The sequence below is a fragment of the Sphingomonas panacis genome (genome assembly GCF_001717955.1).
Taxonomy (GTDB): domain Bacteria; phylum Pseudomonadota; class Alphaproteobacteria; order Sphingomonadales; family Sphingomonadaceae; genus Sphingomonas; species Sphingomonas panacis.
In genome coordinates this window covers 4700334-4810405 of record NZ_CP014168.1, presented here as the reverse complement: position 1 = coordinate 4810405, position 110072 = coordinate 4700334, and the positions used below count along the sequence as shown (strand labels likewise).

Annotated in this window: 113 protein-coding genes, 2 tRNA genes, 1 other RNA gene and 2 riboswitches (2 of these 118 cut by a window edge); of the genes, 73 read left to right on the top strand and 43 right to left on the bottom strand. The window is 66.4% G+C overall.

The features are described from left to right. The 6 genes from fghA to J0A91_RS22315 all read left to right on the top strand — a co-directional run. Nucleotides 1-448: the 3' portion of an S-formylglutathione hydrolase gene (gene fghA, locus J0A91_RS22340; RefSeq protein ID WP_069206743.1), read on the top strand. It extends 392 nt beyond the left edge of the window; 448 of the gene's 840 nt are visible here — the last part of the coding sequence; its start codon lies beyond the left edge, outside the window; it ends in the stop codon at nucleotides 446-448. Between the two features lie 45 nt (nucleotides 449-493). Further along, complete coding sequence (locus tag J0A91_RS22335) at nucleotides 494-703, top strand: hypothetical protein (protein ID WP_069206742.1); 210 nt, start codon at nucleotides 494-496, stop codon at nucleotides 701-703. An 89-nt stretch (nucleotides 704-792) separates the two neighbouring features. Further along, complete coding sequence (locus J0A91_RS22330) at nucleotides 793-1359, top strand: TetR/AcrR family transcriptional regulator (protein WP_069206741.1); 567 nt, start codon at nucleotides 793-795, stop codon at nucleotides 1357-1359. A 119-nt stretch (nucleotides 1360-1478) separates the two neighbouring features. Beyond that, on the top strand, nucleotides 1479-2654 hold the full coding sequence (locus tag J0A91_RS22325) for an HlyD family secretion protein (RefSeq protein ID WP_069206740.1): 1176 nt from the start codon (nucleotides 1479-1481) through the stop codon (nucleotides 2652-2654). Next, nucleotides 2647-4239, top strand: coding sequence for an MDR family MFS transporter (locus tag J0A91_RS22320; RefSeq protein ID WP_069206739.1), 1593 nt, complete (start codon nucleotides 2647-2649; stop codon nucleotides 4237-4239). Before J0A91_RS22325 ends, J0A91_RS22320 begins: the two co-directional genes overlap by 8 nt. Continuing rightward, nucleotides 4239-5702, top strand: coding sequence for an efflux transporter outer membrane subunit (locus J0A91_RS22315; protein ID WP_069206738.1), 1464 nt, complete (start codon nucleotides 4239-4241; stop codon nucleotides 5700-5702). Before J0A91_RS22320 ends, J0A91_RS22315 begins: the two co-directional genes overlap by 1 nt. On the opposite strand, the gene J0A91_RS22310 is transcribed toward J0A91_RS22315, so the two are convergent. Further along, complete coding sequence (locus J0A91_RS22310) at nucleotides 5686-6021, bottom strand: lysozyme inhibitor LprI family protein (protein ID WP_069206737.1); 336 nt, start codon at nucleotides 6019-6021, stop codon at nucleotides 5686-5688. The two genes, J0A91_RS22315 and J0A91_RS22310, sit on opposite strands and share 17 nt — an antisense overlap. A gap of 121 nt (nucleotides 6022-6142) precedes the next feature. On the opposite strand from J0A91_RS22310, the gene J0A91_RS22305 reads away from it, so the two are divergent. Further along, complete coding sequence (locus J0A91_RS22305; protein WP_169833208.1) at nucleotides 6143-7201, top strand: DUF1176 domain-containing protein; 1059 nt, start codon at nucleotides 6143-6145, stop codon at nucleotides 7199-7201. A 41-nt stretch (nucleotides 7202-7242) separates the two neighbouring features. On the opposite strand, the gene ald is transcribed toward J0A91_RS22305, so the two are convergent. Continuing rightward, nucleotides 7243-8337: an alanine dehydrogenase gene (gene ald, locus J0A91_RS22300; RefSeq protein ID WP_069206735.1), complete on the bottom strand. Its 1095-nt coding sequence runs from the start codon at nucleotides 8335-8337 to the stop codon at nucleotides 7243-7245. A gap of 133 nt (nucleotides 8338-8470) precedes the next feature. Here ald and J0A91_RS22295 point away from each other — a divergent pair, with 133 nt between their 5' ends. Together J0A91_RS22295 and J0A91_RS22290 are read left to right on the top strand one after the other, a co-directional pair. Next, the gene (locus J0A91_RS22295) at nucleotides 8471-8911 is read left to right on the top strand and encodes an Lrp/AsnC family transcriptional regulator (protein WP_069206734.1); all 441 of its coding nucleotides are present in this window, start codon (nucleotides 8471-8473) and stop codon (nucleotides 8909-8911) included. A gap of 120 nt (nucleotides 8912-9031) precedes the next feature. Then, nucleotides 9032-9943 carry an alpha/beta hydrolase gene (locus J0A91_RS22290; RefSeq protein ID WP_069206733.1) on the top strand — a complete coding sequence of 304 codons (912 nt, stop codon included), beginning with the start codon at nucleotides 9032-9034 and terminating at the stop codon, nucleotides 9941-9943. A gap of 206 nt (nucleotides 9944-10149) precedes the next feature. Here the strand turns inward: J0A91_RS22290 and J0A91_RS22285 are convergent. From J0A91_RS22285 to J0A91_RS22265, 5 genes are all read right to left on the bottom strand, one after another. Beyond that, nucleotides 10150-10224 (bottom strand) — tRNA-Glu (locus tag J0A91_RS22285). A gap of 62 nt (nucleotides 10225-10286) precedes the next feature. Beyond that, nucleotides 10287-11873 carry a class II 3-deoxy-7-phosphoheptulonate synthase gene (locus J0A91_RS22280; protein ID WP_069206732.1) on the bottom strand — a complete coding sequence of 529 codons (1587 nt, stop codon included), beginning with the start codon at nucleotides 11871-11873 and terminating at the stop codon, nucleotides 10287-10289. A 196-nt stretch (nucleotides 11874-12069) separates the two neighbouring features. Further along, the gene (gene cysS / locus J0A91_RS22275; protein WP_069206731.1) at nucleotides 12070-13503 is read right to left on the bottom strand and encodes a cysteine--tRNA ligase; all 1434 of its coding nucleotides are present in this window, start codon (nucleotides 13501-13503) and stop codon (nucleotides 12070-12072) included. Nucleotides 13504-13539: 36 nt separating this feature from the next. Then, nucleotides 13540-14361 (bottom strand): hypothetical protein, encoded by an 822-nt coding sequence (locus J0A91_RS22270; protein WP_069206730.1) that lies wholly within the window; start codon nucleotides 14359-14361, stop codon nucleotides 13540-13542. After that, nucleotides 14334-15572: a TIGR04063 family PEP-CTERM/XrtA system glycosyltransferase gene (locus J0A91_RS22265; protein WP_069206729.1), complete on the bottom strand. Its 1239-nt coding sequence runs from the start codon at nucleotides 15570-15572 to the stop codon at nucleotides 14334-14336. The genes J0A91_RS22270 and J0A91_RS22265 overlap by 28 nt, the downstream gene beginning before the upstream one ends. Before the next feature lie 100 nt (nucleotides 15573-15672). Here J0A91_RS22265 and J0A91_RS22260 point away from each other — a divergent pair, with 100 nt between their 5' ends. Next, a complete protein-coding gene (locus J0A91_RS22260; RefSeq protein ID WP_169833207.1) occupies nucleotides 15673-15840 on the top strand; it encodes a hypothetical protein in 168 nt (55 codons plus the stop codon). Continuing rightward, entirely contained in the window at nucleotides 15833-17197 is a 1365-nt protein-coding gene (locus tag J0A91_RS22255) for a putative O-glycosylation ligase, exosortase A system-associated (protein ID WP_069206728.1), read from the top strand. Before J0A91_RS22260 ends, J0A91_RS22255 begins: the two co-directional genes overlap by 8 nt. 93 nt (nucleotides 17198-17290) lie before the next feature. On the opposite strand, the gene J0A91_RS22250 is transcribed toward J0A91_RS22255, so the two are convergent. After that, nucleotides 17291-17842, bottom strand: a complete 552-nt coding sequence (locus J0A91_RS22250) for a type 1 glutamine amidotransferase domain-containing protein (protein WP_069206727.1) — start codon at nucleotides 17840-17842, stop codon at nucleotides 17291-17293. A 115-nt stretch (nucleotides 17843-17957) separates the two neighbouring features. On the opposite strand from J0A91_RS22250, the gene J0A91_RS22245 reads away from it, so the two are divergent. From J0A91_RS22245 to J0A91_RS22235, 3 genes are all read left to right on the top strand, one after another. Continuing rightward, nucleotides 17958-18962 (top strand): DNA topoisomerase IB, encoded by a 1005-nt coding sequence (locus tag J0A91_RS22245; RefSeq protein ID WP_069206726.1) that lies wholly within the window; start codon nucleotides 17958-17960, stop codon nucleotides 18960-18962. 5 nt (nucleotides 18963-18967) lie between these two features. Next, nucleotides 18968-20149: a mechanosensitive ion channel family protein gene (locus J0A91_RS22240; RefSeq protein ID WP_069206725.1), complete on the top strand. Its 1182-nt coding sequence runs from the start codon at nucleotides 18968-18970 to the stop codon at nucleotides 20147-20149. A gap of 133 nt (nucleotides 20150-20282) precedes the next feature. Then, nucleotides 20283-21509 (top strand): mannosyltransferase family protein, encoded by a 1227-nt coding sequence (locus tag J0A91_RS22235; protein WP_069206724.1) that lies wholly within the window; start codon nucleotides 20283-20285, stop codon nucleotides 21507-21509. A gap of 94 nt (nucleotides 21510-21603) precedes the next feature. Here J0A91_RS22235 and J0A91_RS22230 read toward each other — a convergent pair whose 3' ends face one another. Next, nucleotides 21604-21747, bottom strand: a complete 144-nt coding sequence (locus J0A91_RS22230; RefSeq protein ID WP_169833206.1) for a hypothetical protein — start codon at nucleotides 21745-21747, stop codon at nucleotides 21604-21606. A gap of 120 nt (nucleotides 21748-21867) precedes the next feature. Here J0A91_RS22230 and J0A91_RS22225 point away from each other — a divergent pair, with 120 nt between their 5' ends. Continuing rightward, nucleotides 21868-22347: a pyridoxamine 5'-phosphate oxidase family protein gene (locus J0A91_RS22225; protein ID WP_069206723.1), complete on the top strand. Its 480-nt coding sequence runs from the start codon at nucleotides 21868-21870 to the stop codon at nucleotides 22345-22347. 156 nt (nucleotides 22348-22503) lie between these two features. Here the strand turns inward: J0A91_RS22225 and J0A91_RS22220 are convergent, their stop codons facing one another. Continuing rightward, nucleotides 22504-23718, bottom strand: a complete 1215-nt coding sequence (locus J0A91_RS22220) for a polyhydroxyalkanoate depolymerase (RefSeq protein WP_069206722.1) — start codon at nucleotides 23716-23718, stop codon at nucleotides 22504-22506. Between the two features lie 242 nt (nucleotides 23719-23960). Between J0A91_RS22220 and J0A91_RS22215 the strand changes: the two genes are divergently transcribed. From J0A91_RS22215 to J0A91_RS22200, 4 genes are all read left to right on the top strand, one after another. Next, nucleotides 23961-25742, top strand: a complete 1782-nt coding sequence (locus J0A91_RS22215; protein ID WP_069206721.1) for an ABC transporter transmembrane domain-containing protein — start codon at nucleotides 23961-23963, stop codon at nucleotides 25740-25742. A gap of 205 nt (nucleotides 25743-25947) precedes the next feature. Next, a complete protein-coding gene (gene ubiA, locus J0A91_RS22210; RefSeq protein WP_069206720.1) occupies nucleotides 25948-26865 on the top strand; it encodes a 4-hydroxybenzoate octaprenyltransferase in 918 nt (305 codons plus the stop codon). 31 nt (nucleotides 26866-26896) lie between these two features. After that, nucleotides 26897-28243, top strand: coding sequence for a TldD/PmbA family protein (locus tag J0A91_RS22205; protein ID WP_069206719.1), 1347 nt, complete (start codon nucleotides 26897-26899; stop codon nucleotides 28241-28243). Nucleotides 28244-28295: 52 nt separating this feature from the next. Then, nucleotides 28296-29015: a 3'(2'),5'-bisphosphate nucleotidase CysQ gene (locus J0A91_RS22200; protein WP_420852840.1), complete on the top strand. Its 720-nt coding sequence runs from the start codon at nucleotides 28296-28298 to the stop codon at nucleotides 29013-29015. Nucleotides 29016-29127: 112 nt separating this feature from the next. On the opposite strand, the gene J0A91_RS22195 is transcribed toward J0A91_RS22200, so the two are convergent. After that, nucleotides 29128-29994, bottom strand: coding sequence for an acyl-CoA thioesterase (locus J0A91_RS22195; RefSeq protein ID WP_069207579.1), 867 nt, complete (start codon nucleotides 29992-29994; stop codon nucleotides 29128-29130). A gap of 119 nt (nucleotides 29995-30113) precedes the next feature. Between J0A91_RS22195 and J0A91_RS22190 the strand changes: the two genes are divergently transcribed. Further along, entirely contained in the window at nucleotides 30114-31445 is a 1332-nt protein-coding gene (locus tag J0A91_RS22190; RefSeq protein WP_150127028.1) for a hypothetical protein, read from the top strand. A 133-nt stretch (nucleotides 31446-31578) separates the two neighbouring features. Here the strand turns inward: J0A91_RS22190 and J0A91_RS22185 are convergent, their stop codons facing one another. Continuing rightward, a complete protein-coding gene (locus J0A91_RS22185; protein WP_069206716.1) occupies nucleotides 31579-33198 on the bottom strand; it encodes an NAD(P)/FAD-dependent oxidoreductase in 1620 nt (539 codons plus the stop codon). 407 nt (nucleotides 33199-33605) lie between these two features. Further along, nucleotides 33606-34418, bottom strand: a complete 813-nt coding sequence (locus tag J0A91_RS22180; RefSeq protein ID WP_083225003.1) for a tyrosine-type recombinase/integrase — start codon at nucleotides 34416-34418, stop codon at nucleotides 33606-33608. Nucleotides 34419-34755: 337 nt separating this feature from the next. Between J0A91_RS22180 and J0A91_RS22175 the strand changes: the two genes are divergently transcribed. Next, nucleotides 34756-35886, top strand: coding sequence for an EAL domain-containing protein (locus J0A91_RS22175; RefSeq protein ID WP_169833205.1), 1131 nt, complete (start codon nucleotides 34756-34758; stop codon nucleotides 35884-35886). Nucleotides 35887-36548: 662 nt separating this feature from the next. Here the strand turns inward: J0A91_RS22175 and J0A91_RS22170 are convergent. After that, nucleotides 36549-38297 (bottom strand): chloride channel protein, encoded by a 1749-nt coding sequence (locus J0A91_RS22170; protein WP_069206715.1) that lies wholly within the window; start codon nucleotides 38295-38297, stop codon nucleotides 36549-36551. Nucleotides 38298-38514: 217 nt separating this feature from the next. On the opposite strand from J0A91_RS22170, the gene J0A91_RS22165 reads away from it, so the two are divergent. Continuing rightward, nucleotides 38515-39681, top strand: coding sequence for an AI-2E family transporter (locus tag J0A91_RS22165; protein ID WP_069207577.1), 1167 nt, complete (start codon nucleotides 38515-38517; stop codon nucleotides 39679-39681). A gap of 23 nt (nucleotides 39682-39704) precedes the next feature. Next, nucleotides 39705-39781: transfer RNA gene (locus J0A91_RS22160), tRNA-Asp, on the top strand. 165 nt (nucleotides 39782-39946) lie between these two features. On the opposite strand, the gene J0A91_RS22155 is transcribed toward J0A91_RS22160, so the two are convergent. The 5 genes from J0A91_RS22155 to J0A91_RS22140 all read right to left on the bottom strand — a co-directional run bounded on the left by J0A91_RS22155 (nucleotide 39947) and on the right by J0A91_RS22140 (nucleotide 41378). Further along, nucleotides 39947-40153 (bottom strand): DUF2842 domain-containing protein, encoded by a 207-nt coding sequence (locus J0A91_RS22155; RefSeq protein WP_069207576.1) that lies wholly within the window; start codon nucleotides 40151-40153, stop codon nucleotides 39947-39949. After that, nucleotides 40150-40692, bottom strand: coding sequence for a 5-formyltetrahydrofolate cyclo-ligase (locus J0A91_RS22150; protein ID WP_069207575.1), 543 nt, complete (start codon nucleotides 40690-40692; stop codon nucleotides 40150-40152). Before J0A91_RS22150 ends, J0A91_RS22155 begins: the two co-directional genes overlap by 4 nt. 26 nt (nucleotides 40693-40718) lie before the next feature. After that, nucleotides 40719-40875, bottom strand: a non-coding RNA gene (ssrS, locus tag J0A91_RS25325) — 6S RNA. A gap of 12 nt (nucleotides 40876-40887) precedes the next feature. Further along, entirely contained in the window at nucleotides 40888-41190 is a 303-nt protein-coding gene (locus J0A91_RS22145; RefSeq protein ID WP_069206714.1) for a cell division protein ZapA, read from the bottom strand. Beyond that, on the bottom strand, nucleotides 41190-41378 hold the full coding sequence (locus J0A91_RS22140; protein ID WP_069206713.1) for a hypothetical protein: 189 nt from the start codon (nucleotides 41376-41378) through the stop codon (nucleotides 41190-41192). The genes J0A91_RS22145 and J0A91_RS22140 overlap by 1 nt, the downstream gene beginning before the upstream one ends. Before the next feature lie 167 nt (nucleotides 41379-41545). On the opposite strand from J0A91_RS22140, the gene gap reads away from it, so the two are divergent. Next, nucleotides 41546-42556 carry a type I glyceraldehyde-3-phosphate dehydrogenase gene (gap, locus tag J0A91_RS22135; protein WP_069206712.1) on the top strand — a complete coding sequence of 337 codons (1011 nt, stop codon included), beginning with the start codon at nucleotides 41546-41548 and terminating at the stop codon, nucleotides 42554-42556. Between the two features lie 165 nt (nucleotides 42557-42721). Then, a complete protein-coding gene (locus J0A91_RS22130) occupies nucleotides 42722-43915 on the top strand; it encodes a phosphoglycerate kinase (RefSeq protein WP_069206711.1) in 1194 nt (397 codons plus the stop codon). A gap of 6 nt (nucleotides 43916-43921) precedes the next feature. Here J0A91_RS22130 and J0A91_RS22125 read toward each other — a convergent pair whose 3' ends face one another. Continuing rightward, on the bottom strand, nucleotides 43922-44440 hold the full coding sequence (locus J0A91_RS22125; protein WP_069206710.1) for a TlpA family protein disulfide reductase: 519 nt from the start codon (nucleotides 44438-44440) through the stop codon (nucleotides 43922-43924). Between the two features lie 137 nt (nucleotides 44441-44577). On the opposite strand from J0A91_RS22125, the gene J0A91_RS22120 reads away from it, so the two are divergent. The 3 genes from J0A91_RS22120 (at nucleotide 44578) to thiE (ending at nucleotide 46885) form a co-directional block, all read left to right on the top strand. Continuing rightward, entirely contained in the window at nucleotides 44578-45489 is a 912-nt protein-coding gene (locus tag J0A91_RS22120; protein ID WP_069206709.1) for a fructose bisphosphate aldolase, read from the top strand. Between the two features lie 119 nt (nucleotides 45490-45608). After that, on the top strand, nucleotides 45609-46157 hold the full coding sequence (locus J0A91_RS22115) for a glutathione peroxidase (protein WP_069206708.1): 549 nt from the start codon (nucleotides 45609-45611) through the stop codon (nucleotides 46155-46157). Between the two features lie 47 nt (nucleotides 46158-46204). Beyond that, nucleotides 46205-46885 carry a thiamine phosphate synthase gene (gene thiE, locus J0A91_RS22110; RefSeq protein WP_069206707.1) on the top strand — a complete coding sequence of 227 codons (681 nt, stop codon included), beginning with the start codon at nucleotides 46205-46207 and terminating at the stop codon, nucleotides 46883-46885. Between the two features lie 20 nt (nucleotides 46886-46905). Here the strand turns inward: thiE and J0A91_RS22105 are convergent, their stop codons facing one another. Continuing rightward, nucleotides 46906-47169: a hypothetical protein gene (locus J0A91_RS22105; RefSeq protein WP_069206706.1), complete on the bottom strand. Its 264-nt coding sequence runs from the start codon at nucleotides 47167-47169 to the stop codon at nucleotides 46906-46908. Between the two features lie 109 nt (nucleotides 47170-47278). Next, entirely contained in the window at nucleotides 47279-47872 is a 594-nt protein-coding gene (locus J0A91_RS22100) for a peptidoglycan L,D-endopeptidase MepK (protein ID WP_069207574.1), read from the bottom strand. A 25-nt stretch (nucleotides 47873-47897) separates the two neighbouring features. Between J0A91_RS22100 and J0A91_RS22095 the strand changes: the two genes are divergently transcribed. The 25 genes from J0A91_RS22095 to J0A91_RS21975 all read left to right on the top strand — a co-directional run bounded on the left by J0A91_RS22095 (nucleotide 47898) and on the right by J0A91_RS21975 (nucleotide 70301). After that, the gene (locus tag J0A91_RS22095; RefSeq protein ID WP_069206705.1) at nucleotides 47898-48905 is read left to right on the top strand and encodes a L,D-transpeptidase family protein; all 1008 of its coding nucleotides are present in this window, start codon (nucleotides 47898-47900) and stop codon (nucleotides 48903-48905) included. A 1-nt stretch (nucleotide 48906) separates the two neighbouring features. After that, on the top strand, nucleotides 48907-49527 hold the full coding sequence (locus tag J0A91_RS22090) for a M23 family metallopeptidase (RefSeq protein WP_069206704.1): 621 nt from the start codon (nucleotides 48907-48909) through the stop codon (nucleotides 49525-49527). Nucleotides 49528-49569: 42 nt separating this feature from the next. Next, the gene (efp, locus tag J0A91_RS22085) at nucleotides 49570-50133 is read left to right on the top strand and encodes an elongation factor P (protein ID WP_069206703.1); all 564 of its coding nucleotides are present in this window, start codon (nucleotides 49570-49572) and stop codon (nucleotides 50131-50133) included. A 118-nt stretch (nucleotides 50134-50251) separates the two neighbouring features. After that, on the top strand, nucleotides 50252-51064 hold the full coding sequence (locus J0A91_RS22080; protein ID WP_069206702.1) for an inositol monophosphatase family protein: 813 nt from the start codon (nucleotides 50252-50254) through the stop codon (nucleotides 51062-51064). 194 nt (nucleotides 51065-51258) lie between these two features. Beyond that, nucleotides 51259-51645 (top strand): NADH-quinone oxidoreductase subunit A, encoded by a 387-nt coding sequence (gene ndhC, locus J0A91_RS22075; protein WP_069206701.1) that lies wholly within the window; start codon nucleotides 51259-51261, stop codon nucleotides 51643-51645. Continuing rightward, complete coding sequence (locus J0A91_RS22070; protein ID WP_069206700.1) at nucleotides 51636-52181, top strand: NuoB/complex I 20 kDa subunit family protein; 546 nt, start codon at nucleotides 51636-51638, stop codon at nucleotides 52179-52181. Before ndhC ends, J0A91_RS22070 begins: the two co-directional genes overlap by 10 nt. Then, on the top strand, nucleotides 52178-53005 hold the full coding sequence (locus J0A91_RS22065; RefSeq protein ID WP_069206699.1) for an NADH-quinone oxidoreductase subunit C: 828 nt from the start codon (nucleotides 52178-52180) through the stop codon (nucleotides 53003-53005). The genes J0A91_RS22070 and J0A91_RS22065 overlap by 4 nt, the downstream gene beginning before the upstream one ends. Further along, nucleotides 53002-54237, top strand: a complete 1236-nt coding sequence (locus tag J0A91_RS22060) for an NADH-quinone oxidoreductase subunit D (RefSeq protein WP_069206698.1) — start codon at nucleotides 53002-53004, stop codon at nucleotides 54235-54237. The genes J0A91_RS22065 and J0A91_RS22060 overlap by 4 nt, the downstream gene beginning before the upstream one ends. After that, nucleotides 54234-54416 carry a hypothetical protein gene (locus tag J0A91_RS22055; protein WP_069206697.1) on the top strand — a complete coding sequence of 61 codons (183 nt, stop codon included), beginning with the start codon at nucleotides 54234-54236 and terminating at the stop codon, nucleotides 54414-54416. The genes J0A91_RS22060 and J0A91_RS22055 overlap by 4 nt, the downstream gene beginning before the upstream one ends. After that, nucleotides 54409-54747 carry a nuclear transport factor 2 family protein gene (locus J0A91_RS22050; protein ID WP_069206696.1) on the top strand — a complete coding sequence of 113 codons (339 nt, stop codon included), beginning with the start codon at nucleotides 54409-54411 and terminating at the stop codon, nucleotides 54745-54747. The genes J0A91_RS22055 and J0A91_RS22050 overlap by 8 nt, the downstream gene beginning before the upstream one ends. Then, nucleotides 54747-55418: a complex I 24 kDa subunit family protein gene (locus tag J0A91_RS22045; RefSeq protein ID WP_069206695.1), complete on the top strand. Its 672-nt coding sequence runs from the start codon at nucleotides 54747-54749 to the stop codon at nucleotides 55416-55418. Before J0A91_RS22050 ends, J0A91_RS22045 begins: the two co-directional genes overlap by 1 nt. Further along, on the top strand, nucleotides 55415-55579 hold the full coding sequence (locus J0A91_RS22040; RefSeq protein ID WP_165388303.1) for a hypothetical protein: 165 nt from the start codon (nucleotides 55415-55417) through the stop codon (nucleotides 55577-55579). Before J0A91_RS22045 ends, J0A91_RS22040 begins: the two co-directional genes overlap by 4 nt. Then, a complete protein-coding gene (nuoF, locus tag J0A91_RS22035) occupies nucleotides 55579-56883 on the top strand; it encodes an NADH-quinone oxidoreductase subunit NuoF (protein ID WP_069206694.1) in 1305 nt (434 codons plus the stop codon). Before J0A91_RS22040 ends, nuoF begins: the two co-directional genes overlap by 1 nt. After that, nucleotides 56883-58883 carry an NADH-quinone oxidoreductase subunit NuoG gene (nuoG, locus tag J0A91_RS22030; protein ID WP_069206693.1) on the top strand — a complete coding sequence of 667 codons (2001 nt, stop codon included), beginning with the start codon at nucleotides 56883-56885 and terminating at the stop codon, nucleotides 58881-58883. The genes nuoF and nuoG overlap by 1 nt, the downstream gene beginning before the upstream one ends. Further along, nucleotides 58880-59932: an NADH-quinone oxidoreductase subunit NuoH gene (gene nuoH, locus J0A91_RS22025; protein ID WP_069206692.1), complete on the top strand. Its 1053-nt coding sequence runs from the start codon at nucleotides 58880-58882 to the stop codon at nucleotides 59930-59932. The genes nuoG and nuoH overlap by 4 nt, the downstream gene beginning before the upstream one ends. After that, nucleotides 59929-60414 carry an NADH-quinone oxidoreductase subunit NuoI gene (nuoI, locus tag J0A91_RS22020; protein WP_069206691.1) on the top strand — a complete coding sequence of 162 codons (486 nt, stop codon included), beginning with the start codon at nucleotides 59929-59931 and terminating at the stop codon, nucleotides 60412-60414. Before nuoH ends, nuoI begins: the two co-directional genes overlap by 4 nt. 108 nt (nucleotides 60415-60522) lie before the next feature. Then, nucleotides 60523-61134 carry an NADH-quinone oxidoreductase subunit J gene (locus tag J0A91_RS22015; protein ID WP_069206690.1) on the top strand — a complete coding sequence of 204 codons (612 nt, stop codon included), beginning with the start codon at nucleotides 60523-60525 and terminating at the stop codon, nucleotides 61132-61134. Then, nucleotides 61131-61436 (top strand): NADH-quinone oxidoreductase subunit NuoK, encoded by a 306-nt coding sequence (gene nuoK / locus J0A91_RS22010; protein ID WP_069206689.1) that lies wholly within the window; start codon nucleotides 61131-61133, stop codon nucleotides 61434-61436. Before J0A91_RS22015 ends, nuoK begins: the two co-directional genes overlap by 4 nt. A 7-nt stretch (nucleotides 61437-61443) precedes the next feature. After that, on the top strand, nucleotides 61444-63570 hold the full coding sequence (gene nuoL / locus J0A91_RS22005; protein WP_069206688.1) for an NADH-quinone oxidoreductase subunit L: 2127 nt from the start codon (nucleotides 61444-61446) through the stop codon (nucleotides 63568-63570). Next, on the top strand, nucleotides 63567-65093 hold the full coding sequence (locus tag J0A91_RS22000; RefSeq protein ID WP_069206687.1) for an NADH-quinone oxidoreductase subunit M: 1527 nt from the start codon (nucleotides 63567-63569) through the stop codon (nucleotides 65091-65093). Before nuoL ends, J0A91_RS22000 begins: the two co-directional genes overlap by 4 nt. Beyond that, entirely contained in the window at nucleotides 65090-66532 is a 1443-nt protein-coding gene (gene nuoN, locus J0A91_RS21995; RefSeq protein WP_069206686.1) for an NADH-quinone oxidoreductase subunit NuoN, read from the top strand. Before J0A91_RS22000 ends, nuoN begins: the two co-directional genes overlap by 4 nt. A 28-nt stretch (nucleotides 66533-66560) precedes the next feature. Then, nucleotides 66561-67265, top strand: a complete 705-nt coding sequence (locus J0A91_RS21990) for a biotin--[acetyl-CoA-carboxylase] ligase (RefSeq protein ID WP_069206685.1) — start codon at nucleotides 66561-66563, stop codon at nucleotides 67263-67265. Nucleotides 67266-67304: 39 nt separating this feature from the next. Next, a complete protein-coding gene (locus J0A91_RS21985) occupies nucleotides 67305-68087 on the top strand; it encodes a type III pantothenate kinase (RefSeq protein WP_069206684.1) in 783 nt (260 codons plus the stop codon). A 246-nt stretch (nucleotides 68088-68333) separates the two neighbouring features. Continuing rightward, on the top strand, nucleotides 68334-69911 hold the full coding sequence (locus tag J0A91_RS21980; RefSeq protein WP_069207573.1) for a ribonuclease J: 1578 nt from the start codon (nucleotides 68334-68336) through the stop codon (nucleotides 69909-69911). A 105-nt stretch (nucleotides 69912-70016) separates the two neighbouring features. Continuing rightward, a complete protein-coding gene (locus J0A91_RS21975; protein ID WP_069206683.1) occupies nucleotides 70017-70301 on the top strand; it encodes a DUF1467 family protein in 285 nt (94 codons plus the stop codon). Nucleotides 70302-70381: 80 nt separating this feature from the next. Here J0A91_RS21975 and bfr read toward each other — a convergent pair whose 3' ends face one another. The 7 genes from bfr to ispH all read right to left on the bottom strand — a co-directional run bounded on the left by bfr (nucleotide 70382) and on the right by ispH (nucleotide 76539). After that, nucleotides 70382-70867, bottom strand: a complete 486-nt coding sequence (bfr, locus tag J0A91_RS21970) for a bacterioferritin (protein ID WP_069206682.1) — start codon at nucleotides 70865-70867, stop codon at nucleotides 70382-70384. A 29-nt stretch (nucleotides 70868-70896) separates the two neighbouring features. Then, the gene (locus J0A91_RS21965) at nucleotides 70897-71067 is read right to left on the bottom strand and encodes a (2Fe-2S)-binding protein (RefSeq protein ID WP_083224860.1); all 171 of its coding nucleotides are present in this window, start codon (nucleotides 71065-71067) and stop codon (nucleotides 70897-70899) included. A gap of 80 nt (nucleotides 71068-71147) precedes the next feature. Then, nucleotides 71148-71627 carry a hypothetical protein gene (locus tag J0A91_RS21960; protein WP_069206681.1) on the bottom strand — a complete coding sequence of 160 codons (480 nt, stop codon included), beginning with the start codon at nucleotides 71625-71627 and terminating at the stop codon, nucleotides 71148-71150. 97 nt (nucleotides 71628-71724) lie between these two features. Beyond that, nucleotides 71725-73956, bottom strand: a complete 2232-nt coding sequence (purL, locus tag J0A91_RS21955) for a phosphoribosylformylglycinamidine synthase subunit PurL (protein ID WP_069207572.1) — start codon at nucleotides 73954-73956, stop codon at nucleotides 71725-71727. A 95-nt stretch (nucleotides 73957-74051) separates the two neighbouring features. After that, nucleotides 74052-74504, bottom strand: a complete 453-nt coding sequence (rnhA, locus tag J0A91_RS21950) for a ribonuclease HI (RefSeq protein ID WP_069206680.1) — start codon at nucleotides 74502-74504, stop codon at nucleotides 74052-74054. After that, complete coding sequence (gene thrB / locus J0A91_RS21945; protein WP_069206679.1) at nucleotides 74501-75460, bottom strand: homoserine kinase; 960 nt, start codon at nucleotides 75458-75460, stop codon at nucleotides 74501-74503. Before thrB ends, rnhA begins: the two co-directional genes overlap by 4 nt. 122 nt (nucleotides 75461-75582) lie before the next feature. Then, the gene (gene ispH / locus J0A91_RS21940) at nucleotides 75583-76539 is read right to left on the bottom strand and encodes a 4-hydroxy-3-methylbut-2-enyl diphosphate reductase (protein WP_069206678.1); all 957 of its coding nucleotides are present in this window, start codon (nucleotides 76537-76539) and stop codon (nucleotides 75583-75585) included. Nucleotides 76540-76654: 115 nt separating this feature from the next. On the opposite strand from ispH, the gene J0A91_RS21935 reads away from it, so the two are divergent. The 5 genes from J0A91_RS21935 to gcvPB all read left to right on the top strand — a co-directional run bounded on the left by J0A91_RS21935 (nucleotide 76655) and on the right by gcvPB (nucleotide 82418). After that, nucleotides 76655-77311: a hypothetical protein gene (locus J0A91_RS21935; protein WP_069206677.1), complete on the top strand. Its 657-nt coding sequence runs from the start codon at nucleotides 76655-76657 to the stop codon at nucleotides 77309-77311. A 236-nt stretch (nucleotides 77312-77547) separates the two neighbouring features. After that, nucleotides 77548-77636, top strand: a riboswitch (glycine riboswitch). Continuing rightward, nucleotides 77637-77747, top strand: a riboswitch (glycine riboswitch). It abuts the riboswitch before it with no gap. Nucleotides 77748-77808: 61 nt separating this feature from the next. After that, nucleotides 77809-78969 (top strand): glycine cleavage system aminomethyltransferase GcvT, encoded by a 1161-nt coding sequence (gene gcvT, locus J0A91_RS21930; protein WP_069207571.1) that lies wholly within the window; start codon nucleotides 77809-77811, stop codon nucleotides 78967-78969. Nucleotides 78970-78984: 15 nt separating this feature from the next. Further along, nucleotides 78985-79356, top strand: a complete 372-nt coding sequence (gene gcvH / locus J0A91_RS21925; protein ID WP_069206676.1) for a glycine cleavage system protein GcvH — start codon at nucleotides 78985-78987, stop codon at nucleotides 79354-79356. A 132-nt stretch (nucleotides 79357-79488) separates the two neighbouring features. Further along, a complete protein-coding gene (gcvPA, locus tag J0A91_RS21920; protein ID WP_069206675.1) occupies nucleotides 79489-80847 on the top strand; it encodes an aminomethyl-transferring glycine dehydrogenase subunit GcvPA in 1359 nt (452 codons plus the stop codon). Then, nucleotides 80844-82418 carry an aminomethyl-transferring glycine dehydrogenase subunit GcvPB gene (gcvPB, locus tag J0A91_RS21915; RefSeq protein WP_069206674.1) on the top strand — a complete coding sequence of 525 codons (1575 nt, stop codon included), beginning with the start codon at nucleotides 80844-80846 and terminating at the stop codon, nucleotides 82416-82418. The genes gcvPA and gcvPB overlap by 4 nt, the downstream gene beginning before the upstream one ends. A gap of 109 nt (nucleotides 82419-82527) precedes the next feature. On the opposite strand, the gene J0A91_RS21910 is transcribed toward gcvPB, so the two are convergent. After that, nucleotides 82528-83319, bottom strand: a complete 792-nt coding sequence (locus J0A91_RS21910) for a FadR/GntR family transcriptional regulator (RefSeq protein ID WP_069207570.1) — start codon at nucleotides 83317-83319, stop codon at nucleotides 82528-82530. A 137-nt stretch (nucleotides 83320-83456) separates the two neighbouring features. Next, entirely contained in the window at nucleotides 83457-85550 is a 2094-nt protein-coding gene (locus tag J0A91_RS21905; RefSeq protein ID WP_083224859.1) for an ATP-binding protein, read from the bottom strand. 183 nt (nucleotides 85551-85733) lie between these two features. On the opposite strand from J0A91_RS21905, the gene J0A91_RS21900 reads away from it, so the two are divergent. Then, nucleotides 85734-86225, top strand: coding sequence for a GNAT family N-acetyltransferase (locus J0A91_RS21900; RefSeq protein WP_069206673.1), 492 nt, complete (start codon nucleotides 85734-85736; stop codon nucleotides 86223-86225). A gap of 29 nt (nucleotides 86226-86254) precedes the next feature. Here J0A91_RS21900 and glpX read toward each other — a convergent pair whose 3' ends face one another. From glpX to J0A91_RS21870, 6 genes are all read right to left on the bottom strand, one after another. Then, nucleotides 86255-87220, bottom strand: a complete 966-nt coding sequence (glpX, locus tag J0A91_RS21895; RefSeq protein ID WP_069206672.1) for a class II fructose-bisphosphatase — start codon at nucleotides 87218-87220, stop codon at nucleotides 86255-86257. Between the two features lie 176 nt (nucleotides 87221-87396). After that, nucleotides 87397-88158 (bottom strand): glutaminyl-peptide cyclotransferase, encoded by a 762-nt coding sequence (locus J0A91_RS21890; protein WP_069206671.1) that lies wholly within the window; start codon nucleotides 88156-88158, stop codon nucleotides 87397-87399. After that, nucleotides 88158-88982: a 2,3,4,5-tetrahydropyridine-2,6-dicarboxylate N-succinyltransferase gene (dapD, locus tag J0A91_RS21885; protein WP_069206670.1), complete on the bottom strand. Its 825-nt coding sequence runs from the start codon at nucleotides 88980-88982 to the stop codon at nucleotides 88158-88160. Before dapD ends, J0A91_RS21890 begins: the two co-directional genes overlap by 1 nt. Further along, nucleotides 88979-89644 (bottom strand): pyrimidine 5'-nucleotidase, encoded by a 666-nt coding sequence (locus J0A91_RS21880; RefSeq protein WP_069206669.1) that lies wholly within the window; start codon nucleotides 89642-89644, stop codon nucleotides 88979-88981. Before J0A91_RS21880 ends, dapD begins: the two co-directional genes overlap by 4 nt. A gap of 77 nt (nucleotides 89645-89721) precedes the next feature. After that, nucleotides 89722-90084 carry a hypothetical protein gene (locus J0A91_RS21875; RefSeq protein ID WP_083224858.1) on the bottom strand — a complete coding sequence of 121 codons (363 nt, stop codon included), beginning with the start codon at nucleotides 90082-90084 and terminating at the stop codon, nucleotides 89722-89724. 2 nt (nucleotides 90085-90086) lie between these two features. Next, nucleotides 90087-90479: a hypothetical protein gene (locus J0A91_RS21870; RefSeq protein WP_240502124.1), complete on the bottom strand. Its 393-nt coding sequence runs from the start codon at nucleotides 90477-90479 to the stop codon at nucleotides 90087-90089. Nucleotides 90480-90581: 102 nt separating this feature from the next. On the opposite strand from J0A91_RS21870, the gene J0A91_RS21865 reads away from it, so the two are divergent. After that, the gene (locus J0A91_RS21865; protein WP_150127027.1) at nucleotides 90582-90902 is read left to right on the top strand and encodes a Rap1a/Tai family immunity protein; all 321 of its coding nucleotides are present in this window, start codon (nucleotides 90582-90584) and stop codon (nucleotides 90900-90902) included. 6 nt (nucleotides 90903-90908) lie between these two features. Here the strand turns inward: J0A91_RS21865 and J0A91_RS21860 are convergent, their stop codons facing one another. After that, nucleotides 90909-91556, bottom strand: a complete 648-nt coding sequence (locus J0A91_RS21860; RefSeq protein ID WP_069206667.1) for a YoaK family protein — start codon at nucleotides 91554-91556, stop codon at nucleotides 90909-90911. Between the two features lie 77 nt (nucleotides 91557-91633). Between J0A91_RS21860 and J0A91_RS21855 the strand changes: the two genes are divergently transcribed. After that, nucleotides 91634-92083 carry a hypothetical protein gene (locus J0A91_RS21855; RefSeq protein ID WP_150127026.1) on the top strand — a complete coding sequence of 150 codons (450 nt, stop codon included), beginning with the start codon at nucleotides 91634-91636 and terminating at the stop codon, nucleotides 92081-92083. Between the two features lie 150 nt (nucleotides 92084-92233). Here J0A91_RS21855 and purB read toward each other — a convergent pair whose 3' ends face one another. Beyond that, nucleotides 92234-93547 (bottom strand): adenylosuccinate lyase, encoded by a 1314-nt coding sequence (gene purB, locus J0A91_RS21850; RefSeq protein ID WP_069206666.1) that lies wholly within the window; start codon nucleotides 93545-93547, stop codon nucleotides 92234-92236. Between the two features lie 206 nt (nucleotides 93548-93753). Between purB and J0A91_RS21845 the strand changes: the two genes are divergently transcribed. Continuing rightward, nucleotides 93754-94248 carry an EF-hand domain-containing protein gene (locus J0A91_RS21845; RefSeq protein ID WP_069207566.1) on the top strand — a complete coding sequence of 165 codons (495 nt, stop codon included), beginning with the start codon at nucleotides 93754-93756 and terminating at the stop codon, nucleotides 94246-94248. 116 nt (nucleotides 94249-94364) lie between these two features. Here J0A91_RS21845 and J0A91_RS21840 read toward each other — a convergent pair whose 3' ends face one another. Together J0A91_RS21840 and radC are read right to left on the bottom strand one after the other, a co-directional pair. Beyond that, on the bottom strand, nucleotides 94365-96152 hold the full coding sequence (locus J0A91_RS21840) for an aspartyl protease family protein (RefSeq protein WP_083224857.1): 1788 nt from the start codon (nucleotides 96150-96152) through the stop codon (nucleotides 94365-94367). A gap of 14 nt (nucleotides 96153-96166) precedes the next feature. Then, nucleotides 96167-96850, bottom strand: a complete 684-nt coding sequence (gene radC / locus J0A91_RS21835; RefSeq protein ID WP_069206665.1) for a RadC family protein — start codon at nucleotides 96848-96850, stop codon at nucleotides 96167-96169. A gap of 68 nt (nucleotides 96851-96918) precedes the next feature. Between radC and J0A91_RS21830 the strand changes: the two genes are divergently transcribed. The 8 genes from J0A91_RS21830 to J0A91_RS21795 all read left to right on the top strand — a co-directional run bounded on the left by J0A91_RS21830 (nucleotide 96919) and on the right by J0A91_RS21795 (nucleotide 103349). Then, the gene (locus J0A91_RS21830) at nucleotides 96919-100104 is read left to right on the top strand and encodes an intermembrane phospholipid transport YdbH family protein (RefSeq protein ID WP_083224856.1); all 3186 of its coding nucleotides are present in this window, start codon (nucleotides 96919-96921) and stop codon (nucleotides 100102-100104) included. Nucleotides 100105-100151: 47 nt separating this feature from the next. Beyond that, a complete protein-coding gene (locus tag J0A91_RS21825; RefSeq protein ID WP_240502123.1) occupies nucleotides 100152-100334 on the top strand; it encodes a YnbE family lipoprotein in 183 nt (60 codons plus the stop codon). After that, entirely contained in the window at nucleotides 100334-100705 is a 372-nt protein-coding gene (locus J0A91_RS21820; protein ID WP_069206664.1) for a YdbL family probable chaperone protein, read from the top strand. Before J0A91_RS21825 ends, J0A91_RS21820 begins: the two co-directional genes overlap by 1 nt. 250 nt (nucleotides 100706-100955) lie before the next feature. After that, on the top strand, nucleotides 100956-101243 hold the full coding sequence (locus tag J0A91_RS21815) for an AtpZ/AtpI family protein (RefSeq protein WP_069207562.1): 288 nt from the start codon (nucleotides 100956-100958) through the stop codon (nucleotides 101241-101243). Beyond that, complete coding sequence (locus J0A91_RS21810; protein ID WP_069206663.1) at nucleotides 101240-102019, top strand: F0F1 ATP synthase subunit A; 780 nt, start codon at nucleotides 101240-101242, stop codon at nucleotides 102017-102019. Before J0A91_RS21815 ends, J0A91_RS21810 begins: the two co-directional genes overlap by 4 nt. Before the next feature lie 59 nt (nucleotides 102020-102078). Next, nucleotides 102079-102294, top strand: a complete 216-nt coding sequence (locus J0A91_RS21805) for a F0F1 ATP synthase subunit C (RefSeq protein ID WP_083224854.1) — start codon at nucleotides 102079-102081, stop codon at nucleotides 102292-102294. A gap of 16 nt (nucleotides 102295-102310) precedes the next feature. After that, nucleotides 102311-102805 (top strand): F0F1 ATP synthase subunit B family protein, encoded by a 495-nt coding sequence (locus J0A91_RS21800; RefSeq protein ID WP_069206661.1) that lies wholly within the window; start codon nucleotides 102311-102313, stop codon nucleotides 102803-102805. A gap of 13 nt (nucleotides 102806-102818) precedes the next feature. Next, complete coding sequence (locus J0A91_RS21795; RefSeq protein ID WP_240502122.1) at nucleotides 102819-103349, top strand: F0F1 ATP synthase subunit B family protein; 531 nt, start codon at nucleotides 102819-102821, stop codon at nucleotides 103347-103349. 228 nt (nucleotides 103350-103577) lie between these two features. Here J0A91_RS21795 and J0A91_RS21790 read toward each other — a convergent pair whose 3' ends face one another. Further along, entirely contained in the window at nucleotides 103578-104186 is a 609-nt protein-coding gene (locus J0A91_RS21790) for a glutathione S-transferase family protein (protein WP_069206659.1), read from the bottom strand. Nucleotides 104187-104188: 2 nt separating this feature from the next. Next, nucleotides 104189-105418: a bifunctional glutamate N-acetyltransferase/amino-acid acetyltransferase ArgJ gene (argJ, locus tag J0A91_RS21785; protein WP_069206658.1), complete on the bottom strand. Its 1230-nt coding sequence runs from the start codon at nucleotides 105416-105418 to the stop codon at nucleotides 104189-104191. Nucleotides 105419-105617: 199 nt separating this feature from the next. Here argJ and J0A91_RS21780 point away from each other — a divergent pair, with 199 nt between their 5' ends. From J0A91_RS21780 to secA, 3 genes are all read left to right on the top strand, one after another. Then, complete coding sequence (locus tag J0A91_RS21780) at nucleotides 105618-107534, top strand: glycosyltransferase (protein WP_069206657.1); 1917 nt, start codon at nucleotides 105618-105620, stop codon at nucleotides 107532-107534. A 62-nt stretch (nucleotides 107535-107596) separates the two neighbouring features. Continuing rightward, the gene (locus J0A91_RS21775) at nucleotides 107597-107860 is read left to right on the top strand and encodes a hypothetical protein (RefSeq protein ID WP_069206656.1); all 264 of its coding nucleotides are present in this window, start codon (nucleotides 107597-107599) and stop codon (nucleotides 107858-107860) included. A 116-nt stretch (nucleotides 107861-107976) separates the two neighbouring features. Next, nucleotides 107977-110072, top strand: the 5' portion of a protein-coding gene (gene secA / locus J0A91_RS21770; RefSeq protein ID WP_069206655.1) for a preprotein translocase subunit SecA. Its footprint extends 637 nt past the window's final position; the window shows 2096 of its 2733 coding nt (coding positions 1-2096); the start codon lies at nucleotides 107977-107979; its stop codon lies off the right edge, out of view.

Genomic DNA, 110072 nt, shown 5'->3' with positions numbered 1-110072 from the left:
GATCGCCGCCGCATTTCCCGCCGACATGACCCGGCAGGGAATCACCGGCCATTCGATGGGCGGGCACGGCGCGCTGACGATCGGCCTGCGCAATCCCGATCGTTTCCGCAGCGTCTCCGCGTTCGCGCCGATCGTCGCGCCCTCGCAGGTGCCGTGGGGGCAGAAGGCGCTGGCCGGCTATCTCGGCGACGACCCGGCGGCGTGGCGCGCGCACGATGCGGTCGCGCTGATCGAGGACGGTGCGCGCGTCGGCGAACTGCTGGTCGATCAGGGCGATGCCGATTCGTTTTTGGCCGATCAGTTGCGCCCCCAGTTGCTCGAAGCGGCGTGCCACGCCGCCGGCATCGCGCTGACGCTGCGGATCCAGCCCGGCTACGATCACAGCTATTATTGCATCTCGACCTTCCTCGCCGACCATCTGCGCTGGCACGCTGAGCGTCTCGGCTGAACCCCTTCGGGACTGGCGCGTTGTGCGCGGTCTGAGGAGGACGACATGATCGAGGATACAGCCACCGGCCGCGAAGACGAGATCGAGCGCGATGTCGGCGGGGTGCAGGGCACCGACGAGGACGCGCAAGGCGCCGATGCGGGCGGCAACCCCGAGCAGGCCGAGGAGGGCACCAAGGTGATCGCACCCGATGCGGGCGAAATCGAATGGGCCGGCGGACTGGTCAAGAAGGCGCCGGGTACGCCGGACGCCTGATGGGACGGTCGGCGCGCCGGACCTCGCGTCTACCGCACTGCAGCAATCGCTATTGACCGACTGAACACTCTTTTATAGAGGCGTCGGTCATGGCGAGACCAAGAAGCGAGGACCGGCGCAACGCGATCATGGCAGCGGCGACGCAGATCATCGCCGCGCAGGGTCTCGGCGCGCCGACCGCGCTGATCGCCAAGGCGGCGGGCGTCTCCAACGGATCGCTGTTCACCTATTTCGAGACCAAGGCGGACTTGCTCAACCAACTCTACATCGAGCTAAAGAGCGAACTCGGCACCGTCGCGGTGGACGGCCTGCCGGTCGGGGAAGGCCCGCGCGAACAGCTTGCGCATGTCTGGGAGGGCTTGCTGCGCTGGTCGAGTGCGAACCCCGAAAAGCGTCGCGCCCTCAAGCATCTCAACGTCGCCGAGGAGGTTGTCATGTCGAGCCGGGAGACGGTGCGCTGCGGTTTCGGCGAGATTACCTCGCTGATCGAGCGCGCACGAGAAAACGGCCCGATGCACGCCGCGCCATATGGCCTGTTCGCCGCTTTCATGAGCGCGATCGCCGAGGCGACGGTCGATTTCATTCTTCAGGACCCGGAAAATGCCGACGCCCACCGCAAGACGAGCTTCGACGCTTTGTGGCGGATGATCGGCTGATTTTTTCGACTTTAAACGACTGACTGGTCAAACATGCAGGGTTTCATGATGACGCGATACGCAGACGGGCGGGCGGTTCAGATGCCGCCATCACGCAAGGCTCCGGCGGTGACGGCGCGATGAGCGACGCCCCCGATCAGTCCGTGCGCGACGACGCGCCGGCGCAGGACCAGCCCGAAGCCGCGAAGAAAGCCAAGCTCAGCCCCGTCACCAAGCTGGTGCTGCTGGCGGTCGTGGTCGTGCTGGTGGTGCTCGGCGTCCTCTGGTTCATCCATCACCAGACGGTCGGCAAATATCTGCAATCGACCGACGACGCGACGATCGCCGCCGATGCGGTCGTCGTCGCGCCCAAGGTGAGCGGCTATGTCGAGCAGGTGCTGGTGATCGACAACCAGGACGTGAAGGCGGGCGATCCGCTCGTCCGCATCGATCCGCGCGACTATCGCGCCAAGGCCGAGCAGGCGCAGGCGCAGATCGCGCAGGCCGCCGCCACCACCGCGAACGCGCGCGCCGGCATCGCCGAGCAATATGCCGCGATCGATCAGGCGCGTGCCCAGCTCGCCGCCGCGCGCGCCAAGGCCGCGCACGATGCCGCCGAGGTCGCGCGCTACACCCCGCTCGCGGCGAGCGGTGCCGAGACGCGCCAGCAACTCGCCCAGTTGCGTAATGTCGCGACGCAATCCGCCGCCGACGTGCGCGCGCAGGCGGCGGCTCTGGTCGCGCAGGAGCGCCGCATCACCAGCATCCGCGCGCAGGTCCGGCAGGGCGAAGCGCAGGCGCAAGGCGCGCGCGCGCAGCTTTCCGCCGCGAACGTCGATGTCGGCGCGACGATCCTGCGCGCCGCGATCAACGGCCGGGTCGGCGACAAGAGCGTGACGCTCGGCCAGTTCGCGCAGGCCGGCACGCGGCTGATGTCGCTGGTGCCGCTCGACAAAATCTATGTGACCGCCAATTTCAAGGAAACCCAGCTCGCGCTGATGCGCGCCGGCCAGCCCGCGACGATCGAGGTCGACGCGCTCGGCGGCACCGAACTGCATGGCCATGTCGAGAGCGTGTCGCCGGGCACCGGCGGGCAATTCTCGCTGCTGCCGCCGCAGAATGCGACCGGCAACTTCACCAAGATCGTCCAGCGCGTGCCCGTCCGCATCGCGATCGAGGCGACACCTGCGGCGCGGCGGCTGCTCGTGCCCGGCCTGTCGGTGACGGTGACGGTCAACACGATCGCGGCGAAGGGCGAGCTCGACCATATCCGCGATCAGGAAAAGCAGCGCGAAAAGGCGCAGTCGCGTGGCTAGTTCAGCCGCCGCCCCCAAGGCCCAGCGGCCAGCCAAGGCGCGGCCCCCGGCCGATGCCGAGGGCCGCCGCGCCGATGCGAGCGCGTGGCTGGCGGTGGCGGCGGGGACGCTCGGCGCGCTGATGGCGACGCTCGACATCTCGATCGTCAACTCGGCGCTCCCCACCATCCAGGGCGAGATCGGCGCGAGCGGGACCGAGGGCACCTGGGTCGCGACCGCCTATCTGGTCGCGGAGATCGTCATCATCCCGCTGTCGGCATGGCTGACGCGGATGCTTGGGCTGCGCACGTTCCTGTTGATCGCGACGGTGCTGTTCACCGGCTTCTCGCTGATCTGCGGCACGTCGACCAACCTGACGCAGATGATCATCGGCCGGGTCGGGCAGGGCTTCACCGGCGGCGCGCTGATCCCGACCGCGCAGACCATCATCGCGCAGCGGCTGCCGCGGGCGCAGCAACCTGTCGGCATCGCGATGTTCGGCGTGGTCGCGATCATGGGGCCGGTGATCGGCCCACTGCTCGGCGGCTGGCTGACCGAAAATGTGAGCTGGCATTACGCCTTCTTCATCAACTTGCCGATCTGTATGGTGCTCGCGGTGCTGCTGTTCGTCGGCCTGCCGCACCAGAAGGCCAAGCTCGGCGAGTTCGCCAATGCGGACTGGCTTGGCATCGCGGGCCTCGCGTTGGGACTGGGCGGGCTGACCGTCGTGCTCGAAGAGGGGCAGCGCGAATTGTGGTTCGATTCGAGCCTGATCCGCACCGTGACGGCGATCTCGGTGGTCGGATTCGCCTGCCTGTTCGCTGGGCAGGTGTTCGCCAAACGGCCGGTCATCAAGCTCAGCCTGCTGCTCGATCGCCAGTTCGGTTCGGTCGCGTTGATGGGGATCGTGCTCGGCATCGTGCTGTACGGCACGTCCTATGTCATCCCGCAGTTCCTCGCCTCGATCGCCGATTACAATTCGCTGCAATCGGGCAAGGTGGTGCTGCTGTCGGGCATCCCCAGCCTGTTGCTGATGGCGATCGTGCCGATCCTGCTCAAGCGCATCGATATCCGCATCGCGGTGGGGGCGGGGCTGATCATCATGGGAACGTCCGCACTGATCGATTCGACCCTGAACGTGCAATCCTCCGGTGGCGACTTCACCGCCTCGCAATTGATGCGCGGCGTCGGCCAGATCCTGACGATGCTGTTTTTGAGCCAAGCGGCCGTGCAGTCGGTTCCGCCGGCCGATGCCGGTGACGCATCGGGCCTGTACAACGCGGCGCGCAACCTCGGCGGCAGCCTCGCGCTCGCCGGCATTTCGATCATCCAGGATCAGCGAGTGTGGTTCCATTCGCGGCGCATGGAGGAATCGCTCCACGCCAATTCGGTGGCGGTGCAGGATTACATGGCGGCGACCGCGCGGAGCGTCGGCAGTCAGGCGGCGGCGTATCGTCTGGTCGGCCGGCAAATTCAGGTCGAGGCTCTGGTGATGACCTATAACGACATCTTCTTCGTGATGGGGGTCGGCGCGCTGATCGTGCTGCCGCTCGTCTTTTTCCTTCGGCCGCTGCCGAAGCATTCCGAACCCGCGACGGTGCATTGATGCTGAAACATACTCCTCTCGTCGCGCTGGTGCTGCTCGGCGCCTGCACCGTCGGCCCGAACTATGCCGGCCCGCCCAAGGCCGCATCCGACGCGGTGGCGCGCGGCGGCTTCGTGCGCGCGAAGGACACGACGCTCGTCCCGGCGCCAGGCCTCGCGCGCTGGTGGGAGGCGCTCGGCGACGCGACGCTCAACGGCCTCGTCGACGATGCGCTGGCGCACAGCCCCAATATCGATCTCGCTCAGGCGCGTATTCGTGAAGCGCAGGCGCAGCTCACCTCGCGACGCGCCAACGAGCTGCCGAGCGTCAGCGCCAGCGCCACCTATCTGCATGCCGGCCTGCCCGGCACCAATCTCGGCGGCAGTTCGAGCGACGGCAGCAGCAGCGGCGATGTTTCGTCGCTCAATTTCTACAATCTCGGCGGAACGGCCTCGTGGGAGATCGATCTGTTCGGCGGCGGGCGGCGCGGCATCGAGCAGGCGCGCGCCGGCGTGGCGCAGCGCTTCGCCGATCTCGCCGATGCGCAGGTCAGCCTGTCGGCGCAGGTCGCGCAGGCCTATGTCAACCTGCGCGACGTTCAGGAGCGGCAGCGGCTCAACGCCGAATCGAGCAAGCTCCAGCGGCAGGCGCTCGATCTCACCCGGCAGCGTTTGCAGGCGGGCACCGCGTCGCAGCTCGACGTGCAGCGCCTGCAGAACCAGGTCCAGAACACCGACGCGCAGAACGTGCCGCTCGCCGCGCAGATCGACCAGTATAAGGATCAGCTCGCGGCGCTGACCGGGCGCACGCCGGGCGCGCTCGATCCGCAACTCGACGCGCTGGCGCCGGTGCCGCTGCCGCCCGCGCAGGTGCCGGTCGGTGATCCCGCCACGCTGATCGCGCACCGCCCCGACATCCGCTCGGCCGAACGCGCGCTCGCCGCCGGCAATGCCAATATCGGCGTGCAGACCGCCAAGCTGTACCCGAAGATCAACTTCATGGGCATCCTCGGGCTTGGCGGCACCAGCCCCGGCGACGTGTTCGATCCGGGCAAGCTGACCGCGCTGGTCGCGCCGATGCTGAGCTGGTCGTTCCTCGATTTCGGCCGCACCCGCGCCGCGATTCACACCGCCGAGGCGCAGCGCGACCAGGCCGAAGCGCAATATCGCGAAACGGTGCTTGAGGCGCTTCAGGATGCCGAGAAGAACCTGTCGCTGTTCGGCAACGTCCGCCAGCAGCTCGGCCAGTTGCGCGGTGCCGAGGCGACCGCCGAGCAATCGTCGCGGCTCAACGCGCAGCGCTATCAGGCGGGCACCAGCACGCTGATCGACCAGCTCGATATCGAGCGCCAGCGGCTTTCGGCGGCGATCGCGGTCGCGCAGGCGAAGGCGCAGCTCACCAACGCCTATATCGGCGTGCAGAAGAGCCTTGGCCTCGGCTGGAGCGATCCCGCGACGCGCGCGCCGGTCAGTTCCGGCGGCTGAACGCCTCGAGCTCGTCGGCGCGGCGGCTGGTCGTGTCGAGAGCGCATTGCGCCGCCTCGACCTGCGTGATCGTGCCCTCGCCGAGCGCATACGCGCGGCAATTGGCGGTGCGGTAGGCGATCCACGCGCGCTGCGCGGCCTGTAGTGCCGCCGCCTGTCGCGTCGGCACGCGCGCCCGTGCCGCCTTATAGGCGGCGTTGAGCCGCGCGTCGGCCTGCCTCGCCCGGCGCGTGAGGCAATCGACCATCGCGACGGTGGACGTCTGGTCGAGACAGGCGTTGGGCGCGGCGACGGCCAGCGCGAGGATCGATAGCAGCATGGTCTTCTCCCGATTGGGTGGCTTCAACGCGTGTCGGCCGGAACGGTTCGCCCGGTCGGCATATGCTGGCGCTGACGGCAGAGGATGCCATAACGGCGGTATGCGATCGAAATTCCGCCTTATGCCCCGGATGGCCGCCGCCGTCGCCGCGCTGCTCTGGTCCGCTCAAGCGCGCCCTGCGGAGGCTTCGCGCTCCGGCCCGGTGCAATCCTATGACAGCTACGGATCGTGGTTCGTCGCGTGCGACAACACGCTCGCCTGCGTGGCGAAGGGCTTCGCCGATTCGAGCCGCGGCACGGAAATCCGGATCGAGCGCGATGCCGGTCCAGCGGCGAAACCGGTGCTATCGATCCGCGCCGACCATAAATTCGTGCGCGCTGGCATCACGATCGACGGCAAGCCCGCAGGTCTCGCGGCGCCCGTGTGGGAGATGACGACCGACGACGACGAGACAGCGCTGGCGAGCGACGACCTCGCCGCCATCCGCGCCTTCGTGCTGCGGCTGCGCGACTCATCGACGCTGCGACTGACCGCCGAGGACGACATCCCGCTAGACGGGTTCGCGGCGGCGATGCTGCGGCTCGATTCCCGGCAGGGGCGCGTGGGCGGCGTGACGGCGCTGCTGCGGCCCGGCCCGCTACCAGCCGCGAAGGTTCCGCCGCCGCCGGCACCTCCCAAAATCCCCTATCGCCCGATCACGGCCAGACTGGCGCCGGGCGAAGATGCGCGGTTGATCGCCGCCGTTCGCGCCGGCCAGAAAGCCGTCTTCGCCAAGGAAGACTGCGAGGCGGATGTCAGCATAGAGCCCGTGGCGTATCCGCTCGATACCCGGCAGGCGCTGGTGCTGATCCCCTGCATCATGGGGGCGTATCAGGGATCGTCGCTGGCGTTCGTCGCGCCCCGCGCGGGCGGGGTGTCGCAGCGGCTGATCGCGCCGACGCCCTATCTCGGCAACGCCAGCGATCACGCCGGCTGGCGCTATTTCACCGACAGCACGTTCGATCCGAAAACCGGTATGCTGAGCGACACCGCGAAAGGCCGCGCGATGGCCGATTGTGGCATGTCGGCAAACTGGATCTGGGATGGCGCGGTCTTTCGGCTGGCCGATATGGCGCTTCAGAAATCCTGCGGCGGCATCGAAGCGGGCGACTGGCCGGTGCTGTTTCGCTCAACGCGGTGAGTCAGCCGGACTCGCCGTAGCAGGTCCGGCTGCTCGCGCGCTCAGTCGAGCGGCAGGTCGAGCGCTTCCGCGACCGCCTTGTGACGGATCTTGCCGCCCGAGACGTTGAGCCCGTTGGCGAGATGCGGGTCCGCCGCCATGGCCGCTTCGGCACCCAGACTGGCCAGCTTGAGCGCGAAGGGCAGGGTCGCGTTGTTGAGCGCGAACGCCGAGGTCCGCGCCACGGCGCCTGGCATGTTGGCGACGCAATAATGGATCACACCGTCCACGTCGAAAACGGGATCGTCATGCGTGGTGGCATGGCTGGTCTCGAAGCAGCCGCCCTGGTCGATCGCGATATCGACGAGCACCGAACCGCGCATCATCGTGCCGATCATCTCGCGGGTGACGAGCTTGGGCGCGGCCGCGCCGGGGATCAGCACCGCGCCGATGACGAGATGCGCTTCCTTCACCGCCGCCGCGATCGCCGCCCTGGAGGCGTAAGCCGTCTTGATCTGGCTGGAAAAGAACATGTCCAGTTCGGCGAGGCGATCGTTGTTGATGTCGTAGATGGTGACATCGGCGCGCATACCGATCGCCATCTGCGCCGCGTTCACGCCGGCGATGCCGCCGCCGAGGATCGCGACCTTGGCGGGTTCCACGCCGGGGACGCCGCCGAGCAGCACGCCGCGGCCGCCCTGTTCCTTTTCGAGATAATGCGCGCCGACCTGAACCGACATCCGGCCGGCGACTTCCGACATCGGCTTGAGCAGCGGCAGGCTGCCCTTGTCCGACGTGACCGTCTCATAGGCGATGCACGTCGCGCCCGAGCGCATCAGCCCCTCGGCCTGCGGCTTGTCGGCGGCGAGGTGGAGATAGGTGAAGAGCAGATGGTGCGGCCTCAGCCGCGCGATCTCGACCGGCTGCGGCTCCTTCACCTTGACGATCATCTCGGCCTGTTCGAACACCGAATCCGCGTCGGGCAGGATCGTGGCGCCGGCAGCCGCATAGTCCGCATCCGAGACATCGATGCCCGAACCGGCGTTGGTCTCGACCACCACCGCATGCCCGGCGGCGACGAGTTCGGCCACCGATGCGGGTGTCAGGCCGACGCGATATTCGTGATTTTTGATCTCTTTGGGGACACCGACACGCATGGGGAGAGGCTCCTTGTCTGAAGCCCCATCCTACTCCGTTTCAACCAAGATTGGTTCGCAATGATTCCCCGCATGGCGGCGAAAATCAGGATCATATTGCGTTCGATAGGAATATCGTGCGAGTTCATCCAGCATGAACCTAACCGATAGCAAAATCCTCGCGCAACTTCGCCGGGACTCGGGCCTCACCAGCGAACAGCTCGGCGCGAAGATCGGCCTGTCAGGCTCGGCGGCGCACCGGCGGGTCAAGGCGCTGGAAGAGGCGGGGGCGATCCTTGGCTATCGGGCGAAGCTGTCGCTCGCTGCGCGGGGCAATCCGTCGACCGTCTTCGTCAACGTCACGCTGACCGACCAGCGCCAGGCCACGATGATGGCGTTCGAAAGCGCGCTCGACGAGACCGATCAGGTCGCGGAAGCCTATCTCATGAGCGGCGCGTCGGACTATCTCCTCAAGGTTCTCGTGCGCGAGGACGACAGTTACGAACGCGTGCATCGCGAAATCCTGTCGGCGCTGCCCGGGGTGCATCGGCTCGTGTCGCAGTTCACGATCCGCACGCTCGCGACCGAAGATTGATCGCACGCGATTGACGGACTTTCCCGGGCAGCGCAAAACCCTGACAAATCAGGGAGAGTGACGATGGGGCAAAAACGGACCGGTTCTGGAACATTGACTCGCGCGGTGCGGCCGTTCGGCATGCGATTGGCGGCGACCGCGCTGGTTCTCGCGCTGGCGGGCACGTCGCCCGCTCACGCACAGGCCGACCGGATGGTGCCGCTCGCCGTCCCGAGCCAACCGGGCGCGATTGATCTCGGCACGGGGCCGCTGCCCGGTGCGACCGCCAAGGAATCGTGGCACGGCCAGTATAACAGCGTCTTCGCCCGCAACGTGACGGTGGCGACGCTCACGCCGTTCCTGCCCGACCCCGCCAAGGCGAGCGGCACAGCCGTCATCGTCGCGCCCGGCGGCGGCTTCACCACGCTGTCGATGCAGAACGAGGGGTGGGATGTCGCACGCGCGCTCGCCGCGCGCGGTGTCGCCGCGTTCGTCCTGAAATACCGGCTCAACCAGACGCCGGGCGAGATGGCCGCTTACCAGCGCTCGTTGCAGGAGCGCGCCACCAGCAGCGCGCCGCGTCCGAGCGCGGCGGCGATGATGGCCAATCTCGCCCCGCAGCTCGCCGACGCGCGTGCCGCCTTCGCGCTGATCCGCAGCCGCGCATCCGAATGGCATGTCGATCCCGCCCGGATCGGCATGATCGGTTTCTCGGCGGGCGCGATGCTCACGATGGCCACCACCCTCAACGGGCAGGCCGATGCGAAACCCGCCTTCGCCGGCAATATCTACGGCTCGCTCGCCGCGGTGACGGTGCCGGCTGACGCACCGCCGCTGTTTGTCGCGCTCGCGGCCGATGATCCGCTGTTCGGCAACGGCAATTTCGGGCTGATCGAGAGCTGGCGTGCGGCCAAGCGCCCGGTCGAGTTTCACTTCTTCGAACAGGGCGGCCACGGCTTCGGCATGTATCCGAAGAAGACCACCAGCACCGGCTGGTTCGACGAATTCGCGCGCTGGATGACGATGCACGACTGGATGAAGCCCGCCGGCTGACCGGTTGCCCCGGCCGATGAGCCGACACGATTCGCGATATCGAGCCCGGCGGACCGCGCCGGGCTCGAGAGCCGAAAGGCGGATGCCCAAGCGCGGAGGTGCGCCGGTTTTGGAAACGGGGCAAGTGCCGCGGTGCTGAGGCGACCGCCTGAGTGGCACCTATGCCTGCCGAAATGCGTGGAAAGCTGGCGGCTTTGCGCCAGCGCTGGTGACCCCTACGAGAATCGAACTCGTGCTTACGCCGTGAGAGGGCGTCGTCCTAACCGCTAGACGAAGGGGCCGTATGCGTTGGAGGCGCGGCTTTACGGCGCACGCCTCCGTCGGTCAAGATGGATTGTCGTCCTTACGCCGCGGCGCGGCGGCGTTCGGACATTTCGGCGTTGAGCATCTCGGCGAGCAGGAACGCCAGTTCGAGGCTTTGGCCCGCGTTGAGGCGCGGGTCGCAGTGCGTGTGGTAGCGGTCGGCGAGCGACTGTTCGGTCACGTCGACCGCGCCGCCGGTGCATTCGGTCACGTTCTGCCCGGTCATTTCGGCGTGGATGCCGCCCGCGATCGAGCCTTCGGCGCGGTGGACCGCGAAGAAGCCGCGCACTTCGGCGAGGATGCGGTCGAACGGCCGAGTCTTGTAGCCGTTGGCGGCCTTGACGACGTTGCCGTGCATCGGGTCGCAGCTCCACACCACCGGATGCCCCTCGCGCATCACCGCGCGCACCAGCTTGGGCAGGCCTGCCTCGATTGTGTCATGGCCGTAGCGGGTGATGAGCGTCATCCGGCCGGGCACGCGGCCGGGGTTGAGCGTGTCGAGCAGCCGCAGCAGCGCGTCCGGTTCGAGGCTCGGCCCGCACTTCATGCCGATCGGATTGCCGATGCCGCGCAGGTACTCGACATGCGCCGATCCCTCGAAGCGCGTGCGGTCGCCGATCCAGAGCATGTGCGCCGAGGTGTCGTACCAGTCGCCGGTCAGCGAATCCTGCCGGGTCAGCGCCTGTTCGTAGCGCAGCAGCAGCGCCTCGTGGCTGGTGTAGAACGTTGTCTGCGCGAGCTGCGGCACCGTCTCGGGGTTGATCCCGCACGCTTCCATGAAGTCGAGTGCTTCGCCGATCCGGTCGGCGACGGCGGAATATTTCTGCGACCACGGGCTGCGGCCCATGAAGTCGTGAGTCCAGCGGTGGACCTGGTGGAGATTGGCATAGCCGCCGCCGGCGAACGCGCGCAGCAGGTTGAGCGTCGCCGCCGACTGGCTGTAGGCGCGCACCATCCGCTGCGGATCGGGGATTCGGCTTTCGGGGGTGAAGGCGATGTCGTTGACGATATCGCCGCGATAGCTGGGCAGGTCGACGCCGTTCAGCGTTTCCATGTCGGTCGAGCGCGGCTTGGCGAACTGGCCCGCCATGCGCCCGACCTTCACCACCGGCAGCTTCGACGCATAGGTGAGCACCACCGCCATCTGGAGGATGACGCGGAAGGTGTCGCGGATGTTGTTGGCGCTGTGCTCGGCGAACGATTCGGCGCAGTCGCCGCCTTGCAGCAGGAACGCCTTGCCCTCGGCGACCTTGCCGAGATCGGCGGTGAGGTTGCGCGCCTCACCGGCGAAGACCAGCGGCGGGAAGCTGGCGAGCGTATCGGTCGCCGCATCGAGTGCGGCGGCGTCTGGGTAAGTCGGCATCTGCCGCGCTTCGGCGCGAGTCCAGCTATCGGGCGACCAGGTGCTCATGTCGTTCTCCGTTCGAATTTGGACGTACCAGTCGGCGTGGGTGGCGATGCCGTTGGCCGCGATCTGGTTGACAATCTGGCTGCCGGCGCGTTTGCCGTCTTCTTCCCAGCCCTGCACGGTGCTGCCGGGCGCGCCATACCACGCGCCGAACGCGGCCCGGCTGAGGGTGCGTTCCTCACGGAAGCGCTTGATCTTGATGCCTGCGAGTGTCGTCATGGGAGGCGGCCATTACCCCGATGGGGTAAGGGGTGCAAGGGCAGTTTACGCGGATAGGGTAAATTCGTTCGCGCAGAGGCGCAGAGGACGCAGAGAAGGAGAGTGAATGCGGCCTTTGGCCCCGTTATTTCTCCTTTTGGCGCCTTTGTGCGGTTCCAAACTTCTCTCTCTGCGTCCTCTGCGCCTCTGCGCGAACCTAATCGACGACCGGCTTCCAGTCCCACCCGAGTGGATCGCCATCCATCACCTCGACGCCCGCGGCGGCAAGGTCGTCGCGCAGCGCATCGGAGCGTGCGAAGTCCTTGGCGACGCGCGCGGCCTTGCGTTCGGTCAGGCGCGTTTCGATCCCGGCGGGCGTGATGGTAGCAGCCGCCGGCATCACGCGCAGATCGGCGCGCGCCAGCGTCAGCAGCGGCAGTCCGAGCACATCGACAAACGCGCCCAGGGCGGCGAGGCGTGTGGCCGGCGACAGTTTCTTGTCCGCGAGCAGGTCGTCGAGCACCGGCAACGCGCGCGGCGTATTCAGATCGTCGGACACCGCTTCGTCGAGCCGCGCGAGATACGGCGCGGCATCGCCCTTTTCCGTGCCATCGTCGCGTGCGCGCAACGCCTCGACCGCCATCACCAGCCGCTTCAGCCGGGTGAACGCCGCCGCGAGGTTCTCCCACGAAAACTCAAGCTCGCTGCGGTAATGCGCCGACAGGCACATCAGCCGGTAGGCGAGCGGGTGGAAGCCGCGATCGACCAGCGACTGCAACGTCGTGAAATCGCCCGAAGATTTCGACATCTTGCCCGCGCGCTCGACGAGGAAGTTGTTGTGCATCCAGAAGCGCGCGCCAGTATCGGCGCAATCGCAATGCGCCTGGTTCTGCGCGATCTCGTTGGGATGGTGGATCTCGCGGTGGTCGATCCCGCCGGTGTGGATGTCGAACCCGTCCCCAAGATATTTGCGGCTCATCACCGAACATTCGAGGTGCCAGCCCGGCGCGCCGCGACCCCAGGGCGAATCCCACTCCATCTGGCGGTTCTCGCCCGGTGCGGAGGTGCGCCAGATCGCGAAATCCTGCGGGTTGCGCTTGCCCGCGACTGGATCGATCCGGCCCTCGCGCTCGTCGTCCGCCACGCGCGCGAGCCGGCCGTAATCGGGCACGGTCGACACGTCGAAATACAGGCCGCTCTCCAGCCGGTAGCAATGCTTGGGCGCGATCTTCTCGCCGAACGCGATCATCTCGGCGATATGGTCGGTCGCGAGCGGGAATTTGCTCGGTTCGCGGATGTTGAGATCGCTGAGGTTCTGCTTGAACGCGGCTGTGTAATGCGCGGCGATGTCCCAGATGCTCATCGCGCGCGCGCGGGCGGCGGCTTCCATCTTGTCGTCGCCGGCGTCGGCGTCCGAGGTGAGGTGGCCGACATCGGTGATGTTGATGATGTGGGTCAGGGGGTAGCCCTTCCACGTCAGCACCCGGCTCAGCGTGTCGGTGAAGACGTATGCCCGCAAATTGCCGATATGCGCGTAATTGTAGACGGTCGGCCCGCACGAATAGACTCGCACATTGGCGGGATCGATCGGCGCGAACGTCTCGGTCGCACGCGTCAGGCTGTTGTAGAGGGTGAGGGGACTGCCGGTCATCGCGCAGGCCTTAGCGGCGGGCGCGGTGGCGGGCAATCAGCCGGCGCGGGTCGCAAGGCCGCGCAGCGTTTCGAGTGTGTCGCGAATCGATTCGGGGCGTGCCGGCGCGGGCGCGGCGTCGCGCTGCGCCACGCTGCGTTCGAGCCGGTCGAGCAGCGCGCGGATCGAGGTCGGCGATTCGGCCTCGACGCGGCGGATCGGCGCGGTGGAGCGCATCGAGGCGGCGATCAGATCGATCGCGCCGCTGGTGTCGCGCCGGATCGGGATCGGCGCGGCGGCGCGTTGTTCGCGCACCAGCGGCGCCGGGTCGAAGATCTCGACCCGATCGGGTGCGGGCGGGGGTGCGGAGGGCGCCGCGAACGAGACCGGATCGAACAGCGACAGCGGCATGTCGAGATTGGCGGGCAGCGGCCGCGCGCGCGCCGGGCCGATCGGGCGCGATACGGGCGCTTCGGCGCGGACGTCGAGGAATGGCGTACCAAGATCGCGGTTGGCGAACACCGGCTGGCGCGGCGGTGCGTCGGGATGCGAATCGGCGCGGCGCTGCTGCGGCACCGCGTCGCCGGTCGCCAGGGAGCCGTTGATGATCACCAGCCGCGTTCCGACCAAGACGAACAGGGCGATCCACGCCAGCAGCGCACCCGTGCCGCCGCCCGCGAGCGCCAGCACCGCGCGCGCGGTCAGGCCGAGCGGCGGCTGTGCCGCGTTGAGCAACGTCGCGACGCCGCTCTCGACGACGAGCGATTCGAGCGCGCTCGACGGCATCATGAGGAACAGCAAGGCGGTGAACGCGCCCGTCACACCCGCGCCGAGCGGCGCGATGGGCAGGATCAGACGCTGACGGGGGGACGCGACCATGAGCGGGGTAATGCCACGGCACTGGTAAGTTTTTGGTAAACAGGTTCGTAACGACCGACGTTCACCGCCCAGTTGCGCTCCGCCTCGACGAAGCTGCGGCCGCGCTCGCGCCGCGCTTCCCAGCCGTCGCGATGGGCGAGCAGATCGGCGAGTGCGGTCGCGATGCCGGCCGGATCGCCGGGCGGAAACAGCGTGCCGGTGATGCCGTCGCGGATCAGCTCGCGGTGCCCGCCGACATCCGATGCGGCGACCAGCCGGCGCTGCGCCATCGCCTCCAGCGGCTTCAGCGGCGTGACGAGATCGGTCAGCCGCATCCGCTTGCGCGGATAGGCGAGGATATCGACAAGAGAGTAATAGCGATCGACTTCGTGATGCGGGACACGCCCGACGAAGTGAATCTGCCCCGCCACTGGCGAGGCCGCCGCCTGCGCGCGCAACGCCGCTTCCATCGGCCCGCCGCCGACCAGCAGCAGCCGCGCGCTCGGGCGTGCGGCGACAAGCGCGGGCATCGAAGCGATCAGATCGTCGATGCCTTCGTAATCGTAGAAACTGCCGATGAAGCCGATCACCTCGGCATCCTCGACGCCGATCTGCCGCGCGAGCGCCTGATCGTATGCGAGCGGCGTGCCGAATACGGCGAGATCCACCCCGTTGGGCGAGACGAGAATTTTGTCAGGCGCGATGCCGCGTTCGATCAGGTCGCCGCGCAACCCTTCGCAGATCACCGACACCGCATCGGCGCGGCGCACCGCCCAGGTTTCCAGCATCCGCGTCGCCCGGTAACGCGCCGAACCCTCGCGCCCCGTCCCGTTGCCGACCGCGGCATCCTCCCAGAACGCGCGGATTTCGTAGACCAGCGGCAGCCGCATCGCCCGCGCGACGCGAAGCGCGGCGAGCGCGCCGAGCACCGGCGAATGCGCGTGGAGGATATCGGGGCGGAACACCTTCGCCACTTCGGCGACGCGGCGCGACAGCGCGTGGATCTCGCGCAGTTCGCCGAGCACCGGCGGCGCTTTGCCGATCGTCGGCGTGCGGTGGAAATCGATCCCGTCGATCGTCTCGGCCGTGGTCGCCGATACGCCCTGCCGCGTGCCGGTGACGGCGGCGACCTGCCAGCCGCGCGCCTGCTGCGCCTTCAGGATCGCGCGGGTGCGGAAGGTATAACCGCTCTGCAACGGCAACCCGTGATCGAGGACATGGAGGATTTTCATCGCGCCCCACCTGCCACGCCAGTGCTTAACGGAGCCTCAACCCGGATGGGCTTATTCGCACCCCCGGCGAAGTCGCGAAGCGCGTTCGAAGGGCACAGGCATGATCGACAATTTCGCGCTTCTGGTCAGCCACGGGCTGATGCTGCTCGCGATCTGGGCGCTGCTGAAACGGCCCGATCTCGATTACGAGCCGGGTCCGCTCGATCGCGACATGCGCGGCCGCCTGCGCAGCGCCAAGCCCGAGGAAGAGGATCGGCCGGGTGCGTGACCTCATCTTCGTCGCGTTCCTCGGCGCGTTCTTTCTGGCGGGCCTGCGCAAGCCGTTCATCTTCATCCTCGCCTATATCTATATCGACATCGTCAGCCCGCAGCGGCTGACCTATCTGCTGCTCAATGCGATGCCGATCTCGCTGATCGCGTTTTGCGCGGCGGTGCTGAGCTGGGCGCTGATCGACGACAAGCGCGACGTGCGGATCGCGCCGCGCCAGATCATCATCCTGCTGCTGCTGCTCTATTGCGGCATCACCACGCGCACCGCCGATTTCCCGATGGAAGCGCTCGATAAATGGGACTGGGTGTGGAAGGCGCTGGTGTTCGCCGCCTTCCTGCCGCTGACGCTGCGCACCAAGCTGCGCATCGAATCCTTGCTGCTGTTCATGGTGCTGTCGGCCTCGTCGATCATCATCGTCGGCGGGATCAAGACGGTGGTGTCGGGCGGCGGCTATGGCTCGCTCAACCTGATGGTGTCGAACAACAGCGGCCTCTACGAAGGCTCGATCATCTCGACCGTGGCGGTGGCGATCGTGCCTTTGGTGCTGTGGTTCTCCAACCACGGCACGGTCTTCAAGCCCGACTGGAAGGTGAAGATCTTCTGCTACGCTTTGGTGTTCGCGTGCTGCATGATCCCGGTCGGCACCTCGGCGCGCACCGGGCTGCTGTGCGTGGTGCTGGCGGCGGTGCTGATGCTGCGCGATGTGAAGCGCAAGCTGCTCTACCTCGGGCTGATCGCGGCGATCGGCGTGGTCGCGGTGCCATTCCTGCCCTCCGCCTTCGTCGCGCGGATGGGGACGATCAAGACCTACAAGGCTGACGAATCCGCCTCGACCCGGCTCGCGGTGTGGCAGTGGACCTGGAATTACGCGAAGACGCATCCGTTCGGCGGCGGCTTCGACATGTACCGGCAGGACGTGCTCAACTACGATCTCGTCACCGCCGAAGGCAGCGGCAACAACCTGACGCTCAAGCACACCCCGACCACGGACCGCGCGCGCGCCTATCACAGCTCGTATTTCGAGATGCTCGGTGAGCAGGGCTGGCCCGGCATCCTCCTGTGGGGCGGGCTCAACGTCATCGGCATCATCCGCATGGAGATGCTGCGCCGCCGCTATCGCAAGGCCCCGCCCGAAGACGCTTGGATCGCGCCGCTCGCCGGCGCGCTGCAATCGGCGCTGCTGATCTACCTGCTCGGCGCGGCCTTCGTCGGCATCGCCTTCCAGCCGTTCATCTACCAGTTGATCGGCGCGCAGATCGGGCTGGACACCTATCTCGCGCGCAAGCGCTCGGAAGCGGCGTGGCGGCCGTTCCGCAAGATGAAACCCACGTCCTTTGAAGCCGCCTCCACCTAACCACCGTTCGTCCCGAGCGAAGTGTAGGGACATGCCCCGCGCGCTGTGCGTGGCGTCTCGACTTCACTCGACACGAACGGTTTTGGGTGGGGCTTAAGCGTCCTCGGTCTCTTCAGCCAGCGCCGCAAGGATCGCCTTGTTGAACGCCGGAATGTCATCCGGCTTGCGGCTGGTGATGAACTGGCCGTCGCGCACGACTTCCTCGTCGACCACCTCGGCGCCGGCATTCTCCAGATCGGTGCGGATCGAGGGCCAGCTCGTCATCGTGCGGCCATCGACGACATCGGCTTCGACCAGCAGCCAGGGGCCGTGGCAGATCGCCGCGACGAGCTTGTCGTCGTCGACGAACTCCTCGACGATCTCGACCGCGCGGTCGCTGGTGCGCAGCGTGTCCGGGTTGGCGACGCCGCCGGGCAGCAGCAGCGCGGTGTAATCCTGCGTGTTCACGTCATCGACGGTCAGATCGGGGGTGATCGTGTCGCCCTTCTCATCGTGTTTCATGCCCTGGATCGGGTCGGTCGAAAGCGAGGCGAGCGTCACTTTCACGCCCGCGTCGAGCAAGGCCTGGCGCGGCTCGAACAGTTCGGACTGTTCGAAGCCGTTGGTGGCGACGATCAGGACGTGCGCGTGCGATAGGTCTGTCACGGGGAGTCTCCCAAGCAAATGGCGGTATGGATGCCGTCCAAACCCGCAGGGCCGCGTGCGCGTTCCGGAACGAAGCGACCGACCGCGCATTTTTAAGGCTCTGATGAGGGACGTGATGGACGCCGAGATCACCTATTGCGATGATAGCGAGCCCGGCATCACCCGCCGGAAACTGCGCCACGGCTGGGGCTATTGGGACGTCGCGGGCAAGCGCATCACCGATCGCGACGAGATCGACCGGCTCAACGCGATCGGCCTGCCACCGGCCTATCGCGATGCGTGGTTCAGCCCGGACCCCAACGGCCATATCCAGGCGGTCGGCTGGGACGAGCGCGGCCGCAAGCAATATCGCTATCACCTCGAATTCCGCGCCGCGCAGGAATGCGCCAAATACGATCTGTGCGCGCCGTTCGGCCATGCGCTGCCGCGCTTGCGCGCGCGCGTCGAGGCCGATCTGGCGCGGCGCGGGCTCGGCAAGGATATCGCCGTCGCCGCGATCGTGCGGCTGCTCGATCTCGGCCATGTCCGCATCGGCAACGAAGGCTATGTGAAGGCCAACAAGAGCTACGGCGCGACCACGCTGCGCCGCCGCCATGCCGTGCTCAAGGGCAAGACGATCAAGCTCCAGTACAAGGCGAAATCGGGCAAGGTCCGGCTGCTGACCATCACCGATTCGTCGCTCAGCCGCTTCGTCAAGAAATGCCAGGATCTGCCGGGGCAGCATCTGTTCCGCTGGGTGGATGACGATGGCGCCACGCACCCCGTCACCTCGTCCGACGTCAACGCCTATATCCGTGAGGCGATGGGCGGCCCGTATACCGCCAAGCATTTCCGCACCTGGGGGGCGAGCGTGATCGCGTTCGAGACTCTGGTCGGCGCGCCGCACGACATCGGCCTCAAGACGATGCTCGAACCCGTCGCCGACGCGCTCGGCAACACCCCCGCGATCAGCCGCAAATCCTATGTCCACCCGCTGCTGATCGCAGCGGTGAAGCATGGGCAGGCGGGGGTGCGCGCCATGCGCCTGCCGCGCGCGACGCGCTATCTGACCCGTACCGAGCGCGGTCTGATCGCGTTTCTCGAACAGGGCGGCACCCCCGAAATCGCAGAGGCAGCATAATCGCGATGAGCAATACGACGACGGCGATCCTTCCGCCGGTGAAGGTGCGCGACATCAACGCGCAGGTGCATGATCTGATCGGCGCCACGATGGGCTGGCTCGGCACGCACTGGCTGCAAATTCTGATCGCGCTCGCGATCGGCGCGGTGATCGTCATCGCGCTCGCCACCGCGCGCAAGCTCGGCCAGCGATTGTGCAGCGCCCGCGTCGGCATCGCGAGCTGGGGGACGGTGCTCGGCCGCGCGGTCGTCAAGACCAACAACTTCTTCATCGTGATGGTCGCCGCCAAGCTGGTGCAGGGCTATGCTGGCGCCCCGCCCGAAGTCGCGGCGACGATCAAATTCCTGTTCACCATCGCCAGCGTGTTCCAGTTCGCGATCTGGGCGCGCGAGATCATCCTCGGCACGATCGAGCATCGCACCCATTCGGAACATTATTCGGGCGAGGCGCTGGCGAGCGCGATGGGCATCATCAGCCTGCTCGTCACCTTCGCGGTGTTCGCGATCGCCTTCATCGTCGTGCTCGACAATCTCGGGGTGAACGTGACGGGTCTGGTCGCCGGTCTCGGCGTCGGCGGCATCGCGATCGGCCTCGCCGCGCAGGGCATCTTCGCCGATCTGTTCGCAGCGCTCGCCATCCTGTTCGATCGCCCGTTCAAGCGCGGCGACAAGATCAGCTTCGGCGATTCGAGCGGCATCATCGAGAGTATCGGCCTCAAATCGACCCGCATCCGCGCCTATACCGGCGAGGAACGCGTGATCGCCAACAAGAACCTGCTCGACAAGGAAATCCTCAACGTCTCGCAGCGCAACCACATCCGCATCGGGTTCACGCTCGGCGTGGCTTATGAAACCCCGCCCGAGACGCTGGAGCGGCTCCCCGGCATCCTCAAGGAGCTGATCGAGGCGGAAGGCGCCACCGCGGCGCGCAGCGGCTTCGAATCGTTCGGCGCGAGCACGCTCGATTTCGCGGTGCAATTCGATATCGCGGGCGACGATTGGGGCACCGCGCACGCCACCCGTGACCGGCTGATGGTGGCGATCCTGCGCCGCTTCGCCAAGGAAGGCATCTCGCTCGCATATCCGACTCAGACGAGCTTCACCGCCGCGCCCGATGGCACATTCATCATGCCCTATCCCGATCCGCAGAAGATCGAGCGCGTGGATGGGGAGGGCGGCAAGTCGTAAGCGATCTCCGTCCACGCCCGAGACATATTGTGATCGCCCGACGTTGACGCGATAGCGACCAGCTTCGGACGGCGACGCTGGGTATCGGGCCTGCAAAGCGATATCTGCCGCAGACGAAGCGGGGAGATGTGCTTTGGTAGACGGCGGCGCGGCCACCGAGTCGGTATCGACGTCCAGCCCGCGCGCTCGGCACGCGCCGCTGCTCGCGCTTGCCGGGATGCTGCGACACTATTCCGTTGTGATATACGCCGTCACGCTCAGCCGATTGGCGCTGCTGGTGGTGGGGCTGCTGACCGAGACCTATGTCCGGCCGGTCACGACGCTCGATGGCGCGCTTCGCTTCAGTCCACATCACTGGCTGAACATCTGGGGTGCATGGGATACGGGCTGGTACGTCGGCCTCGCCAAGCACGGCTATCAGAGTCTCGCCGGGGCGGACGGGCAGGCGAACTGGGCGTTTTTCCCCGCTTATCCCGCGCTCGCCGCCGGGATGTCGAGCGTCACCGGGCTGAGCGCCTTCGAAGCCATGCTGGTGATCTCCAACCTGAGCTTTCTGGCGGCGATGATTCTCGTCCATCGGCTCGCCTGTGCCGAGTTCGACAGGAAGACCGCCGATCTCGCCGTGATACTGCTCTGCGTCGCTCCGGGCAGTTACATCTTCTCCGCTGCCTACACCGAATCGCTGTTTCTGCTGTGCCTGACCGGCGCGTTTCTCCTGATCCGAAGCCGGAAATGGATGGCGGCGGGGACGGTGGCCGCTGCGGCGGTATTGACCCGCAACCTCGGCGTGGGATTGCTGCTGCCCTACGCCTGGGCGGCGACAGACCGCCTCTTTCTCGGCCGCGCGGCGACAGGAAAGCCGGCGCCCCGCCCGTCGGAGCTGGTCGGTATCGTCGCGGGGGCGCTTCCCCCGATGTTCGCGCTCGCGGCCTTCATGCTGTATCTTCGATCGCGCACCGGCGACGCGCTCGCGTTCGTGCATGTGCAAAAAGCCTGGGGCCGGAGCTTCGGCAATCCCGTCTCGACTCTGCTGGACGGCGCGTTCCATCCTGATCGCGTGCCGGACGTGAACGTTATCAGCTTCGTCGTGGCGTGGCTCGCCATCGGCGTGCTGGTGAGGCTCGCTTTCCTCCGGCGTCCGCGTCTGCTCATCCTCGCGCTTTTCCTCACGCTGGTGCCGCTCGCGGGCGGCATAGCGTCCTTCGCGCGCTACGCGCTGGTGATCTTTCCGCTCTGGCTGGTCCTCGCGAACGCGCTTGCCGCGCGGCCGAGGCTCGCGATCGCGGTCATCTCGGTCTTCGCGATGCTCAACGGGTTCATGATGGTGGCATGGACGTTGGTGCTGAAGGTGACGATGTAAGCCGATCGCGGCGCAAGCCCCGACAGCCGCGCGGAGCGGAAGTTGAAGCCGTCGCCTCGGGCAGGCCGGCCTGCGCCGGGGCGACGAATGACCATCAGTTATAGCGATGGTCGCCGCGATGATGGCCATGGTGGCCGTGATGGCGGTCGCTGTCGTAGCCGGGGCGCCCGTCGCGGCAACCCGCCACGGCGGTGGCGGTGAGCAGCAGCGATACGGCGAGAAGGATCTTGGTGCGCATGGATGGTCTCCGTTGGTGGATGCCCGGTCAACGGGCCGCGCACCGCGACGTTCCGGGCACTGCGCAACCAAGCCACGGCTGCGTCGTTCATTGGCCTGTATCTGAATGAGGAGAGCGACGATGAGCGATACGCACAAGATCAAGCAGACGATGTGGGACAAGATGGCGCAAAGCCCGTTCCTGATGGTCGGCCTGACCGGAAACGACCAGCACAGCGAACCGCTGACCGCCCAGCTCGACCGCGATCAGGTCGACACCCTGTTCTTCTTCGTCGGCAAGGACAATCGCCTCGCGTCCGGCGGCGGCGCGATGGCGCAGTTCGTGTCCAAGGGCCATGATTTCTTCGCCTGCCTCGCTGGCGAGATCCGCCAGGACAATGATCCGGCGCTGATCGACAAGCTGTGGAACAAGCAGGTCGAGGCGTGGTTCCCCGGCGGCAAGAGCGATCCCAACCTCGCGCTGCTGCGGCTCGATATTGCGAGCGCGGAATTGTGGGAAACCGACATCTCGCTCTCGGGGCGGCTCAAGATGCTGTTCGGCGGCACGATCAAGAGCGACGAGGATAGCAGCCACGCCGTCGTCGAGACCACGGCGGTCTGAGGGCAGGGGGCGGGGGGAACCCCGCCCTCGCTTACGCCCTGAAAACCGTTCGCACTGAGCTTGTCGAAGTGCGTGCCCCAAGCGTTTCCGTATGCGGCACGTCCTTCGACAAGCTCAGGACGAACGGGGTGAGCTAATCACCCGAACTACCGCAGATCACGCGTTCGCGGCCATCCACTGCTCGACCACCGGCGCGACCTGATTGCGCCATTTGCTGCCGTTGAAGATGCCGTAATGGCCGGCATCGACGCTGAAATAGCACTTCTTCGCGTCGGGCAGGCTGGTCGCGATGTTGAGCGCCGCGCGCGTCTGGCCCATTCCCGAGATATCGTCGCGCAGCCCCTCGATCGCGAGGATGCCGATATCGGTGATCGCCGCCGGATCGACCTTGCGGCCCCGGTGCGTCATCTCGCCCTTGGGAAGCGCGTGGTTCTGGAACACCAGATCGATCGTCTGCAGGTAGAATTCGGCGGTCATGTCGCAGACCGAACGATATTCCTCGTAGAAGCGCTTGGTCGAATCGGCGCTTTCGTCGTCGCCCTGCACGAGATGCTTGAACATCTCCCAATGCGAAACGAGGTGGTTGCCGAGGTTCATCGACATGAAGCCGGCGAGCTGGAGGAAGCCCGGATAGACCTTCCGCCCCGCACCCGGATAGGTGAGCGGCACCTTGACGATCACGTTCTGCTCGAACCAGCTATGCGGCCGCTCGGTCGCCAGCGTGTTGACCGCGGTCGGCGCCTCGCGCGTATCGACGGGTCCGCCCATCATCGTCAGCGTCTTGGGGCGGCAGGGATTCTTGTCCGCGCTCATCACGCAGGCGGCGGCGTAGCACGGCACCGACGGCTGGCAGACCGCGAGCATGTGCGTATCCGGGCCGATCGCCTCCAGGAAGGCGATCACGTAATCGACATAATCCTCGAAACCGAACGCGCCCTCCGACATCGGCACCAGCTTGGCGTCGCGCCAATCGGTGATGTACACGTCGGCGACCGGCAGCATCCGCTCGACGGTGCCGCGTAGCAGTGTCGCGAAATGGCCCGACATCGGCGCGACGATCAGCAGCTTGGGACCGCCCTCGACCCCGCGCCGCGCGAAATGCTTGAGCTGCCCGAACGGCTTGCGCAGCACGATCTCCTCGATGACATCGACCTCCTCGCCGTCGATCAGCGTGCGGTCGAGCCCGAAATCGGGCTTGCCGCGCGGCGCGGATGCATGCGCGAACACCTCCAGCGCGGACGCGATCACCGGCCCGCCACCGAAATAGGAGAACGGGTTTGCCGGGTTCTGGAGCAGCTCGGCGCTGAAATCGGCCATTGCGCTTGCGCCGGCGAGGAAGGAACGTTGCAGTTCGTAGGCGTTGTACAGCATGAGGCGTATGTAGCGATCTATCTGGGAATGAACATACAGTAGAACGCACCGGTCGAAAGCAAGTTTCGGATAGCGTGATCGACCGCGTCGATCATCGCTTACCCGCCGTTCCCCCGTGAACGCGGGGGGCCTTAGTCAAGCAGTGCTGCGCTCGTGGCCCTGGACCCCCGCGTTCGCGAGGGAACAAAATGTTGTCGTCGCGAGCAGTGGCGCACGCACGGCGGCTTTGCTAGGCGACGCCGATGGCTGAAGTCGACAACGCCGAGCCGCGCGGATCGCGCAAGTTGAGCAATCTCGGCATGGTGTGGCGTCATGCCACGCGCTATCCCGGCCGGATCGCGATCGCGCTGGTCGCGCTCGTCGTGGCGGCGGGGGCGACGCTCGCCTTCCCGGCGACGTTCAAGCAGATCGTCGACAATGGTTTCGCCGAACACGCCAACGCAGGCGCGGTGGCGCCCTATTTCCATCACCTCATCATCGTCGTGCTGGTGCTCGCCGTGGCGACGGCGGTGCGTTTCTACAGCGTGTCGTGGCTGGGCGAGCGCACCGTCGCCGACATCCGCACCGCGGTCCACGCCAATCTGCTGACGCTGTCGCCCGCCTGGTTCGAGGAGAATCGCCCGTCCGAGATCGCCTCGCGCCTCACCTCGGACACCGCGCAGATCGAAAATGCGGTCGGCAGCACGATTTCGGTCGCGTTGCGCAGCCTCGTCATCGGCATCGGCGGCATCGTCTATCTGTTCGCGCTTGCTCCCAAGCTGGCATTGTCGCTGATCGTCGGCATTCCGATCATCATCACGCCGATCTTCCTGCTCGGCCGGCGCGTGCGGCAATATTCGCGTTCCAGCCAGGACCGGGTCGCCGATATCGGTGCGCTCGCGGTCGAGACGCTCGGCGCGATGAAGATCGTCCAGGCGTTCGGGCAGGAAGCGCGCGAGGGCGAACGCTTCCGCACCGCCGTCGACCAGAGCTTCGAATCGGCCAAGCGCCGTTTCCGGCTGCGCGCGATCATGACCGCGCTGGTGATGGGGCTGCTGTTCGGCGCGGTGACGCTGCTGATGTGGGACACCGTCAACGATGTCGCGAGCGGGCGCCTGTCGAGCGGCTCGCTCGCCGCGTTCGTGCTGACCGCCGGTATCGTCACCGGCTCGTTCGGCTCGCTGACCGAAGTGTATGGCGACCTGCTCCGCGCATCGGGCGCCGCCGGGCGCCTGTCCGAACTGCTCGCCGAACGCCCTTCGATCGCGGCGCCGGCATCGCCCGTCGCCTTGCCTGAACCGCCGCGCGGCACGGTGGAATTCTCGCACGTCGAGTTCCGCTACCCGACGCGCCGCGACGTGGCGGCGCTGCACGATTTCACGCTGAGCGTCGCGCCCGGCGAAACGGTCGCGATCGTCGGGCCCTCGGGCGCCGGCAAATCGACCTTGTTCCAGTTGCTCCAGCGCTTCTACGATCCCGATGCGGGCGAAGTGCTGGTCGACGGCGTCGCGCTGCCGCGCGCCGACCCCGCCGCGATTCGGCAGCGGATCGCGATGGTGCCGCAGGATACCGTGATCTTCGGCGCGTCGGCGCGCGACAATCTGCGGTATGGCCGTTGGGATGCGAGCGACGACCAGCTCTGGGCCGCCGCCGAGGCCGCCAACGCCGCCGAATTCCTGCGCAAGCTGCCCGACGGGTTCGACACGTTTCTGGGCGAGGGCGGGGCGCGCCTCTCGGGCGGCCAGCGCCAGCGCATCGCGATCGCCCGCGCGCTCCTCCGCGACGCGCCGATCCTGCTGCTCGACGAAGCGACCAGCGCGCTCGACGCCGAGAGCGAGCAACTCGTCCAGCAGGCGCTCGAGCGGCTGATGGCCAACCGCACCACGCTCGTCATCGCCCACCGCCTCGCCACCGTGCGCGCGGCGCGGCGCATCATCGTGATGAACGACGGCCGCATCGTCGAAAGCGGCAGCCACGCCGACCTGATCGGCGCTGGCGGCCTGTACGCGCGGCTGGCGAGTTTGCAGTTCAGCGAGGCGGCGTGAGGGTGGGCTCCTTATCCCGTCCTTACGTCTCCCCTCCCTGGAAGGGAGGAGTTTCGGGTCGGTCATGCCCCCGGCATGACCTGAACAGTGCGGGGCACTGTTCACCCGAAACTGGGGGTGGGTTGCTCACGAGGGAAGGTAACGCTTGCCCCATACCGACCCACCCCCGACCCCTCCCTTCCAGGGAGGGGAGCAGGGCGCAACCATGACCACCACCGACCTCACCCCCGATACCGAGCACCGCGGCCTCGTCGCCCTGCTTCCCGCCGCCGCGCGCCCGTTCGCGCTGCTCGCGCGGTTCGACCGGCCAATCGGCTGGTGGCTGTTGTTCTGGCCCGGCGCATGGGGCGTCGCGCTCGCCGGCGGCGCCATCACGCGCTGGGATCTGATCCTGTGGCTGCTCCTCGGCAGCATCGCGATGCGCGGCGCGGGCTGCGTCTACAACGACATCGTCGATCGCGATCTCGACCGGCAGGTCGCGCGCACGCGCAGCCGCCCGCTGGCGAGCGGCGCGGTCAGCCTGAAGGCGGCGTGGATCTGGCTGGTCGCTTTGTGCCTGATCGGCCTCGTCGTCCTGCTCCAGTTGAACCTCTATGCCGCGATCGTCGCTTTGCTCAGCCTCGCGCTGGTCGCCGGCTATCCGTTCATGAAGCGAATCACCTGGTGGCCGCAGGCGTGGCTCGGCATGGTCTTCTCCTGGGCGTGCCTCGTCGGCTGGAGCGAGATCGCGGGCAAGCTGACCATCCCCGGCCTGCTGCTCTACGCCGGGTCGATCGCGTGGGTGATCGGCTACGACACGATCTACGCGCTGCAGGATCGCGAGGACGACGCGCTGATCGGCGTGCGCTCCTCGGCGCTGCGCATGGGCAGCCGGGTCCGGCTCGGCGTCGGTCTGTTCTACGTGGCCGCGCTGCTGCTGTGGGGCGGGGCCGTGTGGCTGGTCCGCCCCGATCCGCTCGCGCTCGCCGCGCTGTTGCCGGTCGCCGCGCATTTCGGCTGGCAGGTCGGCACGCTCTCGCCCGATGACGGCGCCGGCGCGCTCGCCCGCTTCCGGTCCAACCGCTTCGCCGGATTCCTCATGTTCTGCGCGTGTTTTGTGGTCGGGACGGTCGCGACGCTTTGACCTTCGCGGGGTCCGTGCCTAAGTCCGACATATGTTGACCATCGAACAGGCGCAGGATCGCGCCGCCGCAATCGTGGATCGCGCCCGGGCCGCTGGCGCCGACGCCGCCGACGCCGTTTTCGCTGCCGATACCGCGCTCGACGTATCCGTGCGGCTCGGCGCGCTTGAGGATGTCGGTCGCAGCGAAAGCGAGGAACTGGGCTTGCGCGTCTTCGCCGGCAATCGCTCGGCCAGCGTCTCCACCTCGGATTTCAGCGAACATGCGCTCGCCGCGCTGGTCGAACGCGCGGTGGCGATGGCGCGCGAGGCGCCCGAGGATGCCTGGGCCGGTCTCGCCCCCAAGGATCGGCTCATGCGCGGCGCGCCGCCGCAGCTCGATCTCGACGACGGCGGTGAAGCCTCGCCCGAATCGCTGCGCGAAGCCGCGTTGGCCGCTGAGGATGCCGCCCGCGCGGTCGCCGGCGTCACCAACAGCGAAGGCGGATCGGCCAGCGCGTCGCGCTCGATCTGGGCACTCGCCACCAGCCACGGCTTCGCCGCCGCTTATGCGGCGACCGGCTACGGCCTGTCGGCGAGCGTGCTGGCCGGGGAGGGCGGTTCGATGGTGCGCGACTATGCCTATCACTCGACTCGCCGCCGCCGCGATCTCGACAGCGCCGAGGAGATCGGCACGCGCGCGGGCGAGCGCACCGTCGCGCGCGCCAACCCCGGCCGCGTCGAGAGCGGCGCGCTGCCGGTGGTGTTCGATCCGCGAGTCGGCTCCAGCCTGCTCGGCCATTTCATCGGCGCGATCGGCGGACAGGCGATCACGCGCCGGACCAGCTTCCTGCTCGACGCGCTCGGCACCGCCGTCTTCGCGCCCGGCGTGCGGATCGAGGACGATCCGCACCGTCCACGCGGGCTTCGCTCGCGTCCGTTCGACGGCGAGGGGCTGCCGGTGTCTCCCTTCGCGATCGTGCAGGACGGCGCGCTCGAAAGCTGGCTGCTCGACAGCGCCTCGGCGCGTCAGCTCGGGCTGGAGCCGACCGGCCATGCCGCACGCGGCGTCGGCGGCGCACCGGGCGTCTCGACCAGCAACCTCCACATGGCGGCGGGGCATCTGTCGGTACAGGCGCTGATGGCGGACATCCCGCGCGGCATCTACGTCACCGAGCTGATCGGCATGGGCGTCAACGGCGTCACCGGCGATTATAGCCGCGGCGCCGCCGGCTTCCTGATCGAGAATGGCGAGATCACCACGCCGGTCGCCGAGTTCACGATCGCGGGCAATCTCAAGGACATGTTCCGCGAGCTTACCCCCGCGAACGATCTCGAATATCGCTACGCCACCAACGTCCCCACCATCCGCATCGACGGCATGACGGTCGCGAGTGGCTGACGCGCTCGCCGACCGGATCGCCGATATCGCGGCCGAGGCCGGCGCGCTGGCGATGGCGCGCTGGCAGACCGATTTCGCGCGCTGGGAGAAATCGCCCGGCAATCCGGTCAGCGACATTGATCTCGAAGTCAACGCGCTGCTCCACGCGCGGCTCTCCGCACTCGATCCCGAAGCGGGCTGGCTATCCGAAGAGACCGCCGACAGCGCCGCACGGCTGTCGTGCAGCCGGCTGTGGGTGGTCGATCCGATCGACGGCACGCGCGATTATCTGCGCGGGCGGCCCGGCTGGTCGGTGTCGGTCGCGCTGATCGAGGACGGCGCAGCGATGATCGGCGTGCTCGATGCGCCCGCGCGCGGCGAGATTTGGCGCGCGGTGCGCGGCGGCGGCGCGTGGCGGAACGGCGTGGCCTTGCAGGCGAGCGACCGCACCGACCTCGTCGGCGCGCGCGTGCCGACCGACGCCCTGCCCAAGGCCGACCGCGATCTCGTCGTCGTCGACAAACCCAATTCGATCGCGCTGCGCATCGCGATGGTCGCCGCCGGCGAGGCCGATCTCGTCGCCACCGCGCGCTGGGGCAACGAATGGGACATCGCCGCCGCCGCGCTGATCGCGACCGAAGCGGGCGCGATCATCACCGACGCGCTCGGCGGCGCGCTCGCCTTCAACACGCAAGCCGCCGAAGCCTTCGGCATCCTCGCCACCGCGCCGGGCATCCACGCGGCGGCCTCGGCACGGCTGCGCGAGCGCGCGCTGGCGGCGAGCGTGCGCTGATCCCCGCCGCCGTTCGTGCTGAGCTTGTCGAAGCACGTGCCCAAAGCGCGACGCCCGTGGCACGCCCTTCGACAAGCTCAGGGCGAACGGTTTGGCGGAGTCGAGCCACCCATCACCCCCGCCAGCGCATCAACCCCTCCTGCGCGCTGCTCGCGACCAGACGCCCGTCGCGCGTGAAGATGCGGCCGCGGCCCAGCCCGCGCGCATGGCCGGACCAGGGCGATTCGATCGAATAAAGCAGCCACTCGTCGGCGCGGAACGGCTCGTGCAGCCACAATGCATGGTCGAGGCTGGCGCCCTGGACGCGCGGATCGAACAACGTGATCGGGTGCGGTGACCGCGCCGCCGCGATCAGCCCGAGATCAGAGGCATAGGCGAGCGCCGCGCGGTGCATCGCCGGATCGTCGCCGATCGTGCCGATCGCGCGCAACCACACGTTGAGCACCGTCGGCCCCGCCTCGGGCAACGCCCAGAGCGCGGGCTCGACCGGCCGCACCTCGATCGCGCGGGAGAAGGCGGGCGGCGGCGATCCCTGCGGCGCGGCACGCCCGGCACGAAGCTCCTGCTCGTTCATCAACCGCTCCGGGCCGGGTACATCGGGCATCGCGTCCTGATGATGCAGCCCGTCCTCGGGGATCTGGAAGCTCGCCGTCATCGTCAGGATCGGCACGCCCTTCTGGGTCGCGATCACCCGCCGCGTCGCGAAGCTGCGCCCGTCGAAATCGCGCACCACGCGGAACACGATCGGGTAATCGTCATTGCCCGGCCGCATGAAATAGGCGTGGAGCGAATGCGCGATCTTGGGCGCCTCGGTCGAGCGTTGCGCGGCTTGCAGCGCCTGCGCGATCACCTGACCGCCGAACACACGACCGACCGCGCCGGGCAGGCGGGGGCCACGGAACAGATCGGTGTCGATCTCCTCGACATCGAGCAACGTCACGAGCTGGCGGGCGAAATCGTCGGGCTTGGCATCGGTCATCATTGGCTTCCACACTGCGCACGCTCGTCGTTCGCGCCCGCATCGCCCAAGTCAAGACGGTGCGATCCGTTAACACAGTTCCGCTACGCTCGCCGCGCCAGCAAGCGGGGAGTGTGGCAATGGATATGGCAATAGACGTGGCGACGCATTCGCCCGCGCGGCGGAGCTGGCTCGGCACGGTCGAGACGGCGCGCTGGGTCGTGCCGGCGATCTTCGCGCTCGCGATTGTGCTGCGCCTCGCGCTGATGCTGCTGATGCCGCAACAGCCGATGTCCGACGGATTATGGTATATCGACCGCGCGCACGACATGGCGCGTGGGCTCGGCTTCCAGGAACAGGGCCGCCCGACCGCGTTCTGGCCGGTCGGCTACCCCGCCGCGCTCGCCGCGAGCATGATCGCCGCCGGGCCGTCGCTGCTCGGCCCGATGGCGCTCAACCTCGCCGCCGCCGCCGCGATCCTCGCGCTGATGCTCCGCTTCGGCGCGCTGCTCGGCATCGGCCCGCTTGGGCGTCGCATCGCCGCTTTGCTCTATGCGGTCTATCCCGCGCATATCGCCTACACCGGGCAGACCTTCGCGGAAACGCTGTCGACCGCGCTGGTGATGGCCGCGTTCGTGGTGATGGTCGCCGGGCGCGCGCGGCTGTGGGCGCTGGCGGGGGCGGGGCTGCTGTTCGGTGCGGCGACGCTGATGCGCGCGCAGATCATGTTCTTCCCGATCGGCGCGTTGATCGCGATGGCGTTGTGCTTCAGCGATTTCGGCTGGCGCGGGCTGCTGCGCGCGGTGCTGCCGGTCCATCTCGCGCTGGCGGCGGTGGTGCTGCCGTGGAGCATCCGCAACACCATCGAAATGGGCGCTTTCATCCCGGTCTCAACCAACGGCGGCATCGCGTTGTATTATGGCGCCAACGACCGCGCCACCGGCGACTGGTACGAATGGGAGCGCACGCCGATCTGGGACGCGACCGGCGTCGGCATCCCATACCGCGAGCATGTCTACCGCCAGGTCGAACTCGACCAGCGCTTCAAGGCGCTCGCCAAGGACTGGATCGTCCACCATCCGGGGCGGTGGGCCGCGCTGGGGCTGCGCAAGGTGCTGTTCGTGTGGCGCAAGGACAGCGATGGCCTGTGGGGCGTCGATTCGAGCTATCCCGGTCTCGGCCCGGCGTTCACCATCGCTCAGGTCGTCAACCACCTCTATTACATCGGCGTGCTGCTGTTCGGCTTCGCGGGCCTCGCGGTTGCGGTGCCGTCGCTGTGGCGCGGCGGGCGTGCGCGGCAGGGGCGGCGCCCGATCCTGCTGCTCGGCTGCATGCCGGCGTTCGTGACGCTCACCGCCTTCGCCTTCACCGGGCAGGTGCGTTATCATTACCCGGCGATGCCGTTCCTGATCCTCGCCGCCGGCTGGATGGTCGCCCGGCTGCTGAAGCAGAATGAGGGCGAGCAACTTTGAACTCACCGTCGCCCCGGCGCAGGGCATCCCATCAAAGTAATACTTTGATGGGGCCCGAAGGCCGGGGCCGCTGCGTAATTTGGCGAGCCGGGTGGCCTAAACGCAGCGGCCCCGGCCTGCGCCGGGGCGACGATCATGCCGTGATGCGCGCCGCCACCGCCTCCGCCACCTTGATCCCGTCGATCGCCGCCGAAAGGATGCCGCCCGCATAGCCGGCGCCTTCGCCCGCCGGGAACAGCCCCTCGCTGTTGAGGCTCTGGAAATCCTTGCCCCGCGTGATTCGGATCGGGGAGGAGGTGCGCGTCTCCACCCCGGTCATCACCGCATCGGGATCGTCGTAGCGTGCGATCTGCCGGCCGAACACGGGCAGCGCCTCGCGGATCGCCTCGATCGCATAATCGGGCAGGCAGGCGGCGAGATCGGTCGGCGTCACGCCGGGCTGGTAGGAGGGCGTCACCGTACCAAGCGCGGTAGAGGCGCGAGCGGCAAGGAAATCGCCCACGCGCTGCCCCGGCGCATGATAGGATGATCCGCCCGCGACATAGGCGAGCGACTCCCAATGCCGCTGGAACGCGATCCCCGCGAGCGGCCCGCCGGGATAATCCCGCGCCGGATCGATCGCGACGACCAGCCCTGAATTGGCGTTGAACTCGGCGCGCGAATATTGGCTCATGCCGTTGGTGACGACTCGGCCTTCCTCGGAGGTCGCCGCCACCACGCGCCCGCCCGGGCACATGCAGAAGCTGTAGACGGTGCGCCCGTTCGCGCAGTGATGCGACAGGCTGTACGCCGCAGCACCGAGATCGGGGTGGCCCGCGCAGGCGCCGAAGCGCGCGCGGTCGATCCAGCTTTGCGGATGCTCGATCCGCACGCCGATCGAGAACGGCTTGGCCTCGATATGGACGCCGCGCGCATGGAGCATCTCGAAGGTCGGCCGCGCGCTGTGGCCGACCGCGAGCACGACATGCTCGGCCTCCAGAAAGCTGCCGTCGTGGAGGTGAAGCCCGCGCAGCCGCTGGTGGCCCTCGCCCGTGCGCTCCAGTTCGAGATCGTCGACTCGCGTCTGCCAGCGATATTCGCCGCCGAGCGACTCGATCTGCGCGCGCATCGACTCGACCATCGAGACCAGCCGGAACGTGCCGATATGCGGGTGCGCTTCCCACAGGATATCGTCGGGCGCACCCGCGCGGACGAACTCTTCCAGCACTTTCCGTCCGAGGAAGCGCGGGTCTTTGACCCGGCAGTAAAGCTTGCCATCGGAGAAGGTGCCGGCGCCGCCCTCGCCGAACTGGACGTTCGAATCGGGGTCGAGCACGCCGCGCCGCCACAGCCCCCAGGTATCCTTGGTCCGCTCGCGCACCGCCTTGCCGCGATCGAGGATGATCGGGCGGAACCCCATCTGCGCGAGGATCAGCCCCGCGAACAGCCCGCACGGCCCCGCGCCGATCACCACCGGCCGCGTGCCAGACCAGCCGGCGGGCGCGGTGACGGGCGGGCGGTAGGTCATGTCGGGGGTAGGGCGGAGATCCTTGTCGCCGGCGAGCCGCGCCAGCACCGCGCCCTCGTCGGCAAGATCGACATCGAACGTATAGACGAGCTGCACGGCATTTCGCCGCCGCGCATCGTTGCCGCGCCGATACAGCGTGTACCCGCGCAGATCGCCGGGTGCGACGCCAAGCCGCGCGCAGATCGCAGGCGCAATCGCCTCAGGGGGATGATCGAGCGGGAGGTAGAGACCGGACAGACGGAGCATCGCCGGGCCTGTACAGCGTCATGGCCGTTGCGCCAAATGGCGGGGGTGGCCGTCGCGAGCGCCGTGGGCTGCGGGGTGTGCGCAGCGCCGCCGCCCGACCCCTCGTTCGCCCCGGAGCGATCGAAATTGGCTCGGGCACGCGCACCTGTGTCGTGGACAACGCACGCGGTACGGTTTGCGCCGAAATGGTGCCGTTTCGATGTCCATGATCTCCGGGCACCGCGATATGATCCGCGCCGAGCAGGGACAGGGTGGCGCGATGCGGCTCATGATATCTCACCGGCGCCGGTGGCGCGATCCAGCGGCCCGGTATCGAGAATCTCGCCTAAAATAGCGAGTGGGGAACGGCATGCCTGGCTCCGGCGTTTTGCTCAAATCCGCGAGTGGCGTCACATAGAGTTTGATTATCATGAATAAATCTTGTTACAAAATGCCCAATAGTGTCGCAGACGGCAATAGGCTTCTCTAAAATTCGTGACGATATTGGCCCGCTTCAACATGGGAGGGGATGTCACCTCGGTCCGCAGGGACATCACGGGTGCCGGCCCTGCTTCAGGAGCGCTTTGGGGACGGGTGTATAGGAGATGCTCGTCCGTGGTGGACTGACATGTGAAGGCGTTGGCAGGATCAGCTTCGCGATGATCCCGGCGAGACTTGGGCGCCCACATGCGCGAGGCGATCTCGCGCTCCTCCGGGCCCATCGCGTTCGCGTAAATGGCGGTCGTCTTGAGATCGGCATGACCCAGCCAGCGTTGGACGAGATTCAACGGGATGCCTGATTGGACGGCGTGAACGCCAAAGGCATGTCGCAAACCTTTCGGCGATGCGTAGTCACCACGGATGCCAGCCGCATCCATCACTTCACAGATTCGACGATAGCCGGTCATTCTTGACCAGGGCCATAATCGTTCCGTAGTAAAAACACCGGAATCGAGCCATTTGCGAAGCTGGAGGAGCAGATCTTTCGGCAGAGGGATAGAGCGGAACAGGCGTTTTCCGCGTTTCTTCAGGCTGCGAATGATCAAGGTTCCAGTCTTGAAGTCGATATTTCTGGCCGTCAACGCAAGCGCCTCGGAAATTCTACAGCCGGTGGCTGCCAGAATCCAGCAGAACGCTCGAACCGCAGGCTCCCGCGCGTGCGCGGATCTGAGGAAATCCAGCGTTTCGGACCGCGTGAGATATTTACGTTGGCCTTCGCGGTTGTAGACGGACCAGGGCATTGCGCTGAAGCTTTCCTTCACAGTGTTCCGGGACGGCGCCGTAACCGCGTCTCCGTTGCCAAACCCCTGCTTTTCGCCGTCTGCGACACTATTGGGCAAAGTGTAACTCGGTCAGCGGGCAGATGCCCCGTCCGTCCGGGGGTGATGAGCATGTCGGCGAGATCGCGGATTGAAGGGGTGCGCCGGGGGTTGGACCGATCGCGCTTTGCGATCGGATCGTCCTTTCGCTCGGGGTGCCCCGGACCGGTCGTTGCCGATGGCTCGGATGGATGGGGGTGGCCCGCGTGCTTGGTGCCCGTTTCACGCTGTGCCGCAGTGTGTGATCGGGGACTGCGGCATGCGTGAAGCCGCTCAACGGCACCGGGCGCCACGCCTGTTTCTGGGCATCGCGAACCTTCGCTCGATTGGAGCCGCTTTCGGGGATCACGCGGCCATCGCGGTTCGCAGGGAGATTGGTCAGAGGTTTGACAGTCTCGGCGCCGGGGCGCGTCCCGGCCACGGCGAATCCGCGTCAGTCAACGATCGCTTGTGGGAGGTGGATGGCGACGACGGTTCGCACCGTCATTTACAGGCCTTCACGCGCTTCATGGCGGCGCCCGTTGTCTTCGAAGGCTTCCGCATCCACGCGTCGCTGGCGGAGCGGGGGGCGGAGGCTCCCGGCCTCGCGATTTCCATGGGGAGCGGCGGACGCGACCGCGCGGGATGGGGCAGCCGGTATCACGGCGATATGGCGCTCGCCGCAGACCTGTTCGAGAACATCTTTGAAAAAGAGCCGCTTCTGGCGCGGCAGGCGATCCACGATGCAGGGGCGGACGGCCAGGTTCTGTATCACGAATGCCTGTTGCGCCGGCGAGGCGACGACGGGACGGTGCAATCGTCGGCGGATGGCATTCAGGCGATGGAGCGGCTCGGCCTGATACGGGCTCTGGATCGCATCATGGTTCTGCGCGTCCTGCGGGAATTGCAGAACGCGCCCGACGTCCGGCTGGGCGTCAACATATCGGCGCAGAGTGCCACTTGCGATTTCTGGTGGTCGGATATCGTCGCGCGGCTGTCGATGACACCTGGGCTGGCGGAACGGCTGGTGATCGAGATCACCGAGACATCGGCGCCCGTCGCGATCTCCGAAATGGTCCGTTTTGCTGATCGGATGCGCGGTTTCGGGTGTCGGATCGCCCTTGACGATTTCGGCGTGGGGCATGCGTCGATCGATCAGTTGCTCGCCATCCGTCCCGATATCGCCAAGATCGACGCATTGTTCCTGCGCCGCGCGCAATCGTCGCCGCGTGACCGTCGCGTGCTGCACCATCTCGTCGGATTGGCGGCTTCGGTGTCGGATATCGTCATAATCGAGGGCGTCGAAAGCGAAGCGGACAGTGCGCTCGCACGGGAGGCGGGCAGCCATTGGCAGCAGGGCTACTTATTTGGCCGGCCGACGGTGCCGCCCATCGATGCCAGTCGTCAATGATGGGTATCTGGTCACGCTTTTTTTCGTCGATACGCAAGTCGCGGTGCCCACGCGCTCCGAATTGGAATTCGTGATCGAACGGCATGGAGCAGTATTACTCACAAGTATTCGGCGTGACACGTCAATGATACTGTTGATTACGCTTCCGATTTAAAGACGTATTTGAAATGGAGAATTTAGCATCATGCCTGACGAGGGAGGGTTGTCTATATATCAGCGAATTCGATCCTATATATCCATGGCTTTCTACAAGAGAACCAGGTCGGACTGGAAGATCAACCGGGATTTGCTGGAATTGGTCGCTTTCGTTGAGTTGCATGGGGAATCAGGTCGGCGGATACTGGCAATCCGCGCTCGGACGTGCAGGAAGAGACGGGATCGCGCGCACTGGAGACGGATGGTTCGCCTTCTGGATGCGTGGAAAAACGGGGTGAACCCGCGTGCGGTGTGGGGGCCTGATGCGTACGCAACGGTCGTAAGGCAAGCTTCTGGAGAGATAGGCGGGCCGGCCCGGCCCGCGGATCTTCGTACCGGGCTCTCCGTAAGCGAGGTTCCAAACGTCCCGTCCCCTAAAGGGGTGGGCGCACTGACCTAGGTTTGATGCGTTGTGGATAATATAACGCTATATCAATCTTTGACATGATACGCCGCCGTCACCCGGCTCACCGCTCCCCGAACAGCTCGCGCTGCGCCTTCTCCAGTTCCTCCGCGTAGCGCCGCCGGACATAGGTCTCGGACAGCACGCCGAGCACCGTCCGGTCCGTCGCCAGCACCGCCAGTTCGTCGGCGCCGGTCGCGTCGAAGGCGGTCATCACCTGTTTGATGTCCATGTCGGGCTTGATCGCCGCCTCGGTGTTGACCGCGACGCTCGCCACGGATGCGGCCGGGTCGAGCGTTTCGGCGAAGGCGTCGCTCGTCCGCACGATGCCGGCGTAATGCGCGTCCGCGTCGATCAGCACGACGCGGCTCGCCGAGCCGAGCGGGTAGCGGCGGCGGAACTCCGCGATCGTCGTCCCGGCGGACGTCTCGCGAGTCTCGCGGCGCATCATCCGCCCGACGGTGAGCGTCTTGACCCAGCCGACGTCGCGCGCGCTCTTGATCGTTTCGCCACGCAAGTGCAGCCGCCACGTCGAGAAGGAATAGCCGAACAGCTCGCGCACGATCGTCGTGGAGACCAGCGATGCCGCGATGGCCGCGCCGGTCAGCCCGAAATCGTGAGTCGCCTCCAGCACCAGCATCGCCATCGTCATCGGCCCGCCGATCACCGCGACGCCAAGTGCTGCCATGCCGACGATCGCGGCGTTGTGCGGGTCGACGATCTGGAACCCGGCCACCGCCGTCAGCCCCGCCGCGAACAGCGTCCCCGCGAGCGTGCCGAGGAACAGCGAGGCGAAGAACAGCCCGCCGCGAAAGCCGAAGCCGAGCGAGACGATCGACGCCAGCGACTTCGCCACGAAGATCACCGCGATGAAGGCGAGCGGCGTGCCCACCACCAGATCGTTGTGAAGCGCGCCATGCCCCGAGGACAGCACCTGTGGCGAGATCATCGCGATCGGCACCAGCAGCAGCCCGCCGATCGTCGGTCGCGCCCAATCCGGGATGCGCAGCCGCCGCACGCTGTGTTCGAGCAGCGCGACCGCGCGCATCAGCACGATGCCGAACGCGGCGCAGGCGGTGCCGAGCCCTGCATAGGCGAGATAGTGATGCGTCTCGGTAACCGCGCCCGAGGCGGTCTCGACGACATAGGGGTGCGCGCCGAGCGTCTGCGACACCAGCACCGCCGACAGAGTCGCGGCGGCGACCGGGGCAATCGCGGAGGGCGTATACGCGCCGATCACGATCTCGAACGCGTAGAAGGCGCCTGCGAGCGGCGCACCGAACGCGGCGGCGATCGCCGCGCCCGCGCCCGCGCCGACGAGGTTCCGAAGATCGGGCCGGCGCAGGTTGAGCAGCCCGCCGGTCCACGAGGCGACCGCGCCGCCGAGCTGCGCATAGGCCGCCTCCAGCCCGACCGACGCGCCGAACCCGTTTGACAGGATCGTCTGCCCCGAAATCACCAGGCTGTCGCCGATCGCCATGCGCCCGCCGTGCAGCGCATTCGCCTCGACCGTGTCGACCAGGCTACGCTTGCGCGCGCGCGTCGCCAGCGTGAACAATCCCAGCACCACGCCGCCGACCGGCAGCGCCAGCAGCGCGGCGAGCGGCAGTGCGGGTTGTGCGCTCAGCCGCGAGGTGCCGGGGAGCGCGAAGAACCAATGTTGCAGCGTCCGCGCCAGCGCGCCCTGCGCGACGCTGAGCGTGCCAGCCGCGCCGCCGATGCCGATCGCGAGCAGGATGAACGCCGCCTCGCTCGCGCGCAGCCGGCGCCGCAGCCAGTTCACGGGCCGGACGAGACGAAGCCGCAACGACATCGTTCAGCGCTCGCGCAGGGTACGGGGCGGGACGGGCATTTCGCTCCGTAGCGCCGATTGCATGAAGGGGGAATGCCGCTAGGGTTTCCACCGAGTGGCGTAGGAGCGGGCAGGCGTGAATGAAACCAGCGTAGACATACGGGACGAAGAAGCGCGCTTCGCCCCACAGGCGGTCGGCCCGTTCCCGCGCATTCCCGCCGCGGCCGATCCCGATGAGATGATGCTGGTGCTGGCGATGCGGCGCGACCGCATCCTTGCCACGCTGACCCTGTTCGCCGGCATCGGCCTCGCGCTCGCCACCCCGTTTGCGCTCAAGGCCGGCGCGGAATTCTTCCTCCCGACGACCGCCGCTTTGGTGATCGCGATCGCAATGGTGCCGATTCTCGAGTGGTTCGAACGACATCGCATCCCCTCGGCGGTGGCGGCGCTGGTCTGCATCCTGCTGTTCCTGCTCGCCGCCAACATCGCGCTCGCCGCGATCGTGGTGCCGGCGGTGGAGTTCTTCCGCAAGCTGCCCGAGCGGATCGACCGAATCCAGATGAACATCGCGCCGCTGATCGATCTCTATTCGAGCCTGGAGCGCTATCTCAATCGCGCGGTGCGGCATCTCGCCTCGCCGGGGCCGATCAGGACGGCACAGACCACGGCGGTGGCCCCGCCGAGCTCGATCCTCGAACTCGCCGCCACCTCGGCGCCGACCGCGATCGTGCAGGTGTTCTTCGGCATCCTCGTGATCTATTTCTTCCTCGCCGGCTGGACCCGCCTGCGGCGGCGCACGATCACCAGCCGCTCCAGCTTCGGCGGCGCGATGGCGACCGCGCGGGTGATCCAGCATGTCGTCGACGATACCGCTGCGTATCTCGGCACGATCACCGTCATAAACCTCGCGCTCGGGCTGCTCGTCTCGGGCGTGCTCTGGACGATGGGGATGCCATACCCGCTGATGTGGGGCGGCATCGTCGCCCTGCTCAACTACGTGCCGTATTTCGGGCCGATCGCGGCGGCGCTGCTGCTTGGGCTGGGTGGGTTGATGACCTTCCGCGATATCTGGGCGGCGCTGTTTCCGGCGTTCCTGATGATCGGCTGCCATCTTGTCGAGGCCAACGCCATCACGCCGCTGATCGTCGGGCGGCGGCTGACGATCAACCCGATCCTGATCCTCATCTCGATCAGCTTCTGGAGCTGGGTGTGGGGCACGCCGGGCGCGCTGCTGGCGGTGCCGCTGCTCATCATCCTGCAAACCGTACTGGGCGCGATCGGCAAGCCCGATATCGCCGGTTTCCTGTTCGAACACGGCGCGATGGCCAAGGGATCGCCACCAAAAAATGGCGAGGCTGAAGAAAGTCTGGCGAAGTCTGTTGACAGCCACGAACCCCTGACCTAGTTGGCGCGCCTCACGCTTTCCAAGCGGGTGTAGCTCAGTTGGTTAGAGCGCCGGCCTGTCACGCCGGAGGTCGCGGGTTCGAGCCCCGTCACTCGCGCCACCCTTTCAAAAAGGGTTGGCGGATCAAGCGGTTGGAGAAATCAAACCGATCGTTACTTCGCTGCCACGGACGTGTTCCGGGGGCCACGGTTCCGCCATATTACGGCCGTTGGACGGACGGAACGGTTGAGCCGGAACATGTCCGGCATGACGGCTTTAGGGGCCGTTACCGCCAGCGCCCGGTCTCCATCCACGCCAGCAACGGCTTGAGCGGCGCGATCCACACCAGCCCCGTTACCACGTAGAACAGCGCCTGCACCAGCGGGTGCCAGCGCCCGACCCAGCCCGAGAAGCTCGCGACGATCACCACCCACACCAGGATCAGCGCGAGGATCATGAACATGCCGAAGGGTTTGCGCCAGCTCGGGGTCATCGCGTGATCCATCCTGTCTCGGTCGCGATCGCGTGGAGCGGCATGTCCCACGGGTCGGCGGGCAGGGTATCGACTTGCTGCACGCTCCACGCCACCCCGATTCGCACAGCGTTCGGAAATTCCGCGAACGCGCGATCGTAATGTCCCGCGCCCTGGCCGAGCCGGTTGAGCGCCGAATCGAACGCGACCAGCGGCGTCAGCACGAGATCGGGTGCGAGCGCGGGTGACGCGTGGTGCGGTTGCTGCAACCCGTACGGGCCGGGGGCAAGATCGTCCTCGGCATCCCAGGCGAGGAAGCGAATCGGATCGGCGCGGCTTGTGACGTGCGGCAGCACGATCGCGCAGCCATGCTCGACTGCCGCGCGCGCCAGCCACATCGGATCAGCCTCGCTGCCGATCGGCACGTACGACGCGACCGTCGCGGCATGAGGCAGGAGGGCGGTAAATTCGGCACCCGCGAGGATCGGCGGTGGGGAGGTCGCGAAGAACGCGTCGCGGGCCGCACGCATCCGGGCGCGCAACGCACGCTTGTCGAGCATCATGCCGCAGCCGGAAAAAAGCGGGTGGCGGGACCGCCGTGGCCGTTTGCCTGAATATCCTCTGACGCCGTTAGCATCAGGTGGGGATCATATGCATCTGGCCAGGGCCAGAACAGGGACAACCCCCTAGGAAGAATAATCGCCTCAGGGATGTTCGGTAAGGCTCGTACCGGGCAGTGCCCGCCACTTGCCAATCTAGGCGTTGGCGCTGCGATTCTCAAGGGCATCGGCAAGTTCCTCCAGCAGCTCGGCGACACGACCCAGCACATGCGATTCCACCTGCTCGGCGGGGCGGCGTTCCGCCTCCTCGAGCGAATCGGCGAGCAGCAGCGCGATGAACAGCATCGTGCGCTCGCCGCTCAGGCCGCCCGAGGCGCGCGTCGCGTCGCTCCAGCGCGCGTCGAGCAATGCGCCGAGCTTGATCAGCCGGTCTTCCTCGCCCGCGCGGCAAGCGACGACGTGGCGCCGGTCGCCGATGGTGATCGTCACGTCGGCCATCAGTCCGCCTCCTCGCCCGCCATCACCGTATCGAGCGCGACGATCGCCGCCTCGATCCGCGCGCGCAATGCGCCATGTCGTTTTGCGAGCGCCGCCTGGGCGCGTTCGCGATCCGCGACCGCTGCGTCGATACGGGCAATGGCGCGTTCGATCCGGTCGATCGCGGCAGGGGACGATACTTCTGCCATCGCCCGGCGATAGCATGAGAGGGTTGTCTGACAATATTCGAATTGTTTCGCACTGGTTGACGCCAGCCTCCGCCCACCGCAAAGACGCGGCGAACACGAGGGAATCGGCGGGGAATGCCTGCTGCATTGGCAGCCCGACTCCGCCATTGGCGACAGGAGCGCATGCGATGACGGTTAAGGTAGCGATCAACGGTTTCGGGCGGATCGGGCGTCTCGTGGCGCGGGCATTGATGGAGCGTGCCGATACCGGCCTCGAACTGGTCGCGATCAACGATCTCGCCGACGCGAAATCGAACGCCTGGCTGTTCAGCCGCGACAGCGTCCACGGCAAATATCCCGGCACCGTCGTCGCCGAGGGCAATGACATCGTCATCGACGGCAAGCACATCCGCGTCACGGCCGAGCGCGATCCCGCCAACCTGCCGCATGCCGAACTCGGTGTCGACATCGTGCTCGAATGCACCGGCTTCTTCACCGACAACGTGAGCTGCCAGAAGCATCTCGACGCGGGCGCCAAGAAGGTGCTGATCTCGGCACCCGGCAAGAACGTCGATCTGACCGTCGTGTACGGCGTCAACCACGACAAGCTCGAAGCCGGGCACACGATCGTGTCGAACGCATCGTGCACCACCAACTGCCTCGCGCCGATCGCCAAGGTGCTCAACGACACGGTCGGCATCGAGCGCGGCCTGATGACGACGATCCACGCCTATACCAACGACCAGAAGATCCTCGACCAGATCCACCCGGATCTGCGCCGTGCCCGCGCCGCCGCGATGAACATCATCCCGACCACCACCGGCGCGGCGCGCGCGGTGGGTGAGGTGCTGCCTGAACTGAAGGGCCGGCTCGACGGCTCGGCCGTGCGCGTGCCGGTGGCGGACGGCAGCCTCGTCGACCTGACCTTCACGCCCAAGCGCGACACCACCAAGGGCGAGATCAACGCGATCCTCAAGGCGGCGTCGGAAAGCGGCCCGCTCGCCGGCATCCTCGCGTTCTCGGACGAGCCTTTGGTGTCGATCGACATCGTCCACACGCCGTTCTCCTCGACCGTCGACAGCCTCGAGACGGCGGTACTCGACGGCAAGCTCGTCCGCGTGGTGAGTTGGTACGACAACGAATGGGGTTTCTCGAACCGCATGATCGATACCGCCGGCGCGATGGCGAAGTTCCTCTAAGGCACCATCGCGGCAAAATTCGTCATGCCAGCGCACGCTGGCATCTTCCGGTGTCGGCCGTAGCGCCCGCCCCGCGGAGACCCCAGCTTCCGCTGGGGTGACGATGGAGGCGGACCTGCCCTGCGGATCGGGTGCGGACGACAGACACAATTCGGGAGTGCGACGATGGCCAGGCAGTTCAAAACGCTCGACGACATGGGCGACATCGACGGCAAGCGCGTGCTGGTCCGTGAGGATCTCAACGTGCCGATGGCCGACGGCGCGGTTACCGACGACACCCGGCTGCGCGCCACCGTCGCGACGGTCGGCGAACTCGCCGACAAGGGCGCGATCGTCCTCGTTCTCGCGCATTTCGGTCGCCCCAAGGGGCAGCGTAACCCCGAGATGTCGCTCGCGATGGTGGTGAAGCCCTATTCGGCCGTGCTCGGCCGTCCGGTCCGGTTTGTCGACTGGAACGGCGCGGAAGACGCCGTCGCCACCCTCCAGCCCGGCGATATCGCGGTGCTGGAGAACACCCGTTTCTTCGCGGGCGAAGAAAAGAATGACCCGGCGCTCGTCGCCGACATCGCCAAACTCGGCGACCTCTACGTCAACGACGCTTTCTCCGCCGCGCACCGCGCGCACGCCTCGACCGAGGGGCTGGCGCATGTCCTGCCCGCCTTCGCCGGCCGCGCGATGGAAGCCGAACTCGACGCGCTCGACAAGGCGCTGGGCAATCCCGAGCATCCGGTCGCGGCGGTGGTCGGCGGCGCCAAGGTTTCGTCGAAGCTCGACGTGCTCAAGCATCTCGTCACCAAGGTCGATCATCTCATCATCGGCGGCGGCATGGCCAACACCTTCCTCGCGGCGCGCGGGGTCGATGTCGGCAAGTCGCTGTGCGAACACGATCTGGTCGGCACCGCCGAGGAGATCTTCACCGCCGCCGAGGGCGCGAACTGCACCATCCATCTGCCCTACGACGTGGTCGTCTCGAAGGAATTCGCGCCCAACCCGCCGAGCCTGCGGACCTGCAACGTTCACGAAGTCGCCGCCGACGAGATGATCCTCGATGTCGGCCCGGCTGCGGTCGAGGCGCTCGCCGACGTGCTCAAGACCTGCAAGACGCTCGTCTGGAACGGGCCGCTCGGCGCGTTCGAGACGCCGCCGTTCGATGCCGCCACGGTCGCACTCGCCAAAACCGCGGCGGCGTTGACGGTCGGCGGCTCGCTCGTCTCGGTGGCGGGCGGCGGTGACACCGTAGCCGCGCTCAACCAGGCCGGGGCGGGCGACGACTTCACCTTCGTCTCGACTGCGGGCGGCGCCTTCCTCGAATGGATGGAAGGCAAGGAACTGCCCGGCGTCGCGGCGCTCGCCCGCTAGGCGCGATCAGGTCGCCGGGGCGATCGGCGGCGGCGCCGGTTCCTTGAGCAGCGGGATCAGCACCGTGTTGAGCGCGTCGAGATCGAACGCGCCGGCCTGCGCATATCGCAGCCGGCCGGCGCGATCGATCACGTAGTTGGTCGGCACACCGCGCATCACGTCATAGGGTCCGCGAATCTTGCGCACCGGCGAGATGTGCAGCGCCGCGAACAGCCGCTTCATCTGGGAAAGCGGCACCGAGTCCTCGGTCGTCACGGCGAAGACACGCAGGCCGAACTTGCTGGTGGCGGCGTAATAGGCGTCGAGCGTCGGCAACTCCTGTTTGCACGGCACGCACCAGGTCGCCCAGAAATTGAGCACGACCACCTGGCCGCGCAAATCCGCCGAGGAGACCTTGGTCCCATCGACCAGTGTCAACTCGAACGGCGGTGCCTGAACGCCGACTTCGGGCGCCTTGGCACCAATTGATGCTAGCGCTACCAAGACAAGCGCAAGATGTCGAAAGACGTTCGACGTGCCGGCCATGATCTCGTCCCCCCGAATAGGACTTCACGCTGAAACTTTGCGAAGCTGCGGTCAAGCCGCACGCTTGCCCGTTGCTCAGCCCCGACTGTCTCGCTAACACGACTTGACGCAGCGCAGCATAGAGGGAGTGGCACGCCATGAATACCGCCGAGATGACCGCCAAGATCGCCGCCGGAAAAGGCTTCATCGCCGCGCTCGACCAGAGCGGCGGCTCCACGCCCAAGGCGCTCACCGGCTACGGCATCGCTGATGGATCTTGGTCGAGCGACGAGGAAATGTACGCGCTCATCCATGACATGCGCAGCCGCATCATCACCGCGCCGAGCTTCACCGGCAACAAGGTGATCGGCGCGATCCTGTTCGAGCGCACGATGGACGGCATGGTCGCGGGCAAGCCCGCCCCCGCCGCGCTGATCGAACGTGGCGTCGTGCCGTTCATCAAGATCGACAAGGGGCTCGAGGCCGAGGCGAACGGTGTTCAACTCATGAAGCCGATGCCGGAGCTAGACGCGTTGCTCGCGCGCTCGAAGGCGCTCGGCGTGTTCGGCACCAAGGAGCGCTCGGTCATCAACCTCGCCAACCACGAGGGCATCGCCGCGATCGTCGCGCAGCAGTTCGAGATCGGCCAGCAGGTGATCGCGGGCGGCCTGATGCCGATCCTCGAACCCGAACTCAACATCAAGAGCCCCGAGCGTGCCGAGGCCGAGGTGATCCTGCGCGACGAACTGCTCAAGGCGCTCGATGCGATGACCGGCGACGACACGGTGATGCTCAAGCTGTCGATCCCCGAAAAGGCCGGGCTGTTCGATTCGCTGGTCGATCATCCGCGCGTGTTGCGCGTCGTCGCATTGTCGGGCGGCTATTCGCGTACTGAGGCGTGCGCCGAACTCGCCAAGAATCGCGGCATCATCGCCAGCTTCAGTCGCGCGCTCCTCTCGGACCTGCGCCACCAGATGACCGATGCGGAGTTCGACGCATCGCTCTCGGCGGCGATCGACGAGATCTACACGGCATCCGTGGACAAGGTCGCGCAGCCCGTCGCGGCGTGATCGTCGCCCCGGCGAAGGCCGGGGCCGCCTTGTAAGGAAGCGCAACGCCAGCCCCACAACGATCCCGGCCTTCGCCGGGGTGACGGGAGGGCGTCCATGATACGTCCCGGAGAACACCCATGACGACCCTTCTCGAGACCCCGGTCAAGACGATCGACGGCGATCGTACCAGCCTCTCCCAATATGCCGGAGACGTGCTGCTCGTCGTCAACGTCGCCTCCAAATGCGGGCTGACCCCGCAATATGAGGCGCTCGAGGCGCTGTTCCGCCAATATCGGGATCGCGGCTTCAAGGTGCTGGGCTTTCCCGCCAACGATTTCGCCGGGCAGGAGCCGGGCGGCGACGCCGAGATCGCCGATTTCTGCAAGACCAATTACGATGTCGATTTCCCGATGTTCTCCAAGATCATCGTCACCGGCCCGGGCAAACATCCGCTCTACGCCGCGTTGATCGCCGCCAAGCCGGAAACGGCGGGGGATGATGCCGATGCGTTCCGCACGCGGCTGCGCGGCTATGGCATGACTCCCAACGAAGCGCCCGAGCTGCTGTGGAACTTCGAAAAGTTCCTGATCGCGCGCGACGGCACCGTCGTCGGTCGCTTCGCCCCCTCTACCGCGCCGGATGACCCCGCGCTGGTCGCGGCGATCGAGGCGGAACTGGCGAAGTAAACGCGCGCCGGGTTTCGTTGCGGCGATCCGCGCGCTAGGGCGGCGCCATGACAGAAGATGATCCGCTCGGCCCGCTCGATCCCGATTTCGCGAAACAGTTTCGCCGTGACGACCGCCGGCCGCCATGCCAGCTTTACCTGATCTCGCCGCTCGACGTGACCGGCGGGTTCGCCGACCGGCTCGCGCGTGCGCTCGATGCCGGGCCGGTCGCCGCGTTCCAGTTCCGCATCAAGGATATCGACCAGCACGCGGCGGCAGCTCTTGCCGAACCGCTTCAGCGCATCTGTGCGGAGCGTGACGTGGCGTTCCTCGTCAACGACAGCATTTCGCTCGCCAAGCGACTCGGCGCGGACGGTGTGCATCTCGGGCAGGATGACGGCGACCCGCGTGAGGCGCGCAGCGTGCTCGGCCCCAACGCGCAGATCGGCGTGACGTGCCACGACAGCCGCCACCTCGCGATGGAAGCGGGCGAGGCGGGGGCCGACTATGTTGCGTTCGGCGCTTTCTATCCAACCACCACCAAGGCGGTCGAGCACCATCCCGAGCCGGTGATCCTGAGCTGGTGGGCGACGATGTTCGAACTGCCGAGCGTCGCGATCGGCGGCATCACCCCCGCCAACGCCGCGCCGCTGGTCATGGCCGGCGCCGATTTCCTTGCGGTGTCGGGCGCGGTGTGGGGCGGTGACGAGGTCGCGGCGGTGAAGGCGTTCGCGGCGGTGCTGGGCTGATCGGCTCCGCCTGACGCGAATCACACGAGATAGGTCACGCCCGGCGCATCCTCGCGCGGCGTGTCCATGAGGTTGACGCGTATTTCGCCTCCGTCGTGTTCGCTGCGATGGACGGCGGCGTCATCGATCGCGGCGCGCATCGTCCGGTGAACCTTGCCGCGTACCGAGACAAAGCCTTCCGCATCGATCCTGATCCAGGACCAACCGAAGGTGCCGGGCGGCCCCGCGGCCAGAACGGATTGTACCGCAAAGATCACCTCATAGCGGTGTTTGGCCTGAGGCATGTCTTTTGAAAGCCAGAATAACGCGGTTATGGGTCACTGTGCGCTCGTGCCTGAGCGCAAGCGGTGCTGCGATCAAGCGAAACCCGGTCCAGTCGCAACCGGCACCTGCTCACCAGTGGCGCACGCGCCCGGTATCGACATGCACGAAGCCGTCGCGCGGATAGAAGCCGACCCCGCCGCCGCCGAGCGCCAGCGCCGCACGGTGCAGCTTATCGAGCGACACGCCGGGCACCATGATGTCGGTCGCCTTGCCGAGCATGTGCTGGCTTCGGCTGGCGACGCCGGTGTGCTGGCCGCCGCGCGCGCGCAAGCCCGCGTTGGTCTTGGGCGAGCGATAGCCCGAGATCAGGTCGATCTTGCGATTGTCGCCGACGTCGAGCGTGCGGCGCAGGCTGACCAGCAGCGCGAGCAGCTTTCGGTCCATGATCGTCGATTGGCCGGTGCGCCAGTCGCGCAGACCGTGGTTCAGTTCGGCAAGGCCCTCAGGCACGAACTGGCCGTTGCGCGCGAACAGCGCGTCGACGCTCTCGTTGGTGTGGACGTTGCGAATCGCGAGCCGCCATTCGCGCGTGCCGGCAAGCGCGCGCGCCGGGCCGGGCATCGCCGCGATGGCGCCAAGCCCGGCGAGGCCGCCGAGAAGCCCGCGGCGTGAGAGGATTCGTTGCGGCGCGGAAACAACCGCGGAGTCTGTCGTTGATGGCATGAAAGTCATCTAGGATGTTGAAACGATGAGAAGAACAGTCCTGATCGCGGCTTGTCTGGCGTCTGCCTCGCTTGGGCCTGTTCCCGCGTCCGGGGCTGGAACCAAAACTGCCGCTACCGTCGAGAAAAGGGTGCTCCAGACGCAGGTCATTCTCGATCATCTCGGCTTCTCGCCCGGGGTACTCGACGGCAAAGCCGGCATGTCGCTGACGTCCGCGGTGAAGGGTTTTCAGGAGGCGAATGGCCTCGATGTGACCGGAGCGCTCGACAAGCCGACCCAAGCCGCGCTCTCGAAATACCAGAACATCCCTGCCACGCAGACCGTGACGCTCACCCCCGAACTGCTCGCCGGCCCATACACCAATCCGCTGCCGAAAAACCCGGCCAAGCAGGCGGCCTTGCCCGAACTCGGCTATCGCAACGCGATGGAGAAGTTCGGCGAGATGTTCCACACCACGCCAGCGGTGCTGATTGCGCTCAACAGCGGCGACACGAAGCTGTCGCCCGGCGTGAAGATCACCGTGCCCAACGCGATCGCCACCGCACGCGATTACGATGCCAAGCTGCCCGAAAAGTGGCGCCAGACGCTGAGCGGCCTCAACGTCGATTCGAAACAGCCGCAGGGCGCCAAGATCGTCGTCGACAAATCGGATTCGGTGCTGCGCGTTCTCGATGCCGACGGCAAGCTGATCGCGCAGTTCCAGGCGACGATGGGCAGCAAGCACGATCCGCTGCCGATCGGCACCTGGAAGATTCTCGGCCCGGCCTACAACCCGCCGTTCCACTACAACCCGAAGCTGTTCTGGGATGCCAAGAAGGGCCAGAAGAAAGCGACGCTGCCGCCGGGGCCGAATGGGCCGGTCGGGGTGGTGTGGCTCGATCTTTCCAAGCCGCATTACGGCATCCACGGCACGCCCGAACCCTCGACGATCGGCCGCGCCGAGAGCCACGGCTGCATCCGCCTCACCAACTGGGACGTCGCCCGGCTGTCGCTGATGATCAAGCCCGGCACGCCCGCCGTCTTCCAGGAATAACGTGGGGCGGCTCGGTCTCGTCCTGATCCTGGCCGCCGCCCTGCTGGTCGCGGGGTGGCTGGCGCTGCTGAACCTCCCTGACGCGCCGGGCACGACGGCATCCACGTCAGCACGTTCGCACGCGGTGCCGACAAAGCCCGCGGTGCAGGCGGCGCCGCGCCCGCCCGTCGGGCTGCTCGCCGTGCCCGTGGCCGGGGTGGCGCGCGCGGCGATCACCGACACCTGGGGCGATCCGCGCGAGAATGGTCTGCGCGCACATCACGGCACCGACATCCCCGCCGCCGCCGGGACTTTGGTGACGGCGGCGGCTCCCGGCGTCGTCGAAAAGCTGTTCGAGAGCAATGCTGGCGGCACCACCATCTATGTCCGCTCCCCGGCGCGCGACTGGACCTATTATTACGCGCACCTTTCCGGCTACGCGCCGGGGCTGCATGAAGGGCAGCGGGTACGCACCGGCGATCCGCTCGGCTATGTCGGCGACACCGGCGACGCGGGGGCGGGGAACTTTCACCTCCATTTCAGCCTCACCCGCACCATGCCCGATCAGCATTGGTACGAAGGCGAGGATGTCGACCCGTTTCCCTATCTCACCGGGCGGCGGGTTGCCGGATCGGGCGGCTGAGGCTAAAGGCCGCAGCCTTCGCTCTTTCCACAGGTACACCCAATGAAGATCAGCGGCGTGGACATTCGTCCCGGCAATATCATCGAATATGAAGGCGGCATCTGGAAAGCCGTCAAGATTCAGCACACCCAGCCCGGCAAGGGCGGCGCGTACATGCAGGTCGAGATGAAGAATCTCATCGACGGCCGCAAGAACAACGTCCGCTTCCGCTCGGCCGAGACGGTGGAGCGCATCCGGCTCGACACCAAGGATTTCCAGTTCCTGTTCCGCGACGGCGACGCGCTGACCTTCATGGACAAGGACAATTACGAGCAGATCACGCTTGATGCCGGCATCCTCGGCGATGCCGCCGAGTTCCTTCAGGACGGTATGGACGTCGTGATGGAATTGTACGACGAGCGCCCGATCTCGGTCGAGCTGCCGAGCCAGATCGAAGCCACGATCGTCGAGGCTGACGCGGTGGTGAAGGGGCAGACCGCCTCGTCGAGCTACAAGCCGGCGATTCTCGATAACGGCGTGCGCGTGATGGTGCCGCCGCATATCGGCGCGGGCACGAAGATCGTGGTCGATGTCTACGAGCGCACATATGTGAAGCGCGCGGACTAAAGTCCCCCTCCCGCTTGCGGGAGGGGCTAGGGGAGGGCACGTCTCCGGCTTCGCGTTTGTTGACAGGCCCTCCCCCGACCCCTCCCGCAAGCTGGAGGGGAGAAGAAAGACAAACACAATGGCATCCCATTCCGGCCTCCTCACCGTCATGGACCGCGCCGCGCGCAAGGCCGCGCCGCGCTTGCGTCGTGATTTCAACGAGGTTCAGCACCTTCAGGTCAGCCGCAAGGGCCCGGCCGATTTCGTGTCGATGGCCGATCAGCGCGCCGAACAGACGATCTACGAGGAACTGTCCAAGGCGCGCCCCGACTGGGGTTTCCTGATGGAAGAGCGCGGCGAGATCGCCGGTGATCCGTCCAAGCCGCGTTTCATCGTCGATCCGCTCGATGGCACCACCAATTTCCTCCACGGTATCCCGCACTTCTCGATCTCGATCGCGGTCGAGGAGCCGATGGTGAACGGCAAGCGCGAGATCACCTCGGGCGTGGTCTATCAGCCGCTCACCGATGAGAGCTTCTGGGCCGAGAAGGGCAGGGGGGCCTGGGTGCAGGAGCAGCGCCTGCGCGTTTCGGCACGCCGGGATCTCTCCGAGTCGGTGATCGCCACCGGCATCCCGTTCCTCGGCCACGGCGATTTCGCGCAGTGGAGCCGCATCTTCGGCGCGGTCGCGCCGGAAGTGGCTGGCATCCGGCGGCTCGGTTCCGCCGCGCTCGATCTCGCCTGGGTGGCGGCGGGGCGGTTCGATGGCTTCTGGGAATCGAGCCTGAAGCCGTGGGACGTCGCCGCGGGCATGCTGCTCGTCAAGGAAGCGGGCGGGTTCGTCACCGATTTCCGCGGCGGTGACAAGATGATGGAGCGCAACGAATTTCTCGCGGCGAACGATGCGCTCCAGTCGCGTCTCCACAAGCTGATCGCCAGCGCCCTGCGCTGATCGCGCCGCGGCGGCGGCGATTACTATAAATTGTTAACGCGCACAGCCGTTTAGCGGTGTATGGGGGCGTGTCGATGGGCCGTGCCGGGTATGCGTTGGTTGTTGCGATTCATTCTCACCGCCCCATGCCCTTGCCCGGCTGAAACCATCGTCCTAAAGCCCCGGTCATCCACTTCGCACCTGCGAGAAGCCCATTGTTCGATCCGCTGCAATATCTGCCGATCCTGCTGTTCCTCGGCGTGGCGCTGGCGCTTTCCACCGCCTTCGTCGTCCTGCCGATCATCGTCGGCCGGCTGACGGGAGCGCACAAGCCCAGCCCCGAAAAACTCAGCGAATATGAATGCGGTTTCCCCGCGTTCGAAGATCCGCGCAGTCAGTTCGACGTGCGCTTCTATCTGGTCGCCATCCTGTTCATCGTCTTCGATCTGGAAGCGGCCTTCATCTATCCGTGGGCGGTAAGCGTCTTCAAATTCGGCGGCTGGGCGAGCTGGACGGCGTGGATCGCGATGATGGTGTTCATCGGCGAACTGGCGCTCGGCCTCGTCTATGCCTGGAAGAAGGGAGCTCTCGAATGGGAGTAGAACTCACCCGTCCCGCGAGCGGCGACGTATTGCTGCCGCCCGACCAGAGCTTTTTCGACGGGCTCAACGGCGAACTGACCGATAAGGGCTTCCTCGTCACCTCGACCGAGGAGCTGTTCCAGTGGGCGCGCACCGGCTCGTTGTGGTGGATGACCTTTGGTCTGGCATGCTGCGCGGTCGAGATGATCCACGTCAACATGCCGCGCTATGATCTCGAGCGGTTCGGTGCCGCGCCGCGCGCATCGCCGCGCCAGTCGGACGTGATGATCGTCGCGGGTACGCTCTGCAACAAGATGGCCCCCGCGCTGCGCCGCGTCTACGATCAGATGAGCGAGCCAAAGTACGTCATCTCGATGGGCTCGTGCGCCAATGGCGGCGGCTATTACCATTACAGCTATTCGGTGGTGCGCGGTTGCGACCGGGTCGTTCCGGTCGATATCTACGTGCCGGGATGCCCGCCGACCGCAGAGGCGTTGCTCTACGGCATCATGCAATTGCAGCGGAAGATTCGCCGCTCGGGAACGGTGGAACGGTGAGGGCGCCCGCACCAGCCTATGCCGTCAACGACGGCGTGATCGACGCGGCGACCGCGGCGCTCGGCGGCAAGCTCGATCTCGCGACCGAACTGGTCGGCGAGGTCGCATTGCATGTCGTTCGCGACAGCCTGGTCGAAACGATGATCGCGCTGCGCGACACGCCCGGCCTCGAATATCAGCAGTTGATGGAAATCGCGGGCGTCGATTATCCCGATCGCGGGGTCGAGCGCTTCGAGGTTGTCTATTGCCTGCTCTCGCTGACGCGCAACCACCGCATCCGCGTGCATGTCCGCACCGATGATGCGCTGCCTGTGCCCTCGGTCACGGGAATCTGGCCGGTCGCCGGCTGGCTCGAACGCGAAGTCTACGACATGTATGGCGTGCTGTTCTCGGGCAACCCCGATCTGCGCCGCATCCTGACCGATTACGGCTTTCGCGGCCATCCGCAGCGCAAGGACTTCCCGCTCACGGGATATGTCGAGTTGCGCTATTCGGAAGAAGCGAAGCGCGTCGTGTACGAGCCGGTCCAGCTTGCGCAGGATTTCCGCAATTTCGACTTTATGAGCCCGTGGGAAGGGGCGGAATATATCCTCCCCGGCGACGAGAAGGCCAAGCTGCCCGAGGAAAAGGGCGCGCCCACGCCGCTCAAGGCCGACGAGATCCAGAAGGCGGACGCGGCACAATCCGCCAAGGCCGCGCCGACCGAGGTCAAGACCACCGAGACTCCGGCGCAGACTGGCGCGGGCAAGGCCGAGCCTGACGCGACACCGAAGCCGCAGAACCCGGACGTGGTCCCGACGCCCGGCAAGGGGCAGAACCTATGAGCGACTATCTCGAAAAGCTGGAGGGCGTCACCGACGCTGCCGATCCCACGCTCGGCGATATCGACATCCAGAATTACACGATCAACTTCGGCCCGCAGCATCCGGCCGCGCACGGCGTGTTGCGTCTGGTGCTGGAACTCGATGGCGAAATCATCGAGCGCGTCGATCCGCACATCGGCCTGCTCCATCGCGGCACCGAGAAGCTGATCGAATACAAGACCTACATGCAGGCGCTGCCGTATTTCGACCGGCTCGATTACTGCTCGCCGCTGTGCATGGAGCACAGCTATGTGCTCGCGGTCGAGAAGCTGCTCGATCTCGAAGTGCCGATCCGCGCGCAATATCTCCGCGTGTTCTTCGCCGAGCTGACGCGCATTTCGAACCACATGCTCAACCTCGGCTCGCACGTCATGGACGTCGGCGCGATGACGCCGAACCTGTGGCTGTTCGAAATCCGCGAGGATTGCCTCAACTTCTTCGAGCGCGCTTCGGGCGCGCGCATGCACTCGGCCTATTTCCGGCCGGGCGGCGTGCATCAGGATGTGCCGCTCAAGCTGCTCGCCGACATCGGCGAATGGCTCGATACGCGGCTGCCGCGTCTGTTCGAGGATGCAATCAGCCTCGTCGCCGACAACCGCATCTTCAAGCAGCGCAACGTCGATATCGCGACGGTGAGCCGCGACGACGCGATCAAATGGGGCTTCTCCGGTCCGATGATCCGCGGTTCGGGCATCGCCTGGGATCTGCGCAAATCGCAGCCCTACGATGCCTATGCCAAGATGGACTTCGACGTGCCGGTCGGCACGCGCGGTGACTGCTACGATCGCTTCATGGTGCGCGTCGAGGAAGTCCGCCAGTCGGCGCGGATCATGCGCCAGTGCCTGAGCGAAATGCCCGAGGGGCCGATCGCCAGCCTCGACCGCAAGGTGGTGCCGCCCAAGCGCGGCGAGATGAAGCGCTCGATGGAAGCGCTGATCCACCACTTCAAGCTGTATACCGAGGGCTTCCACGTGCCTGCTGGTGACGTGTACGTCGGCACCGAAAGCCCCAAGGGCGAGTTCGGCGTGTATCTGGTGTCGGACGGGACCAACAAGCCATATCGCTGCAAGATCCGCCCGACCGCCTTCTCGCATCTCCAGGCAGCGGATTTCATGTCGAAGGGCCACATGCTCGCCGACACCACCGCCATCCTCGGCGCGATGGACATCGTGTTCGGCGAGTGCGACCGGTGAGCGGCGCGGTCTTCCCGATGTGGGTATTCGTCGCCGTCGCGGCGGCGATCGCGGTCGCCGCGTTCGCGGTCGCGCAGCTTCAGCCGGGTGCCGGCATGATCGTCGCCGTCCTGGGTTCGACGCTGTGGGTCGCCTATGTCGCGCAGCGCGGCGCTCGGATGCGGGTGCGCCATGACTGACGCCCGGCTTGAGACCACCCATCGCATGATCGCGCTCTACAACGCGCAGGATGCGGACGGCTATGTCGAGTACATGACCGACACGGCCTGCGAGGCGACCTATCGTGGCGCGGTCGTGCGCGAGGGCAAGGAAGGCGTTCGCTCGGGCTTGAAGGCGATGTTCGCGCAATTCCCGGAGAATCGCGCCGAAATCCTCACATCCTACGTCCTCGGCGAAACGGTCGTGCTGCACGAAGACGTGTCGCGCGCGCCCGGTGGCGAGACGTTCGAAGTCATGTCCATCTATTCGTTCGTCGGCGACAAGGTCGACCGCGTGGAGTTCATCCGGTAATGGCCGACGCCCCAAAAATCCCCGACGAGGCAGAGACCCGCGCGCGCTGGGGCGCGTTCGCGTGGACGCCCGAAAATCAGGCCAAGGCCGACGAGATCCTGGCCCGCTACCCCAAGGGGCGCGAGCAGTCGGCGTCGATCCCGTTCCTCGATCTGGCGCAGCGCCAGGTCGGTGCCGATACCAACACGCAAGGCTGGCTGCCGGTGCCGGTGATCGAATATGTCGCGCGCCAGATCGGTGTGCCGTACATGCGCGTGTTCGAGGTCGCGACCTTCTACACGATGTTCAACCTGGCGCCCGTCGGCAAATATCACGTTCAGGTCTGCGGCACGACGCCGTGCCTGCTCGCTGGCTCGGACGATGTGCTTGCCGCGTGCAAGAACAAGGGCTTGTCGAAGGGGCATACGACCCCGGACGGCCTGTTCACGCTGACCGAGGTCGAGTGTCTCGGCGCGTGCGCCAATGCGCCGATGGTTCAGGTCAACGACGATAATTTCGAAGATCTCGACTATGACAAGACCACCGCGCTGCTCGAAGCGCTGGCGGCGGACACGCCGGTGACGCCCGGCTCGCAGACCGGCCGCCGCGATAGCTGCCCTGCCGGCGGCCCGACCAGCCTCGTGGCGATGGTCGACGAAAATCACGATTACCGCGCGGAGTGGGCGTCGTGAACAAGAACGCCATCGTCACCATCCTCGCGATCATCGGCGGTATCGTCGTGCTCGGCTGGCTGCTCAAGCTGACCTTTTCGCTGCTCGGCCCGATCATCGTGATCGGCCTTGGGGTGGTCATCTATCTCGCGCTTTCGAAGAACAAGGGGGGGCGGCTCTGATGCTCGCCGACAAGGACCGGATCTTCACCAACGTCTACGGTTTCCAGCCGTGGAACCTCGACGCCGCGATGATGCGCGGCGACTGGGACAATACCAAGGATCTGATGGCGCTCGGCCAGGACGCGATCATCGACGTCATCAAGGCGTCGGGCTTGCGCGGTCGCGGCGGGGCGGGCTTCCCGACCGGCATGAAGTGGAGCTTCATGCCCAAGGAATCGAAGGATGGCCGCCCGAGCTTCCTCGTCATCAACGCCGACGAATCCGAGCCGGGTTCGTGCAAGGATCGCGAGATCATCCGCCATGATCCGCACAAGCTGATCGAAGGCGCGCTGATCGCGGGCTACGCGATGCGCGCGCGCGCCGCCTACATCTACATTCGCGGTGAGTATATCCGCGAGGCCGAAGTGCTGTTCGCTGCGGTCGCCGAAGCCTATGACAAGGGCCTGATCGGCAAGAACGCCAGCGGCTCGGGCTATGATTTCGACGTGTTCGTCCATCGCGGCGCCGGCGCATACATCTGCGGCGAAGAGACCGCGATGCTCGAAAGCCTCGAAGGCAAGAAGGGCCAGCCGCGCCTCAAGCCGCCGTTCCCGGCCGGCGCTGGCCTCTACGGCTGCCCGACCACGGTCAACAACGTCGAATCGATCGCGGTCGCACCGACGATCCTGCGGCGTGGCGCGGCGTGGTTCTCGAGCTTCGGCGCAGAGGGCAACAAGGGCACCAAGCTGTTCCAGATCAGCGGGCATGTGAACAAGCCCTGCGTGGTCGAGGAAGCGATGAGCATCCCGTTCCGCCAGCTCATCGAGGAGCATTGCGGCGGCATTCGCGGCGGGTGGGACAATCTGCTCGCGGTGATTCCGGGCGGGTCGTCGGTGCCGCTGGTGCCGGCAGCCGAGATCATGGATTGCCCGATGGACTTCGACGGGCTGAAGAAGGTCGGTTCCGGCCTCGGCACCGCCGCGATCATCGTCATGGACAAGTCGACCGACATCGTCCGCGCGATCAGCCGCCTCTCGTATTTCTACAAGCACGAGAGCTGCGGCCAGTGTACGCCGTGCCGCGAAGGCACCGGCTGGATGTGGCGCGTGATGGAGCGGATGCGCACCGGCGACGCCGACATTTCCGAGATCGACACGCTGTACCAGGTCACCAAGCAGGTCGAGGGCCACACGATCTGCGCGCTCGGTGACGCCGCCGCATGGCCGATCCAGGGCCTCATCAAGCATTTCCGCCCCGAGATGGAGCGTCGCATCATCGCCAAGAATGGCGGCGGTGACGCGCCGATGATGGAAGCTGCCGAATAATGCCGATAGTCAAAGTCGATGGCGTCGAAGTCGAGGTGCCGCAGGGCGCGACCGTGCTTCAGGCGTGCGAGCTCGCGGGCAAGGAAATCCCGCGCTTCTGTTATCACGAGCGGCTGAGCATCGCCGGCAATTGCCGGATGTGTCTGGTCGAAGTGAAGCCGGGGCCGCCCAAGCCGCAGGCGTCGTGCGCGCTGCCGGCCGCCGACAAGCAGGAGATCTTCACCAACAGCCCGATGGTGAAGGCCGCGCGCGAAGGCGTGATGGAATTCCTGCTCATCAACCACCCGCTCGATTGCCCGATCTGCGATCAGGGTGGCGAGTGCGATCTGCAGGACCAGTCGGTCGCCTATGGCCGGGGCGCGTCGCGCTATGACGAGAACAAGCGCGCCGTCACCGAGAAGTACATGGGGCCGATCGTCAAGACGGTGATGACGCGCTGCATCCAGTGCACGCGCTGCATCCGCTTTGCCGAGGAAGTCGCGGGCGTCGAAGAGATCGGCGCGATCTATCGCGGCGAGAACATGCAGATCACCTCGTATCTCGAACATGCCGTGTCGAGCGAGCTGTCGGGCAACGTCGTCGATCTGTGTCCGGTCGGCGCGCTCACCTCGAAGCCTTATGCGTTCGAGGCGCGCCCGTGGGAGCTGCGCAAGACGCTGACGATCGACGTGATGGACGCGGTCGGCACCAACATCCGGCTCGATTCGCGCGGACGGCAGGTGCTGCGCGCGCTTCCCGTCATCAACGAGGACGTCAACGAGGAATGGGCCTCTGACAAGACCCGCCACGCGGTCGATGGTCTGGTGCGGCGCCGGCTTGATCGGCCGTATGTGCGCAAGGACGGCAAGCTCGTCGCGGCAAGCTGGGACGAGGCGTTCGCGGCGATCAAGGCGGTCGATGCGGGCAGCAGCGTCGCCGCGATCCACGGCGATCTGCTCGATTGCGAGACGCTCTACGCCGCCAAGGCGCTGCTCGCGTCGATGGGGTCGAGCCTGCTCGAAGGCCGCCAGACCGGCATGGATTACGATACGTCGAGCCTCGCCGCGGTCAATTTCAACACCACGATCGCGGGCACCGAGACCGCCGACGCGATCCTGCTGGTCGGCACCAATCTGCGCTGGGAAGCGCCGCTGGTGAACACGCGAATCCGCAAGGCGATCAAGAAGGGTGCCAAGGTCTTCGCGATCGGCCCGGAACTCGACCTGACCTATAAGGCGACCTGGCTCGGCAACGATCTGTCGTTGCTCGGCAAATTGCCCGAAGAAGTGGCGCAGGCGTTCGACGCGGCAAAGCGGCCGATGGTGATCGTCGGCGGTGCGGCGCTGAAGGGTGGCCACGGCGCGACGCTCGCGCTGGCGAAGACGCTCAACCTCGTTCGCGAGGGCTGGAACGGCTATAACGTTCTGCATTTCTCGGCCGCGCGGAACGGCGGGCTGATGCTCGGCTTCGCGCAGAAGGGCGGCATCGCCGATGTCGCGGCGGCGAACCCCAAGCTCGCGTTCTTCCTGGGTGCCGACGAAGTCGATTTCTCGAAGTTCGCCGGCAGCTTCAAGGTCTATATCGGCCATCACGGCGACAAGGGTGCGGCCGCTGCCGATGTCGTGCTGCCGGGTGCGAGCTATGCCGAGAAGTCGGGCACCTACGTCAACCTCGAAGGGCGTGTTCAGCGCGGCGAGCGGGCGGTGTTCCCGCCCGGCGATGCGCGCGAGGATTGGACGATCCTGCGCGCGCTGTCGGCGGTGCTCGGCCACACGCTGCCGTTCGACTCGATCGAGGAACTGCGCGCGGCGATGGGTGTCGATACGCCCGATCTCGCGACGCTCGGCCTCAAGACCTTCGCGTGGAACCCGCCGTCGCTCGACGCGGCCGGGCAGGGCGAAATCGCCTATCCGATCAAGGACTTCTATTTGACCAACGCGATCTGCCGGGCCAGCCCGACGATGCAGCGCTGCTCGGCTGAAATCCTCCACGGCCAGGATTTCGCGGAGGCGGCGGAATGACCTCGTTCTTCACCTATCGATTCGGAATGCCGTTCGGCTGGGCGTGGTTCGTCGCCACGCTGATCGACATCCTCCTCATCGCGCTGCCGTTGATGTTGGCGGTCGCGATGATCATTTACGTCGATCGCAAGATCTGGGCGTCGATGGCGCTGCGGCGCGGTCCGAACGTGGTCGGCCCATTCGGGCTGCTGCAGTCGTTCGCGGACGGCCTCAAGGTCTTCCTGCAAGAGACGATCATCCCGATCGCGGCGAACAAGACGCTGTTCCTGCTCGCGCCGATCATCACCTTCACCGTCGCGCTGATCGTGTGGGCGGTGGTGCCGTTCGCCAAGGATGCATCGGTCGCCAATATCAACGTGGGGCTGCTCTACGTGCTCGCGGCGTCGTCGCTGGGCGTGTACGGCATCATCCTGGCGGGCTGGTCTTCGAACTCGAAATATCCGTTCTATTCGGCGATCCGCGCTGCCGCGCAGATGGTCAGCTACGAAGTCGCGATCGGGTTCGTGCTGATTTCGGTGGTGCTCTATTCGGGCAGCTTCAATCTCGGCGCGATCGTCGAGAACCAGAAGGGCTATTACGGCTTCCTCAACGGGCATTGGTGCAACCCGCTGCTGTTCCCGATGGCGGTGGTGTTCTTCATCTCGTCGCTGGCTGAAACGCAACGCGCGCCGTTCGATCTGACCGAGGCGGAGAGCGAACTCGTCGCCGGCTACCAGACCGAATATTCGTCGATGAGCTTCGCGCTGTTCTGGCTGGGTGAATACGCCAACGTCATCCTGATGTGCGCGCTCAACGCGACGTTGTTCTGGGGCGGCTATCTGCCGCCGTTCGACTGGGCGCCGCTTTACTATGTGCCGGGCATTCTCTGGCTGTTCCTCAAGATGGCGGCGTTCTTCTTCCTGTTCAGTTGGGTGAAGGCGACCGTCCCGCGCTATCGCTACGACCAGCTTATGCGGCTGGGCTGGAAAATCTTCCTGCCGATGTCGCTGATCTTCGTTTTCCTCGTGTCGGGCTATCTGATGCTCGTGCGGGTTGGAGTACCGGCATGAGCATCGGCCATTTCATCAAGTCCTACACGCTCTGGGAGTTCGTGAAGGCACACGCGCTGACCCTGAAGTATTTCTTCAAGGCCAAGGCGACGATCAACTATCCGTTCGAGAAGAACCCGCTCAGCCCGCGCTTTCGTGGCGAGCATGCGCTGCGTCGCTATCCGAGCGGCGAGGAGCGCTGCATCGCGTGCAAATTGTGCGAGGCGATCTGCCCCGCGCAGGCGATCACGATCGAAGCGGAACCGCGCGACGATGGCTCGCGCCGCACGACGCGTTACGACATCGACATGACCAAGTGCATCTACTGCGGCTTTTGCCAGGAAGCGTGCCCGGTCGATGCGATCGTCGAAGGCCCGAACTTCGAATTCGCGACCGAGACGCGCGAGGAGCTGATCTACGACAAGGATAAGCTGCTCGATAACGGTGACCGTTGGGAGAGCGCGATTGCGGCGAACCTTGCCGCCGACGCGCCGTACCGGTAATGCGCGGCCACATCGATTCCATGCCGTCAGCGCGCGCGCTGCCATCGCCAACGGGCGAGGCGACGGTCCTTTCACAGTCCCAGGCGAACGGGGGTTCGAAGTAACATCGTGATCCAGGCCTTCGCCTTCTATCTCTTCGCGATCATCGTGATCGCGTCAGCCGTGCTGACGATCACCGCGCGCAACCCGGTCCATGCCGTGTTGTGGCTGATCCTCGCCTTCTTCAACGCCGCCGGGCTGATGGTGCTGGTCGGTGCCGAGTTCATCGCGATGCTGCTCGTCATCGTCTATGTCGGCGCGGTCGCGGTGCTCTTCCTGTTCGTCGTGATGATGCTCAACATCGATTTCGCCGAGTTGCGCGCCGGCTTCGTCCGCTACGCGCTGATCGGGCTGGCCTTCGCGGTCGCGCTCGCCGCCGAGATCATGATCGCGTTCGGCGCCTGGAGCGCGGGCACGATCGAACTCGGCCGCCGCGCCGCACCGACGCCGGACGCGGTGCCGAACATCGAGGCGATCGGGCTGCTGCTCTACTCGCGCTATCTGTTCGTGTTCGAAGGCGCCGGTCTGGTGCTGCTCGTCGCGATGATCGGCGCGATCGTGCTGACGCACCGGGAGCGCAGCGGGGTCCGCCCGCAGAACATCAGCCGCCAGGTCAAGCGCCGTCCGCAGGACGCGACGCGCAACACCCGGCCGACCGTCGGACAGGGAATCGAACTGTGATCGGCCTCACGCATTATCTCGTCGTCGCGGCGATCCTGTTCGCGCTCGGCGTGCTCGGGCTCATCGCCAACCGCAAGAACCTCATCGTCATGCTGATGGCGATCGAGCTGATCCTGCTCGCGGTGAACCTCAATCTCGTCGCCTTCTCGGCATACCTGCACGATCTCGTCGGCCAGATCTTCGCGATGTTCGTGCTGACCGTGGCGGCGGGCGAGGCGGCGATCGGACTTGCCATTCTCGTGATCTACTTCCGCGGCCGGGGCACGATCGCGGTCGACGACGTCAACCGGATGAAGGGGTAATACCGGCGTGACTTCGATCCTCTTCATCGTGTTCCTGCCGCTCGCGGCAGCGATCCTCGCCGGCTTCTCGAACAAGTCGTTCGGCAGCGCCTTTCCCAAGGCGGTGACCACCGGCGCTTTGTTCATCGCCTGCCTGCTCTCCTGGCCGGTGTTCATCCATTACCTCGGCGGCGGCGAGAAGACCGTCACGCCGGTGCTCAACTTCATCCAGTCGGGCACCATGCATGTGTCATGGTCGCTGCGTGTCGATGCGTTGACCGCAGTGATGCTGGTGGTGGTGACGAGCGTCTCGGCGCTCGTTCACCTCTATAGCTGGGGCTATATGTCGGATGATCCCGACCAGCCGCGCTTCTTCGCCTATCTGTCGCTGTTCACTTTCGCGATGCTGATGCTGGTGACGGCGGACAACCTCGTTCAGATGTTCTTCGGCTGGGAAGGCGTTGGTCTGGCGTCGTACCTGCTGATCGGCTTCTGGTTCCGCAAGCCCACCGCCAATGCCGCCGCGATCAAGGCGTTCGTCGTCAACCGCGTCGGCGATCTCGGCTTCATGCTCGGCATCTTCGGCACCTTCCTCGTCTTCAAGACGGTATCGATCGACGAAATCCTGACGGCGGCACCGCATATGGCGGGTTCGACGATCGGCTTCTTCGGTGGCCGTTTCGATACGATGACCGTGCTATGCCTGCTGCTGTTCGTCGGCGCGTGCGGCAAGTCGGCGCAGCTCGGCCTGCACACCTGGTTGCCCGACGCGATGGAAGGCCCGACCCCGGTGTCGGCGCTGATCCACGCTGCGACGATGGTCACGGCGGGCGTGTTCATGGTGTGTCGCCTGTCGCCGATGTTCGAAGCCTCGCCGGTCGCGATGCACGTCGTGATGACGATCGGCGCCGCGACCTGCTTGTTCGCCGCGACCTGCGGCCTCGTGCAGACCGACATCAAGCGCGTGATCGCCTATTCGACCTGTTCGCAGCTCGGCTATATGTTCTTCGCGGCGGGCTGCGGCGCGTATGGCGCGGCGATGTTCCACCTGTTCACGCATGCCTTCTTCAAGGCGCTGCTGTTCCTCGGTGCCGGCTCGGTGATCCACGCGATGCACCACGAGCAGGACATGCGCTATTACGGTGGCCTGCGCAAAAGCATCCCGATCACCTTCTGGGGCATGATGGCGGGTACGCTCGCGATCACCGGCGTTGGCATTCCCGGGATCTTTGGCCTGCCGCAGATCGGTTTCGCTGGCTTCCACTCGAAGGACGCGATCATTGAAGTGGCGTTCGCCGCCGGCCAGACGGGGACGTGGTTCGTCGGAGTGTTCGTTGCACTGCTGACCAGCTTCTATTCGTGGCGCCTGATGTTCCTCACCTTCTGGGGCAAGCCGCGCTGGGCGCAGTCCGAGCATATTCAGCATGCGATTCATGACGCGCACGGCCACGGCCATGACGATCATGCCCACGGTCATGATGATCACGGCACGCGGGCCGCGCACGCCCATCATGGCGAAAACGCGGAGGAAGGGCAGGGCGCGACGCCTGACGCCCATGCGGCGGGCGCGCACGACCTGCCCGCCGGCACCGGTGGCTATCACCCGCACGAAAGTCCGTTGCCGATCCTCATCCCGCTGATCGTGCTGTCGATCGGCGCTGTGCTCGCGGGCTACGTCTTCCACGGCTTCTTCATCGAGCCGGCGTCCGGCGAGAGCTATTGGCGCGGCAGCATCGCCTTCAACGAGCACCTGATGCACGCGATGCACGGCGTTCCGGTGTGGGTGAAGCTGTCGGCGTCGGTCGCGATGCTGCTCGGCCTGTTCAGCGCCTGGTACGCCTATCTCGCCAAGCCGGAGCTGCCGGCGCAGATGGCGAAGCAGTTCAGCGTGCTGTACGACTTCCTGCTCCACAAATGGTATTTCGACGAGTTGTACGACCTGATCTTCGTCAAGCCCGCTTTCGCGATCGGCCGGTTCTTCTGGCACCGCGGCGACGAGAAGACGATAAATCGGTTCGGACCCGACGGTTCCGCGTGGCTGGTCTCGCTGGGTAGCCGAGTGGCTGGCCGCCTGCAGACCGGATATCTCTACACCTATGCGTTCGTCATGCTTATCGGGCTGACCGCAGCGATGACCTGGGCGATCACACGATGAGCGGTTTCCCCATTCTCTCCCTAATGCTCGCGATCCCGACGGTCGCGGCGATCGGGTGCCTGTTCCTCAGCCCCTCGGGCGCGCGGTGGCTGGCGCTGATCGCGACCTTGGTCGATTTCGTGCTCGGCGTCGCGCTATGGGCGAACTTCGATATCGGCGGCGCGCAGTGGCAGTTCGTCGAGAACGCCGGCAGCGTCGGTGTGTTCGACTGGAAGCTCGGCATCGACGGGTTCGCGCTGATGCTCATCATGCTTAGCGTGTTCCTGATGCCGATCTGCATCGGCGCGAGTTGGGTCGCGATTCAGAAGCGCGTGCAGGAATATATGGCCTGCTTCCTGATCACCGAAGTGCTGATGATCGGGACGTTCGCGGCGCAGGATCTGCTGCTGTTTTACATCTTCTTCGAAGCCGGCCTGATCCCGATGTACCTCATCATCGGCATCTGGGGGGGCGCGAACCGCATCTACGCGTCGTACAAATTCTTCCTATATACGCTGCTCGGCTCGCTGCTGATGCTCGTCGCGATGCTGTGGATGATCCACTACACCGGCACCACCGATATCCCGACCCTGCTCAAGACCGATTTCCCGCGTCAGGTGCAGACGTGGCTATGGCTGGCCTTCTTCGCCTCGTTCGCAGTGAAGATGCCGATGTGGCCGGTCCACACCTGGTTGCCCGACGCGCACGTGCAGGCGCCGACCGCCGGCTCGGTGATCCTGGCGGGCGTGCTGCTCAAGCTCGGCGGCTACGGCTTCCTGCGCTTCTCGGTGCCGATGTTCCCCGAGGCGTCGTCGCAACTGACGTGGCTGATCCTCGCGCTGTCGGCGATCGCGGTGGTGTACACGTCGCTGGTCGCGCTGGTTCAGTCCGACATGAAGAAGCTGATCGCCTATTCGTCGGTCGCGCACATGGCGATCGTCACGATCGGTCTGTTTGCCTTCAATCAGCAGGGCATCGAAGGCGCGATGGTGATGATGCTCAGCCACGGCCTCGTCTCGGGCGCGCTGTTCCTGTGCGTCGGCGTGATCTACGACCGGCTCCATACCCGTGAGATCGATCGCTATGGTGGCCTCGCGATCAACATGCCGCGCTACGCGTTGCTGTTCCTGTTCTTCACGATGGCCTCGATCGGCCTGCCGGGTACGAGCGGCTTCGTCGCCGAATTCCTCAGCCTGCTCGGTACCTATCAGGTCTCAACCGTGGCGACGGCGGTCTGCACGACCGGCATCATTCTCGGCGCCGCTTATATGCTTTACCTCTATCGTCGTGTCGTGTTCGGCGATCTGACCAAGGATGACGTGCGGGTGATGCCCGATCTTAGCCTGCGTGAAATCGCGCTGCTCGCGCCGGTCGCGGCGGTGGTGTTGTGGATGGGTGTGTATCCCGAGAGCTTCCTCGCGCCGATGCGCGGCGATGTCGCGACGCTCGTCGCGCGCGTCGACCGCGCCAGGCCGGCTGGTGACTCGTTGCCCACGGCGGGGCACGCGGTCGTACCCGCTGCCCATGGGGAGGCACGGCCATGACCGACTCGCTGATGATGGTCCTCCCGGAGGAGATCCTCTCGATCGGATCGATCGTGCTGATGCTGTTCGCCGCCTGGGGCGGGCAGGCCTCGACGCGGATGATCTCCTGGGTCGCGGTGGCGGTGCTGGCTGGCGCGACGATCGCGCTGCTCGGGCCGGCATCGAGCGGGGGTGTCGCCTTCGACGGCCTGTTCCGCGCCGATGGCTTCGCGGCTTTCTCCAAGGTGCTGATCTACGGCGCGACCGCGGTGTCGATCCTGCTCGCGCCGCGCTTCTTCCGCCAGACCAGTGGCGACGATCTCCGCCCCGAATATCCGGTGCTGTTGCTGCTTTCGGCGTGCGGCATGGGGATGATGGTTTCGGCGGGCGATCTGCTGGTGCTGTATGTCGGTCTCGAACTGCAGAGCCTCGCGGCTTATGTGCTCGCGAGTTTCATGCGCCGCGATACGCGCTCGGCCGAGGCGGGCCTCAAGTATTTCGTGCTCGGCGCGCTGGCGAGCGGCATCCTGCTCTACGGCATCAGCCTGGTGTACGGCTTCAGCGGCTCGACGCTGTTCCCGCAGATCGCCACCGCGTATGGCGCGGGCCATTCGCTCGGCCTCACCTTCGGGCTGGTGTTCGTGTTCGCGGGACTGGCTTTCAAGATCAGCGCGGTGCCGTTCCACATGTGGACGCCCGACGTGTACGAAGGCGCGCCAACACCGGTGACCGCGTTCTTCGCTTCGGCCCCAAAGGTCGCGGCAATGGGCCTCGCGGTTCGCGTCGCGGTCGAGGCGATGGGGCCGGCGGTTGATCAGTGGCGCCAGATCGTGATCTTCGCGAGCCTCGCCTCGATCATCTTCGGTGCGGTCGCGGCGATCGGGCAAACCAACGTCAAGCGGCTGCTTGCCTATTCGTCGATCAACAACGTGGGCTTCGTACTGGTCGGTCTCGCCGCCGGTACGCAGCAAGGCGTCGCGGCGGTGCTGTTCTATCTGACCGTCTATGTCGTGATGACACTCGGCAGCTTCCTGGTCGTGCTCCAGATGCGCGATGCCGATGGTCAGCCGGTCGAGACGCTCGCCAGCCTGTCGGGCATGTCGCGCACGCGCCCGGGTCTGGCGCTGGCGATGGCGATCTTCATGTTCAGCCTCGCCGGCATCCCGCCGCTGCTCGGCTTCAACGCCAAGCTGGCGGTGTTCAACGCGGCGATGGCGGCCGGTCTGTATCCGCTCGCGGTGGTCGGCTTCGTCGCCTCGGTGATCGGCGCGTATTATTATCTTCGTGTCGTCAAGGTGATGTACTTCGACGAGCCGGTCGGTGATGGCTTCCCGAAAAGTGGCGATATCGTCGAGGGCGGGCTGATTACCGTCGCGGCGGTGTTCGTATCGCCGCTCGGCTGGCTGGTGCTCGCGCCGCTTGGCCTAGCGACCATGGCGGCGGCCGGGTCGCTGTTCTGAGCGCTTGGAACATAAGGGGTGCGGAACGATGATCCGCACCCTCGCCGAGACCGGCTCGACCAATGCCGACATGCTCGATCTCGCCCGCAGCGGCGCGTCCGAAGGATTGTGGTTGCGTGCCGAACGCCAGACGGGCGGGCGCGGCCGGCAGGGCCGGACGTGGGTGTCGCCGCCCGGCAATCTCTACACCAGCACGCTCGTCCGGCTGCGCCCGACCGACCCCGAGGCCGCCTCGCTCGCGCTGGTCGCGGCGGTGGCGCTTGAAGAGGCGGTACGCGCGCATCTCGCCGCCGCTGCGGTGCCTACGCTCAAATGGCCCAACGACCTGCTGCTGGACGGCGCCAAGCTCTCCGGCATTCTGCTTGAACGCGCCGCCGATGCGGTGGTGATCGGCATCGGCGTCAACCTCGCACAGCATCCGCACGATCTCGACCGCGCCACCACCAGCCTCGCCGCGCACGGTGCGATCGTCGATCCAGCGACCTTCCAGGAGACGCTCGCCGACGCGTTCGCGCGCTGGCTCGGCGTGTGGCGCGGGCAGGGGCTCGCGCCGGTCCGCACCCGCTGGCTGGAGCGCGCGCACCCGCCCGGCACACCGCTCACCGCGCGCCTGCCCGACGGCAGCGCGATCGACGGGCTGTTCGATGGTCTCGACATCGGCGGTGCGCTCGTCTTGCGCTTGGCGGACGGCGGGCGGCGTGTCATTCATGCCGCCGATATAGTCCTGCTGTGACTGCGCTCTGACGCGGCCACGGCACGGGAGGGGATACACATGCAACTCGCGATCGACGCCGGCAACACCAACGTCGTCTTTGCCCTGCTCGATGAAGGCAAGATCCGCGCGCGCTGGCGCATCGCCACCGATGCGCGCCGCACCGCCGATGAATATGCGGTTTGGCTCAGCCAGTTGCTCGCGCTGGAAGGCTATGACCGCAAGGCGGTGACCGGCGTCATCATCGCGACGGTGGTGCCGCGCGCGCTCCACAACCTCCAGACGTTGTCGCGCAAATATTTCAACTTCGAACCGCTCATCGCGGGGCAGGGCAAGGCCGAATGGGGCATCGCGCTGGATGTCGAGGAACCGCAGTCGGTCGGCGCCGATCGCGCGGTCAACGTCATCGCCGGCCATGCGCTCCACGGCGGCGATCTCATCCTTATCGATTTCGGCACCGCCACCACCTTCGACGTCGCCGATTACAACGGCGCGTATAAGGGCGGCATCATCGCTCCGGGCATCAACCTGTCGCTCGACGCGCTCGTCACCGCCGCCGCCAAGCTGCCGCGCATCGCGATCGAGGCACCAGCATCGGCCAGCGTGATCGGCCGCGACACGGTCAGCCAGATGCACATCGGCATCTATTGGGGCTATATCGCGATGATCGAAGGGCTGGTCGCGCGCATGAAGGTCGAGATCGGCCGCCCCGTAAAAGTGATCGCGACCGGCGGTCTCGCCACCCTGTTCGAACAGAATACCAGTGTTTTCGACGCGATCGAGCCCGATCTCACCATTCAGGGGCTGGCGATGCTGTGGGATCGCGCCCATATGACACAGTGAAGCATGTCGGCCTCACGCCGATAGCGCGCTATGTCATTCTGACTCTCGTCAGACTCCATCGCCCACAGGCTGCTGCCCAGCGCCCGGTGCGACGGAATGCCGATTCCCGGCGGTGACCCCGAAATTCCCCGGCCAAAAGCCGTAACGCCCCGGCCACGTGCCGTTATTTGAAAGAACAGAAACTTAGTGACTACCCCAAAGAACGAACTGCTTTTCGTCGCGCTCGGCGGATCTGGTGAAATCGGCATGAACGTCAATTTGTACGGATGCCAGGGCAAATGGCTGATGGTCGATTGCGGCATCACCTTTGCCGATCCCAATTATCCCGGCATCGAGCTGATCCTGCCCGATCTCCAGTTCATCGAGGAACGGCTGGATGATCTCGTTGGCATCGTGCTCACGCACGGGCATGAGGATCATATCGGCGCCTTGCCCTATCTCGCCGAAGATCTCGGCGTGCCGATCTACGCGACCGCCTTCACGGCGGGGCTGATCCGCGGCAAGTTGGAAGAGGAAGGCAACGTCAAGCGCGTCGCGCTCAATGTCGTCGATCCGTCCAAGACGCTCCAGCTCGGGCCGTTCGGAATCGATTTCGTACCGCTGTCGCACTCGATTCCCGAGATGAACGCGCTGTCGATCGCAACGCCCTATGGCCGCGTGTTCCACACCGGTGACTGGAAGCTCGATACCGCGCCGGTGATCGGCAAGCCAGCCGCGCCCGAGGCGCTCGCCGCGATCGGCGACAAAGGCGTGCTCGCGCTGGTGTGCGATTCGACCAATGTGTTCAACACCGAACCCTCGGGGTCCGAGGCGGATGTACGTGTCGGCCTTACCGAGGTGATCGACAAGGCGCGCGGACGCGTGCTGGTGACGACCTTCGCATCGAATGCGGCACGGCTGCACACGCTCGGTCAGGTCGCCAAGGAAACCGGCCGCGCCTTGTGCGTTGCCGGCCGCTCGCTCGACCGCATCATCAAGGTCGCCAAGGCGACCGGTTATCTCCGGGATCTGCCGGCGACGATCGATCCCGAAGCGGCGATGCGGCTACCGCGCGACAAGGTGATGATCGTCGCCACCGGCGGGCAGGGCGAGGATCGCGCTGCGCTGTCGCGAGTCGCATTCGGCAGCCACCCGATCAAGCTCGATGCCGGCGATACCGTCGTGTTCTCGTCGAAGCAGATTCCGGGCAACGAGGTCGCGATCGGCCGCATCCAGAACCAGCTCGCCGCCAAGGGCATCGTGATGGTTACGGATCGGCAGGCGCACGTCCATGTTTCCGGGCACCCGGGTCGGCCCGAACTGGCGCAGATGTACGGCTGGCTTCGCCCCAAGATCCTGATGCCGGTCCACGGCGAGATGCGACACCTGATGGAGCAGGCGCGGTTCGGTCTGACGCAGGGCGTGCCGCAGACGTTGGTGCAGACCAACGGCGAGATCGTCCGGCTTGCGCCGGGCGCGCCCGAGAAGATCGGCCACGCGCCAATAGGGCGGCTGGTGCTCGACGGTGACGTTATCCTGCCCGGCGACGGCGGGACGATCAATGAGCGGCGTAAGCTCGCCGTCAACGGCCAGATGTCGGTCGCGGTGGCGATCGGCGGTCGCGGGCTGATCGGCCGGCCGCAGGTGCGCTACAACGGCATCCCGGTCGAGGAGGATCGTGCGCCGTTCATCGAGGAAACCGTCGACGCGGTGATCGCCGCGACCAAACAGCCGCCCAAGGATCGCGAGAAGCTGCGCGAGGCGATCCGCCTCGCCGCACGCCGCGTCGCGACGCGCTGGACCGGCAAGAAGCCGATCGTCGACGTGCTGCTGATCGAGGCGTAATCATCCGCCTGACGTTCGTTCCGAGCGGAGTCGGGGGACCGCCCACAGCGTTGGCGCCTCGACTTCGCTCGATACGAACGGTCAGGAGCAGATAGGGACTAGGCTATGCGATGGACGTCGGCGCTCGCGATCTGGTTTTTGTTCTGCTCTCTGTCAGTGTTCTTCGTGCTGCCCTTCGGCGTCCGCACCGCTGAAGAAGCGGGGATCGAGCGTGTGCCCGGTCAGGCCGAAAGCGCTCCGCATGATTTCCGTCCGGGCCGCACGGCGCTGCGCGTGCTGATCGTCGGATCGCTCCTGTGGGCGCTGTTCATGCTCAATTATCACTACGACTGGGTCACGCCGCAGATGATCGACGTGCTCGACACGTGGAACGACTCGGCTACGTCGTAGCCCCGCTCGCCGCCAGCACGAGCGGGGAGAGGAGGTCCGGCGCAATCGGCCTCCCTCCCACGTAAACAACGCCCTCGCGCTTACGCCTGCTCGTCGGCTGGCTTGCTCTGCAACTGGATGTAATTCTCCAGCCCCATGCGCGCGATCATGTCGAACTGGCGTTCCAGCGTATCGACATGGTCTTCCTCGCTGGCGAGGATCTTCTTGAACAGGTCGCGGCTGATGAAGTCGTGGACCGTCTCGCAATGCGCGATCGCCTCACGCAGCACCGGCAAAGCATCCATTTCGAGCGCGAGGTCGGCTTTGAGGACTTCCTCGACGGTCTCGCCAATGCGCAGGCGGCCGAGCAACTGGAAGTTGGGAAGCCCGTCCAGGAACAGGATTCGCTCCGACACCCAGTCGGCGTGCTTCATCTCGTCGATCGACTCGTGGCGCTCGAAATCGGCGAGGCGACCGACGCCCCAATGATCGAGCATGCGGTAGTGGAGCCAATATTGGTTGATCGCGGTGAGTTCGTTCTTGAGCACCTCGTTCAGGTACTCGATAACCTTGTCGTCGCCGCGCATGTGTCGCTCCCAATCGTAAAGAGCGCTGTTTAGGCGACCGCGCGCTCCTCGTCGATGATGGAGCGTGTATAGGCGGCGCATTTCCCGCATTTCGGCGGACGGCCAAGCGCCTGGTGAACCTGACACGGCGTGGCACAGCCCTGACGCGCCGCCGTGCGAACGTCATTTTCCCGAATCGCATTACAGATACACACGACCATTCGACGCATCCTCCGCTACCGAGCAAGTAGCGATAATGCGACTGCATCGCAAGTCTATTGCGGCGCGGTCGCAATAGGAATCATGCGCGCCAGCGGTTCGCCAGACGGGTCAGCATCGCGGTCGGCAGGCCGAGCAGCAGGATATGCAGCAGCATCTGCACGAATGCTTCGCGCAGCGTCAGGTTGAGGAACGCCGGCGGCCAGTCGCGCGGCGAGGCGATCACGGTGCGCAGCACCCACGCGAGGATACCAAACAGCACGCCGGCGATGCGCCAGTGCCGAACCAGTGCGGGCATGCGGATCGCCACGATCACGTACAGATCGACGATCACGCCGATCAGCACGAAATGCACCAGCAGCCCGAGCAGCGGCCCGATGACCGGCGCGCGCCAGGCGGCATCGCCGATCACGCTGCTCGCGGTGCTGGTCAGCATCGCCAGCGGACTCCCGCCAGACCAGATCGCCCCGGCGAACCCCGCCAGCAGCAGCAGCGTTCCTGAAACCGCCGTCGCCAGCACCAGCCCGCGCCACGTGCCCGATCGGGTATAGGGTGTCGTCATGCCGCGACCTCGATCGTTAGCGCGCGGCAAGGATATGCGCGCGCCTCGCCCCGGTAAACGCCCGGCCGGAGTGTTGGGGCCGCGATTCGCCCGAACATCAGGCGATCACATCCCCCATTAGCGCCGGGAAGAAGCCTTCGTGCGCGGTGCGCAGATCGGCGAGCGTCACGACATGATCGTTGTCGGGCAGTTCGAAGATGATCCGATCGGCGATCGTCCGTCCGATTCGCTCGATTTCGACTCCGGCGGCATAACCGCGCTTCAATGTCTCCATCAGCAGATGGTCGGCGACGGTCGCGACGTACAGCCCCTGATCCTCGCCGAACAAGGCGCAGGCGACACCGCAGGGCAGCGGCGCATTGAGCATCGCGCCATAGCCGCCAGCCAGCGCCATCTCGGCGACCGTCACCGCCACGCCGCCGTCGGAGACGTCATGCACCGCGGTCAACGCGCCGGCGCGGATCGCGTCGCGCACGAACGTGCCGGCAGCGCGCTCGGCATCGAGATCGACTGGCGGCGGGCTGCCGTCCTCGCGGCCATGAAGCTCGCGCAGCCACAACGACTGGCCGAGATGGCCCGAGCGGCTGCCGATCAGCACGATCACGTCGCCTGTACCCTTGAAGCCGATCGTCGCCGATTTCGACCAGTCCTTGAGCAGCCCGATCCCGCCGATCGCCGGCGTCGGCAAAATCGCCGAGCCGCCGCCGGTCGCCTTCGATTCGTTGTAGAGCGAGACGTTGCCGCTCACGATCGGGAAGTCGAGCGCGCGGCAGGCATCGCTCATGCCGTCGAGGCAACCGGTGATCTGCGCCATGATCTCGGGGCGCTGCGGATTGGCGAAGTTGAGGCAGTTCGTCACCGCCAGCGGCAGCGCGCCGACCGCCGAGAGGTTGCGATAGCATTCCGCGATCGCCTGCTTGCCGCCCTCATAGGGGTCGGCATAGCAATACCGCGGCGTGCAGTCGGTGCTGATCGCGATGCCCTTCTGCGTGCCGTGGACTCGCACCACCGCCGCATCGCCGCCGGGGCGCTGCACGGTGTCGCCGCCGACCTGCGTGTCGTATTGCTCCCAGATCCACCGCCGCGAGGCGATGTCGGGCGAGGCCATCAGCTTGAGCAGATCGCCGCAAATGTCGGTGGTGGTCGGCATGTCGTCGAGCGGCTTCACGCCGGCCCATGCCTTATAGTCCTCGCGGCTCACCGAAGGGCGGTCGTACAGCGGCGCCTCGTCGGCGAGCGGCGCGAGCGGAATGTCGCACACCGTCTCGTCGTTGAAGGTCAGCACCATCCGCCCGGTATCGGTCACCGTGCCGATCACCGCGAAATCCAGTTCCCACTTGCGGAAGATCGCCTCGGCAAAATCCTCGCGGCCGGGCTTGAGCACCATGAGCATGCGCTCCTGGCTTTCGCTCAGCATCATCTCATAGGGTGTCATGCCGGTTTCGCGCTGCGGCACCGCGTTCATGTTGAGTTCGATGCCAACCCCGCCCTTGCTCGCCATCTCGACCGAGGAAGAGGTGAGGCCCGCCGCGCCCATGTCCTGAATCGCGACGATCGCGTCCGAAGCCATCAGTTCGAGGCACGCCTCGATCAGCAATTTCTCGGTGAAGGGATCGCCGACCTGGACGGTCGGGCGCTTGGCATCCGAATCCTCGCCGAAATCGGCCGAGGCCATCGTCGCGCCGTGGATGCCGTCGCGCCCGGTCTTCGATCCGACATAGACGATCGAATTGCCGATGCCGCTCGCCGCCGAATAGAAGATCTTGTCGGTATCGGCGATGCCGACCGTCATCGCGTTGACGAGGATGTTGCCGTCATACGCCTTGTGGAAATTGACCTCGCCGCCGACCGTCGGCACGCCGACGCAATTGCCGTAGCCGCCGATACCGTGGACCACGCCCGCGATCAGGTGGCGCGTCTTGGGGTGATCGGGCGAGCCGAAGCGCAGCGCGTTGAGATTCGCGATCGGCCGCGCGCCCATCGTGAACACGTCCCGCAGAATGCCGCCGACGCCGGTCGCGGCGCCCTGATAGGGTTCGATGTACGACGGGTGGTTGTGCGACTCCATCTTGAAGATCGCCGCCTGGCCATCGCCGATATCGACCACGCCGGCATTCTCGCCGGGGCCGCAGATCACCTGCGGGCCGGTGGTCGGCAGCTTCTTGAGGTGGATTCGGCTCGATTTGTAGCTGCAATGCTCCGACCACATCACCGAGAAGATGCCGAGTTCGGTGAGGTTGGGCTCGCGGCCGAGCGCCTTCAGGACGCGGGCATATTCGTCTTCGGACAGCCCGTGCTGGGCGACGATCTCGGGGGTGATCTGGCTCATGGCGTGCGCCATAGCGAGGCGCGGCGGGTTCGTCACCATCATCGCGCAATCCCGTTCGTCACGCGCGCGATATCCGCAGATGGAGGGAGGGGCGCTTAACCCCGCCGGCCGGCACTCACCGCGGCGTCGCTCGCGAGTTTGTCGGCGCGTTCGTTCTCGGGGTGGCCGGCGTGTCCCTTCACCCATTGCCACTCGATCCGGTGCGGCTTGGCGACGGCGAGCATTTCCTGCCACAGATCGGCATTCTTGACCGGCTTCTTGTCGGCGGTCTTCCAGCCGTTCTTCTGCCAGCCTTTGATCCACTTGGTCAGCCCGTCCATCACGTAGCGGCTGTCGGTCGCCAGCACGACGTTGCATGGCCGGGTCAGCGCCTTCAGCCCCTCGATGGCCGCGGTCATTTCCATGCGGTTGTTGGTGGTGAGCGTTTCGCCGCCGGAAAGCTCCTTTTCGGAGGTGCCCATGCGCAGCACCACGCCCCAGCCGCCGGGACCGGGATTGCCCTTGCACGCGCCGTCGGTGAAGATTTCAACCTTGTCGAGTTCGCTCATTGTACGTGTGTCACCAGCGAGGAGTTATAATGTGCGAGCCGGCGCAGATAGGCGAGCGGGTCTTTGCGGGTAACGAGCGCGTCGGCCGGCGTGTTGAGCCAGTCCCACGCGCGCGATAAAGCAAAGCGGATGCACGCGCCGCTCGCCAGCGTGTCGAACGCGGCGCGCTCGAACGGCTGGAGCGGAAAGTGGCTTTCATAGCCGCGAATCAGCGCGTCGCCGATCGCGGCGTGATAGGTCTCGCCGGTCGCATCGAAGCTCCAGGCGGTGTGCATGATCGCGAGATCGTAGAGGCGCAGGTCCGTGCTGGCGAAATAGAAGTCGATCAGTCCCGACACCGTGTCGCCGAGCATCAGCACATTGTCCGGGAACAGATCGGCATGAATCGCGATCCGGTCGAACCCCGCATCGGGCCAGCCCGCCGTCACCACGTCGAGCGCATGGCCGAGATCGTCGTACAGGCCGGGCGCGATCTGATCGAGGCTGCGCCCGCACCGCTCGAACAGCGGGCGCCAGCTCGCCACGCCCATCGAATTGTCGCGCATGCCCGTGAAGTCGCGCACCGCCGCGTGCATCTCGGCCATCGCCCGACCCGCCGCTTCGGCCTGCGTCGGCGTAGGATGTGAGACCGACACGCCCGACAGGAATTTGATGAGGCACGCCGGACGCCCCTCAAGCGCCTGAATCGCAACTCCGCTGCGATCCTTGATCGCCGGCGGCACATTCAGACCCTTGGCGGCGAGATGTTCGAGCAACGCCATGAAGAACGGGAGGTCGTCCGCCGCGACTCGCTTTTCGTAAAGCGTCAGGATGAAGCGGTCGGCGGTGGTGTCGACAAGGTAGTTGGTGTTCTCCACCCCCTCGGCAATGCCCTTGGCCGAGATCAGCTCGCCGCACTCATAGCGCGACAGGAAAGCGGCCAGCGCTTCGGCTGACACCTGGGTATAGACGGCCATGGGAAACTACCGGTGCTTGCAGCAAGCCGTTCCCCCGCGCACGCGGGGGGCCAGAGCCGCGAACGCGACGCTGCTTGGCTCTGGGTTCCCGCTTTCGCGGGAGAACGGCATTGAAAAAACCATTATGCGGCGGCTTCGAGGCCGCGCGGCAGCTTGAAGGCGATCGTCTCGCGCGTCGTCTCGACCTCGCGCTCGACGATGTCGTAGCGCTCGGCGAGCTTGGCGACGAGATCGCGCACCAGCACCTCGGGCGCCGATGCGCCGGCGCTGATGCCGAGCGTCTTCACCCCGTCGAGGAAGGAGAAATCGAGTTCCTCCGCGCTGGGGATCAACTGCGCCGGCGTACCCTGGCGCCGTGACACCTCGACCAGCCGCACCGAATTGGACGAATTATATGCGCCGATCACCAGCATCGCGTCGCAATCCTGCGCGATCGCCTTCACCGCTTCCTGCCGGTTCGACGTGGCGTAGCAAATGTCCTCGCCGCGCGGCCCCTGGATGGTCGGAAATTTCGCCTTCAGCGCCGCGACGATCTCCGCCGTGTCATCGACCGAAAGCGTGGTCTGGGTGAGGAAGGCGAGATTGTCGGGATCGGCCGGCTCGAACGCCGCCACGTCCGCGCAGGTTTCGAGCAGCGACATCGCGCCCGGCGGAACCTGGCCGAGCGTGCCGATCACCTCGGGGTGGCCGGCATGGCCGATGAAGACGATATGGCGGCCGCTGGCGACATGCCGCTCGGCCTGACGATGGACCTTCGACACCAAAGGGCAGGTCGCATCGAGCCACGACAGTCCGCGCACGGTCGCCTCGGCGGGCACCGATTTGGGCACGCCATGCGCGGAGAACACCACCGGCGCCTGATCGGGAACCTCGTCCAGCTCCTCGACGAATACCGCGCCCTTCGCCTTCAACGCGTCCACGACATGCTTGTTGTGGACGATCTCGTGGCGGACGTAGACCGGTGCGCCGTGTTTCTCGATCGCGAGTTCGACGATCTGGATGGCACGATCGACACCCGCGCAGAAGCCGCGCGGAGCGGCGATCACGAGTTCGAGCCGGGGTTTGCTGGAGATGCTCATTACCGGAACCCTCTACGCGATTGCTTGCACGGGCGGAAGCCGCTTCCTATGGTGCCATGCCATTGGGGCCGGGCGATCACAAGCTGCGGCCCCTTCCTTCGTGACTAAGGTGCGTATGTTCCTGACAGGCCGCAAATTCGCCGCTCCCGCTCTCCTGACGCTGCTGGTCGGAGGGCTCGGCGGGTGCTCCACGGTCGGCGATTTCGATGAGACCGGCGGCATCTCCGCGATCCGATCGGCGTGTCCGACGGTCGCCGTGCCGGCCGCGACGGGCGACATCACGCTCTTCAACCCGCCGCAGAGCCGTGATGCGAAGGCGATCGATGTCGTGGCTTCGCTCACCAACGTCCGTTCGACCTGTAACGACCAGACCGAGAACATCGCCACCAACGTCACATTCGACGTGCGCGCCCGCCGTGCCAGTGCCGAGGGTGCGCGCGACGTGACGCTGCCGTTCTTCGTCGCGGTGATGCAGGGCGGCACCGCCGTCGTCGCCAAGCGCATCGGCCATGTCACGTTGCACTTCGACGCGGGCAGCCTGCGCGCGAGCACGAGCGGAACCGGCGGCGCCAGCGTCGATCGCTCGGCGGCGACCTTGCCCAAGGACGTCCGCGCCAAGCTGACCGAGAAGCGCAAGGCCGGCGATCAGGATGCCGCCACCGACCCGCTGACCCGCCCCGACATCCGTCAGGCGGTCGCCCGCGCCACCTTCGAGGCGCTGGTCGGCTTCCAGCTCACCGACGATCAGCTCAAGTACAACGCGACTCGCTGAGGCGAGGGGCCGAAGGGGGCGAGGTAAGGCGAGGGGACTGTACCCCCCTTACCAATCCGCTCGTCCCGAGCGAAGTCGAGGGACGTGCCTCACGCGCTACGCTGTGTCTCGACGTCCTTCGACACGAACGGCTCGGGTCGCTGACACGCGGCTATTTCACACACGCTACACCGACTCCGATTGACACCGTTGCTGCACCGCGTCACACCGAGCCCGTCGATGCCGGGCAACCGGCATGGGCAGGCACGGGAGAGTGCGGGGAGACCCGCCGCCGAAGGAGCAACCGCCCCGGAATCTCTCAGGCAAAGTGGACCGTGCCGGCCGAATCGACGCTCTGGAAAGCGGCTGCGCACGTCTTGCGCGGCCCACCGAAGGGGTAAATCATCCGGTCGTTCGGATGGTGAAAGCTCTCAGGTTCCGTGACAGAGGGGGCGGTGAACCGTGGCGGGCATGCGTGCGCGCCGTGTTCGCCGTCAGACCTATGCATGGAGACCGGTATGAGCGAAGCAGATTTGATCGACGATACCGGCGAAGAACCCGCCATCCTCTCGCTGCCGCTCGACGCGTGGCACCGCGCGCGCGGTGGCCGCATGGTCGAGTTCGCCGGCTATCATATGCCCGTCCAGTATGAAGGCGTGATGCCCGAGCATCTGTGGGTGCGCGACTCGGCGGGGCTGTTCGACGTCAGCCACATGGGCCAGCTTTTGTTCCGCACCGAGGATGGCGCCGATCTCGACGGCGCGCTCGAAAGCGTCCTGCCGGGCGACATCGCCGGGTTGAAGCCCGGCCGCCAGCGCTACTCGCTGCTGCTCGCCGAGGACGGCGGGATCCTCGACGATCTGATGGTCACGCGGCTGCCCGACGAAAACCCGTTCGACGTGCAGGGCCTGTACATGGTCGTCAACGGCGCGACCAAGTTCGATGATATCGCCTATTTCCTCGATAAACTGCCCGAGGACGTGCTCATCAACCACATGGAAGATCAGGCGCTGCTCGCGCTCCAAGGGCCGAAGGCGGTCGATGCGCTCGCGCGGCTGGTGCCGGGCGTGCGCGATCTGGTTTTCATGACCGCCGCGCCGTTCGAATGGGACGGCAAGCCGCTGTGGATCGGCCGTTCGGGCTATACCGGCGAGGACGGTTTCGAGATTTCGATCGACGGCGAATATGTCGAGGCGCTCGCCGACGCGCTGTGCGCTCAGCCCGAGGTCAAGCCGATCGGCCTCGGCGCGCGCGATTCGCTGCGGCTGGAGGCGGGTTTGCCGCTCTACGGCCATGATCTCGACGAGACGATCACGCCGGTGGTCGCCGATCTTGGCTTCGCGCTGTCTAAGCGCCGCCGCGAGGAAGCCAGTTTCCCCGGCGCGACCCGCATCCTCGCCGAGCGCGAGGGCGGCCCTGCGGTCAAGCGCGTCGGCTTGCGCGTCGAAGGTCGCCAGCCGGTGCGCGAAGGCGCCGCCGTGCTCGACGCGGCTGGCGGCGAAGTCGGCCGCGTGACCTCGGGCGGGTTCGCGCCCAGCCTCAATGCGCCGATCGCGATGGCCTATGTGCCCGCCGCGCTCGCCGCAACCGGCACCCGAATCCAGCTTTCGCAGCGCGGCAAGGTCCATCACGCGACCGTCACCGCGATGCCGTTCGTTCCCCACCGCTACGTCCGCTAACAGGAGGCCCGTGCCATGAGCCGCTATTTCACCGAAGATCATGAGTGGGTCGATGTCGAGGGCGATACCGGCACGGTCGGCATCTCCGAATTCGCGCAAGGACAACTCGGCGACATCGTGTTCGTCGATGTGCCCGAGGCCGGCAAGGCGCTGACCAAGGGCGGCGACGCCGCCGTGGTCGAGAGCGTCAAGGCCGCGTCCGACGTGTACGCGCCGGTGTCCGGCACCGTGACCGAAGGCAATCCCGCGCTCGCCGACAATCCGGCGCTCGTCAACGAGGATGCCGAAGGGCAGGGCTGGTTCTTCAAGCTGACGCTGAGCGACCCTTCCGAACTGTCCAGCCTGATGGATGAAACGGCTTACGCGGCGTTCGTCGCGAAGCAGTAACCGCGCCGAAAGATAAGCCCCTCCCTGCAAGGGAGGGGTTGGGGTGGGTCGGCCAGTAGGCTGGCGTGACCGTCCCTCGCAGGCCAACCCACCCCCGACCCCTCCCTTGCAGGGAGGGGGGAGATTGCCAGAATGCGCTACCTGCCGTTAACCGACCCCGATCGCCAGGCGATGCTCAGCGTCGTCGGCGCGTCCTCGATCGATGACCTGTTCGTCGACGTGCCCGAGGCCGCGCGCCTGTCGGGGCCGATCGCCGGCCTGCCGATGCACGCCAGCGAAATGGCGGTCGAACGCCACATGAGCGCGCTCGCCGCGCGCAACACGGTGGCGGGGCAGGTGCCGTTCTTCCTCGGCTGCGGCGCGTACCGGCATCACGTGCCGGCGAGCGTCGATCACATCATCCAGCGCGGCGAATTCCTAACCGCCTATACGCCGTACCAGCCCGAGATCGCGCAGGGCACGTTGCAGGTGATGTTCGAGTTCCAGACTCAGGTCGCGCGGCTGCTCGGCACCGATGTCGCCAACGCCTCTATGTACGACGGCTCGACCGCGTGCTGGGAAGCGATCGGCATGGCGCGGCGCATCACCAAGCGCGCCAAGGCGATCCTCTCGCCGGGCCTTCACCGGCATTACGTCTCGGTCGCGAAGACGATGGCGAAATACACCGGCGACGCACTCGATACCGCGGCGCCGACGCTCGATGACGATTTCGGCATCGACTCGCTGATCGCCAAGATCGACGGCGAGACATCGTGCGTGGTCGTTCAATATCCCGACATTCTCGGCCGTATCGCCGATCTCTCGGCGCTCGCCGAGGCGTGCCACGCCAACAAGGCGCTGCTCGTCGCGGTCGTCACCGAGCCGGTCGCCTTGGGCGCGATCCGCTCGCCCGGCGAGATGGACGCGGATATCGTCGTCGGCGAGGGCCAGTCGCTCGGCGTCGGGCTCCAGTTCGGCGGGCCGTATGTCGGCCTGTTCGGCTGCAAGGACAAATATGTCCGCCAGATGCCCGGCCGCCTATGCGGCGAGACCGTCGATGCCGAGGGCAAGCGCGGCTTCGTGCTGACGCTCTCCACCCGCGAGCAGCACATCCGCCGCGAAAAGGCGACGTCGAACATCTGCACCTCCTCGGTGCTGTGCGCGCTGGCGATGTCGGCGCACATGACGTTGCTGGGCGAAGCCGGGCTGCGGCGGCTCGCCGATCTCAACCATCTCGGTGCCGCTTCGGCGGCCGACCGGCTCGCCGAAGTGCCCGGCGTCGAACTGGTCAACACCAGCTTCTTCAATGAGTTCACGTTGAAGTTAGCCAAGGAAGCGCGGCCCGTCGTGCGCGCGCTCGCCGATCGCGGCATTCTTGCCGGCGTGTCGCTCGGGCGGCTCTATCCGGGCGAGGGGGCGCTGGCGAACGGCCTCGTCGTCGCCGTCACCGAAACCACCACCGAAGACGATGTCGAAGCGCTGGCCCAGGCGCTCGCGGAGGAACTGGCATGAGCATCAATCCCGCCGGCTGGCGCCCCGAGCGTCCTGAGACCGCCGCCAACGCAGCGCCCGCCACCGTCACCGGCAACCGCGCGCTGATGCTCGAAGAGCCGCTGATCTTCGAGGTCGGCTCGACGCTCACCACCGGCGTCGATCTCGCCGAGCCGCCCGCCGGCAAGCCGCGCCTCGGCACTCTCGAACGCACCACCGCGATTGGCCTGCCCGGCCTGTCCGAGCCGGAGGCGATGCGGCATTACACCCGCCTCAGCCGGCAGAATTACGCGATCGACCTCGGGCTGTTCCCGCTCGGTTCGTGTACGATGAAGCACAATCCGCGCCTCAACGAGAAGATCGCACGGCTGCCCGGCTTCGCCGACGTTCACCCGCTCCAGCCGGTCGACACCGTGCAGGGCGCGCTTGGCGTCATCCAGGAACTCGCGGTGTGGCTCATCACGCTCACCGGCATGCACGGCGTCGCGATGAGCCCCAAGGCGGGCGCGCACGGCGAGCTTTGTGGCATCCTCGCGATCAAGGCCGCGCTGGAAGCGAAGGGCGAGGGGCACCGCAAGGTCATCCTCGTTCCCGAAAGCGCGCACGGCACCAACCCGGCGACCGCCGCGTTCGCCGGCTACACGGTCGAGAACATCCCCGCCACCGACGCAGGCCGAGTCGACAGCGCCGCGCTGATCGCCCGGCTCGGCCCGGATGTTGCTGCGGTGATGATCACCAACCCCAACACCTGCGGCCTGTTCGAACGCGACATGAAGACGATCTCGGACGCGGTCCACGCGGTCGGTGCCTTCGTCTATTGCGACGGCGCCAACTTCAACGCGATCGTCGGCAAGGTTCGCCCCGGCGATCTCGGCATCGACGCGATGCACATCAACCTGCACAAGACCTTCTCGACCCCGCACGGCGGCGGCGGCCCCGGCTCGGGGCCGGTGGTGCTGTCCGAAGCATTGTCGCCGTTCGGCCCGCTGCCGTTCGTCGCCAAGCACGCCGACGGCCATTTCGCGCTGGTCGAGGAAGAGACCGCTGGTGACGATCACCCGCAGAGTTTCGGCCGGATGGTCGCGTTCCACGGCCAGATGGGCATGTTCACGCGCGCGCTCACCTACATCCTCAGCCACGGCGCGGATGGCCTGAAGCAAGTCGCCGAGGATGCCGTGCTCAACGCCAATTACATCCTGCGCAGCCTGGAGGGCACACTGTCCGCGCCCTTCGCGGCATCGGGGCCGTGCATGCACGAGGCTTTGTTCTCGGACGATGGCTTCCCCGAAGGCTTCTCGACGCTCGACGTGGCCAAGGGGCTGATCGACGAGGGCTTCCACCCGATGACGGTCTATTTCCCGCTCGTCGTCCACGGCGCGATGCTGGTCGAACCGACCGAAACCGAGAGCAAGGCCGGTATCGACCAGTTCGTCGCCGCGCTGCGCTCGGTGGCCGAACGCGCGAAGACGGGCGACATCAGCCTCAAGACCGCACCCCATTTCGCGCCCCGCAGCCGCCTTGACGAGACGCAGGCGGCGCGCAAGCCGGTGCTGGTGTGGAAGGACGCGGCGCTCGCGCAAGCGGCGGAATAGCCGCACCCGACGCTCGCCATCCACTCCCGTTCATGCTGAGCGAAGTCGAAGCAAATGCTTTCGCTTCGCTCAGTGCGAACCGATGGAAGTCGAATCGCGAGTTGGGGCTTTAGAGCCCGCTCAACCGGCTGAACCGCTCGCGCGTGGTCTGCGCCGCGCGCCGCGCCTCGGCGACAGCCGCCTCTTCGGTCGCGAACAGCAGATGGTCGAGCACCGCCGCGATATGCGCGCGCATCGCCGCGCGCGCCTGCGCGGGATCGCGCGAGCGGAGCGCCTCGGCGATCACGCGATGCTCCTCGACGACCGGCTTCACCTTGGCGGCGCGCGCCTTGGCGAGCAGCAGCGCGATATCGGGGGAGCTCGCGCGCAGATGCCACATCTGCTCGACGGTGTTGATCATCGCCGCGTTGCGCGTTGCCCGCGCGATCACCTGGTGGAACTCGCGGTCGGTTTCGTCGGCGTCGTCGGGATTGGCGTTCATCCGGTTGAGCTGGTCGATCCGCTCGACCAATTCGTCGAGCAGGTCGAGTTCGGTATCGGTGATCTGCACCGCCGCCAGCGCCGCCGCCTCGCCCTCGATCGCGATCCGCGCCTCCATCAGTTCGAAGCCGGTGACATGGAAGCCGGGGGTCTCCGCCGTGCCGGGAATGCGGCGTACATAGGCGCCCGCGCCGATCCGAACCTCGACGAAGCCCTGCACCTCGAGCGCGATGATCGCCTCACGCACGGTCGGGCGGCTGACGCCATGTTCGATTGCGAGGTCGCGTTCTGCCGGCAGCCGGTCGCCGATCGCATAGCGACCCGACGCCAGATCCTCGAACAATTTGCGCGCGAGCTGCTGGTACAGCCGGTCGCGACCCTCGCCCGAACCTTCGACCTGTGTTTCGCTTCCGGCCTTCATTCCCCACTCCGCTGCGGCGGCCGCCCGCACCCCTTGCGATTTGGCGCGCCACCGGCGCTTCCTGCCATATCCGAACCGGTTCTGTCTCGGGGGTTCTTTCCAATCGCGCGATCAGGCGCCGCGATCGGATTGACCAATCACGCGCACGGTGGCGTTAGCGGCATGTGCATCACCGCAGCGATATGCGTCGCGAGATCGGCTTGTCGGAAGGGCTTCTCCAGCCGCGGTAGTTCGGGCGACAGGCCACCGGCATCGGAATAGCCAGACACGACCAGCACGCGCAGATCGGGGCGGCGCGACATTGCGGCGTGCGCCAGTTCGGCGCCGGTCATCTGCGGCATGATGTGATCGGTGACGAGAATGTCGATGCCGGAATGCGCGTCCAACAGCATCAGCGCCTCCTCGCCAGACCGCGCCTCGATCACCGCGAATCCCAGTTCGCCGAGCATGTCGGCGGTCGCCGCGCGCACCAGATCCTCGTCATCGACCAGTAGCGCGGTGCCCGACCGTTGCAGCGGCGTTTCCTCGACCGGCGTGGCGACCGCAAGCACCGCAACGTCGGATACCGGCAACCACAGCTCGATCAGCGTGCCCGCGCCGACCGTGCTGGTGACCGCGAGCGCACCGCCGAGCTGGAGCGCGAGGCCGTGCGCCATCGACAGGCCGAGCCCGGTGCCGCGCCCCACGCCCTTGGTCGAGAAGAACGGCTCGATCGCGCGCGCGCAAGTCTCCTTGTCCATGCCGGTGCCGGTGTCCGCGACCGACAGCAGGATGTACCGCCCTTCGTTCAGGCCGGCACGGTGCTCGGCCCCGGCATTGTCGAGCTTCGCGGCGATTGTCAGCGCGCCGCCATCGGGCATCGCGTCGCGCGCGTTCACCGCGAGGTTGAGAATCGCCATTTCGACCTGGTTGGCGTCCGCGTGCGCAAGCGGCAAATCGTCGGCGATATCGAGGTGCAGCGCGATTTGCGGCCCGATCGTGGTGCCGATCAGCGTGCTCATCTCGATCAGCAGCGTGACGATGTCGATCGCACCGGGATTGAGCGGCTGGCGGCGCGCGAAGGCGAGCAGCCGCTGCACCAGGGTCTTGGCGCGATCAGCCGATTCGAGCGCGCCCGAGATCAGGCGTTGCTCGCGCTCGCCGCCCACCGCACGGCGTTGCAGCAGGTCGAGGCTGCCGATGATCGGGGTCAGCAGATTGTTGAAATCATGCGCGACGCCGCCGGTGAGCTGACCCATCGCCTCCAGCTTCTGCGACTGGCGCAGCGCCTCCTGCGTGTGGACCAGTTCGCGCGTACGCTCGACGACGAGATGTTCGAACGTGGCGGCGGCGTCGCGCAGCGCCTCCTCCATCCGCTTGCGCGGGGTGATATCGACCGACACGCCGGCGAGCATCAGGGGCGTCCCATCCGCCGCATAGGTCGGCTGCGCGCGAATCGCGATCCAGCACGTCTCACCCGCGGTCGTCACCACCCGATGTTCGAGATCGCAGTCATTGGCGTTGGCGATGCTTTCCGAAATCGTCGCGAACACGCGTTCGCGGTCGTCCGGGTGGACCGCCGTGCGTAACGCGGCGAAGGAGAAATCCTCGTCGGGATCGCGCCCGAAGGTGATCCGGGACATCGCCGAAGTCTTGAGCGTGCGGCTCGGCAGATCGATCGACCACACCCCCATCCGCCCGGCGGCGAGCGCGATCTCGCGCTGGCGTTCGCTGTCGCGGATCGAGTCGAGCAGTCGCGCATTCTCGATCGCGATCGCGGCGGATCGGGCGAGCGCCTCGAGCCGCGCGACGACCGCCGGGTCGGGCTCGCGCGCCCGTGACCAATAGGCGCCGATCGCCGCGATCGGTTCCGGCCGGCCGATCGCCGCCATCACGAGGCTGCGCACGAACGTCGGGCCGTAGACGCCCTGCGGAATGCGGTCGTCGGTGTGGATGTCGGGGATGACGACGGTCTGGCGGTGGAGCATCGCCCAGCCCGCCACGCAGGTTTCGATCGGGAAGCGCTTCCCCATCCACAGTGGCCCGACCGCATCCTCGGCCATGTAGTAGCAGGTGTCTTCTTCGCGGATGACGACCGCGATACCCTCCGCGCCGACGATCGCGCGCGCCGTTTCGCGCAGCACCGCCACGACCTCATCGAGCGAGCGAGTCGTCGCGAGCCGTTCGCTCGCCGCCGCCAGTCGCAACCAGCCAGCCGCCGGCTCGAAAGGCTCGATACTGTTGTCGATCATGACGACCTGTCCTTAGCGCGAGCGCTATATCACGTAGGCGGCACGGAAATACGGGTTTTGCGCTCGCTTCATAGCTTTATAGGACAGGCGCCGTCCGATGCGGCGTTCGCGCGTCGGGGCGCGGCGGATGGAGGCGGGAGCAGGGCGGTTTGATCTCGCCCGCATTTCTGCCAAAGCGTGACCATGACGACGATCCGCCCCGTAAGCCAAGCCGATGCCGACGCAGTCACCGCGATCTACGCGCACCATGTCCTGCACGGCACCGGCACCTTCGATATCGATCCGCCCGGCGTAGCGCACTGGCGCGACAGGATCGCCGATATCCTCGTGCGCGGCTGGCCCTTCCTCGTCGCCGAGCGCGAGGGCAAGGTGCTCGGCTACGCCTACGCCGCGCAGTTCCGGGATCGCGCGGCATATCGCGCATCGTGTGAGGACAGTATCTATATCGCCGAAGACGCGCGCGGGACCGGCGTCGGCACGCTCCTGCTCGGCGCGCTGATCGCCGCCGCGCCGGCGGCGGGCTTCCGCGAGATGGTCGCGGTCATCGGCGGCCCCGAACCCGCCTCGGTCGCGCTGCACGGAAAACTCGGCTTCCGCGAAGTCGGCCGGCTTCACGATATCGGCGAGAAATTCGGCCGCTCGCTCGACGTCCTGTTCCTCCAGCGTACCGTCTGATCCTCCCCGCGGAGCGGGGAGGACTCACATCAGATCCGGTGTTCGCCCTTCACCCAGCGCACCGTGCCCGAGGACGCGCGCATCACCACGCTCTCGGTGGTCATCACGCCCTTCTTGCGCTTCACGCCCGCGAGCAGCGAGCCGTCGGTCACGCCGGTCGCGGCGAAGATGCAGTCGCCCTTGGCGAGTTCGGTGAGGTCGTACTGCTTGTCGAGATCGGTCACGCCCCACTTCGCAGCGCGCGCGCGCTCGTCATCGTTGCGGAACAGCAGCCGGCCCTTGAACTGACCGCCGACGCAGCGGAGCGCCGCCGCCGCCAGCACACCCTCGGGCGCGCCGCCCGATCCCATGTAGATGTCGATCGTCGTATCGGGGTTGGTCGTCGCGATCACGCCCGCCACGTCGCCGTCGCCGATCAGCATCACGCCGCAGCCGAGCGACCGCAATTCTGCGATCAGCGCCTCGTGGCGCGGGCGGTTGAGCACGCAGCACATGATCTTCGAGGGCTCGACGCCCTTGGCGGCGGCGACCGCCTTGACGTTCTCGCTCGGCGACTTGTCGAGATCGATGATGTTGTCGGGATAGCCGGGGCCGACCGCGATCTTGTCCATGTACACGTCGGGCGCGTTGAGCAGTCCGCCTTCCTCGGCGATCGCCAGCACGGCGAGGCTGTTCGGCCCGGCGGTGGCGCAGATCGTGGTGCCTTCCAGTGGATCGAGCGCGATGTCGATCTTCGGCCCCTTGCCGATCGCCGAACCGACCTTCTCGCCGATGTAGAGCATCGGTGCCTCGTCGCGCTCGCCCTCGCCGATCACGACGGTGCCGTCCATATAGAGGCTGTTGAGCGCGGTGCGCATCGCGTCGACCGCCGCCGCGTCCGCCGCCTTCTCGTCACCGTGACCGATCAGGGTCGAGCAGGCGATCGCCGCCGCTTCGGTCACGCGGACCATTTCGAGGACGAGGACGCGGTCCAGAACATTGCTGACGGTCGACATATGGCGGTTTCCCCTGATGACGTGTGCTCTGCGGATAGGCAGCGGATGTGACGTTGTCGAGGCGTCGCGGGAGTCTTCTTGCGCCACGCCGGCGGAAAGCTTTTACTCAGAGTTTTATTCTTCGTGTCAGGCCGGAAACACTTCGCGCCGCCAAGCTGCGACGGTAGCGTTACCAATCATCGCGTATGCGGCGGTGCGATCTCGAACAGCACCGGCCATTCCTTGCCCGTCACGAACAGCCGCCGCGCCTTCGCGTCCCAGGCGATGCCGTTGGCGACCGCGTCGCCGCCGCCCGCATTGGCCTGCTTGGTCAGCGCGCTCACGTCGATCCAGCCGAGCACATGCCCCGAGGTGGGGTCGATCCGCGCGATCAGATCGGTCATCCAGATGTTGGCGAGAATCTCGCCATCGACAAATTCCAGCTCGTTGATGTTCTCGACCGGATTGCCGTCCGCCGTCACCGTGACGCGCTTGACGATGCGCAACGTCTTGGGATCGAGTAAGCGCAGCACCGGCGTTCCGTCCGACATGATGATGTGGTGCGCGTCCTTGGTCAGCGCCCAGCCCTCGCCGGGATAGCGGAAAGTCCCGACGCGCTTGAAGCCGCCGAGCGTCCAGCGATAGCCGTGGCCGCCCTTCCACGTCAGGCTGACGATCTGGTCGCCCCAGTCGACGATTCCCTCGCCGAACTCGGACGGCGGGATCGAGACCTTGCGCCGCACGGTGCCGGTCTTGAGATCGACCTGCCGGATCGTCGAGCGGCCTTCCATCCCGGTGCTTTCGAATAGGCTGCCGTCGCGGTAGAACAGGCCCTCGGTATAGGCGCCGGTGTCATGCGGGAAGGTGGCGATCACCTTGGCCGGTTCGAGTGGCAACGGATCGGCCGCCGCCGGAGCGACGACGACCAGCAGCAACGCGAAAAAGCCAAGGCTGCGCATCAGTCGCGCAGCAGTTCGTTGATGCTGGTCTTGGAACGCGTCTGCGCGTCAACGCGCTTGACGATGACGGCGCAGTACAAGGCGGGCTTGCCCTCTCCGCCACCGATCGTGCCGGGCACCACCACCGCATAGGGCGGAACCGATCCGATATGCACTTCGCCGGTGGCGCGATCGATGATCTTGGTCGATGCACCGAGGTACACGCCCATCGACAGCACCGCACCCTCGCCGACGCGGACGCCCTCCGCCACTTCGGATCGCGCGCCGATGAACGCGCCGTCGCCGATGATGACCGGGTCGGCCTGGAGCGGCTCCAGCACGCCGCCGATCCCGGCGCCGCCCGACAGATGGACGTTCTTGCCGATCTGCGCGCAGGACCCCACCGTCGCCCAGGTATCGACCATCGTGCCTTCACCGACATACGCGCCGATGTTGACGAAGCTCGGCATCAGGATCGCGCCCTTGGCGATGAAGCTTCCCCGGCGCGCGACCGCGCCAGGCACCACACGGAAACCGGCCGCCCGGAATTCGGCCTCGCCCCAGCCGGCGAACTTGGAGGGCACCTTGTCGAACGCCGGTGCGCCGCCCGCGCCGCCGTCGATCAGGCTGTTGTCGTTGAGCCGGAACGACAGCAGCACCGCCTTCTTGAGCCACTGGTTGACGACCCAGCCATCCCCGGACGGTTCGGCGACGCGCGCCTTGCCCGCATCGAGCAACGCCAGCGCGTTTTCGACCGCATCGCGCACCGGCGCGCCGGTATCGAACCCGATCGTATCACGCGCGTCCCACGCCGCCTCGATGGTCGTTTGCAGGTCGTCGCTCATTGATCCTCCAGAATGTCGTGCAGCCAGTGCGTGATGTCGTGGGTGGTGTAATCGATGAAGGCGCGGTCGGCGTCATGCCCCTGTTCGGAGCCGTTATCGACCCACACCGTGGTCATGCCGATCGCCTTGGCCGGCGCGAGGTTGCGCGCCATGTCGTCGGCGAACAGCGATTGCGCCGGATCGAGATCGAACGCCGCGCACAGCCCTGCGTAAGCGGACGCCTGTGGTTTGGGGATCAGGTCCATCGCATGAATGTCGTGGATCGCCTCGAAGCTCTCCGACAGGCCGAGCCGCTCCAGCACGCGCCCGGCATAGGGCCCGTCGCCGTTGGTGAAGACGATCTTGCGCCCCGGCAACCGCGCGATCGCGGCGGCGAGGGGGGCATTCTCCTCCAGTACGTCCATTTCGACATCGTGGACGAAGTCGAGGAACTCGTGCGGATCGACGTCTTGCTCGGTCATCAACCCGGCGAGCGTGGTGCCGTGCCCGAGGAAATAGCTCTTCTGCAACCGGTACGCCTCCGCCGTGTCGACCGCGAAACGGTTGGCGATATAGGCGGTCATCTTCGCGTCGACCTGGCGGAACAGGTCCGCACTCGCCGGATACAGCGTGTTGTCGAGATCGAAGATCCAGTTGCGGACATGAGCGAGGCGCTGCAGCATCGCCGACGCTCTAGGGGGCGGGGGGGCAGGGAGCAAGGTGGCCTGATCGGTCAACGGATGCATCATGGCATCCGCCCTCACTGATAATGCGTGGTGTTCCCGAACCCGCTGTTGAGCTTGGTCATCTTGACGAGCTTGCGGATGTAGCTGCGGACATGCCGGTCGAACCGCGTGTCGTTATACACGCCGCGCCAGATATAGTCATCGCGCGCCAGCAACGCGCGCAACTCTTCGGTGAACGCGCTCTGCGCATCGACCGAAGCTTTGCCCTTCAGCGCGGCGCAGACCATCTCCTCCGCCGCTGCCTTGTCGCAATCGTCCTGAAATTCGTATCCGCCGCGCTCTGCGCGCACCTGATCGCTTCGCGCCGCGACGATCCGCCGCTCCAGCCAGGTCCGCACGGTCGCGCCGTTCCACGCGGTTGGTGTCTCGGCCGCCACGCTCAACGGCTGCGCCGATATCCGCCGAACTGGCTGCTCTCGAACGACACCACCGCCCCGGCGTTGTCGCCGAGCGGGATCGCCGCCACGCCATAGGCGCCGCGCGTGCCGTTCGACCCGATCATCGCGCCGACTTCGCCGTGGATGCCGGGTCCACCACTGCCCGACTCGCCGAGTTCGCCCCGCGCCGCCGCCGCGCTCTCGATGGTGTTGCTGTCGAGGATCGCATCGCGCTCCCGGTCGCTCAGCCGGATCGTGTCACTGGAGGGCGGCGCGGGCTGGTCGGTCGCGGAGGGGGCTGGCGCCTGGGCGAACGCAGGCCAGCAGCAAACGCTCGCGACAAGGGCAAACGCAATCGGAAGCGCACCGGAGCGCGATGGCATCGAACGAGTCATGCCGCCCTTCTACCCCGGATCGCCGCGATCGCCAAAGCCCCCGGCCGGCTTCGATTGTGGATCACCCCGCGATATGCAAACAGCGCGCGGAAGGAGAGTGACATGATCGGCCTGATGATGCTTCTGGCGGCGGAGAGCGCCACGTTTATGGACGGGCAGGATCTGTACGCCTTGTGCAAGGGCGACGAGGCCGAGCGCCTGCAATGCCTTCGCTATGTCGAGGGCGCGGCCGATGGCATCGCCGTCACGCAATGGGCGAACCGGCGCAACGTGCGGCAGGTCTGTATCCCGACCGACGCGACGATCAAGAAACTCGCCAAGGTCACGGTCAAATATATGGACAAGAACCCGGCGGACCGCGACCGGCAGGGCAGCATCATCGTATTGCGCGCCTTCAAGAAGGCCTATCCCTGCCGGAAGTGAGTCCGGTCAGCCTTCCCGCACCGGCCCGATCGCCACCGTCGCCGCCAGCAACACCGCCGTCGCCGCCACCGCGATCCACAGCGCGCCCAGGCCCAGCGCGGGGAACACCGCCGCACCGGCGACCGCCCCCGCCACCAGCCCGAGCCACAGCAACAGATACGGCGCCCAGGTGAAGCGCGGGCCACCGGCCAGCGCGGCGGCGAGATGCTGGCCAAATTTGACGAGCGTTCCGGTCATATAGGTTACGCCCACGCTGACCTCCCCGTCGCGCTGGAACACCGCGTTGAGCGCCCCCATCGCGTTCGCCATCAGCAGCGGCGCGGCGATCATGCCCCCGCCGAGCGACGCCACCGTAGCCGCAACGGCCAGTTCCGCGAGCACGAACCCCAGCACCGCCTGCTTGCGCCACCGCCCCGCCACCCGCCCGACGGTGGCGCCCAGCATCACACCGATCACGAACGCGGCGATCACGACACCCACGAACAGACTGCGAAGCCCATTGCCCGCGACGCCGACCGCGAGCCGGGTCGAATTGCCACTCATGAAAGACACGAACATCCCGCCCAGCTTCAGAAAGCCAAGCGCATCGACGAAGCCCGCCAGCGCGGCGAGTCCGATCGCCAGCAGGCGGTGAGGCTGTTCGTAACGGCGCATGCCCTCGCCATAGCGCGGATGCCGAGCTCCCTTCCAGTCCGCACGCCGACCTGCCGACGCAGGGCGCCCCGGTGTGCGTGCCACCGCTCGCCAAATTCGATCGTTCCCGGTCGTTGTTGATCGGCTTTCAGGCGGAACCGTCGCACCTCGGAACGCGGAAAACTGGTGGAAAGCGGCTATTAGCTTTTTTGAGTTATGGCGCTTCGATGCTTTACCACGAAGAAATGTCGGGTCACGATGCGCATTTGGAAGAAGTCTCAATCGACGTCATCGGCTGCACAGTGACATTGAAAATGTCAGCCTATCCTGATGCTCAAGCTCCTGAGCGCATACCCATCGCAGTGATGTTCGGGAAAGTGGAATCAGTGCAAACGGTCGCTAACTTGAAAGAATTAGGGCGGCATCACTTCGCGGGTCACTTGGCGTACTGGGAGGTGGCGAAGACAGCAGGAACATCATATTTTTACTTGGCGGCAGGGTGTTTGTCCGTGACAGCCAAAGCCGCCCCCACCCTAACAATGCTATAGCATCAGTTAGGCGGCAAAGTCGCCGAAGGTCCGCTTGTGGGGCGAACTTTCCATTTCCGCAAACGTTGCGCTACGCGGATAGCGCGGGTCATGCGCAGCTTTCGCTGGCATGACGATCACCGGGCGGGGCGCGGCCCCGCCCGGTCTCCCTTACGCTCCGAACACGCGCGAGAAGATCGTATCGACATGTTTGAGGTGATAGCCGAGGTCGAACTTGTCCTCGATCTCCGCGACCGATAGCGCCGCCGTCACATCCGCATCGGCCTTGAGCAGTTCGAGCAGCGACAGTTCGCCGTCCGATTCCCACACCTTCATCGCGTTACGCTGGACGAGGCGATAGGAATCCTCGCGGCTTACCCCGGCCTGAGTCAGCGCGAGCAGCACGCGCTGCGAGTGGACCAGACCCCCCATCTTATCGAGGTTCTTCTGCATCCGCGCCGGATAGACGAGCAGCTTGTCGATCACGCCGGTCAACCGCGCGAGCGCGAAATCGAGCGTGATCGTCGCGTCGGGCGCGATGTAGCGCTCGACCGAGGAGTGGCTGATGTCGCGCTCATGCCATAGGGCGACGTTTTCCAGCGCCGGCACCACCGCGCTGCGCACCATGCGCGCGAGGCCGGTGAGGTTCTCGGTCAGCACCGGGTTGCGCTTGTGCGGCATCGCCGACGAACCCTTCTGCCCCGGCGAGAAATATTCCTCGGCTTCCAGAACTTCGGTGCGCTGGAGGTGGCGCACCTCGATCGCGAGCCGCTCGATCGAGGAGGCGATGACGCCGAGCGTCGCGAAATACATCGCATGGCGGTCGCGCGGGATCACCTGGGTCGAGGCCGGCTCGACCGTCAAGCCGAGCTTGGCGGCGACATGTGCCTCCACGGCGGGATCGATATTGGCGAAGGTGCCAACCGCGCCCGAGACCGCGCAGGTCGCGATGTCGGCACGCGCCGCCACCAGCCGCGCCTTGCAGCGGGCGAACTCGGCATAGGCCCCGGCCAGCTTCAGCCCGAACGTGACCGGCTCGGCATGGATACCGTGGCTGCGGCCGATCGTCGGCGTCATCTTGTGCTCATAGGCGCGGGTCTTGATCGCGGCGAGCAGCGCATCGAGATCGGCGAGCAGGATGTCGCTGGCGCGGACGAGTTGCACCGACAGGCAGGTGTCGAGCACGTCCGACGAGGTCATGCCCTGATGCATGAAGCGCGCTTCGTCGCCGACCTGCTCGGCCACCCAGGTGAGGAAGGCGATCACGTCATGCTTGGTGACCGCCTCGATCGCGTCGATCGCGGCGACGTCGATCGCGGGGTTGGTTGCCCACCAGTCCCACAGCGCCTTGGCCGCCGATTTGGGCACGATGCCGAGGTCGGCGAGTGCTTCGGTGGCGTGCGCCTCGATCTCGAACCAGATGCGAAACCGCGCCTCGGGCGTCCAGATCGCGGTCATGTCGGGGCGGGAGTAACGGGGGACCATCGGGATTCCTTTGCGCGGAGTAGCTCACATCACCGCAGAATCGACACGGACTCGCGATGACCTGCGCGTTAGCAGGGATGAGCCGAGCCTTCAAATATCGTTACGGTGAACCATTGTGTTGGATGAAGGGTTGTTACTCCGAATGTTCTCGCAGTGTAGATGCGGCGATGAGCAGATTAGTGTCAGTAAGTACAATGGAGATGTATATGAAAAAGGCAATTCTTCTGTGCGCGGCGATGAGCTTTGCTGTCCCCGCATTCGCGCAAGCCCCGCAAGCGGCTCCGCAAGCCTCGCCGATGACGCAGGCCGCGCCGGCACCATCTAGCGCGCCGCCCGCAAGCGACCCATCCGCAGCCGCGCCGGCCCAGGCCGCACCCGCAGCGCCGACCGATACCGCGCAGGCTCCGGCGCAGACCGCCAGCGATACCGCGCAACAGCCCGCCGCCGGCGGCACGCAGGTCGCTCAGGTCGTCGACACCGAGTTCGCCACCTACGACAAGGACAAGAACGGCGTATTGAGCAAGGCCGAGTTCGGCGACTGGATGATCGCACTCAAGAGCGCGAGCGACCCCAGCACCAAGCCCGACGCCGCCGCCACCAAGACCTGGGTCGGCCAGGCGTTCGCCAGCGCCGACACGGACAAGAGCAGAACCGTGTCCAAGACCGAACTGACCGGCTTCCTGTCGAAGGGGCAGTCATAAGACGCCCAAAGGCCGCCGGATCGCAAGGTCCGGCGGCCTTTCGTCGCCCCGGCGGAGGCCGGGGCCGCTGTGTGCGGGGCACGCGGTCGCCAGTTACACTGCGGCCCGGGGCGACGTCAGGGGATGACGTGAAAGCGCTTCGCTTCCTCGACGATCCCCGGATAGATCGCGACCGCCGCCGCCTTGTCGGCCTCACCAGCGTCCTTCTGGCCGAGCGCGATCTTCGCCAGGCCTCGTCCGTACAGTGACCACGCCAGCCTCGGATCCATCTCCAGCGCCGCATCGTAATCGGCGATCGCGGCGGCGGGGTTGCCCTTGCGCAACTGCACCAGTCCGCGACTGTCGAGGAACATCGGCAGCTTGCCCGCGCGCTTCAGGGCGCGGTTGCAATCGTCGAGCGCGGCGTCGAGGTCCACCCCGGCCTGCGCGCGCAGCCAGCAGCGCGCGTTGAGCAGACGGGGCAGCGCACTGTCTTCCTGATGGCTGGCGATCACCGGACCGAGCAGCGCGATCCCGCGTGCCGGCTGGTCGAACCGGGCGAGCAGGTTCGCAATCGGCACCATGTCGAGCGAGGTGGCGGGTGTCGCGCGCGCCGCCGCCTCTGCATCGGCGAGCGCGCCGGCGCGGTCGCCTTCGCGCAGTCGCAGGATCGCGCGGATGCGCAGCAACGCGCCGTCGGTCGGGGTAAGCTGAAGGACATGCTCGATATCGGTACGCGCGAGGCCGCGCTGCCCGGACGTCTGGTAGGCGAGCGCGCGGTCGCGATAATAATCGGCAGTATCGGGCGCGAGCGTGATCGCCTGGGTCAGATCGGCGATCGCATCCGCGACCGCGTGTTGGGCCATGCGCGCGCTGGCGCGCCGGGCGAATTCGTCCGCGGTCTTGGGCGCGGTGGTATTCGTCACCGGCGCGACGGGGTGGATGTCGGCAGGCAATGGCGCGCCCACCGATGCAGCCGAGACCGGCGCCGCGCCCGCAGAGCGGAACGCCTTGCCGCCGCTGTAGGTGAAATAGATTCGGTGCTGGCTGCGCGCGACATAGATGTGGTGCGCGAGCATGTAATCGGCGCCGATCAGCATGTCGGGGCTTCCGTTGCCGGCCGTGATCGGCCCGTCGATCACGTCGAGCCGCGTCTTCAATATCGTCTCGTCGCCGATCGCGACGCTCTCGACCGGGACTGTCCAGCCGGGCATGGAGCGGCGGCCGAAGCCGCCGATGCCGCGAATGGGGGTCACGGTCGGCCCGTTCAGCGCGATCCCCGCCTTTTCGGCGGCGCGACGGCTGAGCAAGGTGTTCGGCGCGCCGCTGTCATATTCGCCGTCGATCGCGACGCCGTTGATTCGAACGGTCACGCGGAATTTCCGGTCGCGCGGATTCTCTTCCTGCTCCAGCGCGGCGGTGAAGAACGGCTTGCCCGCCGCCCAATAAGCGATCGCCATGTTCCTGCAGTCGTGCGGCTGGATCAGCTTCACCGAGCCGCCGGCAAGATCGAACTCGGTATCGGCGAGCGCGAGCAGGTTGCGCCCGATCAGCCCGTTGCCGGCGTCGGTGCCACCGACCAGAAACTGGACGTCGGTGAGCGCCCTGTCGGCGATCCCGAACTTCCTGACCGTAACCAGATCGGGCGAGGAATCACCGCCGATGCCGATCAGCCTCAGCCCGAAGGGCGCGGCGTCGATCTTCAGCCCAAGTTCGATCGCCTTCGCCTTGGGCATGACGCTGAAGAACGCACCGCTGTCGAGCCACAGTCGCGTCTCTATGTCGTTGATCTTCACCGGCACGCTCACGCGCATGTTTTGCATCGTCACCGGCAGGTCGGCCATCACCCCGAGCTTGCAGTCGGCGGCGGCGGCCGGCGCGGCGGGCAGGGCAAGTGCGGCGAGCAGAAGCGAAACCCGTATCATGCCGGCTCCCGATGTCAGATCAGTCCCATCGCGCGTAAGCTAGAATGCCCGTCGCTACCAATGATGATATGGTCATGTAGCGTGATGCCGAGCCGTTTCCCGGCCTCGCCGACCTTGCGGGTGATTTCGATGTCAGCGCGGCTCGGCGAGGGGTCTCCGCTCGGATGATTGTGGACCAAAATAATCGCCGCCGAGCCGAGATCGATCGCGCGGCGGATCACCTCGCGGGTATAGACCGGCGCCTCGTCGACCGAGCCTTCGTTCATCACCTCGTCGCGAATCAGCATGTTGCGCGCGTTGAGGTGGAGCACGCGCACCCGCTCGATCGTGTGATGCGCCATGTCGGCGCGCAGATAATCGAGCAGCGCCTGCCAGTTGGCCAGCACCGGCCGCGCCGCCACCTCGGCCTTGACCAGCCGGATCGCGGCGGCGTGTGCGATCTTGATCGCCGCGACCGACGTCTCCCCCATGCCGGAGACCCGCGCCAGCGCCTCGGGTTCGGCGGTGAGCAGCCCGCCGATGCCGCCGAACTCGGCGAGCAGCGCCTTAGCGAGCGGCTTGGTGTCTCGGCGCGGGATCGCGAGTGCGAGCAGATATTCGATCAGTTCATGGTCGAGCAGACCCTCGCCGCCGTGCTCGGTGAGCCGCTTGCGCAGCCGGGCGCGATGGCCCGTGTGATCGGAGTCGGGAACTGTCATCGCTGCTCCTGCGATTAATCTGCGTTGTGTTCGCGTGCAATCGACGACGATGCGGCTAAAGGAGAAGCATGAGCGGGCGTGCAGGCGAAGGCGTGACGGAAGAACCGACCGAACAGCCGCTGGCCGAACCGGCGCCGCCGCGCATCGGTTTCGCGCGGCTGCGGCGAATCCTGCTGGTGCTGGCGATCGTGCTGCTCGTCGCGCTGGTGACTTTGTGGACGCAGCGCAAGCAGATCGCGCGCGGCTATGCTGACCGCTTCCTCGCCGCGCATCATGTGCCGGCGCGTTACCGCATCGCCGATCTCGGCTTCAGCCGCCAGCGGCTGACGAACGTCGTGTTGGGTGATCCCGCGCATCCTGATCTCGTCGCCGACTGGATCGAGCTCGACACCGTCGTCGGCACCGGCGGCGCGCGCGTGACCGGGGTGCGTGCCGGGCATGTCCGCGTGGCGGCGCGGCTGGCGGACGGCACGCTGTCATTCGGCACGCTCGATCGGCTGATCCCGGCGTCGGGCGGCGGCGCGCCGTTCGCGCTGCCGGCGATCCGGCTCGATATCCAGGACGCGCGGATGCGGCTGGAGACGCCCTACGGCGTGGCCGGCGTGAAGCTATCGGGCAGCGGCCCGCTCAATGACGGTTTCTCGGGGAAGGTCGCGGCGGTAAGCGACCAGCTCCGGAGCGGCGGTTGCACGCTGATGCAGGCGGAGCTGGCGCTGACGCTGACGACCCTCGCCGGGCGGCCGACGATCACAGGGCCGGTGCGCGCCGCGCAGGGCGAATGTGGCGGCGTCGTCGCCCGCTTCCCGGCGGCGACCATCTCGGCGAGGCTTGGCGCGCATCTGGAAACCTGGAACGGCGACGTTCGGCTCGCGGTGGGCTCGGTGCGCGGCCCGGGCGCGCGCGCCGAAGCGATCGGCGGCGTGATCGGCTTTACCGGCACAGCGCGCGGCACCAGCGGCACTGCCGACCTGCGCAGCGGCGCGGCGACCTTGCCAGGTGCGACCGGGCGCGGGCTGGGGTTCGTGGGCCGTTTCGCCGTCGCGGGCGCGCGGAGCCAGGTGTCGGGCACCGTGCGCGGCACCGGCATCACCGCCGATGCCGCAGTGCGTCGACGCTTAACCGCCTATCGCACCCGCGACGCCAGCACCCCGATCGCGCCGATCCTCACCGGACTGGCGAGCGCGGACGAAACGGCGCTGCGTTCGGCCAATATCGACGCCGATGTCGCTGCCATGCTCGACGGCGCGACCGGGCGGGTGACGCTGTCGCGACTCGCAGCGCAGAGCGCGTCGGGCGCGCGGCTGGCGCTGTCGGGCGGCAAAGGTATCGCGTATAGCTGGCCCGGCGGCCGCGCGCTGATCGATGCCAACGTGACGCTCGACGGCGGCGGCTTCCCGGCCACCCAGCTGACGCTCGCGCAGGCACGGCCTGGCGGCGCCGTCACCGGCACCGCAACGCTCGCGCCGTACACCACCGGCGGCGCGACGCTCGCGCTGACACCAGTGCGCTTCACCGCGACGCCGGGCGGCAACACGCATGTCGAGACACGCGTCGCATTGTCGGGGCCGCTCTCGGGTGGCCGTGTCGAGCGGCTGGCCGCGCCGCTGTCGCTCTACTGGAACGGGGGTGACCGTGTGATCGTCAACCCGTCCTGCACCCCGCTCACGGTCGAGCGGCTGGCGGTGTCAAGCCTCGCGCTCGATCCGGCCAGGTTGACCCTCTGCCCGACCGGCGCGGGATTGGTGACGCTTGCCGGCGGACGACTCGGCGGCGGCGCACGCCTGTCTGCAGCCAATCTGCGCGGCAGCATGGGTGGCGCGCCGCTCTCAGTGTCGGCGAGCGGCGGTAGCGTTCGGCTGGGAGCGACCGGCTTCACGCTCGCGGGTGTCTCGGCGAAGCTGGGCGCGGCCGATCACCAGACCCGGCTCGATTTCGCCAGTCTCGAAGGCCGCGCGACCGGCAGCGCCCTCGGCGGCAGCTTCACCGGCGGCAGCGGGCAGATCGCCAACGTGCCGCTCGCGCTTTCCGGCGCGGCCGGGCGCTGGCGCTTCGCCGCCGGCAAACTCGCGCTCGACGGCGCGCTAAGGGTCGCCGACAGCAACGCGACGCCGCGCTTCAAGCCGCTCGCCGCGCAGGGCGTCGCACTCACGCTCGCCGGCGGCAGGATCACCACCACCGGCACGTTGGTCGAGCCGACCAAACAGGTCAAAGTCGCCGACGTGAGCATCGTCCACGATCTCGGCGATGCGACAGGCCATGCCGATCTCGCCGTGCCGGGCATCACCTTCGGCAAGGCGTTCCAGCCCGACGCGCTGACCCCGCTCACCTTCGGCGTGATCGCCGATGTGGCCGGCACGGTGAAAGGCGAGGGGCATATTCGCTGGAACAAGGCCGGCGTCAGCAGCGACGGCGTGTTCGGCACCGACGGCACCGATCTCGCCGCCGCGTTCGGCCCGGTCACCGGCATCGCCGGCACGATCCGTTTCACCGATCTGCTCGCGCTCGAAAGCGCGCCCGCGCAGATCATCACCGTCAAGACGGTCAACCCCGGCGTGCCGGTCAACGATGGCACGATCCGGCTGCAGACGCTCGCCGGCGCGCGCGTGATGGTGGAGGACGGGCGCTGGCCGTTCGCGGGCGGCGCGCTGGTGCTCGAACCGACCCTGCTCGATTTCTCGCAGCCCGTCGAACGCCATATGACCTTCCGGGTCAGCTCGCTCGATGCCGCGCAGTTCCTTCAGCAGTTCGACTTCAAGAACCTCGACGCGACCGGCAGTTTCGACGGTGTGCTGCCGATGATCTTCGACGAGAGCGGCGGGCGGATCGAGAATGGCCGGCTGACTGTTCAGGGCGACGGCGGGACGATCGCCTATGTCGGCGATATCAGCCAGAAGGATCTCGGCACATGGGGTAATTTCGCGTTCCAGGCGCTCAAGTCGCTGCGCTATCGCAGCCTTGGTGTGGTGATGAACGGCCCGCTTGCCGGCGAGATGATCACCGAGGTCAAGTTCGCCGGCGTCTCGCAGGGTAAGGGCGCCAAGCGCAACTTCCTGTTCGATCGGCTCCAGAAGCTGCCGCTCGTCTTCAACGTGACGATCCGCGCGCCTTTCCGCCAGCTCATCGATTCGGCGCAATCCTTCTACGATCCCAAGCGGCTGATCGAACGCAATCTGCCCGCGCTGATGGAACAGCAGCGCAAGAAGGCCGCGCAAACGCCACCCGTTCAGCCTTCCGCAAGCGAGAAAGTGCCATGACCGAAACAGGATTGACGAAGCCGATGCGGAGACCGACGAGTCGCACGATGAAAAGACGGATGATGATCGCCGGCGCGATGATGCCGATGCTGACCGCAGGGTGCGTCAGCGTCAGCGCGCCCGACAAGCCGATCGTCATCAATCTCAACATCAGCGTGACTCAGGAGGTCGTCTATCGTCTCGATGGCGAGGCGAAGTCGTTGATCCAGTCGAACCCGGGAATTTTCTGATGAAGACTGTTCGTAGCCTCGTCCTGATCGCCACCGCACTCGCCGTTGCGACGCCAGCTTTCGCCCAGCGCGACCCCGCCTATCAGGCGGCGCGCTCGGCCGGCCAGGTCGGCGAGCAGCCCGACGGCTATCTCGGCGTGGTCGGCGCGGCCACCCCGGAGCTGCGCGCGCTGGTCAACAACATCAACATCCAGCGCAAGGCGAAATACACCCAGACCGCCGCCGCCGGAGCGACCGTCGAGCAGATGGCCTTCACCTCGGGCTGCCGCCTGATCGCGGCGACCGTGCCGGGCGAGAAGTACAAGACGCCCGCCGGCACCTGGGCGACTCGCACCGCCGCACCGCCCGAGCGTGATTCGCGCTGCGTTTGAGGATTACCGGCCCGGTTCGTTCGTCGAGCGGACAAACCGTGTGCGGATGCGAGCGCTACCATAGATAAACCGGCGAAGCCGCCGTGGTAAATGTCGGGCGACATAGCCGAAATCGCGACTTTGCCGCCGCTGCCGTTGCGGTTGACTTGGCTGCACCCCTTTTCTAAACGCACCGGCAACGGGGGTGATACCCCATGTTTTCGTCGTCGCGCACCGCGCGGCGGCGTTTTCTTATCAGGATGCTGGGGTGTTGGCCGACCTTCGTCACAATGACGATCTAGATCACCGTATCGCGCAAGCGAAGGCGGCGGACGAGATGCGTGTGGCGAAGCCGGTCAAGCCGCAGCCGAAGGGGTATGCCCAGGGGTCGCGCGTGCTGATGGAGCTCATCGGCGCGCCGCTCGGCGGCGGTATCCTCGGTTGGGCGATCGATCACTGGTTCGGCACAAGTCCCTGGGCTTTGCTGATCCTGATCACGCTCAGCATCATCGTCGCTTTCCGCAACATCTACCGCATTTCGAAGGAGCGCGCCGAATGAGCGCCGGCAGAATCGACCCGATGGAGCAGTTCCACGTCGCGCCTTTGACGCGACCGATCCATCTTGGCGCTTTCGACATTTCCTTCACCAATTCGGCGCTGTTCATGGTCGTCGTCGGCGTGCTGCTCGCCGTGCTGGTGAGCGGCGGTCTGAAGCGCCAGTTGGTGCCGGGCCGCTGGCAGGCGCTTGTGGAGATGATGGTCGGCTTCATCGACAATATGGTCGGCACCAGCATCGGCGCTGGCGGCAAGAAGTTCGCGCCCTACATTTTCTCGCTGTTCTTCTTCATCCTGATCTCGAACCTGATCGGCGTGCTGCCGCTCGCGATCGTGCCGGGGCTGCACACCTTCGCGGTGACGAGCCACATCACGGTGACGGCGGTGCTGGCGTTCTTCTCGTTCGCGATCGTGCTGGTCGTCGGCTTCGCCAAGCACGGCCTCAAGTTCTTCTCGCTGTTCGTGCCGCACGGCGCGCCTGCGTGGCTGATGCCGGTCATCATCCCGGTCGAGTTCGTCTCGTTCATGGTGCGCCCGTTCAGCCTCGGCCTGCGACTGTTCGTGGCGATGACGGCAGGGCACATCCTGCTCGAAGTGTTCGGCAGCTTCGTCGTACAGGGGCTCAACGCCGGCGGCGCGCTCGGCCCGGTCGTCGCGATACTCAGCTTCATCATGATCGTCGGCGTCAGCGCGCTCGAATTGCTGGTCTGCGCGATCCAGGCCTATGTGTTCGCGTTGCTGACCTCGCTTTACCTTCACGACGCGGTGCATCTGCACTAAGTCTGAATCATTGACCTATCGTATTTCTCAGGGAGTTTAACATGACTGATCTTGGCGCAATGTACATCGGTGCCGGCCTCGCAGCGATCGGCATCGGTCTTTCCGCGCTCGGCGTGGGCAACGTGTTCGGTTCGTTCCTCGAAGGCGCGCTGCGCAATCCGGGTGCGGCTGATGGCCAGCAGGGCCGTCTGTTCATCGGCTTCGCGGCTTCGGAGCTGCTCGGCCTGATCGCGTTCGTCGTCGCGATCCTCATCCTCTTCGTCGTCGGCAAGTAAGCGAAGAGAGACCAAGATGCCGCAGCTATCCCAAATCAGCGAGATCTACGCCTCGCAGCTTTTCTGGCTCGCGATCGTATTTGCGCTGATCTATTTCGGGATCGGCAAGGCGATGGTCCCCAAGATCGAACGCACGATCGACGATCGTGACGCCCGCATCTCGGGTGACATCGCCGCGGCGGCGGCCGCGCGGGACACCGCGCGCGCCGACGAGGAACGCTATCAGGCGGGTCTCGATACCGCCCGCGCACAGGCGACCAAAGCGGTGGCCGAAGCCAGAGCGGTTGCGGCCACCCAGGCCGAGACCGCGCTGAAGGCGGGCGACGCGGCGGCGGCGGCGCGGCTGGCGGAAGCGACCCAGGCGGTCGCCTCGGCCAAGCGGACCGCCGTTTCCGAAATCGAAACCGCGACGGTCGAGGCGGTCGAATCGATCCTCGCCAAGCTGTCCGGCGTCACGGTTGATCGCGCCCGGATCGAACAGCAGGTGAAGGCGGAACTGGCGCATGGCTGAAGGGCACCCCACCATGACTGCACGCACCGGCACCGTGGAACTCCACCATGAGCTCGCGTTCATGGGCATCACCCCGCCGATGTTCGTCGCCTTGTCGATGCTCGTCGTGATCGGCATCATCATCGCCGCCAAGGTGCCGAAGATGATCGCCGGCATGCTCGACGCGCGCATCGCCACGATCAGGACGCAACTCGAAGAGGCTTCCAAGCTGCGGGCCGAAGCGGAGGCGGCGCTCGCGCAGGCCAAGGCGCGCAACGCCGCCAGCGCCGGCGATGCCGCCGCGATCGTCGCGCACGCCCAGGCCGAAGCCAAGACGCTGCTCGCCAAGGCGGAAATCGACGCCGCCGATCTCGTCAAGCGCCGCCAGCAGATGGCCGAAGACAAGATCGCCGCCGCCGAACGCACCGCCATCGCCGAAGTCCGCGCCATCGCGGCCGATGCGGCGACTCGCGCGGCAGCCAAGATCCTCGCCGAACGGCACGGCGCCGACGCCGACCGTGCGCTGGTCGACACCACCATCGCTGGGCTTGGCCGGCCGAACTAACGGCTCCTAAACCGTTCGTCCCGGGCGAAGTCGAGGGACAAACCCGGAGCGCAGGTGCCTCGACTTCGCTCGGCACGAACGGTTTGGGTTTCGGAGCGGGTTAAGGGTGATGTCTTTTGGAGCGAAGCCCAACCCGACCCAACCCGTTCGCCCTGAGCGTGTCGAAGAGCGTGCTCCAAACTCGGCCTGTGCTTCGACAGGCACGAGCGGACTGGTTGAGTGTCCCGCTCAGGTCAGCGGAATCATTACCTGCCCGGCAAACCCTGGCCGCTCGATCAGTCGCTCATACCAAGCCCGCACATACGGCAGCTCCGGCCGCGCGATATCGAGCGTGAACCAGGTGTGGGCATAGACGCCCATCGGAATGTCGCCGATGCCGAACGCCGCGCGCGACAGCCACGACGTCGCGGCCAGATACCGCTCCAGCACCGCCATCTGCGCCGCGCACGCCTCGGCAGACCGCGCGATCACCGCCGCGTCGCGCGCCTCGGGCGCGCGGCGGACAAGCTGGAGAAACGCGTCGCGCTGCGCATCCGCATAACCGAACTGCCAGTCCATCCAGCGATCCCCGATCGCGCGCACCGCCGGATCGGCGGGCCATAGCGTCGGCGCATATGCCGCGGCGAGATAGCGCAGGATCGCGTTCGACTCCCACAGCACGATATCGCCGTCCTCGATCGTCGGCACCAAGGCATTGGGGTTGATCGCGAGATAGGCGTCCGACATGCCGAACGCGCCGCCGACATCATGGCGCACATACGGCAGCCCGATCTCCTCGGCGAGCCACGCCACCTTCTTGACGTTGTGCGAGTTGAGCCGGCCCCACAGCGTCAGCATGTCTAGCTCCGGTAATCGGCGTTGATCGAGATGTAGCCGTGCGTCAGGTCGCAGGTCCACACCGTCGCGCGGCCGTCGCCGAGGCCGAGATCGACGCCGATCTCGATTTCGCTGCCTTTCAGATGCGCCGCCACCGGCGCCTCGTCATACCCTTCGGCCGCCAGCCCGGCGGTCGCGACCTGTGTATCGCCGAAGCGGATCGAGAGCAGGTCGCGCTCGGCCGGCTCGCCGGCCTTGCCGACCGCCATTACGACGCGGCCCCAATTGGCGTCCTCACCGGCGATCGCGGTCTTCACCAGCGGCGAATTGGCGATCGACAAGGCGACTCGGTGGGCGCTGCGGTCGCTCTCGGCGCCGGTTACGGCGATCTCGATGAACTTGGTCGCGCCCTCGCCATCGCGCACCACCAGATGCGCGAGCTGGAGGCACAGGTCTGTCAGCGCCGCGCGGAACGCGTCGGCGCCGTCATCCTCCGACGCGGTGAGCGGCGCGTTCCCGGCCTTGCCGGTCGCGAACGCCAGCACGGTGTCGCTGGTCGACGTGTCGCTGTCGACGGTGATGCACGAGAAGCTGGTGCGGTTTGCCTCGGCGAGCGCCGCCTGGAGGAACCCCGGCTCGACCGCCGCGTCGGTGAAGATGAACCCGAGCATCGTCGCCATGTCGGGCGCGATCATCCCCGATCCCTTGATGATGCCGACCAAAGTCACGGTGCGGCCATCGACGATCGCGGTCGTGACCGCGCCCTTGCTGAAAGTATCGGTGGTGCTGATCGCCGCGGTCGCCTCTTCCCACGTGCAGGCGGGAGCGATCAAGGCCGCGTCGATCCCGGCTTCGGCCTTGTCGATCGGCAGCGGCACGCCGATCACCCCGGTCGAGGCGACGAACACGTCGGAGGGCTGGCAGCCGAGCCGCCCCGCCGCACGCGCGGCGATCGCTTCGACGGCCGCGCGGCCGCGATTGCCGGTGAAGGCGTTGGCGTTGCCAGCGTTCACCACCAGCGCGCGCGCGCTGCCCAACGTCAGCGCCTTGCGGCACCATTCGACCTCGGGCGAGGGGCATCGGCTCTGCGTCGTCACGCCTGCCACCACGGTGCCGGGGTCGAGCGCGACGAAAGTCAGGTCGCAGCGATCCCAGCTCTTGTAGCCTGCGCGTGCGACGTGCGCGCTCACGCCGGCTATGGCGGGGAGGGTTGGGAAGGCGGCGGGCGCGAGCGGCGAGCGGGCATAGGTCATGCCTCCGCCCTTAGATCGCGCGCTGCCCAAGGCAAGACCCCGCGCGCGATGGACCGGGCCGCGAAGACGACCAAAGCCGTTTCCATATCGTATCAATGGAACTACTGCGTTGGGTTAATCGTATCGGACGTGAACGGGGGTTCTGACGAGGCTTGCACCGCAGACCCGCATCTGATGCCAATCGGAGCACAGCCTGCCAATGTCGATCACACGCGAGATTCTTGATCCCGGCCTCGTCTTTCTTGCCGCGATGAGCGTGAGTACGGTGATCCTGATGGTCATGACCATCCATCGTCCCTTCGTCGTCAAGATCGATCTCCAGCGTGAGCCTGCCGAACTGGCGTTGTCGATGGTGTTGTGCGGCGTGGTCGCCAGCGTCGCGACCGGCGTCATTGCCGGATCGGTGCTCGTCACCGGCGTCGCCACGCTCGTCACCCTGGCGCTGCGCTTCGGGTTGCCACGGCTGACGATGGCGGGCGCGCAGCAACTCGCGATGCTTCCGCTCGGCTGGATCGTCGGCACCGCATGGACGCTGCGTCTGCTCGCCGAGGGCCATATGCCGACATGGATGATGGTGCTGGCGGCGATCGCGAGCGCGTTCTCGGCGGTGTGGCTGCTCGTCTCCTTCGCGGTCGCGCTCTCGCGCCAGGCGTTGATGACGCATCGCGAATGGCAGCGCCCGGTCGAGCCGGCCGACCCGTTGCACCCGCGCCGCGCGCCCAAGGTATCGATCCATCTGCCCTGTTATGCCGAGCCGCCCGAGGTGGTGATCGCGACGATCGATGCGCTCGCCGCGCTCGATTACCCCGATTACGAAATCCTCGTCATCGACAACAACACCAAAGACCCGACGCTATGGATGCCGGTGCAGGACTATTGCGCCAAGCTCAACGCCGGGCGCAGCGACAACCGCTTCCAGTTCTTCCACGTCGCCCCGCTCGACGGCGCCAAGGCGGGCGCGCTCAACTATCTGATGAAGGGCGGCTTCGTCTCGCCCGACGCCGAGCTGATCGCGGTGATCGACGCCGATTATTTCTCGACGCCCGATTTCCTGTCGCGTCTCGCCGCCTTTTTCGAGAGCCCGAAGATCGGCTACGTCCAGACCCCGCACGATTACCGCGAGCATGAGGAAAGCGCGTATCTTACCGCCTGTTATTGGGAATATATGCCCAACAACAAGATCGAGATGGCCGGGCTCAGCGAGTATAATTCGGCGATCACGATCGGGACGATGTGCATCATCCGCAAGCAGGCGCTGGTCGATGCCGGGCTGTGGGCGGAATGGTGCCTCACCGAAGATTCGGAAGTGTCGGTGCGCATCCGCGCGCTCGGCTATGACGGCATCTATCTGCGCGAGACGTTCGGGCGCGGCCTGATCCCGGAGACGTTCGAGGATTACAAGAAGCAGCGGTTCCGCTGGATCGCCGGGCCGGTCCAGCAGCTCGTGCGCCACTGGCGGCTGTATCTGCCGATCCGCTGGGGCGGCTCCCCGAAAATCAACTGGTGGTCGAAGCTGCTCGAGCTCCAGCGCGGCGTGGAGCCTTTGCTGGGTGCGTTCGGCACGGTCTTCGGGTTCGGCAGCGCGGTCGTCAGCGTCACGCTGATCGCGCTCGGCGACGTGCCCACGCTCAACCTGCCGACGCCGTTCTGGGTCGCCGCGTGGCTGGCGCTGGTCGGCACGCTGGCGAGCACATGGTTCCGCTATCGATTGAGCGACTGCCACAGCATCCGCGACATGGTGCTGGGCGAGATCGCGCGCAGCTCGCTCACCTGGATTCAGATGCTGGGCGGCATCGCCGGCCTTTCGCCGCGCCCGCTCGGCTGGCGGCGCACGCCCAAGTTCCAGGGCAAGGCCGCCGGCATGCGCGCGCTCAAGGAGACCTTGCCGGAGACGCTGATCGGCCTCGCTCACATCGTCCTGATCATCGCCGCGCTGACGCTGCGTAAGAGCGAGAACGACGACGTCGGTCTGCTGGTCGCGATGGCCGCCGCCGCCTCGGGAATCCGCTTCCTGTGCGCGCCGGTGATGGCGTGGCTGAGCGAGAAGCGGCTGGCCAGCTTGACAGCCGACGAACCCGGCGAGCAGGACGCGGTGGCGTCGCTTCGCGCCGCCTGACGATCCATAAGTGGCAGTCGGCTGGACGGGTGCGACGAACCGCATTACAGCGCAGTCCGACTATGGAGTTCGTGCTTTTCCTCTGTGCCGCGTTGTCGGCGCTGACCGGTGCCATCACCGGCACCCGCGCGCCGGGGATCGAAGTCCAGATCGAGCAGGTCTCGGCCCGCGCCGGCGTCGTCGCACCGGTCGCCGCGCGTACGGTCGCCGCGATCGTTCGGGCGCAGCGTCCGCCGTCGGTCAGCGCGGTGCTTGCCTATACGGCCGCACGCCCGTTCGTGCTGAGCGCGCCGATCCCCGTTCGCGGTGAGCGTCGGCGCGAATAACCGCGCCGCCCGGCGCCCGCTCGCATTCTTGGCGGCGCGCCACCATCTTTTCTCCCACACTACCGCAGCCGGGCCGATGTCCGCGCGCGATCCTCTTGAACATACAGGACATCCCCATGCTCGGCGGCCTTGCCAAAACCCTGTTCGGTTCCTCGAACGAACGCTACGTCAAATCGCTCGGATCGATCGTCAACAAGATCAACGGCTTCGAACCGACGATCTCCGCCATGTCGGACGATCAGCTCGCCGCGCAGACCGTCGCCTTCCGTGAGCGGCTCGGCAATGGCGAGAGCCTCGACAGCATCCTCCCCGAAGCGTTCGCGACCGTCCGCGAGGCGGCCAAGCGCACGCTCGGCCAGCGCCATTACGATGTGCAGATGGTCGGCGGCATCGTCCTCCATCGCGGCGAAATCGCCGAGATGCGCACGGGCGAGGGCAAGACGCTGGTCGCGACGCTCGCGACCTATCTCAATGCGCTGCCGGGCACCGGCGTCCACGTCATCACCGTCAACGATTATCTGGCGGCACGCGATGCCGGCTGGATGTCGCAGGTCTACAGCTTCCTCGGGCTGACGACGGGCGTGATCGTCCCCAATCTCAGCGATCAGCAGCGCCGCGATGCCTATGCGTCGGATATCACCTACGGCACCAACAACGAATTCGGCTTCGATTACCTGCGCGACAATATGAAGTACGATCGCGGCTCGATGGTGCAGCGGCCGTTCAACATGGCGATCGTCGACGAGGTCGATTCGGTGCTGATCGACGAGGCGCGGACCCCGCTCATCATCTCCGGCCCGACCGACGACAAGACCGATCTGTATCGCAGCGTCGATCTCGTCGTGAAGCAGCTCGCCGCCGAGGATTACGAGAAGGACGAGAAGCAGAAGACGATCATCCTGACCGAAGACGGCACCGAGAAGGTCGAGCGCATGCTCGAAGATGCCGGGCTGCTCGAAGGCGCGAACCTCTACGATTTCGAGAACACGCAGGTCGTCCACCACGTCAACCAGTCGCTGCGCGCGAACATGATGTTCAAGGCCGACACCGATTACATCGTCAAGGACGGCAAGGTCGTCATCATCGACGAGTTCACTGGCCGCATGATGGACGGCCGGCGCTGGTCGGACGGCCTGCACCAGGCGGTCGAGGCGAAGGAAGGCGTCGATATCGAGCCCGAGAACCAGACGATGGCCTCGATCACCTTCCAGAACTATTTCCGCATGTACCCCAAGCTCGCGGGCATGACCGGTACGGCGGCGACCGAGGCGGCGGAATTCTACGACATCTACAAGATGAACGTGGTGACGATCCCCACCAACGTTCCCGTCAAGCGCGTCGATGAGGAAGACGAGTTCTACAAGGACACGCAGGACAAGTTCCAGGCGATCGCCAAGAAGATCCGCGTCCATGCCGAGCTTGGCCAGCCGGTGCTGGTCGGCACGGTGTCGATCGAGAAGTCCGAACTGCTCAGCGAATTTCTCAAGCAGGAGCAGGTGCCGCACAAGGTTCTGAACGCGCGCTTCCACGAAATGGAGGCGCATATCGTCGCGCAGGCCGGCCGCAAGTCGGCGGTGACGATCGCAACCAACATGGCCGGTCGCGGCACCGACATTCAGCTTGGCGGCAATCTCGATTTCCGCATGATGGACGAGCATCCCGATCTCGTCGAAGGCACGCCCGAGTTCGACGCGGCCGCCGCGCGCATCAAGCAGGAAATCGCCGCCGAGAAGCAGGCGGTGCTCGACGCCGGCGGGCTGTTCGTGCTCGGCACCGAGCGCCATGAGAGCCGCCGCATCGACAATCAGCTTCGCGGCCGCTCGGGCCGGCAGGGCGATCCCGGCCTGTCGCGCTTCTACCTCAGCCTGGACGACGATCTGCTCCGCATCTTCGGGCCGGACACGCTGTTCGCGCGGATGATGCGTTCGAACATCGGCGATGGCGAGGCGATCGGCTCGAAATGGCTGTCGAAGGCGATCGAGACCGCGCAGAAGAAGGTCGAGGCGCGCAACTACGATATCCGCAAGCAGGTCGTCGAATATGATGATGTGATGAACGATCAGCGCAAGGTGATCTACGAGCAGCGCGCCGACATCATGGATGCCGACACGGTCGGCGATGTCGTCGAGGACATGCGCGCGGAGACGGTCAACGCGATCGTCGGCGAGGCGTGCCCGCCCGGCACCTATCCCGAACAATGGGATATCGCCGG

What these genes read in the sequence shown, in the direction of transcription:
- J0A91_RS22335 (WP_069206742.1), top strand. Translation starts at nt 494, where the DNA reads ATGATCGAGGATACAGCCACCGGCCGCGAAGACGAGATCGAGCGCGAT.
- J0A91_RS22330 (WP_069206741.1), top strand. Translation starts at nt 793, where the DNA reads ATGGCGAGACCAAGAAGCGAGGACCGGCGCAACGCGATCATGGCAGCG.
- J0A91_RS22325 (WP_069206740.1), top strand. Translation starts at nt 1,479, where the DNA reads ATGAGCGACGCCCCCGATCAGTCCGTGCGCGACGACGCGCCGGCGCAG.
- J0A91_RS22315 (WP_069206738.1), top strand. Translation starts at nt 4,239, where the DNA reads ATGCTGAAACATACTCCTCTCGTCGCGCTGGTGCTGCTCGGCGCCTGC.
- J0A91_RS22310 (WP_069206737.1), bottom strand. Translation starts at nt 6,021, where the DNA reads ATGCTGCTATCGATCCTCGCGCTGGCCGTCGCCGCGCCCAACGCCTGT.
- J0A91_RS22305 (WP_169833208.1), top strand. Translation starts at nt 6,143, where the DNA reads ATGCCCCGGATGGCCGCCGCCGTCGCCGCGCTGCTCTGGTCCGCTCAA.
- ald (WP_069206735.1), bottom strand. Translation starts at nt 8,337, where the DNA reads ATGCGTGTCGGTGTCCCCAAAGAGATCAAAAATCACGAATATCGCGTC.
- J0A91_RS22295 (WP_069206734.1), top strand. Translation starts at nt 8,471, where the DNA reads ATGAACCTAACCGATAGCAAAATCCTCGCGCAACTTCGCCGGGACTCG.
- J0A91_RS22290 (WP_069206733.1), top strand. Translation starts at nt 9,032, where the DNA reads ATGCGATTGGCGGCGACCGCGCTGGTTCTCGCGCTGGCGGGCACGTCG.
- J0A91_RS22280 (WP_069206732.1), bottom strand. Translation starts at nt 11,873, where the DNA reads ATGACGACACTCGCAGGCATCAAGATCAAGCGCTTCCGTGAGGAACGC.
- cysS (WP_069206731.1), bottom strand. Translation starts at nt 13,503, where the DNA reads ATGACCGGCAGTCCCCTCACCCTCTACAACAGCCTGACGCGTGCGACC.
- J0A91_RS22270 (WP_069206730.1), bottom strand. Translation starts at nt 14,361, where the DNA reads ATGGTCGCGTCCCCCCGTCAGCGTCTGATCCTGCCCATCGCGCCGCTC.
- J0A91_RS22265 (WP_069206729.1), bottom strand. Translation starts at nt 15,572, where the DNA reads ATGAAAATCCTCCATGTCCTCGATCACGGGTTGCCGTTGCAGAGCGGT.
- J0A91_RS22260 (WP_169833207.1), top strand. Translation starts at nt 15,673, where the DNA reads ATGATCGACAATTTCGCGCTTCTGGTCAGCCACGGGCTGATGCTGCTC.
- J0A91_RS22245 (WP_069206726.1), top strand. Translation starts at nt 17,958, where the DNA reads ATGGACGCCGAGATCACCTATTGCGATGATAGCGAGCCCGGCATCACC.
- J0A91_RS22240 (WP_069206725.1), top strand. Translation starts at nt 18,968, where the DNA reads ATGAGCAATACGACGACGGCGATCCTTCCGCCGGTGAAGGTGCGCGAC.
- J0A91_RS22230 (WP_169833206.1), bottom strand. Translation starts at nt 21,747, where the DNA reads ATGCGCACCAAGATCCTTCTCGCCGTATCGCTGCTGCTCACCGCCACC.
- J0A91_RS22225 (WP_069206723.1), top strand. Translation starts at nt 21,868, where the DNA reads ATGAGCGATACGCACAAGATCAAGCAGACGATGTGGGACAAGATGGCG.
- J0A91_RS22220 (WP_069206722.1), bottom strand. Translation starts at nt 23,718, where the DNA reads ATGCTGTACAACGCCTACGAACTGCAACGTTCCTTCCTCGCCGGCGCA.
- J0A91_RS22215 (WP_069206721.1), top strand. Translation starts at nt 23,961, where the DNA reads ATGGCTGAAGTCGACAACGCCGAGCCGCGCGGATCGCGCAAGTTGAGC.
- ubiA (WP_069206720.1), top strand. Translation starts at nt 25,948, where the DNA reads ATGACCACCACCGACCTCACCCCCGATACCGAGCACCGCGGCCTCGTC.
- J0A91_RS22205 (WP_069206719.1), top strand. Translation starts at nt 26,897, where the DNA reads ATGTTGACCATCGAACAGGCGCAGGATCGCGCCGCCGCAATCGTGGAT.
- J0A91_RS22200 (WP_420852840.1), top strand. Translation starts at nt 28,296, where the DNA reads ATGGCGCGCTGGCAGACCGATTTCGCGCGCTGGGAGAAATCGCCCGGC.
- J0A91_RS22195 (WP_069207579.1), bottom strand. Translation starts at nt 29,994, where the DNA reads ATGACCGATGCCAAGCCCGACGATTTCGCCCGCCAGCTCGTGACGTTG.
- J0A91_RS22190 (WP_150127028.1), top strand. Translation starts at nt 30,114, where the DNA reads ATGGATATGGCAATAGACGTGGCGACGCATTCGCCCGCGCGGCGGAGC.
- J0A91_RS22185 (WP_069206716.1), bottom strand. Translation starts at nt 33,198, where the DNA reads ATGCTCCGTCTGTCCGGTCTCTACCTCCCGCTCGATCATCCCCCTGAG.
- J0A91_RS22180 (WP_083225003.1), bottom strand. Translation starts at nt 34,418, where the DNA reads ATGCCCTGGTCCGTCTACAACCGCGAAGGCCAACGTAAATATCTCACG.
- J0A91_RS22175 (WP_169833205.1), top strand. Translation starts at nt 34,756, where the DNA reads ATGCGTGAAGCCGCTCAACGGCACCGGGCGCCACGCCTGTTTCTGGGC.
- J0A91_RS22170 (WP_069206715.1), bottom strand. Translation starts at nt 38,297, where the DNA reads ATGTCGTTGCGGCTTCGTCTCGTCCGGCCCGTGAACTGGCTGCGGCGC.
- J0A91_RS22165 (WP_069207577.1), top strand. Translation starts at nt 38,515, where the DNA reads ATGATGCTGGTGCTGGCGATGCGGCGCGACCGCATCCTTGCCACGCTG.
- J0A91_RS22155 (WP_069207576.1), bottom strand. Translation starts at nt 40,153, where the DNA reads ATGACCCCGAGCTGGCGCAAACCCTTCGGCATGTTCATGATCCTCGCG.
- J0A91_RS22150 (WP_069207575.1), bottom strand. Translation starts at nt 40,692, where the DNA reads ATGCTCGACAAGCGTGCGTTGCGCGCCCGGATGCGTGCGGCCCGCGAC.
- J0A91_RS22145 (WP_069206714.1), bottom strand. Translation starts at nt 41,190, where the DNA reads ATGGCCGACGTGACGATCACCATCGGCGACCGGCGCCACGTCGTCGCT.
- J0A91_RS22140 (WP_069206713.1), bottom strand. Translation starts at nt 41,378, where the DNA reads ATGGCAGAAGTATCGTCCCCTGCCGCGATCGACCGGATCGAACGCGCC.
- gap (WP_069206712.1), top strand. Translation starts at nt 41,546, where the DNA reads ATGACGGTTAAGGTAGCGATCAACGGTTTCGGGCGGATCGGGCGTCTC.
- J0A91_RS22130 (WP_069206711.1), top strand. Translation starts at nt 42,722, where the DNA reads ATGGCCAGGCAGTTCAAAACGCTCGACGACATGGGCGACATCGACGGC.
- J0A91_RS22125 (WP_069206710.1), bottom strand. Translation starts at nt 44,440, where the DNA reads ATGGCCGGCACGTCGAACGTCTTTCGACATCTTGCGCTTGTCTTGGTA.
- J0A91_RS22120 (WP_069206709.1), top strand. Translation starts at nt 44,578, where the DNA reads ATGAATACCGCCGAGATGACCGCCAAGATCGCCGCCGGAAAAGGCTTC.
- J0A91_RS22115 (WP_069206708.1), top strand. Translation starts at nt 45,609, where the DNA reads ATGACGACCCTTCTCGAGACCCCGGTCAAGACGATCGACGGCGATCGT.
- thiE (WP_069206707.1), top strand. Translation starts at nt 46,205, where the DNA reads ATGACAGAAGATGATCCGCTCGGCCCGCTCGATCCCGATTTCGCGAAA.
- J0A91_RS22105 (WP_069206706.1), bottom strand. Translation starts at nt 47,169, where the DNA reads ATGCCTCAGGCCAAACACCGCTATGAGGTGATCTTTGCGGTACAATCC.
- J0A91_RS22100 (WP_069207574.1), bottom strand. Translation starts at nt 47,872, where the DNA reads ATGCCATCAACGACAGACTCCGCGGTTGTTTCCGCGCCGCAACGAATC.
- J0A91_RS22095 (WP_069206705.1), top strand. Translation starts at nt 47,898, where the DNA reads ATGAGAAGAACAGTCCTGATCGCGGCTTGTCTGGCGTCTGCCTCGCTT.
- efp (WP_069206703.1), top strand. Translation starts at nt 49,570, where the DNA reads ATGAAGATCAGCGGCGTGGACATTCGTCCCGGCAATATCATCGAATAT.
- J0A91_RS22080 (WP_069206702.1), top strand. Translation starts at nt 50,252, where the DNA reads ATGGCATCCCATTCCGGCCTCCTCACCGTCATGGACCGCGCCGCGCGC.
- J0A91_RS22070 (WP_069206700.1), top strand. Translation starts at nt 51,636, where the DNA reads ATGGGAGTAGAACTCACCCGTCCCGCGAGCGGCGACGTATTGCTGCCG.
- J0A91_RS22060 (WP_069206698.1), top strand. Translation starts at nt 53,002, where the DNA reads ATGAGCGACTATCTCGAAAAGCTGGAGGGCGTCACCGACGCTGCCGAT.
- J0A91_RS22050 (WP_069206696.1), top strand. Translation starts at nt 54,409, where the DNA reads ATGACTGACGCCCGGCTTGAGACCACCCATCGCATGATCGCGCTCTAC.
- J0A91_RS22045 (WP_069206695.1), top strand. Translation starts at nt 54,747, where the DNA reads ATGGCCGACGCCCCAAAAATCCCCGACGAGGCAGAGACCCGCGCGCGC.
- nuoF (WP_069206694.1), top strand. Translation starts at nt 55,579, where the DNA reads ATGCTCGCCGACAAGGACCGGATCTTCACCAACGTCTACGGTTTCCAG.
- nuoG (WP_069206693.1), top strand. Translation starts at nt 56,883, where the DNA reads ATGCCGATAGTCAAAGTCGATGGCGTCGAAGTCGAGGTGCCGCAGGGC.
- nuoH (WP_069206692.1), top strand. Translation starts at nt 58,880, where the DNA reads ATGACCTCGTTCTTCACCTATCGATTCGGAATGCCGTTCGGCTGGGCG.
- nuoI (WP_069206691.1), top strand. Translation starts at nt 59,929, where the DNA reads ATGAGCATCGGCCATTTCATCAAGTCCTACACGCTCTGGGAGTTCGTG.
- J0A91_RS22000 (WP_069206687.1), top strand. Translation starts at nt 63,567, where the DNA reads ATGAGCGGTTTCCCCATTCTCTCCCTAATGCTCGCGATCCCGACGGTC.
- nuoN (WP_069206686.1), top strand. Translation starts at nt 65,090, where the DNA reads ATGACCGACTCGCTGATGATGGTCCTCCCGGAGGAGATCCTCTCGATC.
- J0A91_RS21990 (WP_069206685.1), top strand. Translation starts at nt 66,561, where the DNA reads ATGATCCGCACCCTCGCCGAGACCGGCTCGACCAATGCCGACATGCTC.
- J0A91_RS21985 (WP_069206684.1), top strand. Translation starts at nt 67,305, where the DNA reads ATGCAACTCGCGATCGACGCCGGCAACACCAACGTCGTCTTTGCCCTG.
- J0A91_RS21980 (WP_069207573.1), top strand. Translation starts at nt 68,334, where the DNA reads ATGAACGTCAATTTGTACGGATGCCAGGGCAAATGGCTGATGGTCGAT.
- J0A91_RS21975 (WP_069206683.1), top strand. Translation starts at nt 70,017, where the DNA reads ATGCGATGGACGTCGGCGCTCGCGATCTGGTTTTTGTTCTGCTCTCTG.
- bfr (WP_069206682.1), bottom strand. Translation starts at nt 70,867, where the DNA reads ATGCGCGGCGACGACAAGGTTATCGAGTACCTGAACGAGGTGCTCAAG.
- J0A91_RS21965 (WP_083224860.1), bottom strand. Translation starts at nt 71,067, where the DNA reads ATGGTCGTGTGTATCTGTAATGCGATTCGGGAAAATGACGTTCGCACG.
- J0A91_RS21960 (WP_069206681.1), bottom strand. Translation starts at nt 71,627, where the DNA reads ATGACGACACCCTATACCCGATCGGGCACGTGGCGCGGGCTGGTGCTG.
- purL (WP_069207572.1), bottom strand. Translation starts at nt 73,956, where the DNA reads ATGAGCCAGATCACCCCCGAGATCGTCGCCCAGCACGGGCTGTCCGAA.
- rnhA (WP_069206680.1), bottom strand. Translation starts at nt 74,504, where the DNA reads ATGAGCGAACTCGACAAGGTTGAAATCTTCACCGACGGCGCGTGCAAG.
- thrB (WP_069206679.1), bottom strand. Translation starts at nt 75,460, where the DNA reads ATGGCCGTCTATACCCAGGTGTCAGCCGAAGCGCTGGCCGCTTTCCTG.
- ispH (WP_069206678.1), bottom strand. Translation starts at nt 76,539, where the DNA reads ATGAGCATCTCCAGCAAACCCCGGCTCGAACTCGTGATCGCCGCTCCG.
- J0A91_RS21935 (WP_069206677.1), top strand. Translation starts at nt 76,655, where the DNA reads ATGTTCCTGACAGGCCGCAAATTCGCCGCTCCCGCTCTCCTGACGCTG.
- gcvT (WP_069207571.1), top strand. Translation starts at nt 77,809, where the DNA reads ATGAGCGAAGCAGATTTGATCGACGATACCGGCGAAGAACCCGCCATC.
- gcvH (WP_069206676.1), top strand. Translation starts at nt 78,985, where the DNA reads ATGAGCCGCTATTTCACCGAAGATCATGAGTGGGTCGATGTCGAGGGC.
- gcvPA (WP_069206675.1), top strand. Translation starts at nt 79,489, where the DNA reads ATGCGCTACCTGCCGTTAACCGACCCCGATCGCCAGGCGATGCTCAGC.
- gcvPB (WP_069206674.1), top strand. Translation starts at nt 80,844, where the DNA reads ATGAGCATCAATCCCGCCGGCTGGCGCCCCGAGCGTCCTGAGACCGCC.
- J0A91_RS21910 (WP_069207570.1), bottom strand. Translation starts at nt 83,319, where the DNA reads ATGAAGGCCGGAAGCGAAACACAGGTCGAAGGTTCGGGCGAGGGTCGC.
- J0A91_RS21905 (WP_083224859.1), bottom strand. Translation starts at nt 85,550, where the DNA reads ATGATCGACAACAGTATCGAGCCTTTCGAGCCGGCGGCTGGCTGGTTG.
- J0A91_RS21900 (WP_069206673.1), top strand. Translation starts at nt 85,734, where the DNA reads ATGACGACGATCCGCCCCGTAAGCCAAGCCGATGCCGACGCAGTCACC.
- glpX (WP_069206672.1), bottom strand. Translation starts at nt 87,220, where the DNA reads ATGTCGACCGTCAGCAATGTTCTGGACCGCGTCCTCGTCCTCGAAATG.
- J0A91_RS21890 (WP_069206671.1), bottom strand. Translation starts at nt 88,158, where the DNA reads ATGCGCAGCCTTGGCTTTTTCGCGTTGCTGCTGGTCGTCGTCGCTCCG.
- dapD (WP_069206670.1), bottom strand. Translation starts at nt 88,982, where the DNA reads ATGAGCGACGACCTGCAAACGACCATCGAGGCGGCGTGGGACGCGCGT.
- J0A91_RS21880 (WP_069206669.1), bottom strand. Translation starts at nt 89,644, where the DNA reads ATGCTGCAGCGCCTCGCTCATGTCCGCAACTGGATCTTCGATCTCGAC.
- J0A91_RS21870 (WP_240502124.1), bottom strand. Translation starts at nt 90,479, where the DNA reads ATGACTCGTTCGATGCCATCGCGCTCCGGTGCGCTTCCGATTGCGTTT.
- J0A91_RS21865 (WP_150127027.1), top strand. Translation starts at nt 90,582, where the DNA reads ATGATCGGCCTGATGATGCTTCTGGCGGCGGAGAGCGCCACGTTTATG.
- J0A91_RS21860 (WP_069206667.1), bottom strand. Translation starts at nt 91,556, where the DNA reads ATGCGCCGTTACGAACAGCCTCACCGCCTGCTGGCGATCGGACTCGCC.
- purB (WP_069206666.1), bottom strand. Translation starts at nt 93,547, where the DNA reads ATGGTCCCCCGTTACTCCCGCCCCGACATGACCGCGATCTGGACGCCC.
- J0A91_RS21845 (WP_069207566.1), top strand. Translation starts at nt 93,754, where the DNA reads ATGAAAAAGGCAATTCTTCTGTGCGCGGCGATGAGCTTTGCTGTCCCC.
- J0A91_RS21840 (WP_083224857.1), bottom strand. Translation starts at nt 96,152, where the DNA reads ATGATACGGGTTTCGCTTCTGCTCGCCGCACTTGCCCTGCCCGCCGCG.
- radC (WP_069206665.1), bottom strand. Translation starts at nt 96,850, where the DNA reads ATGACAGTTCCCGACTCCGATCACACGGGCCATCGCGCCCGGCTGCGC.
- J0A91_RS21830 (WP_083224856.1), top strand. Translation starts at nt 96,919, where the DNA reads ATGAGCGGGCGTGCAGGCGAAGGCGTGACGGAAGAACCGACCGAACAG.
- J0A91_RS21825 (WP_240502123.1), top strand. Translation starts at nt 100,152, where the DNA reads ATGAAAAGACGGATGATGATCGCCGGCGCGATGATGCCGATGCTGACC.
- J0A91_RS21820 (WP_069206664.1), top strand. Translation starts at nt 100,334, where the DNA reads ATGAAGACTGTTCGTAGCCTCGTCCTGATCGCCACCGCACTCGCCGTT.
- J0A91_RS21810 (WP_069206663.1), top strand. Translation starts at nt 101,240, where the DNA reads ATGAGCGCCGGCAGAATCGACCCGATGGAGCAGTTCCACGTCGCGCCT.
- J0A91_RS21805 (WP_083224854.1), top strand. Translation starts at nt 102,079, where the DNA reads ATGTACATCGGTGCCGGCCTCGCAGCGATCGGCATCGGTCTTTCCGCG.
- J0A91_RS21800 (WP_069206661.1), top strand. Translation starts at nt 102,311, where the DNA reads ATGCCGCAGCTATCCCAAATCAGCGAGATCTACGCCTCGCAGCTTTTC.
- J0A91_RS21795 (WP_240502122.1), top strand. Translation starts at nt 102,819, where the DNA reads ATGACTGCACGCACCGGCACCGTGGAACTCCACCATGAGCTCGCGTTC.
- J0A91_RS21790 (WP_069206659.1), bottom strand. Translation starts at nt 104,186, where the DNA reads ATGCTGACGCTGTGGGGCCGGCTCAACTCGCACAACGTCAAGAAGGTG.
- argJ (WP_069206658.1), bottom strand. Translation starts at nt 105,418, where the DNA reads ATGACCTATGCCCGCTCGCCGCTCGCGCCCGCCGCCTTCCCAACCCTC.
- J0A91_RS21780 (WP_069206657.1), top strand. Translation starts at nt 105,618, where the DNA reads ATGTCGATCACACGCGAGATTCTTGATCCCGGCCTCGTCTTTCTTGCC.
- J0A91_RS21775 (WP_069206656.1), top strand. Translation starts at nt 107,597, where the DNA reads ATGGAGTTCGTGCTTTTCCTCTGTGCCGCGTTGTCGGCGCTGACCGGT.